This window comes from Actinoplanes sp. DH11, from assembly GCF_020873875.1.
Classification (GTDB): domain Bacteria; phylum Actinomycetota; class Actinomycetes; order Mycobacteriales; family Micromonosporaceae; genus Actinoplanes.
Window position 1 is genome coordinate 56,995 of sequence record NZ_JAHWGU010000002.1, and the last position, 115,070, is coordinate 172,064.

Annotated in this window: 102 protein-coding genes (1 of these 102 running past the window's edge); 46 read left to right on the forward strand and 56 right to left on the reverse strand. The window is 71.3% G+C overall.

The window, feature by feature from the left end; genetic code table 11:
- Window positions 1-64 precede the first annotated feature (64 nt).
- Window positions 65-442, forward strand: coding sequence for a hypothetical protein (locus tag LPA41_RS03425; RefSeq protein WP_229068213.1), 378 nt, complete (start codon window positions 65-67; stop codon window positions 440-442).
- Between the two features lie 73 nt (window positions 443-515).
- Here LPA41_RS03425 and LPA41_RS03430 read toward each other — a convergent pair whose 3' ends face one another.
- The 4 genes from LPA41_RS03430 to LPA41_RS03445 form a co-directional block, all read right to left on the reverse strand.
- On the reverse strand, window positions 516-803 hold the full coding sequence (locus LPA41_RS03430) for a putative quinol monooxygenase (protein WP_229068214.1): 288 nt from the start codon (window positions 801-803) through the stop codon (window positions 516-518).
- Between the two features lie 507 nt (window positions 804-1,310).
- On the reverse strand, window positions 1,311-1,520 hold the full coding sequence (locus tag LPA41_RS03435) for a dodecin (RefSeq protein WP_229068215.1): 210 nt from the start codon (window positions 1,518-1,520) through the stop codon (window positions 1,311-1,313).
- Entirely contained in the window at window positions 1,517-2,797 is a 1,281-nt protein-coding gene (locus LPA41_RS03440; protein WP_229068216.1) for an alpha-hydroxy-acid oxidizing protein, read from the reverse strand. Before LPA41_RS03440 ends, LPA41_RS03435 begins: the two co-directional genes overlap by 4 nt.
- Before the next feature lie 509 nt (window positions 2,798-3,306).
- Window positions 3,307-4,179: a pyridoxal-phosphate dependent enzyme gene (locus LPA41_RS03445; protein WP_229068218.1), complete on the reverse strand. Its 873-nt coding sequence runs from the start codon at window positions 4,177-4,179 to the stop codon at window positions 3,307-3,309.
- Between the two features lie 243 nt (window positions 4,180-4,422).
- Between LPA41_RS03445 and LPA41_RS03450 the strand changes: the two genes are divergently transcribed.
- Genes LPA41_RS03450 through LPA41_RS03460 form a run of 3 tightly spaced genes read left to right on the forward strand, consistent with a single transcriptional unit; the run spans window position 4,423 to window position 7,933 of the window.
- Window positions 4,423-5,985: a polysaccharide lyase family 1 protein gene (locus LPA41_RS03450; RefSeq protein WP_229068220.1), complete on the forward strand. Its 1,563-nt coding sequence runs from the start codon at window positions 4,423-4,425 to the stop codon at window positions 5,983-5,985.
- Window positions 5,985-6,938 carry a polysaccharide lyase family 1 protein gene (locus LPA41_RS03455; protein ID WP_229068222.1) on the forward strand — a complete coding sequence of 318 codons (954 nt, stop codon included), beginning with the start codon at window positions 5,985-5,987 and terminating at the stop codon, window positions 6,936-6,938. The genes LPA41_RS03450 and LPA41_RS03455 overlap by 1 nt, the downstream gene beginning before the upstream one ends.
- Window positions 6,938-7,933, forward strand: coding sequence for a polysaccharide lyase family 1 protein (locus LPA41_RS03460; RefSeq protein ID WP_229068223.1), 996 nt, complete (start codon window positions 6,938-6,940; stop codon window positions 7,931-7,933). The genes LPA41_RS03455 and LPA41_RS03460 overlap by 1 nt, the downstream gene beginning before the upstream one ends.
- A 77-nt stretch (window positions 7,934-8,010) precedes the next feature.
- Here LPA41_RS03460 and LPA41_RS03465 read toward each other — a convergent pair whose 3' ends face one another.
- Entirely contained in the window at window positions 8,011-9,666 is a 1,656-nt protein-coding gene (locus LPA41_RS03465; protein WP_229068225.1) for a thiamine pyrophosphate-binding protein, read from the reverse strand.
- Window positions 9,667-9,760: 94 nt separating this feature from the next.
- Entirely contained in the window at window positions 9,761-10,504 is a 744-nt protein-coding gene (locus tag LPA41_RS03470; protein WP_308036513.1) for a cyclase family protein, read from the reverse strand.
- A 100-nt stretch (window positions 10,505-10,604) separates the two neighbouring features.
- Here LPA41_RS03470 and LPA41_RS03475 point away from each other — a divergent pair, with 100 nt between their 5' ends.
- Window positions 10,605-11,054 carry an SRPBCC family protein gene (locus LPA41_RS03475; RefSeq protein ID WP_229068226.1) on the forward strand — a complete coding sequence of 150 codons (450 nt, stop codon included), beginning with the start codon at window positions 10,605-10,607 and terminating at the stop codon, window positions 11,052-11,054.
- Window positions 11,055-11,066: 12 nt separating this feature from the next.
- Here LPA41_RS03475 and LPA41_RS03480 read toward each other — a convergent pair whose 3' ends face one another.
- Together LPA41_RS03480 and LPA41_RS03485 are read right to left on the reverse strand one after the other, a co-directional pair.
- Window positions 11,067-11,762 carry a DUF4232 domain-containing protein gene (locus tag LPA41_RS03480; protein ID WP_229068227.1) on the reverse strand — a complete coding sequence of 232 codons (696 nt, stop codon included), beginning with the start codon at window positions 11,760-11,762 and terminating at the stop codon, window positions 11,067-11,069.
- A gap of 100 nt (window positions 11,763-11,862) precedes the next feature.
- The gene (locus tag LPA41_RS03485; protein ID WP_229068228.1) at window positions 11,863-14,685 is read right to left on the reverse strand and encodes a beta-L-arabinofuranosidase domain-containing protein; all 2,823 of its coding nucleotides are present in this window, start codon (window positions 14,683-14,685) and stop codon (window positions 11,863-11,865) included.
- A gap of 331 nt (window positions 14,686-15,016) precedes the next feature.
- On the opposite strand from LPA41_RS03485, the gene LPA41_RS03490 reads away from it, so the two are divergent.
- A complete protein-coding gene (locus LPA41_RS03490; protein WP_229068229.1) occupies window positions 15,017-15,709 on the forward strand; it encodes a hypothetical protein in 693 nt (230 codons plus the stop codon).
- On the opposite strand, the gene LPA41_RS03495 is transcribed toward LPA41_RS03490, so the two are convergent.
- The gene (locus LPA41_RS03495) at window positions 15,690-16,427 is read right to left on the reverse strand and encodes a hypothetical protein (protein ID WP_229068230.1); all 738 of its coding nucleotides are present in this window, start codon (window positions 16,425-16,427) and stop codon (window positions 15,690-15,692) included. The genes LPA41_RS03490 and LPA41_RS03495 overlap by 20 nt on opposite strands.
- Before the next feature lie 647 nt (window positions 16,428-17,074).
- On the opposite strand from LPA41_RS03495, the gene LPA41_RS03500 reads away from it, so the two are divergent.
- Together LPA41_RS03500 and LPA41_RS03505 are read left to right on the forward strand one after the other, a co-directional pair.
- The gene (locus tag LPA41_RS03500; protein WP_229068231.1) at window positions 17,075-17,569 is read left to right on the forward strand and encodes a bacterial transcriptional activator domain-containing protein; all 495 of its coding nucleotides are present in this window, start codon (window positions 17,075-17,077) and stop codon (window positions 17,567-17,569) included.
- Window positions 17,570-17,603: 34 nt separating this feature from the next.
- On the forward strand, window positions 17,604-17,885 hold the full coding sequence (locus tag LPA41_RS03505) for a hypothetical protein (protein WP_229068233.1): 282 nt from the start codon (window positions 17,604-17,606) through the stop codon (window positions 17,883-17,885).
- 359 nt (window positions 17,886-18,244) lie between these two features.
- Here LPA41_RS03505 and LPA41_RS03510 read toward each other — a convergent pair whose 3' ends face one another.
- Complete coding sequence (locus LPA41_RS03510; protein WP_229068234.1) at window positions 18,245-19,630, reverse strand: molybdopterin molybdotransferase MoeA; 1,386 nt, start codon at window positions 19,628-19,630, stop codon at window positions 18,245-18,247.
- A gap of 258 nt (window positions 19,631-19,888) precedes the next feature.
- Here LPA41_RS03510 and LPA41_RS03515 point away from each other — a divergent pair, with 258 nt between their 5' ends.
- The 4 genes from LPA41_RS03515 (at window position 19,889) to LPA41_RS03530 (ending at window position 23,893) form a co-directional block, all read left to right on the forward strand.
- Window positions 19,889-21,214, forward strand: coding sequence for an FAD/NAD(P)-binding protein (locus LPA41_RS03515; protein WP_229068236.1), 1,326 nt, complete (start codon window positions 19,889-19,891; stop codon window positions 21,212-21,214).
- A gap of 92 nt (window positions 21,215-21,306) precedes the next feature.
- Window positions 21,307-22,056: a molybdate ABC transporter substrate-binding protein gene (modA, locus tag LPA41_RS03520; protein ID WP_374238113.1), complete on the forward strand. Its 750-nt coding sequence runs from the start codon at window positions 21,307-21,309 to the stop codon at window positions 22,054-22,056.
- Window positions 22,057-22,061: 5 nt separating this feature from the next.
- Entirely contained in the window at window positions 22,062-22,856 is a 795-nt protein-coding gene (locus LPA41_RS03525; RefSeq protein ID WP_229068239.1) for an ABC transporter permease, read from the forward strand.
- On the forward strand, window positions 22,853-23,893 hold the full coding sequence (locus LPA41_RS03530) for an ABC transporter ATP-binding protein (protein ID WP_374238114.1): 1,041 nt from the start codon (window positions 22,853-22,855) through the stop codon (window positions 23,891-23,893). Before LPA41_RS03525 ends, LPA41_RS03530 begins: the two co-directional genes overlap by 4 nt.
- A 297-nt stretch (window positions 23,894-24,190) precedes the next feature.
- On the opposite strand, the gene LPA41_RS03535 is transcribed toward LPA41_RS03530, so the two are convergent.
- Window positions 24,191-24,796 (reverse strand): TetR/AcrR family transcriptional regulator, encoded by a 606-nt coding sequence (locus LPA41_RS03535; RefSeq protein ID WP_229068242.1) that lies wholly within the window; start codon window positions 24,794-24,796, stop codon window positions 24,191-24,193.
- 95 nt (window positions 24,797-24,891) lie between these two features.
- Between LPA41_RS03535 and LPA41_RS03540 the strand changes: the two genes are divergently transcribed.
- The gene (locus LPA41_RS03540) at window positions 24,892-25,965 is read left to right on the forward strand and encodes a hypothetical protein (RefSeq protein ID WP_229068244.1); all 1,074 of its coding nucleotides are present in this window, start codon (window positions 24,892-24,894) and stop codon (window positions 25,963-25,965) included.
- Window positions 25,966-25,996: 31 nt separating this feature from the next.
- Here the strand turns inward: LPA41_RS03540 and LPA41_RS03545 are convergent, their stop codons facing one another.
- From LPA41_RS03545 to LPA41_RS03560, 4 genes are all read right to left on the reverse strand, one after another.
- Window positions 25,997-27,889, reverse strand: coding sequence for an acyl-CoA dehydrogenase family protein (locus LPA41_RS03545; protein ID WP_229068245.1), 1,893 nt, complete (start codon window positions 27,887-27,889; stop codon window positions 25,997-25,999).
- A gap of 117 nt (window positions 27,890-28,006) precedes the next feature.
- Complete coding sequence (locus LPA41_RS03550) at window positions 28,007-28,213, reverse strand: hypothetical protein (protein ID WP_229068246.1); 207 nt, start codon at window positions 28,211-28,213, stop codon at window positions 28,007-28,009.
- 10 nt (window positions 28,214-28,223) lie between these two features.
- A complete protein-coding gene (locus LPA41_RS03555) occupies window positions 28,224-29,207 on the reverse strand; it encodes a fumarylacetoacetate hydrolase family protein (protein ID WP_229068247.1) in 984 nt (327 codons plus the stop codon).
- A gap of 49 nt (window positions 29,208-29,256) precedes the next feature.
- The gene (locus tag LPA41_RS03560) at window positions 29,257-30,078 is read right to left on the reverse strand and encodes an alpha/beta fold hydrolase (protein WP_229068248.1); all 822 of its coding nucleotides are present in this window, start codon (window positions 30,076-30,078) and stop codon (window positions 29,257-29,259) included.
- A 199-nt stretch (window positions 30,079-30,277) separates the two neighbouring features.
- Here LPA41_RS03560 and LPA41_RS03565 point away from each other — a divergent pair, with 199 nt between their 5' ends.
- A complete protein-coding gene (locus LPA41_RS03565) occupies window positions 30,278-30,943 on the forward strand; it encodes an HAD family phosphatase (RefSeq protein WP_229068249.1) in 666 nt (221 codons plus the stop codon).
- A 42-nt stretch (window positions 30,944-30,985) separates the two neighbouring features.
- Here LPA41_RS03565 and LPA41_RS03570 read toward each other — a convergent pair whose 3' ends face one another.
- Window positions 30,986-33,238 carry an XRE family transcriptional regulator gene (locus LPA41_RS03570; RefSeq protein ID WP_229068251.1) on the reverse strand — a complete coding sequence of 751 codons (2,253 nt, stop codon included), beginning with the start codon at window positions 33,236-33,238 and terminating at the stop codon, window positions 30,986-30,988.
- Here LPA41_RS03570 and LPA41_RS03575 point away from each other — a divergent pair.
- Window positions 33,206-34,021, forward strand: coding sequence for a DUF4037 domain-containing protein (locus LPA41_RS03575; protein WP_229068253.1), 816 nt, complete (start codon window positions 33,206-33,208; stop codon window positions 34,019-34,021). The two genes, LPA41_RS03570 and LPA41_RS03575, sit on opposite strands and share 33 nt — an antisense overlap.
- Before the next feature lie 186 nt (window positions 34,022-34,207).
- Complete coding sequence (locus LPA41_RS03580; protein ID WP_229068254.1) at window positions 34,208-35,152, forward strand: hypothetical protein; 945 nt, start codon at window positions 34,208-34,210, stop codon at window positions 35,150-35,152.
- A 54-nt stretch (window positions 35,153-35,206) separates the two neighbouring features.
- Here LPA41_RS03580 and LPA41_RS03585 read toward each other — a convergent pair whose 3' ends face one another.
- The gene (locus LPA41_RS03585; protein ID WP_229068256.1) at window positions 35,207-35,731 is read right to left on the reverse strand and encodes a GAF domain-containing protein; all 525 of its coding nucleotides are present in this window, start codon (window positions 35,729-35,731) and stop codon (window positions 35,207-35,209) included.
- Window positions 35,728-36,039 carry a hypothetical protein gene (locus tag LPA41_RS03590; protein WP_229068258.1) on the reverse strand — a complete coding sequence of 104 codons (312 nt, stop codon included), beginning with the start codon at window positions 36,037-36,039 and terminating at the stop codon, window positions 35,728-35,730. Before LPA41_RS03590 ends, LPA41_RS03585 begins: the two co-directional genes overlap by 4 nt.
- Before the next feature lie 180 nt (window positions 36,040-36,219).
- On the opposite strand from LPA41_RS03590, the gene LPA41_RS03595 reads away from it, so the two are divergent.
- The gene (locus tag LPA41_RS03595) at window positions 36,220-36,882 is read left to right on the forward strand and encodes a PilZ domain-containing protein (RefSeq protein WP_229068260.1); all 663 of its coding nucleotides are present in this window, start codon (window positions 36,220-36,222) and stop codon (window positions 36,880-36,882) included.
- 33 nt (window positions 36,883-36,915) lie between these two features.
- Here the strand turns inward: LPA41_RS03595 and LPA41_RS03600 are convergent, their stop codons facing one another.
- The 4 genes from LPA41_RS03600 to LPA41_RS03615 form a co-directional block, all read right to left on the reverse strand.
- On the reverse strand, window positions 36,916-39,198 hold the full coding sequence (locus tag LPA41_RS03600; protein ID WP_229068262.1) for an ATP-dependent Clp protease ATP-binding subunit: 2,283 nt from the start codon (window positions 39,196-39,198) through the stop codon (window positions 36,916-36,918).
- Between the two features lie 176 nt (window positions 39,199-39,374).
- Complete coding sequence (locus LPA41_RS03605) at window positions 39,375-39,953, reverse strand: ECF transporter S component (protein WP_229068264.1); 579 nt, start codon at window positions 39,951-39,953, stop codon at window positions 39,375-39,377.
- The gene (locus tag LPA41_RS03610) at window positions 39,954-40,718 is read right to left on the reverse strand and encodes an energy-coupling factor transporter transmembrane component T (RefSeq protein WP_229068265.1); all 765 of its coding nucleotides are present in this window, start codon (window positions 40,716-40,718) and stop codon (window positions 39,954-39,956) included. It lies immediately after the preceding gene.
- Window positions 40,715-42,595, reverse strand: coding sequence for an ABC transporter ATP-binding protein (locus tag LPA41_RS03615; protein WP_229068267.1), 1,881 nt, complete (start codon window positions 42,593-42,595; stop codon window positions 40,715-40,717). Before LPA41_RS03615 ends, LPA41_RS03610 begins: the two co-directional genes overlap by 4 nt.
- A gap of 208 nt (window positions 42,596-42,803) precedes the next feature.
- On the opposite strand from LPA41_RS03615, the gene LPA41_RS03620 reads away from it, so the two are divergent.
- Entirely contained in the window at window positions 42,804-43,673 is an 870-nt protein-coding gene (locus LPA41_RS03620; RefSeq protein WP_229068269.1) for a DUF6807 family protein, read from the forward strand.
- Window positions 43,674-44,222: 549 nt separating this feature from the next.
- Here the strand turns inward: LPA41_RS03620 and LPA41_RS03625 are convergent.
- Window positions 44,223-45,242, reverse strand: a complete 1,020-nt coding sequence (locus LPA41_RS03625) for a LacI family DNA-binding transcriptional regulator (protein ID WP_229068271.1) — start codon at window positions 45,240-45,242, stop codon at window positions 44,223-44,225.
- A gap of 74 nt (window positions 45,243-45,316) precedes the next feature.
- On the opposite strand from LPA41_RS03625, the gene LPA41_RS03630 reads away from it, so the two are divergent.
- The 3 genes from LPA41_RS03630 (at window position 45,317) to LPA41_RS03640 (ending at window position 49,212) form a co-directional block, all read left to right on the forward strand.
- Complete coding sequence (locus LPA41_RS03630) at window positions 45,317-46,543, forward strand: MFS transporter (protein WP_229068273.1); 1,227 nt, start codon at window positions 45,317-45,319, stop codon at window positions 46,541-46,543.
- Window positions 46,544-46,712: 169 nt separating this feature from the next.
- Entirely contained in the window at window positions 46,713-47,786 is a 1,074-nt protein-coding gene (locus tag LPA41_RS03635; RefSeq protein ID WP_229068274.1) for an alkene reductase, read from the forward strand.
- Between the two features lie 175 nt (window positions 47,787-47,961).
- A complete protein-coding gene (locus LPA41_RS03640; protein ID WP_229068276.1) occupies window positions 47,962-49,212 on the forward strand; it encodes a spermidine/putrescine ABC transporter substrate-binding protein in 1,251 nt (416 codons plus the stop codon).
- 126 nt (window positions 49,213-49,338) lie between these two features.
- Here LPA41_RS03640 and LPA41_RS03645 read toward each other — a convergent pair whose 3' ends face one another.
- Window positions 49,339-50,133 carry an RNA ligase family protein gene (locus tag LPA41_RS03645; protein WP_229068278.1) on the reverse strand — a complete coding sequence of 265 codons (795 nt, stop codon included), beginning with the start codon at window positions 50,131-50,133 and terminating at the stop codon, window positions 49,339-49,341.
- A gap of 125 nt (window positions 50,134-50,258) precedes the next feature.
- Between LPA41_RS03645 and LPA41_RS03650 the strand changes: the two genes are divergently transcribed.
- A complete protein-coding gene (locus LPA41_RS03650) occupies window positions 50,259-50,441 on the forward strand; it encodes an AlpA family transcriptional regulator (RefSeq protein ID WP_306469446.1) in 183 nt (60 codons plus the stop codon).
- A 78-nt stretch (window positions 50,442-50,519) separates the two neighbouring features.
- On the opposite strand, the gene LPA41_RS03655 is transcribed toward LPA41_RS03650, so the two are convergent.
- From LPA41_RS03655 to LPA41_RS03665, 3 genes are all read right to left on the reverse strand, one after another.
- Entirely contained in the window at window positions 50,520-51,215 is a 696-nt protein-coding gene (locus tag LPA41_RS03655) for a GntR family transcriptional regulator (protein ID WP_229068280.1), read from the reverse strand.
- Window positions 51,216-51,413: 198 nt separating this feature from the next.
- Complete coding sequence (locus LPA41_RS03660; protein WP_229068282.1) at window positions 51,414-52,193, reverse strand: ABC transporter permease; 780 nt, start codon at window positions 52,191-52,193, stop codon at window positions 51,414-51,416.
- Complete coding sequence (locus tag LPA41_RS03665) at window positions 52,190-53,095, reverse strand: ATP-binding cassette domain-containing protein (protein WP_229068284.1); 906 nt, start codon at window positions 53,093-53,095, stop codon at window positions 52,190-52,192. The genes LPA41_RS03660 and LPA41_RS03665 overlap by 4 nt, the downstream gene beginning before the upstream one ends.
- A gap of 77 nt (window positions 53,096-53,172) precedes the next feature.
- On the opposite strand from LPA41_RS03665, the gene LPA41_RS03670 reads away from it, so the two are divergent.
- Together LPA41_RS03670 and LPA41_RS03675 are read left to right on the forward strand one after the other, a co-directional pair.
- The gene (locus tag LPA41_RS03670) at window positions 53,173-53,925 is read left to right on the forward strand and encodes a TetR/AcrR family transcriptional regulator (RefSeq protein WP_229068286.1); all 753 of its coding nucleotides are present in this window, start codon (window positions 53,173-53,175) and stop codon (window positions 53,923-53,925) included.
- Between the two features lie 66 nt (window positions 53,926-53,991).
- Window positions 53,992-54,636 (forward strand): SDR family oxidoreductase, encoded by a 645-nt coding sequence (locus tag LPA41_RS03675; RefSeq protein ID WP_229068288.1) that lies wholly within the window; start codon window positions 53,992-53,994, stop codon window positions 54,634-54,636.
- A gap of 200 nt (window positions 54,637-54,836) precedes the next feature.
- On the opposite strand, the gene LPA41_RS41685 is transcribed toward LPA41_RS03675, so the two are convergent.
- Window positions 54,837-54,965, reverse strand: coding sequence for a hypothetical protein (locus LPA41_RS41685; protein ID WP_255689189.1), 129 nt, complete (start codon window positions 54,963-54,965; stop codon window positions 54,837-54,839).
- Window positions 54,966-55,047: 82 nt separating this feature from the next.
- Here LPA41_RS41685 and LPA41_RS03680 point away from each other — a divergent pair, with 82 nt between their 5' ends.
- Complete coding sequence (locus LPA41_RS03680) at window positions 55,048-56,250, forward strand: cytochrome P450 (protein WP_229068290.1); 1,203 nt, start codon at window positions 55,048-55,050, stop codon at window positions 56,248-56,250.
- Window positions 56,251-56,686: 436 nt separating this feature from the next.
- Here the strand turns inward: LPA41_RS03680 and LPA41_RS03685 are convergent, their stop codons facing one another.
- From LPA41_RS03685 to LPA41_RS03695, 3 genes are read right to left on the reverse strand one after another with little or no spacing between them, the layout of a single operon-like run.
- A complete protein-coding gene (locus LPA41_RS03685; RefSeq protein ID WP_229068740.1) occupies window positions 56,687-57,841 on the reverse strand; it encodes an RtcB family protein in 1,155 nt (384 codons plus the stop codon).
- Between the two features lie 52 nt (window positions 57,842-57,893).
- Complete coding sequence (locus LPA41_RS03690) at window positions 57,894-60,053, reverse strand: DUF4132 domain-containing protein (protein WP_229068291.1); 2,160 nt, start codon at window positions 60,051-60,053, stop codon at window positions 57,894-57,896.
- A complete protein-coding gene (locus LPA41_RS03695; protein ID WP_229068741.1) occupies window positions 60,053-60,319 on the reverse strand; it encodes a hypothetical protein in 267 nt (88 codons plus the stop codon). The genes LPA41_RS03690 and LPA41_RS03695 overlap by 1 nt, the downstream gene beginning before the upstream one ends.
- A 107-nt stretch (window positions 60,320-60,426) precedes the next feature.
- Here LPA41_RS03695 and LPA41_RS03700 point away from each other — a divergent pair, with 107 nt between their 5' ends.
- On the forward strand, window positions 60,427-61,629 hold the full coding sequence (locus LPA41_RS03700; RefSeq protein ID WP_229068293.1) for an NAD(P)/FAD-dependent oxidoreductase: 1,203 nt from the start codon (window positions 60,427-60,429) through the stop codon (window positions 61,627-61,629).
- A 62-nt stretch (window positions 61,630-61,691) separates the two neighbouring features.
- On the opposite strand, the gene LPA41_RS03705 is transcribed toward LPA41_RS03700, so the two are convergent.
- Window positions 61,692-61,949: a hypothetical protein gene (locus LPA41_RS03705; protein WP_229068295.1), complete on the reverse strand. Its 258-nt coding sequence runs from the start codon at window positions 61,947-61,949 to the stop codon at window positions 61,692-61,694.
- 106 nt (window positions 61,950-62,055) lie between these two features.
- Window positions 62,056-62,349, reverse strand: coding sequence for a MarR family transcriptional regulator (locus tag LPA41_RS03710; protein WP_229068297.1), 294 nt, complete (start codon window positions 62,347-62,349; stop codon window positions 62,056-62,058).
- Between the two features lie 19 nt (window positions 62,350-62,368).
- On the opposite strand from LPA41_RS03710, the gene LPA41_RS03715 reads away from it, so the two are divergent.
- Window positions 62,369-62,821, forward strand: a complete 453-nt coding sequence (locus LPA41_RS03715) for a DUF2809 domain-containing protein (RefSeq protein ID WP_229068298.1) — start codon at window positions 62,369-62,371, stop codon at window positions 62,819-62,821.
- Here LPA41_RS03715 and LPA41_RS03720 read toward each other — a convergent pair.
- Window positions 62,802-63,587, reverse strand: coding sequence for a polysaccharide lyase family 7 protein (locus LPA41_RS03720; protein WP_229068300.1), 786 nt, complete (start codon window positions 63,585-63,587; stop codon window positions 62,802-62,804). The genes LPA41_RS03715 and LPA41_RS03720 overlap by 20 nt on opposite strands.
- 90 nt (window positions 63,588-63,677) lie before the next feature.
- Window positions 63,678-64,283, reverse strand: a complete 606-nt coding sequence (locus LPA41_RS03725; RefSeq protein ID WP_229068302.1) for a TetR/AcrR family transcriptional regulator — start codon at window positions 64,281-64,283, stop codon at window positions 63,678-63,680.
- 35 nt (window positions 64,284-64,318) lie between these two features.
- Here LPA41_RS03725 and LPA41_RS03730 point away from each other — a divergent pair, with 35 nt between their 5' ends.
- A complete protein-coding gene (locus LPA41_RS03730; RefSeq protein WP_229068303.1) occupies window positions 64,319-64,726 on the forward strand; it encodes a RidA family protein in 408 nt (135 codons plus the stop codon).
- 11 nt (window positions 64,727-64,737) lie between these two features.
- Here the strand turns inward: LPA41_RS03730 and LPA41_RS03735 are convergent, their stop codons facing one another.
- A complete protein-coding gene (locus LPA41_RS03735) occupies window positions 64,738-65,250 on the reverse strand; it encodes a helix-turn-helix domain-containing protein (RefSeq protein ID WP_229068305.1) in 513 nt (170 codons plus the stop codon).
- 100 nt (window positions 65,251-65,350) lie between these two features.
- Window positions 65,351-66,001 (reverse strand): FMN-dependent NADH-azoreductase, encoded by a 651-nt coding sequence (locus LPA41_RS03740; RefSeq protein WP_229068307.1) that lies wholly within the window; start codon window positions 65,999-66,001, stop codon window positions 65,351-65,353.
- Window positions 66,002-66,092: 91 nt separating this feature from the next.
- Between LPA41_RS03740 and LPA41_RS03745 the strand changes: the two genes are divergently transcribed.
- Window positions 66,093-66,584, forward strand: a complete 492-nt coding sequence (locus LPA41_RS03745) for a MarR family winged helix-turn-helix transcriptional regulator (protein ID WP_229068308.1) — start codon at window positions 66,093-66,095, stop codon at window positions 66,582-66,584.
- 3 nt (window positions 66,585-66,587) lie between these two features.
- On the opposite strand, the gene LPA41_RS03750 is transcribed toward LPA41_RS03745, so the two are convergent.
- Entirely contained in the window at window positions 66,588-67,412 is an 825-nt protein-coding gene (locus LPA41_RS03750; RefSeq protein ID WP_229068310.1) for a PIG-L family deacetylase, read from the reverse strand.
- Window positions 67,413-67,472: 60 nt separating this feature from the next.
- On the opposite strand from LPA41_RS03750, the gene LPA41_RS03755 reads away from it, so the two are divergent.
- Window positions 67,473-68,066 carry a M23 family metallopeptidase gene (locus LPA41_RS03755; protein WP_229068312.1) on the forward strand — a complete coding sequence of 198 codons (594 nt, stop codon included), beginning with the start codon at window positions 67,473-67,475 and terminating at the stop codon, window positions 68,064-68,066.
- 1 nt (window position 68,067) lies between these two features.
- Here LPA41_RS03755 and LPA41_RS03760 read toward each other — a convergent pair whose 3' ends face one another.
- A complete protein-coding gene (locus LPA41_RS03760) occupies window positions 68,068-68,676 on the reverse strand; it encodes an acyltransferase (RefSeq protein WP_229068313.1) in 609 nt (202 codons plus the stop codon).
- Between the two features lie 308 nt (window positions 68,677-68,984).
- Here LPA41_RS03760 and LPA41_RS03765 point away from each other — a divergent pair, with 308 nt between their 5' ends.
- The 7 genes from LPA41_RS03765 (at window position 68,985) to LPA41_RS03795 (ending at window position 76,403) form a co-directional block, all read left to right on the forward strand.
- Window positions 68,985-70,058, forward strand: coding sequence for a Gfo/Idh/MocA family protein (locus tag LPA41_RS03765; protein WP_229068314.1), 1,074 nt, complete (start codon window positions 68,985-68,987; stop codon window positions 70,056-70,058).
- On the forward strand, window positions 70,055-71,065 hold the full coding sequence (locus LPA41_RS03770) for an NAD-dependent epimerase/dehydratase family protein (protein WP_229068315.1): 1,011 nt from the start codon (window positions 70,055-70,057) through the stop codon (window positions 71,063-71,065). The genes LPA41_RS03765 and LPA41_RS03770 overlap by 4 nt, the downstream gene beginning before the upstream one ends.
- Before the next feature lie 5 nt (window positions 71,066-71,070).
- A complete protein-coding gene (locus LPA41_RS03775) occupies window positions 71,071-72,207 on the forward strand; it encodes a DegT/DnrJ/EryC1/StrS aminotransferase family protein (protein ID WP_229068316.1) in 1,137 nt (378 codons plus the stop codon).
- A complete protein-coding gene (locus LPA41_RS03780; RefSeq protein ID WP_229068317.1) occupies window positions 72,204-72,878 on the forward strand; it encodes an acetyltransferase in 675 nt (224 codons plus the stop codon). Before LPA41_RS03775 ends, LPA41_RS03780 begins: the two co-directional genes overlap by 4 nt.
- Window positions 72,875-73,981, forward strand: a complete 1,107-nt coding sequence (locus LPA41_RS03785) for a DegT/DnrJ/EryC1/StrS aminotransferase family protein (protein ID WP_229068318.1) — start codon at window positions 72,875-72,877, stop codon at window positions 73,979-73,981. Before LPA41_RS03780 ends, LPA41_RS03785 begins: the two co-directional genes overlap by 4 nt.
- Before the next feature lie 116 nt (window positions 73,982-74,097).
- Window positions 74,098-75,357 carry an MFS transporter gene (locus LPA41_RS03790; RefSeq protein ID WP_229068320.1) on the forward strand — a complete coding sequence of 420 codons (1,260 nt, stop codon included), beginning with the start codon at window positions 74,098-74,100 and terminating at the stop codon, window positions 75,355-75,357.
- A 29-nt stretch (window positions 75,358-75,386) separates the two neighbouring features.
- Entirely contained in the window at window positions 75,387-76,403 is a 1,017-nt protein-coding gene (locus tag LPA41_RS03795; RefSeq protein ID WP_229068321.1) for a hypothetical protein, read from the forward strand.
- 81 nt (window positions 76,404-76,484) lie between these two features.
- On the opposite strand, the gene LPA41_RS03800 is transcribed toward LPA41_RS03795, so the two are convergent.
- From LPA41_RS03800 to LPA41_RS03820, 5 genes are read right to left on the reverse strand one after another with little or no spacing between them, the layout of a single operon-like run.
- Entirely contained in the window at window positions 76,485-77,441 is a 957-nt protein-coding gene (locus LPA41_RS03800) for a hypothetical protein (protein WP_229068323.1), read from the reverse strand.
- Window positions 77,442-77,463: 22 nt separating this feature from the next.
- Complete coding sequence (locus LPA41_RS03805) at window positions 77,464-77,727, reverse strand: acyl carrier protein (protein WP_229068324.1); 264 nt, start codon at window positions 77,725-77,727, stop codon at window positions 77,464-77,466.
- A 26-nt stretch (window positions 77,728-77,753) separates the two neighbouring features.
- Window positions 77,754-78,980, reverse strand: a complete 1,227-nt coding sequence (locus tag LPA41_RS03810) for a pyridoxal-dependent decarboxylase, exosortase A system-associated (protein ID WP_229068326.1) — start codon at window positions 78,978-78,980, stop codon at window positions 77,754-77,756.
- Window positions 78,977-80,545 carry an acyl-CoA ligase (AMP-forming), exosortase A system-associated gene (locus tag LPA41_RS03815; RefSeq protein ID WP_229068328.1) on the reverse strand — a complete coding sequence of 523 codons (1,569 nt, stop codon included), beginning with the start codon at window positions 80,543-80,545 and terminating at the stop codon, window positions 78,977-78,979. The genes LPA41_RS03810 and LPA41_RS03815 overlap by 4 nt, the downstream gene beginning before the upstream one ends.
- 35 nt (window positions 80,546-80,580) lie before the next feature.
- Entirely contained in the window at window positions 80,581-81,441 is an 861-nt protein-coding gene (locus LPA41_RS03820) for a hypothetical protein (protein ID WP_229068330.1), read from the reverse strand.
- A gap of 517 nt (window positions 81,442-81,958) precedes the next feature.
- Here LPA41_RS03820 and LPA41_RS03825 point away from each other — a divergent pair.
- Window positions 81,959-83,113, forward strand: coding sequence for a hypothetical protein (locus LPA41_RS03825; RefSeq protein ID WP_229068332.1), 1,155 nt, complete (start codon window positions 81,959-81,961; stop codon window positions 83,111-83,113).
- 139 nt (window positions 83,114-83,252) lie between these two features.
- On the opposite strand, the gene LPA41_RS03830 is transcribed toward LPA41_RS03825, so the two are convergent.
- The 5 genes from LPA41_RS03830 to LPA41_RS03850 all read right to left on the reverse strand — a co-directional run bounded on the left by LPA41_RS03830 (window position 83,253) and on the right by LPA41_RS03850 (window position 92,619).
- Window positions 83,253-84,740, reverse strand: a complete 1,488-nt coding sequence (locus LPA41_RS03830) for a lipopolysaccharide biosynthesis protein (protein ID WP_229068336.1) — start codon at window positions 84,738-84,740, stop codon at window positions 83,253-83,255.
- Window positions 84,737-85,960 (reverse strand): glycosyltransferase, encoded by a 1,224-nt coding sequence (locus LPA41_RS03835; RefSeq protein ID WP_229068337.1) that lies wholly within the window; start codon window positions 85,958-85,960, stop codon window positions 84,737-84,739. Before LPA41_RS03835 ends, LPA41_RS03830 begins: the two co-directional genes overlap by 4 nt.
- 129 nt (window positions 85,961-86,089) lie before the next feature.
- Window positions 86,090-89,974: a DUF4082 domain-containing protein gene (locus LPA41_RS42655; RefSeq protein ID WP_229068338.1), complete on the reverse strand. Its 3,885-nt coding sequence runs from the start codon at window positions 89,972-89,974 to the stop codon at window positions 86,090-86,092.
- 261 nt (window positions 89,975-90,235) lie between these two features.
- The gene (locus tag LPA41_RS42660; RefSeq protein ID WP_229068340.1) at window positions 90,236-91,627 is read right to left on the reverse strand and encodes an O-antigen ligase; all 1,392 of its coding nucleotides are present in this window, start codon (window positions 91,625-91,627) and stop codon (window positions 90,236-90,238) included.
- Complete coding sequence (locus LPA41_RS03850; RefSeq protein WP_229068342.1) at window positions 91,624-92,619, reverse strand: hypothetical protein; 996 nt, start codon at window positions 92,617-92,619, stop codon at window positions 91,624-91,626. The genes LPA41_RS42660 and LPA41_RS03850 overlap by 4 nt, the downstream gene beginning before the upstream one ends.
- Window positions 92,620-92,929: 310 nt before the next feature.
- On the opposite strand from LPA41_RS03850, the gene LPA41_RS03855 reads away from it, so the two are divergent.
- Window positions 92,930-94,003 (forward strand): glycosyltransferase, encoded by a 1,074-nt coding sequence (locus LPA41_RS03855; protein WP_229068343.1) that lies wholly within the window; start codon window positions 92,930-92,932, stop codon window positions 94,001-94,003.
- A gap of 9 nt (window positions 94,004-94,012) precedes the next feature.
- Here the strand turns inward: LPA41_RS03855 and LPA41_RS03860 are convergent, their stop codons facing one another.
- Complete coding sequence (locus LPA41_RS03860; RefSeq protein ID WP_229068344.1) at window positions 94,013-95,194, reverse strand: erythromycin esterase family protein; 1,182 nt, start codon at window positions 95,192-95,194, stop codon at window positions 94,013-94,015.
- Between the two features lie 338 nt (window positions 95,195-95,532).
- On the opposite strand from LPA41_RS03860, the gene LPA41_RS03865 reads away from it, so the two are divergent.
- Genes LPA41_RS03865 through LPA41_RS03875 form a run of 3 tightly spaced genes read left to right on the forward strand, consistent with a single transcriptional unit; the run spans window position 95,533 to window position 98,360 of the window.
- Complete coding sequence (locus LPA41_RS03865) at window positions 95,533-96,828, forward strand: glycosyltransferase family 4 protein (protein ID WP_229068347.1); 1,296 nt, start codon at window positions 95,533-95,535, stop codon at window positions 96,826-96,828.
- Window positions 96,825-97,685, forward strand: a complete 861-nt coding sequence (locus tag LPA41_RS03870) for a glycosyltransferase family 2 protein (RefSeq protein ID WP_229068349.1) — start codon at window positions 96,825-96,827, stop codon at window positions 97,683-97,685. The genes LPA41_RS03865 and LPA41_RS03870 overlap by 4 nt, the downstream gene beginning before the upstream one ends.
- Window positions 97,686-97,691: 6 nt before the next feature.
- Window positions 97,692-98,360 carry a polysaccharide deacetylase family protein gene (locus tag LPA41_RS03875; RefSeq protein ID WP_229068351.1) on the forward strand — a complete coding sequence of 223 codons (669 nt, stop codon included), beginning with the start codon at window positions 97,692-97,694 and terminating at the stop codon, window positions 98,358-98,360.
- A 55-nt stretch (window positions 98,361-98,415) separates the two neighbouring features.
- Here the strand turns inward: LPA41_RS03875 and LPA41_RS03880 are convergent, their stop codons facing one another.
- Complete coding sequence (locus tag LPA41_RS03880; protein ID WP_229068352.1) at window positions 98,416-99,366, reverse strand: glycosyltransferase family 2 protein; 951 nt, start codon at window positions 99,364-99,366, stop codon at window positions 98,416-98,418.
- A 330-nt stretch (window positions 99,367-99,696) separates the two neighbouring features.
- On the opposite strand from LPA41_RS03880, the gene LPA41_RS42665 reads away from it, so the two are divergent.
- Together LPA41_RS42665 and LPA41_RS03890 are read left to right on the forward strand one after the other, a co-directional pair.
- A complete protein-coding gene (locus tag LPA41_RS42665; protein ID WP_229068354.1) occupies window positions 99,697-102,885 on the forward strand; it encodes a N,N-dimethylformamidase beta subunit family domain-containing protein in 3,189 nt (1,062 codons plus the stop codon).
- Between the two features lie 9 nt (window positions 102,886-102,894).
- Window positions 102,895-107,355 carry a DUF4082 domain-containing protein gene (locus tag LPA41_RS03890; protein ID WP_229068355.1) on the forward strand — a complete coding sequence of 1,487 codons (4,461 nt, stop codon included), beginning with the start codon at window positions 102,895-102,897 and terminating at the stop codon, window positions 107,353-107,355.
- A 73-nt stretch (window positions 107,356-107,428) separates the two neighbouring features.
- Here the strand turns inward: LPA41_RS03890 and LPA41_RS03895 are convergent, their stop codons facing one another.
- From LPA41_RS03895 to rfbA, 4 genes are all read right to left on the reverse strand, one after another.
- Window positions 107,429-108,754: a UDP-glucose/GDP-mannose dehydrogenase family protein gene (locus LPA41_RS03895; protein WP_229068357.1), complete on the reverse strand. Its 1,326-nt coding sequence runs from the start codon at window positions 108,752-108,754 to the stop codon at window positions 107,429-107,431.
- A complete protein-coding gene (locus LPA41_RS03900; RefSeq protein WP_229068359.1) occupies window positions 108,754-110,229 on the reverse strand; it encodes a sugar transferase in 1,476 nt (491 codons plus the stop codon). The genes LPA41_RS03895 and LPA41_RS03900 overlap by 1 nt, the downstream gene beginning before the upstream one ends.
- Before the next feature lie 334 nt (window positions 110,230-110,563).
- Window positions 110,564-111,193 (reverse strand): dTDP-4-dehydrorhamnose 3,5-epimerase, encoded by a 630-nt coding sequence (rfbC, locus tag LPA41_RS03905; RefSeq protein WP_229068361.1) that lies wholly within the window; start codon window positions 111,191-111,193, stop codon window positions 110,564-110,566.
- Window positions 111,190-112,074: a glucose-1-phosphate thymidylyltransferase RfbA gene (rfbA, locus tag LPA41_RS03910; RefSeq protein ID WP_229068363.1), complete on the reverse strand. Its 885-nt coding sequence runs from the start codon at window positions 112,072-112,074 to the stop codon at window positions 111,190-111,192. Before rfbA ends, rfbC begins: the two co-directional genes overlap by 4 nt.
- 46 nt (window positions 112,075-112,120) lie before the next feature.
- On the opposite strand from rfbA, the gene rfbB reads away from it, so the two are divergent.
- Window positions 112,121-113,098, forward strand: coding sequence for a dTDP-glucose 4,6-dehydratase (gene rfbB / locus LPA41_RS03915; protein WP_229068364.1), 978 nt, complete (start codon window positions 112,121-112,123; stop codon window positions 113,096-113,098).
- On the forward strand, window positions 113,098-113,940 hold the full coding sequence (gene rfbD, locus LPA41_RS03920) for a dTDP-4-dehydrorhamnose reductase (protein ID WP_229068366.1): 843 nt from the start codon (window positions 113,098-113,100) through the stop codon (window positions 113,938-113,940). Before rfbB ends, rfbD begins: the two co-directional genes overlap by 1 nt.
- A gap of 128 nt (window positions 113,941-114,068) precedes the next feature.
- On the opposite strand, the gene LPA41_RS42415 is transcribed toward rfbD, so the two are convergent.
- Window positions 114,069-115,070, reverse strand: the 3' portion of a protein-coding gene (locus LPA41_RS42415; protein WP_304523744.1) for a hypothetical protein. It continues 540 nt past the right edge of the window; the window shows 1,002 of its 1,542 coding nt (coding positions 541-1,542); its start codon lies beyond the right edge, outside the window; its stop codon occupies window positions 114,069-114,071.

Here is a 115,070-nt window from a genome sequence, read left to right on the forward strand (position 1 = left end):
GGGGCGGACGCACCCGGGGGACAACGGAGACCTGTGGACACGTTGAGGCGAAGGAGTTGGTGCTGTGACTGACTACGTCGTGATCGTCGCCCTGGGGGCGCTGGCCGTCATCGTCGTGACGGAGTTGCTGGCGGCCGTCCTGCCGGTGGTGATCGTGATCGCCATGGTTCCGCCGCACGAGCGGGAAGGGCTCGCTCGCCTTCTCGCGGCCTGCGACAGTTCGCGGCGGCTGCGCCTGTGGCCGGCCCTCCGGCTGGCAGTGATGATGCGGCGGGAAGAGCGCCGGAACGGGTACCGGGGCGAGCGACGGGACGAAGCACGGTGGGAGGAGCTGAACCGGGCGCGCACCTGGGACAGCGGCTACATCGTGCGGCCGCCGGCGATGCCCGCCACGAACGCCGGCGGGACGCCGAGCGGCACCGACAGCGACCGCCCCGGCTGAGGAAAGGGGAAACGCCCGGCACGGGGAAACGCCCGGCAGGGAGAAACGCCCGGCACGGGAGAACCGGCGCAGGTCAGGGCGCCTCGACGGCGGAGATGCGGTACTTGGAGACCTCGGCGGACAGCAGCTGCGGCATCGGGACCGCCGGGGCGTCGCCGGACTCGCGGAACTTCTCGACGTCGGCGTCGGACTCCCAGCGCTCGTAGATGTTGATGCGGCCGGCATCGAGCGGGTCGGCGGCCTGCACGAAGTCGAGGCAGCCCGGTGCGGCGCGGGCGAGGCGTGCGATGTCGTGGACCGCTGCGACATACCGGTCCCGGTCGGCCGGGGCGAAGTGCAGAGTGCCAGCAATGATGATCAATGGAATCCCCTCCTGCCGACGACCATACGGGCTGCCTGGCGACAACAGGGGGTCGCGCTTGAGGGAACAAACGGTCCTGCCGATCGGCAGGTAGTGAGGTCGGACCGACCGGAAGAGCTCCTGTACGACAGCGACCGCACCCGGATGGTGCGGATCCGCACGGCCGACGGCACCCCGGCCGTCCGTAAGCAGACGCTCGGGCGGGGTGCCGGGGGTTCCGCGGCTGCTGTCCACGGGCGCGGCGCTCACCTTGCGGGACACTCAGGCCCGTACGCTGGAAAGAAGATCGACCTCGCGCACCGCCTCGCCGGCACCCTGCCCTACCTGGCGCCGGAGCAGACCGGCCGGGACCGGGCGTCGAGGACGCCGCGACCGCGGACGCCCTCGACAAGCTCGGCTGCGACACCGCGCAGGGTTACTGGTTCGCCCGCCCGATGCCGGCGGCCGAACTGACCGGCCGGTTCCCGGCTCTGCTGAGCTGATCCCTCAATACTCGGCCGGAGCCCCTCAGTCCTCGACCCGGAAACCGAGCTTCAAGGTCACCTGGAAGTGGGCGACCTCGCCGTCCACCACCTGGCCCCGTACTTCCTTGGTCTCGAACCACTCGATGTTGCGAACCGTCTGGGCCGCTTTGCTGACAGCGGTCCGGATGGCGTCGTCGATGCTGGTCGGGCTGCTGCCGACGACTTCGGTGAGCCGGTACACGTGATTGGTCATGCCTTCAGTGTCCCCCGTGGGACGATCAGTTCCCGGGTGATCTCGGAGAGGTTCCGCACGCCGGTCAGCGCCATCGTCAGGTCCAGCTCGGCGATCACGTTCGCGACGACCTCCTCGATGCCGCGCCGGCCGGCGATCGCGAGGCCGTACATGTAGGGCCGCCCCAGCAGCACCGCGTCCGCGCCGAGCGCCAGCGCCACGAAGACGTCGGCACCGGTGCGGATGCCGCTGTCCATCAGAACCCGGGCGTCCGGCCCGACCGCGTCCCGCACGGCGACGAGCGCGTCGAGCGCGGCGATCGCGTTGTCCACCTGCCGGCCGCCGTGGTTCGACACCACGATCGCGTCGACACCGGCGTCGAAGGCACGCCGGGCGTCGTCCGGGTGCAGAATCCCCTTCAACACGATCGGCAGGCGGGTGCGGTCGCGCAGCGTGGCGATGTGGTCCCAGTTCAGCCGGGGATTGGAGTAGATGTCGAGGAACGTCTCCACGCTCGCCCTCGGCAGCGGCGAGCGCAGGTTCGACCAGAACGCCCCCGGATGATTCCGGGTGATCTCGATGAGCGACCGGATCGCCCCCAGCGTGATCTCCGGCTTCCCCGACCGGGGACGGCTCGCGGCCAGCTCCCGGAACCGCGGATCCGACGTGTACTGCCCGATCCCCAGCCCCTTGGCGAACGGCAACGACCCCAGGTTCAGGTCCTGCGGCCGCCAGCCCAGCACGGTGGTGTCGAGCGTGACCACCAGAGCACCCGCCCCGACCGCCTCGGCACGCCCGATCAGGCTGTCGACGAGCGCCTCATCCGTACTCCAATAAAGCTGCACCCATCGCGGCGCCGCCCCCATCGCCCGCGCGGTCTCCTCCATCGGCGTGCCGCCCTGATTGGTGAAAATGTAGGGCACCCCGACCGCCGCGGCAGCCTCAGCGGTGCGCAGATCCGCGTCCTTGGCGATCAACTGCCCGGCCCCGACCGGCGCCAGCAACACCGGCGCCACCAGCGGCGTACCGAGCAACTCCGACGACAGGTCACGCTCAGCAACATCCCGCAGCATCCGCGGCACAATCGCCCACTGATCGAAAGCAGCCCGGTTGGCACGCATGGTGCGTCCCTCGCCAGCCCCACCGGCCACATAGGCCCAGCCGGTGGCACTGCTGGCCTTCCGTGCCCGCCGCTCCAGCTCCGCAAAATCAGTCGGCACCGCAGGCCGCCGCCCCAGCACCCCGGCCCGGTAGATCGCATTCTGCCGCCGCCGGCCCGCACCCTGCGTGTTCTCCACGGACACCCCTCACGAAGACGAACAGGACTCACCATAGAGAAGGACACTTCCTAGGGATACGGGCGACGCCCGCACCCCACCGCACCACCCCCGTCCCCAGTCCCTCGCCACCTGACGGAACGCGGCCCGGCGCCTCCCGGCGCCGCCCCCGGCGCGGACCCCGCCACAACCGCTACGCGCGCGGCAGGGTCCGATAAAGGGCCTGGCAATGGGCAAGAAGCCTCCGTCGCACGCCTACAACAGAACAAGCCACTGCCTGGGTCGCGCAGCCAAGCGACCGTGACGCTAAGTCGAGGTTGCCGGCCGTAGTCCGGCCGGCCGTGGAGTTCTGGCGGGCCCACAGGCCCCGTGAAACTCCACGCAGCCCTCCGCGCGGCGGCACACGTCACACCCTCTCTACAGAGAGTCAACGATCATGCCTTCCCGCACCAGAGGCCGGGCACGGAGCGGTGACCTCAGGCGCGGAGCGCGAGCTTGCGCGCGGAGCGCAAAGTCGGAGCGGGGGCGGGTCAGGGTAGGGGCTGGGTTGTGCCGAACAGGCCGGGCAGGCCGCCGCTGTGCAACAGGATCATGCGGCTGCCGGGGGTTGCGTTCGCGGCCAGGCCGGCCAACGCCCGGCCGGTGTAGATCGGGTCCAGGAAGAGGCCCTCGGTGCGCGCGGCCAGGCGCAGGGCCGCCCGGACCTCGTCGGTGACTGTGGCGTAGCCGGGTCCGATCCGGCCGCGGTCGATTGTCAGGGGCCCCGGGTCGGCGTCCAGCAAGGACCGCACCGCGGCGTCAGGGTCGGACACCGCACCGACGGCGACGCCGAACACCCGGTCGGCGCCGAGGCCCGAAACCAGGCCGGCCATGGTGCCGCCGGAACCCACCGCGACGACCACCTGATCGAATTCGGCCTGGGTGGTCAGTTCGCGGGCGCATTCGGCGTACGCCTGGACTGCCGTGGGTGATGAGCCGCCGAACGGGATCAGAAAGGCGTCGGTGACCTCGCGCGCGACGTCGGCCGGCGCCCGTTCGCCGGACCAGATTATTTCCGCGCCGGCGAGTTCGTCGAGGAGCAGGTTGCCGGACGGCTGTGGTGGCTGGGCGGCTCGGTGCCCGGCCAGCACCAGCACGCAGCGGAGGCCGAGGCGGGCCGCGACCGCGGCGGTGGCCCGGGCGTGATTGGACTGCGGTGCGCCGGTGGTGACGAGTGTGGTGGCGCCGGCGGCGAGGGCTTCCGCAGCGGTGTAGCGCAGTTTGCGTGCCTTGTTGCCGCCGCCACCGGGCCCGATCAGATCGTCCCGCTTGATCCACAGCCGGTCGAGCCGGAGTGCGGCGGCCAGGCGGGGCGCCTCCTCCAGTGGGGTCGGGTAGGTGCCGAGCGCCAGGGGTTCCACCATGATCAGAAGCCTACCGCGCCCGCCTACTGCAACATTCCTGCAAACGAAAAGCATTGACGCTCTCGGATGAACGATTTTATGGTCGGCCCAAGGTTTCGCGGATGTTTCACAGCTCGGACGGGCGAATTCCCCGCCGCGCCCTCCCCGCTTTTCCGGATCATTGTCGCCGCACCGCTGCCGCCCCGGGCAGTGGCGATTCCGCGTACCTGTGCCCGTTTCCCTCCACGCCATCCGAGGATCGACATGCGAAGAGTTCGATGGCTCATCAGTGGTGTCACGGTGGCCGCGTCGGCTGTCCTGCTGAGCGCGGTGATCAGTGCGCCGGCCAGTGCCGAGACGTTGTTCGGTGACACGTTCGACGACGGCAACGCGGACGGCTGGTCCCGCAACGGCGGCTCGTGGTCGGTCGTCACCGACGGCAGCCCGGTCTACCGGCAGTCGAACGCCGGGACCAACGCCCGCGCACTGGCCGGCAGCACCTCCTGGACCGATTACACCGTGCAGGCCCGGGTGAAGGGCGCCGGCGGGGTGGCCGCGCGTGCCCGGTCCACCAGCCAGTACTACGTGCTCGCTCTGACCAGCGGCGGCACCGCCCAGCTGCAGCGCGTCTCCGGCGGGACGGCCACCACGCTCGCCACCGCGACGGTCGGCGCCGGCACGTGGCACACGCTCGCCCTGGAGGTGCGGGGCACCGCGCTGACCGGGTACGTCGACGGCTCGGCGCTCCTTCGCGCTACCGACACCGCGTACTCCTCGGGGCGGATCGGGCTTGTCACCTCGTACGCCGCCGCCTCTTTCGACGACGTCACCGTGGACACCACCGCGCCCGGACCGGGACCGTCCTCACCGTCGCCGACCACCACCACTACCCCGCCGCCCGGCGGTTGCGCGGTCACCGGCACACCCGCCGGGTTCGCCGCGGTGAACGCGTGGGGCCAGAACAGCACGACGGGCGGCGCCGGTGGACCGACCGTCCAGGTGGACACCGCCGCCGAGCTGCTCTCCTCGATCGCGACGCCCGGACCGCTCACCATCTGCGTGGCCGGCACGATCACCGTGCCCGCCGGCATGCACAACGTGACGAGTGACAAGTCGATCGTCGGCATCGGCGCGACGGCCGGGATCACCGGCGGCGGCTTCAACATCGGCCTGCCGTTCTCGGACGCGACGACGCCGCCCGCCGACGCGGTGCACAACGTGATCATCCAGAATCTGTCGTTCCGGGGCGCCACCGACGACTCGATAAACGTGCAGATGTTCTCGCACCACATCTGGATCGACCACAACGACCTGGCGCAGGGCTACGACGGGTTGATCGACATCAAGCGCGGCTCGTCCTACGTGACCGTGTCGTGGAACCACACCCACCACCACACGAAGAACATGCTGCTCGGTCACGACGACTCGAACGGGGCGCAGGACACCGGGCGGCTCAAGGTGACCTACCACCACAACTGGTTCGACGCGACGCCGCAGCGCAACCCGCGGGTCCGGTTCGGCGAGCCGGTGCACATCTACAACAACTACTACTTCTACAACACCGACACCGGCGTGGCCTGCCAGAACACGGCCGGGTGCATGGTCGAGGGCAACTACTTCGAGAACGTCGAGGAGCCGGTCACCAACACGTACGCCGGTCCGTCCGGACGCTGCGTGGCCCGCAACAACGTGTTCGCCGGTGAATCCGGGGCGCCGGACTGCAGCGGCACCGTGCAGGAACCGTCGGCGTACTACGCCTACACGCTCGACGACCCGAACGCGGTGAAGTCGATCGTCACGGCCGGCGCCGGAGTGGGGAGGCTCTGATGCACGCGCTCCTCGCCGTCCTGCTGCTGGCGCCCGCCGTGGCCGCACCCGCCGTGACCGCCCCCGATGCCCGAGCAGCCGCCGTGGCCTCGGTCGCCGACGGGTTCGCGACCGGCACCACCGGCGGCGTGGCCGGGCCGACCGTCACCGTCAGCAACTCCGCCGATCTGGCTCGCTACGCCGGCGCGAACACCCCGTACACGATTCTGATCAGTGGCCGGATCTCCGCCGGCGGCATGATCACCGTGGTCGCCAACAAGAGCATCCTCGGTGTCGGGTCCACGGCCGAGATCACCGGCGGCGGGCTGCAACTCGGCACCACCACCCGGCCCGGCAACAACGTCATCATCCGCAACATCAAGTTCAGCAACGCCTCCGACGACTCGATAAGTGTCACCAACAAGGCACACCACGTGTGGATCGATCACAACGAGTTCCTGCCCGGATATGACGGCTCGCTCGACATCAAACGGCAGTCCACCAACGTGACCGTGTCGTGGAATCGTTTCTCCAGCACCGACAAGTCGATGTTGCTGGGCCATTCCGACAACTATCCGGCCGACGTGGGGTACCTCCGGGTCACCTATCACCACAACTATTTCGACGGCTCCAACCAGCGGCATCCACGGGTGCGTTTCGGTGAGCCGGTGCACGTCTACAACAACTACTACCGCGACATCGGCCTCTACGGCATCGCGTCCACCGAGAACGCCGGGGTGGTCGCCGAAGGGAACTACTTCGAGGACGTGCCGTTCCCCTGTCACTCCACCGGCGGGTACGCGGAGAGCAACCCCGGCCGGCTCGTGCAGCGCGCCAACGCCTTCGTCCGGTCCGGCCCGTGCGAGGCCGGCGGTGCCGTGACGGAGCCGTCGACGTTCTACGCGTACACCCTCGACCCGGCCACCTCGGTGCCGTCGCTGGTCACCGCGGGCGCCGGTGTGGGGAGGATCTGATGCGCACGCTGCTGTCGGTACTACTGATCACGACCGGGCTGGCCGCGCCTGCGGCGGCCGACGCCCGCACCGCCGCCGCGATGTCGGCCGAAGCTCGCGCCGCCGCTCCCGCGGTGGCCGAAGCCCGCGCCGCCGCTCCCGCGGTCGCGGACGGGTTCGCGACCGGAACGACGGGCGGCGTCGCCGGGCCGACCGTCACGGTGGACACCACCGACGAGCTGCTGGACGCGATCGACACGATCGGCCCGATGGTCATCCAGGTCGCCGGCACCATCGAGATCACCAGCAAGCAGGGTGTCCGGCCGAACAAGACGATCATCGGGTTGGGCGCGAACGCCACCATCTCCGGCGGTGGCTTCGACTTCTACCGCTCGTCCAACGTGATCGTCCGGAATCTGACCTTCACCGGCGCCGAGGACGACGCGATCAATGTCGGACAGCAGTCGCACCACATCTGGATCGATCACAACACCTTCGTCGCGCCGGTGGACGGCTCGATCGACGTGGTACGCGGCGCCGACTACGTGACCGTGTCGTGGAACCACTTCGCCGGCACCGACAAGAGCATGCTGATCGGGCACTCGGACGGCGCCGCGTCGAGCGACATCGGCCATCTGAAGGTCAGCATCCATCACAACTGGTTCGACGGGTCCCGGCAGCGCCACCCGCGGGTGCGGTTCGGTGAGCCGGTGCACGTCTACAACAACTGGTTCGACGGCAACGAGCTGTACGGCGTGGCGTCGACCATGAACGGCGGCGTGGTGGTGGAGGGCAACGCGTTCACCGGGGTCCCGTACCCCTGCTTCTCCACCAGCGGTTATGCCGACAGCGGACCGGGGCGGCTGGTGCAGCGTGCCAACCTCTTCACCGCCTCCGGCCCGTGCGAGGCGGGCGGGACGGTGACCGAGCCGCGGACGTACTACGCCTACACCCTGGACCCGGCGTCGTCGGTGCCCGCGCTGGTCCAGGCGGGCGCGGGAGCCGGCCGGCTCTGACACCGCCGCGCTGACACCGCCGCTCCAGAGATCGCGGCTCTGACAATCGCACGGAGCGGCTCTGACAATCGCACAGATCAGTGGCCCCGGAATGCCTCCGCCAACCACCAGGAGGGGCGGTCCGGGGCCACCTTCGCGTCGATCACCATGGTGGTGTCCCGGGGGCCGGCCAGCCACTGCGCCACCGGCGCCAGGTCGGCGGGCGTGCGGACCGTGACGGCGGTGCAGCCGTGGCCCCGGGCGATCGCGGCGATGTCCGTCTCCGGGAACACCACCGTGTCGAGCGCGTGGCCATGCGGGCCGAAATGGTGCACCTCGGCCCCGTACGCCTCGTCGTTGTAGACGACGATCAGCATGCCCACGCCGAGCCTATGGATGGTGTCGAGTTCGGCGATGCCCATCAGGAAACCGCCGTCGCCGCAGGCCGCCACCGGCAGGCGTCCCGGTTCGGCCAGGGCGGCGCCGAGGGCACTGGCCAGACCGAGCCCGACCGACTGGAAGGCCTGGGTGAAGCAGAAACCCCGGTGATCGGGAACGGCCAGGAACATCGACGGATAGCCCATGAAATTGCCCGAGTCGACGGCCACCACCCGCTGGGGCGGCAGCAGGTCGTCGAGGCCGATCGTGAGGGTGCGCGGGTCGATGTGCGCCGCGTCGCCCTCGTCACGGTAGGCGACGTCCCGCCAGCGGGCTCCGGTGCGCAGGACTGCGCGTACCGCATCGGTCCGGTAGCCGACCCGCTCGCCCGGGAGCGCGTCGCTCACCGCGATCGCGGTGAGCCTCGCGTCGCCGACGATGCCCAGGTCGACGGGGCGGTGCGCGCCGGGAGCGGACGGGTCGAGATCGACCTGGACCACAGTGGTGCCGGGACCGATCAGGCTGCCGTGCCGGCTGGTCCACATGTTCAGCGACGCGCCCCAGGCGACCACGAGGTCCGCGGAACTGATCAGTTCCGCGGCGACCGGGGTGGCGAAACCACCTGATACGTCCAGGTTCCATTCATCGTCCGCGAACAATCCTTTCGCGGCCGCCGAGGTCGCCGGCAGGGCACCGCAGCGCGCTGCCAGCGCGGTGATCTCGGCGCGCGCACCCCGAGCGCCGCGACCGGCGATGAAAATCGGTCGTTCGGCGTCGGCCAGCAGATCGGCTAGAGCCCGCACCGCCTCGTCGGACGCGCGTGGCGGTGCGACCGGGATCGCCTGCGGCAGGTCGGTGAGCTCCGCGGACGCGGCCTGGACGTCGAGGGGCAGGTTCAGGACGACGGTGCGCCGCTCGGACTCGGCGAGCCGCCACGCCCGTACCGTATCGGTCACCGCGCTCGCCGCACCGTGCACCCGCTCGCTCACCGCGCCGACCGCCCGCGCGAGCGCGTCCTGATCGACCCGGAAGTTCGAGCGCACCGCGGTGGCGGCCGGCTCGGCGGCGAGGACGATCATCGGGGTGCGACTCTTCGCCGCCTCCGCGATCCCGGTCATCGCGTTGGTCAGCCCGCAGCCCTGGTGCACCGTCACCACGCCGACCCGGCCACTGACCCGGGCGTAGGCGTCGGCGGCCGTCGCGGCGCCGCCCTCGTGCCGGGTCGCGACGAAGCTGGCGCCGTTTCTGATCAGAGCATTCGTCACGTGGAAGTTGCCGCTGCCGACAACACCGAAGACCTGGTCGGCACCGAGCCGCGCGAGGGTGGCACCGACGACGTCGGCCACGGTCGTCGACCCGTTGCTGTCCGGGTTCATCGTTGCCCTCCCCCGCACGTGCCCGTGACGACTCGCGGAACCGCAACGCGCCAGGCGCCGGCGGCCCACAGAACAGCCACGAACCGGCGCCGGCTCATCTTTCGACCAGGGCCAGGACCCGGATCGGGCTGCCGGAACCACCCACGATCGGCAGCGGTGGGGCGATCACCACGGCGCCGGCCGGGGGAAGCCGGTCCAGGTTGCGGAGCTGGGTGAGGCCGTACTTGTCCGCGCCCAGCAGGTAGGCGTGACAGGGGAACGCCGGCTCGAACGAGTGTGCGGCCCCGGCGTCGGTGCCCACCGTCTCCACGCCGATCCCGATGATCGGCGCCTCCTCGGCCAGCCACTTCGCGCACGCGACCGAGACGCCCGGGGTGTGCGGGCCGGTCTCGTCCGCGTTCAGGATCGCCTCCTGGTCGTTCGCGCGCGCGTCCCAGCCGGTGCGCAGCAGCAGCCAGCCGCCCGCCGGCAGCGGACCGTGCTCGGCCTCCCACGCGCGTACGTGCTCGATCTCCAGGAGGAAGTCCGGGTCCGCCGCCACCCGGTCCGTCACGTCGATCACGACGGCGGGCGCGACCAGCCGCCGCACCGGCACCCGTGCGACGTCGTCACCGTCCCGGCCGGTCACCCAGTGCACCGGCGCGTCGAAGTGGGTGCCGGTGTGCTCACCCGTGTGAATGTTGTTCCAGTACCAGCCGGGTCCGCGGTCGTCGTAGCGGCTGATCTCTTCGAGACCGAAATTGATCGTGTTGGCGAACGGCGGCGGCAGCTGCAGGATCGGGGTGGAGGCGGCGAGCGGCGCCGTGAGGTCGACGACCTCGATCGTGCCACCGCTGATACCTCAAACAAGGTTCTGAAGGACGCTCATCGGATCTCCATCGACGGTGATCGCCTGAGCGTACGGCCGTCCGGGCCCGAGCGGATGCTTGGATGGACCCATGAACGAACGTGTCGTCACCGCGAGCCGGGAGATCTCCGCCGACGCCCCGGGCATCTTCGAACTCATCGCCGACCCCGCGCAGCAGCCGCGCTGGGACGGCAACGACAACCTCGCCCAGGCGGCCGACGGGCAGCGGATCCGCGCGCGGGGCGAGGTCTTCGTCATGACGACGACCAAGGGAAGCGTACGGGAGAACCACGTCGTCGAATTCGTCGAAGGACGCCGCGTCGCGTGGACCCCGGCCGAACCCGGCAGCAAGCCGCCCGGCCACCTGTGGCGCTGGGAGCTGGAGCCGACCGGCGAGGGGCGGACGCGCGTCACGCACACCTACGACTGGACGAGCCTGACCGACGAGCGGCGCATCCCACGGGCCCGGGCGACCACGGCGGCGAGCCTGCGGGCCTCCCTCGACCGGCTCGCCGAGCTCGCGGAACGCCAGGCGTCCTGACGCCTTCTGATCTCACAGCAACGGCAGCGGGTCCGGCTCCGGGCTCCGGCCCGGGTCCGGATGCCGGTTCGGTGACGGGTACGGGTCCGCCGGCGCCCGCGGGTCCGGCGGGGCCGGCGCGGGCCGGGACTCCACCGGCTGCCACGGGCTGACGCCGACCCGGCCGGTGCTGCCCAGGTCGAGCGGGGAGTCCGGGGTCACCAGCCGGGTGCCGGCGCGGAAACAGTGCACGGTCACCGGCAGGTTCCGGGTGTCGTCGTAGGTGTTGCGCCACACCACAGCGGCCGCCGCCTGATCACCCGGGTCCAGCTCCACCGGGCGGGGCGGGGCGTCCAGGTGCGGCAGCGCCCCGGTGATCTCCTGGACGCCCCGCAGAACCTCGACGTCCAGCTCCGCCATCTCCTCGTCCAGCGGCGTGATCTCCGGGTAGCCCTCGACCCGCAGCGGCGCGGTGCCACAGTTCTCCAGGATCAGGCCGCTGGAGCGAAGGCCCATCGCCGCGCTGGTGTCCCCGAACCACATCCGGACCCCGGCGGCCGGGCAGCCGCCACCCGCTCCCGGCCCCTCCCCCGAGGCGGCGCCCGGCCCGGCGTTGTCACCGACCACCCCCGGCGCGGTCTTGCCACCGGCCGCCGCTCCGGCGTTGTCACTGCTCTCCGGCGCGGCGCAGCCGGCGAGCAGCAGCGGGACGGCCAGCAGCGTACGCATGCCTTTCACCCGGCCGATCCTGCCGCAAGCCGACAACCCCGCCGTGACCAGCGGCGGAGGGTGCCGTCGGGAGCCCCGCCTCCCGACGGCACCCGGCTCATCAGGCGGCGGCCGCCTGCACCGCGGCCGCTTCCGCCTTGCTCAGCAGCCCGGCCCGTTCCCAGGTGCGCACGGTCGCGGCCACCGCCCGCCGGAACTCGCGGCGGTCCTTGAACGGCGCCCGCGACCACAGTTCGTCGAGGAACGTGGTGCCGCGCCCGTCGGCACGGTTCGGGACACCCGAGTCGGTGCCGGCGAAGACGATCAAGGGCTCGGTGCGGCGGACGTACGCGTGGTAGGCGTCCGCGTCGCCCTGGAAGAACGGCTCGAACGGTACGTCGCCGGCGGTGAACGTGAGTGGCTCGGCACCGGGTCGGACGACCGCGGCCAGGTCACCGCTGAGTGGCAGGGACGGGTACCAGGACATCGGCAGGTAGTCCGTGCTCGCCGACTTGGCGACGAGCGCGAGCGGCCCGTAGAGCAGCGCCTGCAGGGACGGGTCGTCGATCGCCCGCTCGGTGCGCAGGCGGTAGGGGAAGCTGATCCGGACGGTGTCGCCGGTGCGCCAGTGCCGCTCCAGGCTGACGTAACCGTCGCGGTTCACCCGTACACCCTGCCTCTTGGTGTTGACCTCGACCGTGAAGTCGTCGCCCGCCCAGGACGGGACCCGCAGCCGAAGGTCGAACCGGCCGTGACCGGTAATGGTCAGGGTGCTCGACGGCGTCCGAGGGTAGTCACCGGTCTGCGTGATCGTGAGTTTCCGCGCCGTCCAGTGCAGGGTGGACGGGATGTAGAGGTTGACGTAGAGCGTGTCACTCCCGGCCGACCGGAAGTAGATGGTGTCCTGATATTTCGTATGGTTCTCCAGGCCGGTGCCACCGCAGCACGTGCCGGTGTTGCCGTAGCCGCGCCGCACACCCGGCCCCACCGGCACCATGTAGGTGACAAGCGGATTCGTGGTGCTGTCGGTGTCCTGCCGGGACGCCAGGATCTGGTTGACCAGCGCCTTCTCGTAGTAGTCCATGAACCGGCCGTCGGGGGTGTGCGAGAACAGGTTCCGGGCCACCTTGAGCATGTTGTACGCCGCACACGACTCGGCGTTCGTCGTGGTCACGATGCTGCCCGCGATCACGTCCCGCTTGCGGAACACCTCGCCCTGCCCGGTGCCGCCGTGCAGGTAGGTCCGGTGCGGCACCACCATGTCGAAGAAGTTCGCGGCAGCCGTCCGGTAATCGGCGTCGGCACCGTTCTCGTAGAGGCGCAGATAGCCGAGGAACTGCGGGATGTGCTGGTTGGCGTGCTTGCCGTCGAGGCTGTCGATATCGGCCACGCAGTCGGCGAGCAGGGTGGTGTTGTCGAAGTACCGCGCGGTGTCGAGGAACGTCCGGTTGCCGGTCAGCGCATACAGGTCGGCCATCACCTCGTTCATCCCGCCGTACTCCCCCGCGATGTAGAGCGACCACATCCGGTCGAGCTGCTCGCGCGGCAACCTGCTGAGCCGGCTGTGCACCCACTCTCCCATGCCGCGCACGACATCGAGGGCTGTCGCGTTCCCGGCGAGCGTGTGGGCGTCCAGCAACCCCCGCATGATCTTGTGGCAGGTGTAGTAGGGCGCCCAGATCGCCGGATACGTCGTGAACTGTTCGAGCAGGATGAACTGCGTCTCCGGGTACGCCGCCAGGAAGCCGGCGTGGCTGGGCCCGGCCGGACCACCGGCGCCCGTGACGACCGCCGCGTCCCAGCCCCGGCCGGACGCGTCGGCGACCGTCGTGCCCTCCGTCTCGTCGAACCGGTACCAGGCCAGGTTGCCCCGCCCCTCGCCCCGGTGCAGGGCGGCGACCTCGGCTGCGGACAGCGCCCGGTCGAACAGGTGGAAGTCGTCCACCGCGCCCTTGAGGGTGGCGTCGCCGTACTGCGAACGGCCGATCCAGTTGTTCTTCGGCGCACCCAGGCTCGCCGGGGTCAGCGTCATCGCCGGGTTCGTGCCGGCCACCTCGCCGTTCACATACAGCGTGCCGGCCTGACCGGTAAGGGTCACCGCCACATGCACCCACCCGCCGACCGGCAGCGGCGTCGCCGACGTGATGCGCTGCTCGCCCCCGCTGCCACCCGTGGTGATCGCGAACCGGGGCCCGGCGCCGTCGTGGGCGGTCAGGAACATGTTCGCGGCGGTGCCGGTGCCGAAGTCGAACACCCGCGACCAGGTGCGCATCTCGTCCAGCCGCACCCACACCGCGATCGTCGCCTCGGTCAGACCGTCCACGGTGGCGTCCGGCAGACCCACGTACTGCCCGTCGCCGTTCAGCTGCAACGCCCCGCCGCTGCGCCCGGTCGTCCACGTCGCCGGCGGTGGCGGGGTGCCCGGCCGGCCGACCTGCGCGTTCCAGGCGTCCTGACACTCCTTGAGCGCCCCCACGACGTAGTCGAGTTTCTCCTTGAAAACCGCCTCCCCGGTGTCGGCCCAGGCCTGCGCGAGCATCGAGACGAAGTGCCCGCTGTAGTGCCCGCGCAGATTCCCGGTCGCGTCGTCCCAGCCGCCGGGCGGCTGCGCGCCCCGGGTGTCGAGACCGGCGGCGGCGCGAAAATTACTGACAATGCGATCAGCGGGGTACGCCCTCGCGTACGCCAGCATGCGGTCGCGCTTCTCCGTGAAGACGCTGGGGAGCAGATCGACCTGGTGCAGATCGAAGGGCACGGCCTTCCACGACTTCGGCACCGGCAAGCCGTTGACCCGGGCCCCGCCGCGGACGCCCGGCCCGCCCGGAACCGCGGCAGCGGCCGGCATCGGGGCAGCGGCAGGCGTCGCCGCGCCGATCAGGGTGGTGCCGGCGGCGGCCGCGCCAAGTTGCAACAGGCTCCGCCGGGACATCGAGGTGTCGGTCATGAACGCTCCCCTTCCGCGGTTCACAGACACCCGGAACCGACAGTTCGCATGTTTCGGTGGCGGTGCAGCGAGCAGGGTTTCTCCAGGTGAGCAGAGCGGAATGCCTACCGAAAAGGTTTTCACAAACGTAACGACGGGGATGCGTTCTCGTCAAGACCTTCGATATAGAGCCAGGTCAGCACCACCGTTCCCAGGCCGGCGACAGCCGCACCGGATCACGTCACACCGGCACGGCCCAATCGGCGCATGCCCGAGTTCTTCATCAACCTGGGACCTGTCAACGCACCGTCCGGTGTGCTGGTGCTCGGCAGCTGACGACCGGCCGTTGAGGGTGCGGGCGAGTACCTCGACGTCACCGTTCGACGGGAAGCCGGCGATCGCGACGCTGGAGATCGGTCTCGGACTTCCATGGCCCGGTCTGCCGGCACCGCTCCCGCCGGGGGACCTGCCGGTCGACCGGTGCGGCATGGTCATCGGCGACGCGGCGGGGCTGGACGCCTGGACGGGATCGGCGGGCGAATCGGCCGACGGGCTCGCCGACGTCACCTACTGGGGCCGATACGCGGACGACGCGCACGCGCAGTTCGGCGGCGAACGGATCGCACAGCACGGCGCCGACGCACCACACGGGTGGCTCGACCTCCCGCTGGCCGAGACAACCGCACGAGCGGCCGAACTCACCGCCTGGCGCGACCGCACCCACGGTAACGGCCTCATCGCCTCGATCGACGAACACACCGACTTCTACCGATGCGGGCGGGCCGGGTGGCACCATCCGCTTCGTGTCGGAGCGATCGAGCTCGGCGGCTGCCGGGTACTCGGCATCCCGTGGGACGCGGGCGACCACTCGATGAGGCACGGGGGTGAGCGAGCCGCCGGTCAGGTCTATCCGGTCTCGCTCGCAGCCGACGAGTCGGGCGAGATGTTGATGCGATGGGTCATCCCGCCCTACGACTACGACGCCGACGCCCAGGCGCCAGCCCACCGGCGATCGCCGACGCTCGTTACTTGGGCACGTTGTTGAGGTCGACCACGGAGCCCGCCGCCGGCGGCTGGATGTCGGTGATCGGCTCACCGATGCCGCTGTAGACCAGGCCCACGCTGTCCGGAATGTCCATCCGCACGGGGTACGGCTCACCGATCGTCGCGATGTAAAGGATCGTGCCAGGAGAACCGGAGTCGGTGAGGCCGATCGCCGGAACGCCGTCGATAACCTTCTCCTCACCCTTGGCCGCTGTTCCGCTGACGGACAGGATCTCGTCGACGGTGCCCACGGAGAACAAGGCCGTGAACGTCTGATCGCCGTCGGCGCCGGAAACCCATCGGGAACTGAGGACCTGGCCCACCGCCTTGCCCTGCTGCTCGCCCATGGTGGAGGTGAAGAACTGCTCGTTGCCACGCATGTATTTGTCCTCGCCGACGGCGAGAAGTTCCACCTTGATCGGGCCCATCAGCATGGTGCCGGCGAAGTCCGCTCCGTTGATCTTGAAGTCGACCTGGGACGTCTCGCCGCTGTCGACCATTTCGCCCTTGACCCGGAACGACTTCGCGGCCGTGAGCGCCGCCCGCGCGCGCGTGAGGATCTCGTCAGCGCTGAGGGCCGCGATGCCGTTGCTCGCAGGCGCGGACGACACTGCCGGTGAGGCCGGCTCCGCCGGGTCACCCTGGCAGCCCGCGAGCGTGACGGCGGCCAGCGCCACCGCCATCGCACCCGAAGCTGCCTTGATCGAAAAGTGTCGCACTGAGACTCCGTCCCTGTCGGCCGCGGAAGTCGATCATCTTCACACGGTGCCGGTGCGCGCCGCACCGCCGGGGTGGTGTCCCCATGGTCTCGTCAAGCAGGTGGCGCGAACCCTTTCTGCCCGTTTTGCACTGTTCAGGGTTGCCGAGCATGGCGCGCTGGATGTTGATGCGGCGGCGCGCGAGCCGAAGGGGTGCGGCGTGGTGTTGCTTGCCCTCGGCTCCGGTGCGATGCCTGGCCAAGTGGCCGCGGTCGGCTGCGGTCGGCTGCGTTGGGCTCGCGGGGCGGTGTTGATCTGCTAGCGATGCGAAATCGCGGTTTTGACCCCTTGATCACAGCGATTTCGTAGGGCTAGCAGATCAACATCTCGTCAGGGGCGGCGCGTCCGGCGCCACTGGGGCCGGGGCCGGGCCGGGGCCGGGCCGGGGGCGCGGGCCGGGGCCGGGGGCGCGGGGTTGGTGCGCGGGCGGCGGGGCAGGAACACCTGCGGGCCGAGGGGCTGCACGATCGGTCGCGGTCGGCTCCGGCGGCCGGCGCCTGCTCGCCTACCTCGCGGTCAACGACGGCACGATCGGCCGCAACGCCGCCGCGGCCGCGCTCTGGCCCGCCGCCTGCCCGGAACGCGCCGGCGGCAACCTGCGCGGCGTCGTGCACCGCACCCGGCGGGCCGTCGGTGACCTGCTGCTCGCCGACCGGTTCCACCTCGCCCTGAACCCGGACGCCACGGTCGACCTGTGGACCTGCACGGCGCTCGCCGAAGCCGTCGCCGCCGGAGCCGCACGCGCCGACGAGCAGACCCTCATCATCGGCGATCTGCTGCCGGACCAGCAGGAAGACTGGGCGATCATGGCACGGGAGCGTTTTCTGCTCCTGCGCGTACGGGCCTTGGAGCACCTCTGCCGCCGCAGCATCCGCGAGCACCGGCCCGCCGAAGCCGTCGCCGCCGGTGCGGCGGCGGCCCGGCTCGACCCGTTCCGGGAAAGCGTCCACCGGGCCTTGATCGACGCCCACCTGTCCGACGGAGACACGGCCGCGGCGGTGCGCCTCTACCGCTGCTTCCGCTCGCGCATGTGCGAGGAACTGCACCTTCGTGCGCCCTCCGATCGGGAGGCCTGGGAATCCACGGTGAACACCGCGCGATGACAGCGGTGTGACGACCGGCGCCGATGCTGAGGGGATGGCCGCACCGACCGGACCGTTCCCCCACGACGACGAACCCGCCCTGCTCCCGACCGCGGAGTGTGTGCTGACCATGCGGATCGAGAGCGGCCGGCTCCTGGTGAGCGTGCTGCTCAACCCCGACGTACGCAGCCGGGCGGGCGAGCGCCGCTTCCGGCCCCGCGGCCTGGAGGAGGCGATCCTTCTGGTACGCGACACCGCCGACCGCCTCCACGATGACGGCTGTGGTGGGTCCGCGTGGCGTTGTGGATCTGCTAGCGATGCGAAATTGCGGTTTTGACCCCATGATCACAGCGATTTCGTAGCGCCAGCAGATCCACATCTCGCCATGGGCGGCGTGTCGGGCGCCACCGGGGATGCCGGGATGATGCGAGCGGCGGTCCGGGTGCGGCGCTCGCCGGCGGCGGCCGAGGGGCGGGTGCGAGCGGCGGTCCGGGTGCGGCGCTCGCCGGCGGCGGCCGAGGGGCGCGTCCGGGTGACCGTGAGTGTCGGCTGGTTTGGCGGGCTGTCACTGGTGGCTATCGGGCCGCGTCCGGGTGACCGTGAGTGTCGGCTGGTCTGGCGGGCTGTCACTGGTGGCTGGGGGGGTGTCGCTGTGGGTCGCGCGCGGTCAGGGAGTTGCTGCGGGGTGGCCCGTCGTCAGGGGATGGTCAGCAGGGTGGCCAGGTCGCCGGAGGCCCAGGTGTCCGGCAGCACGGCGAGCGCGTCGGCCAGAGCGGCCGCGTGCAGACCCGCCGGGCCGCCGTCGGCACCGATCCTGGCCGCCGGAACCGCTGCGCCAGGCACGGGCCCCTCGCCGGGCATGGGCGGCACGCCGGTGGCGAGGGGCTCGCAGATGACCGGGACGATGCGGACGCCGCCCGGCATCAGTTTCGTCGAGCCGGTGACCGGGACCGCCGGCAGCGGACCGGCGGAGCGGCCGGCGAGCGCACCCAGCAGCGGCTCGAGCAGGGTGAGCGCGGCTACCAGGCCCGCGAACGGGTTGCCGGGCAGGCTCACCACCCAGCGGCCGCCGGGCAGTTCCGCGAGCGCCTGCGGATGACCGGGACGGCAGGCGACGCCGCGGACGTGCCAGGTCGCCTTGCGCTCGCTGAGCAGCGTACGCAGGTGGTCGGCCGCCCCCGCCGACGACGAACCGCTGACCACGATGACGTCGGTGCCGGCCCGGTCCAGGGCGGCCGCGAGCGACACCGGGTCGTCCGGCTGGTGGTGGCGGGCTTCCAGGCGGCCGCCGGCCCGTTCGGTGACCGCCGTGACCAGACCGGTGAACGTGTCGCGCACCTGCCCCGGCCCGGGCATCCCGGCCGAGACCACTTCGTCACCGGTGACCAGCAGCGTCACGGTGGGCGGCCGCCGCGTCACCACCTCCTCGACACCGGCCTGCAGAGCCGCCGCCACCAACGTCGCGGTCACGATCCGCCCGGCCGGCGCCACCGTCGCACCCACCGCAAGCGTCTCCCCCGCCCGCCGGATGTGCGTGCGCCCGCCGATCCGTCCGCGCACCGTCCAGCCGATCCGCGCCGGCGCGCCGTGAACGCCGCCCGGCGCCGGCGAGCCGCGAAAGCCATCCGGCACGTCGTGGACGCTCCCCGGCACGTCGTGGACGCTCCCCGGCACGTCGTGGACGCTCCCCGGTGCGTCGTTGATGCTCCCCGCCGCGTCGAGGTGCGCGTCCTCGTAGGGCAGCACCGCCTCCGTGCCCACCGGCACCGGCGCGCCCGTGGCGATCTCGACGGCCTCACCGGACCGCAACGTGGGCACGTCCACCGGCGCGCCGGCCAGGATCAGGCCGGTGACCGTCCACGGGCCGGGGCCGGCGACCGCGTACCCGTCCATCGCGGCGTTGTCGAAAGCGGGCACCGCGCGTACGCAGGTGATCTCCTCGGCCAGGACCTGACCGCCTGCCGTGACCACCGGCGCGGGCCGGCCGGGCAGCGGCGTGGCCAGGGTGCGGGCCAGGGTGTGCGCCTGCGTCCACGGCGTGTTCCGGCTCGCGTCCCCGCCCTGCCGCGGCGCTGCGTTCACGAATCACCCCTCACCTGACGGTCCGTGCCGGGCAACCGCCCTCAAGATCAAGGTAACATCGGCGACCGGCGGACCAGATAGCCTATAAAAACTATAGGTTTTATGGTTTGCTGGAAATCGCGCGACGAGGCGCCGAGGAACGGGAGGAAAGATGCCGAGCGTCTGTACCAGGCGGCCACCGATCCGGGCGGCACGCCGGTGACCAGCACCGTCGTCAGCGGACGCGTTGCCGAAGCGCCGACCGGCTCTCGTCCCCAGGTGGCCGCGATCATCGGTGGTGGCGCCGCCGGAGCGCTCGCAGCGCGCACCGTACTGCGCCGTACCAACTGGCGGACAGTGCTGATCTCGCCGGAGTCCCGGCCCGGGCGCGGTGTCGCCTACGGTGCCGCCGGACCGTGGCACGTGCTGAACTCGCGCGCGGCCGCGATGAGCGTCGACTCCGCCGACCCCGGTCACCTGCTGCGCTGGTGCCACGCGCAAGGGCTGCCCGCGGAGCCGGCCACGTTCCTCCCCCGGGCCCGCTACGGCGATTACCTCGCCGACCAGTTCGCGGCCGCCGCGGCCACGGCCGGCGACCGGCTGCGGCGCCGGCTCGCGACCGCCACGGCCGTGCGCCCCGAGCCGGGCGGGTTCCTGGTCACCGACGACACCGGCGGCACCACCCGCGCCGACCACGTGATCCTGGCGGTGGGCAACCCGGCGTCGCAGCGGCCCGCGGCGGTGACCGACGAGGCCTACCGCAGTGTCGAGTTCGTCGCCGACCCGTGGGCGGTCGGCGCGCTGGACGCGATCCCCGCCGACCAGCCGGTCCTGCTGATCGGCACCGGCCTGACCGCCGTCGACGTGGCACTCACCCTGACCTCGGGCGGCCGGCGCACCCCGGTGGAAGCCATCTCCCGGCGCGGCCTGCTGCCCCGGGCCCATCCGGAGCTTCCGCCACCGGCGGCCGATTTCGATCTGCCGGCATCAGCGCGCCTGCGGCCGCTGCTGCGCCGGGTGCGGCAGGAGATCGCCGCCGGCGCCGACTGGGTTGCGGTGATCGATGTCGTACGCACCCGGGCGGACAGCCTCTGGGCGGGCCTCGACGACGACGCCCAGCAGCGATTCCTGCGCCACTGCCAGCGCATGTGGGAGGTGCACCGGCACCGGATGGCGCCGCCGATCGCATCCCGCGTCGGTGACCTGCTTCGCGACGGCGCGCTGCGCGTCCGCGCCGGCCGGCTCACCTCGGTCGAGCCACATCCGGACGGCGGCCTCACCGTGCGGGTCGAGGGCGAGCAGCCACGGCGGTACGGCGCGGTCGTCTCGTGCACCGGCCCCGGCTCGCTACCGGGCGCGGCCGGGCCCCTGCTCGGTGGCATGCTGCGGGACGGGCTGCTGCGCACCGGCCCGCACGGCCTGGGCGTCGACACCGATGCGGACGGCCGGGTACGCGACGCGCACGGCCGGGCCCAGCACGGCCTCTGGCTGGTCGGCCCGCTGCGACGCGGTGTGCTGTGGGAGGCCACCGCCGTCCCGGAGATCCGCGGACAGGTGGAACGACTGGCCGGCGCGCTGCTCACCCCCAACCTGCAGATGCAATAGTACGGGCGGCAGCAGTCTCGCTCATGCCACCGGAAAGCAGCACTACCGGCCGCATATGCTGCCCGGCTACAGTGATCAGTGTGAAACGACTTCTGCGCAGTACCGTGGCCGGGCTCGCCGTGACACTCACCGCGAGCCTGGCCGCCTGCGGCAGCGGCAGCGGCAGCGGCAGTGAGGCCGGCAGGCCGGTCACCGTCTTCGCGGCCGCCTCGCTCACCGAGTCGTTCACCACGCTCGGCGACCGGTTCGAGGCGGCCCACCCGGGCAGCACCGTGACGTTCAACTTCGGCGGCAGTTCCGCGCTCGCCACGCAGATCAACGAGGGCGCGCCGGCCGACGTGTTCGCCTCGGCCGCCCCGGCCAACATGGCGGCCGTGACCGACGCCGGCACCCCGGCCACCTTCGCGCGCAACCAGCTGGTCATCGCGGTCGGCAAGGGCAACCCGAAAGGCGTCACCGGCCTGGCCGCCCTCACCGGCCCGCGGCTGAAGGTCGCGCTCTGCGCGGCGGCCGTGCCCTGCGGGGCGGCCGCCACGACGGCGATCGCGGCCGCCGGGGTGACGATCACGCCGGTCACCCTGGAACAGGACGTCAAGGCCGCGCTCTCCAAGGTGCGTCTCGGCGAGGTCGACGCCGCCCTGGTCTACCGCACCGACGCGAAAGCCGCCGCCGCCGACGTGGACGCGATCGAGTTCCCGGAGTCGGCGCGGGCGGTCAACGACTACCCGATCGCCGTGCTGACAGGTGCCCGGAACACGGCCGGTGGGCAGGCTTTCGTCGACTACGTGCTCTCGCCCGAAGGCCTGCGGGTCCTCACCGACGCGGGCTTCCAGGCACCCTGATCATCATGCGCAAGCGTCGTGGCGGCGTACCCCTGCCCCTGCTCCTTCCCGCGGCCGTCGGCCTGATCTTCCTGGTGCTGCCACTGGTGGGGCTGCTGGCCCGTACCCCCTGGTCGTCGCTGTTGACCCGGCTCGCCGAGCCGGGAGTGACGCAAGCCCTGCGCCTGTCGCTGTGGACCTCGACCCTCGCCACCCTGGTCTGTCTCGTCCTCGGCGTGCCGCTGGCCTGGCTGCTGGCCCGCGTCGAGTTCCCCGGCCGCCGCCTGGTGCGCGCCCTGATCACCGTCCCGCTGGTGCTGCCACCGGTGGTCGGCGGCATCGCGCTGCTGCTCGCCCTCGGCCGGCGCGGCCTGGTCGGATCATGGCTGGACAGCACGTTCGGCATCACCCTGCCGTTCACCACCGCCGGTGTGGTGATCGCCGAGGCGTTCGTGGCCCTGCCCTTCCTGGTGATCTCGGTGGAGGGTGCGCTGCGTGGCGCCGACACCCGGTTCGAGGAGGCGGCCGCCACCCTCGGCGCCACCCGCTGGGTCAGCTTCACCCACGTCACGCTGCCGCTCGTCGCCCCCGGCATCGCGGCCGGCGCGGTGCTCTGCTGGGCGCGGGCCCTCGGCGAGTTCGGCGCCACCATCACGTTCGCCGGCAACTATCCGGGCATCACGCAGACCATGCCGCTCGCGGTCTACCAGACCATGGAGAGCGGCGACCTGGAAGGAGCCGTCGTGCTCAGCCTGATCCTGCTCGTCGTGTCGGTGACCATCCTCGCCGCGCTGCGCGACAAGTGGCTGACCGCGCCGTGAGCCTGCTCGACGCCGCCCTGCGGGTGGAACGGGGCTCGTTCCGGCTCGACATCGCGCTGTCCGTCGCGGCCGGCGAGACCGTCGCGCTGCTCGGACCCAACGGCGCCGGCAAGACCACCGCGCTGCGCGCCCTGGCCGGGCTCACCCCGCTCACCGGCGGCCACCTCCGGCTCGACGGCCGCGACCTGACCGAGGCACCGCCGGAGGAGCGGCCGATCGGCGTGGTCTTCCAGGACTACCTGCTCTTCCCGCACCTCAACGCCCGGGACAACGTGGCCTTCGGTCCCCGCCGGCACGGCGTCGACCGCCGGGCCGCGCACGCCGTCGCCGACCGCTGGCTGGAACGGGTCGGCCTCACCGGGTACAGCCGCCGCAAACCTCGCCAGCTCTCCGGCGGGCAGGCGCAGCGGGTGGCGCTGGCCCGCGCGCTGGCCGTCGACCCGGTGCTGCTGCTGCTCGACGAGCCGCTCGCCGCCCTGGACGCGCGCACCCGGCTGGAGACCCGGGGCGAACTGCGCCGGCACCTCGCCGCCCACCCCGGCGCCGCGCTGCTGGTCACCCACGACCCGCTCGACGCCCTCGTCCTCGCCGACCGGCTCGTCGTCGTCGAACAGGGCCGGGTCGTGCAGGAGGGCGACGCCGCCACCATCACCGCACGGCCGCGCACCGATTACGTGGCCCGGCTCGTCGGCCTCAACCTTTTCAGGGGACACGGCGAGGGGCACACCGTACGCCTCCCCGACGGCTTCACCCTGGCCACCGCCGACCCGGTGCACGGCGACACCTTCGTGGCGTTCCCGCCCGCCGCGGTCGCCCTGCACCCCACCGAACCCACCGGCAGCCCCCGAAACACCTGGCCGGCCGTGCTCGCCGACATCCAGCGGCACGGCGACAGCCTGCGCGTCTCCCTGGACGGCCCGATCACGGTGGCCGCCGACATCACCCCGGCCGCGGCGGCCCAGCTCCGCCTCGAACCCGGCGTCGAGATCTGGGTGGCCTTGAAGGCGGCCGAGACACGCGCCTACCCGGCCGATTGAGCCGTCGATGACGGCCGCCGCCGTGGCTGCGATTGCGGCGGGGACTACGGCGGCTGCGGCGGACGGTCTGCCTCAACCGCTCGGCTCGCTCACCGTCGTAGCGGTCCGCTGCGTTGGTTCGCGCGGCTTGTTGATCTGCTAGCGATGCGAAATCGCTGTGATCATGGACCTGAAACCGCGATTTCGCATCGCTAGCAGATCAACATCTCGCCATGGACGGCGTGTCCGGTGCCAGCGGGGTTCGACCGAGGCGCCAGTCTCGGCCGATCAGCCGTTGCACCCGCCGGCCGCGCGCCGTCAATGGGCCAGGACCGCCGTCGCGCCGGCGATGTAACCCTCCGCTGTTGCCTCGTCCAGCAGCAGCCGTTGCAGAAGGAAGCCCTGCGCCAGACCGAGCATCGCCGCGCCCACCTCGTCCGGGCGCGCCTCGGGCGGCAGGTTGCCGGCGGCCTGCCAGCGGCGGGCCACCTCGGTGCAGTGGTCGCGCAGGGTGCGGTAAACCGCGCTCACCCGCCCGCGTACCTCCGGGTTGCGCAGCGCCTCGCCCCAGACCTGGACGGCGAGCCGGGTGATGTCGACACCGAGGGCCGGGTCGTCGGCCGCCCTGGCGACGACCCCCTGCACCAGTGCGGCGACCGCCTCGGCCGGTGACGGTGCGGCGTCGTCGGCGGGCAGGGCGGCGAAGACGGCCTCCGCGTTGGCCAGCGGCAACCCGGCCACCGCGGTGATCAGTTCCTCCTTGCTGCGGAAGTAGCTGTAGACGGCACCGGCGGAGAGGCCCGACGCCCGGATGATGTCGGCCATCGAGGTGGTGTGGAACCCGTCGGCGGCGAAACAGCCGGCGGCGGCCGCCATGATCGCGGCCCGGCGTCCGGCTCGGTCGTCGTCAGTCATTCTCGGCATGCGCTCCACGCTAAAACGAACGCTCGTTCTTGACAACCGCGTCGTGCGGATCCTACGGTCGTGTAAAACGAATGAACGTTCTCTTGGGAGTCGAGATGCAAACCAAACCTTCACCGTGGTCGCACGTGGCCGCGCTCGCCGCCCTGCTCACCGTGGTGATCAGTGTGCTGCTGACCGCGTTCGCCTGGCCGGCCGTCCGCTCGTCGGTGCACGGCGTGCCGATCGCCGTGGCCGGCCCGGCCGCGGCCACCAGCCAGGTCGCCGCCGCCCTGGAGCAGCGGCAGCCGGGCGCCTTCGACGTGACGCCCGTGGCCGGCACCGCCGAGGCCGAGGCCGCGATCCGGGACCGCGAGGTCTACGGCGCCGTCGACCTGAGCACCGGTACGCCGCGCGTGCTCACCGCCTCCGCCGCCAGCCCGGTGATCGCTCAGACTCTGCAGGGCATCGCGACAGCCCTGGCGAACTCCCCCGCCGCTGTTGCTCCCGGGGCCGCCGCGCAGCCCCCTGCCGCCCCTGCGACCGGCGCGGGCGGCCCGGCCGGGACCGTGCCGGTGATCGACGTGGTCGCCGCGCCGGCCGACGACCCGCGCGGCGCCGGGCTCGCCGCCGCGGCCCTGCCGATCGTGCTGGGCGGGATCGCTGCCGCGGGCCTGCTGACGCTGCGGATCACCGGTACCGGCCGCCGCGTCACCGGCGCACTCACCTTCGCCGTCACCGGGGCCCTGTCCATGGCCGCGATCCTGCAGTTCTGGCTGGGTACGCTCAGCGGCGACTACCTCGCCAACGCCGGCGTGCTGGCCCTCGGCACCGCCGCGATCTCCCTCACCCTGCTCGGCCTCGAATCGCTGCTCGGACCGGCCGGCCTGGGCCTCGGCGCCGCGACGATGATGCTGCTCGGCAACCCGCTCGCCGGCGTGGCGACCGCACCGGAGATGCTGCCCGGCTGGTCCGGCACATTCGGCCAGTTCCTGCCGCCGGGCGCCGCCGGCTCCCTGCTGCGGTCGGTGTCCTTCTTCGACGGCGCGGGCGCATGGCCGCACGCCGCCGTCCTGCTCGGCTGGCTCGCCGCCGGCATCGCCCTGTGCCTGGCCGGCGCGGTGCACGCCGACCGCAAAGCCGGGGCGACGGCCGGCGACAGCGAGCAGCCGCCCGTAGCGGTGCCGGCCTGACGGGCACGGAGCCCGGCCAGGGATGCCGGCGTCACGACGGCGGTGGGATGCGGCGGCGGACGTCGTCGGAGTCCGACGGGCCGGGTTGCCAGGACGCGACCCAGGCTCGGCCGTCTGCGGCGGGGGCGACGACGCCTTCCTCGAGGAAGGCGTACCGGCCGCCGACCACCCGGGATGCCGCCTTCACGTCGAGGTGGTCGGTGTTGTCCCAGAGCGCGGCGAACAGGGCTTCCGCGCGCAGCCGGGACTGCCGGCAGAAGAGGTCGGCCAGTTCGCGGCCCTCGGGGTGGGAGTCTGCTTCGGCCCGGGCCCGGACGCACACCGCGGACATCGCGAAGAGTTCGGCGCCGATGTCGACGACCCGGCCGAGGAAGCCCTGTTTGCGCTCCAGCTTTCCCTGCCAGCGGGACATCGCGTAGAAGGTGGACCGGGCGAGCCGGCGCGACGCGCGTTCCACGTACCGCAGATGGGCGGCGAGGGGGCCGAACTGCCCGTACCCCGCCGGGTTCTGACCTTGACCGACCGCCAGGGTCGGCAGCCAGCGTGCGTAGAACGCGCCGGCCCGCGCCCCCGCCCGCGCCTTGCGCCCCAGCGTGGCTTCGGGGTCGATGATGTCGCCCGCGACGGCGAGGTGGGCGTCGACGGCCTCTCGCGCGATAAGCAGGTGCATGATCTCGGTGGAGCCTTCGAAGATGCGGTTGATGCGCAGGTCGCGGAGGATCTGTTCGGCCTCGGCGGTGCGTTCGCCGCGGGCCGCCAGGGAGTCGTTCGTCTCGTAGCCCCGGCCGCCGCGGATCTGGATGAGCTCGTCGGCGACCTGCCAGGCCATCTCGCTGGCGAAGAGTTTGACGAGCGCGGCCTCGATCCGGATGTCGTTGCGGGAGTCGTCGGCGATCAGGCAGGAAAGGTCGAGCATCGCTTCCATCGCGTACGTGGTGGCGGCGATGAAGCCGATCTTCTTGGCGACCGCTTCGTGCTCGGCGACCGGACGTCCCCACTGGACGCGTTCGGCGGACCATTCGCGCGCGATCGCCACGGCCCGTTTGCCGCCGCCGACGCACATCGCGGGCAACGACAGCCGGCCGGTGTTCAGGGTGGTCAGCGCGATCCGGAGGCCTTTGCCGAGGCCGCCGATCACGTTGTCGGCGGGTACGAACACGTCGTGGAACCGGGTGACGCTGTTTTCCAGGCCGCGCAGGCCGAGGAAGGCGTTGCGGCGCTCCACCGTGATCCCCGGCGCGTCGCCGTCGACCACGAAGGCGGTGATGCCTTTCTCCGGCACCCGCGCCATCACCACGAGCAGGGTGGCCACGGTGCCGTTGGTGGCCCACAGTTTGACGCCGTTGAGCCGGAAACCGCCGTCGACGGGTTCGGCGACGGTGCCCAGGCGAGCCGGGTCGGAGCCGACGTCGGGTTCGGTGAGCAGGAACGCCGACACCTCACCGGCGGCGAGCCGGGGCAGGAAGCGCTTCTTCTGCTCGTCGGTGCCGAACAGTTTCAGCGGCTGCGGCACGCCGATCGACTGGTGTGCGGAGAGCAGGGCACCGAGCGCGGCGTTCACCGAGCCGACGAGCGTGAGCGCCTTGCAGTAGTGCAGGTTCGACAGGCCCAGCCCGCCGTACTCCCGGTCGATCTTCATGCCGAAGGCGCCGAGGCGGGCGAGGCCGTGGAACACCTCGTCGGGGATGCGCGCGTCGCGTTCGATCTGCTGCCCGTCCACCGAGGTGCGCAGGAAGGCACCCAGCTCCGCCAGGAACCGGTCGGCGTCGGGGCGGGGTTCCTGCTCGGGCCGTGGATCGATCAGGTCGAGCCGGAGCCGGCCGAGGAACAGTTCCTTGCCGAAGCTGGGTTTGCGCCACTCGGATTCGCGGGCCGCCTCGGCGGTCTGCCGCGCCTGTTTCTCGGAGACGTGCGTCGTGGCCATGGGCATGCCCTCCTTGACCCTCGTCGTCCCGCCACCGTACCCAGGTTCGTTACCGCAGGGTAGCCATCCGATTACCCGAGTGTCGTGCCGGAAGCTGGCCTACCCCGAGAGAAAGGCCTACGCCTGGCGGGCGCGGCGCCTCGTGCGGTAGGGCAGGACGAAGAGGTAGATGCCGGAGAAGAAGAGCAGGGCGAGAGGGAGGAGCGGCAGGTAGGAGACCCAGAGCATCGGGTCCTTCTGCGCGAGCGCCACGGTCGTGATGACGACGGTCACCGTGAAGGCGACGGCCAGGTAGCGGTGGGTCTGCCGGATCAGCTTGTTCATACCGATCACGCTAGGGCTCCGGGCGTGGCCGATGCTTCTCGAAAACTGACCGGCTCTCGGACATCGGCCGGCCGAGGATGTTCGTCAGCGTGACCGGGTCGTCGTCGCCGGCCAGGTCCAGTTCCAGGCGGATCTCGTCGCCGGGCTGCGGGAAGCGTCGCATCTCCAGGCCGCACAGGCCGGGCAGGGTGCCGCTGGAGAGGACATCGCCGGGGCGCAGCCACTCGCCGCGGGCGGCGTAGGCGACCACCGCACCCAGGTCGTACATCGGATCCGCCGTCGTGCCCCGCGCCCACGTCTCGCCGTTCACCGTCACGCGTCCGGTGAGTTCGCGCCAGCGTGGCAGCACCTCGTCCGCCGTCACCACGACCGGCGACATCGAGTTTGCGAACGTCTTCGCCTTGACCACCCCGCCGAACGTGCCCCGCCGGGTGTCGTCCCACTGGACGTCCCGTGCCGTCCAATCGTTGAGGATCACGAAGCCGCCGATCGCGGCGCGTCCCCCGGCGGCGTCGCAGTCCTTCACCGGCCGCGCGACGAGCACGCCGAGTTCGAGTTCGAAGTCGAGCACCCGGGCGAACGACGGCCACGGCACGGTCTCCCCGCCGGCCTGCATCGCGCGATGGTTGCCGACGTAGAACTGCGGGTCGCGATAGTAGTTCGGCTTCGGCCGCATCGGCGGCAGCACCGTGCCGGTGAGCTTCTCGAAAACGGTTGCCAGCCGGCGCAGCCGGGCCGGACCGAACTCCGCGACAAGCCCTCTCGCACCGTTGATCAGGTGCGCTTCCCAGAGCCCGAAACAGCGCAGCGAGGCGGGCGTCAGCGGCAGGCCGGCGGGTCCGCCGGCGACCTCGATGCGGTACGGGTCAGCGAAACGCTCCCGCGCTTCCCGGATCGCGGCCGGCCCGTCCGCGAGGAAGGTCAGCAGATCGTCGCCGACGACCACCCACGCACCGGTCCCCCGGTCCCACGCCACCAGGCGCCCGTCCGTCATACCCAGCTTCACACCAGGATCAACGGACGAGCACCGGTCCGGGCGCCGGTCAGCTCTTCCAGAACTCCAGGAGGTCCTTGTCGAGCTCCTGCTGGTACGACCCGGCGATGCCGTGCGGCGCACCCTCGTACACCTTGAGGGTCCCGTCCTTGACCAGCTTGATGCTCTTCTCAGCGGCCGCCGCGATCGGCACGATCTGGTCGTCGCCGCCGTGCGCGATGAACATCGGGACGTCGATCTTGCGCAGGTCCTCGGTGAAGTCGGTCTCGGAGAACTGCTTGACGCAGTCGTAGACGGCGGCGAAGCCGGCCTGCATGCCGAGGCGCCAGAACTGGTCGCGCTGACCCTGCGAGATCGTCGAGCCGGGCCGGTTGGTGCCGAAGAACTGGGCCGACAGGTCCTGGAAGAACTGCGAGCGGTCGGCGAGGACCGCGTCCCGGATCGCGTCGAAGGCCTCGATCGGCGTGCCCTCCGGGTTCGTCTCCGACTTCACCATGATCGGCGGAACCGCACCGGCGGTGGCGATCTTGGCGACGCGGCCCACCCCGTGCCGGGCCGCGAACCGCACCACTTCGCCACCGCCGGTGGAGTGCCCGACCAGGATGATGTCGCGCAGGTCCAGCGCGCGGACCAGGGCGTCCAGATCGGCGGCGTACGTGTCCATGTCGTTGCCGTACCACGTGGGCGTGGACCGGCCGTGACCGCGACGGTCGTGGGCGATCGCCCGGAACCCGTTGTCGGCGGCGAGCTTCATCTCGACGTCCCACGCGTCGCTGCTCAGCGGCCAGCCGTGGCTGAAGACGACCGGCTGGCCGCTCCCCCAGTCCTTGTAGAAGATCTCGGTGCCGTCGTCCGTGGTGATGTAGGGCATGACTGGCTCCTCGTGTCGTGGTGCGGCGGTCCCGCACCGGCTACGGCACCCAACCTGCCCGCTCCACCGGCCGCCGCCATCCGTCGGATGACTGCTCGGATGCCTCCGGCGCCGGACCGGGCCGGGCCGGACGTGGCCCTCGTCGCAGCCGCGGGTGGCAGCGAGGACCGCCGCCGCCAGGACGATTAGGGTCGGCGGCATGGATGCCGTGCTCTTCGACTGTGACGGGGTGCTCGTCGACTCGGAGCGGATCACCAATGGTGTGCTCCGCGCGATGCTGCACGAACTCGGGTGGATGGTGAGCGCGGCCGAGTGCTTCCAGCTCTTCGTCGGCCGCGCGCTCGCCGACGAGGTCGGGGTGATCGAGGCGCACACCGGGTTCGCGGTCACCGACGCATGGATCGGCGAGTTCCGCCGCCGCCGCAACGAGGCCCTCGAGCTCAGCCTGGAACCGATCCCCGGTGCGGTCGCCGCCGTCCACGAGATCGACCGGATCTTCGACGGGCGGGTGGCGTGCGCGAGTGGCGCGGACCGCCCCAAGATCGAGCTGCAGCTCACCAAGGTCGGCCTGGACGGCGTCTTCGCCGGCAAGATCTTCAGCGGCATGGAGATGCCGCGCAGCAAGCCCGCCCCGGACGTCTACCTCGCCGCCGCGGCCGCCCTCGGCGTCGACCCGGCCCGCGCCGCGGTCATCGAGGACACCCCGGCCGGGGTGCGTGCCGGGGTCGCCGCGGGTGCGGTCGTCTACGGGTACTGCCCGCCCGACAGCCTCGCCCACCACGAGCCGCAGGTGCTGCTCGACGCCGGTGCCACGCACATCTTCAGCACGATGGCCTCGCTGCCCGCGCTGCTGAAGGCGGACTGACCTGCCCTTGACGCTGCTGAAGGCGGGCTGACCTGCCCCTGATCAGCCGGCGTCGAGGGCGCGCAGCGCCGCCTGGGCCAGCTCCTCGTCGCCGCGGAACGAACCCGCCTCCAGCAGCTCCACCGCCCGCGCCAGGTCCGGGCGGGCCCGTTCGGCCAGACCCAGCGCGGCCCGCGCCCGGCCCATCGTGAGGTGCAGCTGGCCGAGGAAGCCGGCGTACCCGAACTCGGCCGCCATCGGCATCGCCTGCTCGGCCACCCGCAGCGCCTCCGGCCAGCGGCCGGCGTCCGCCAGCGCCCGCGCCAGGGCGGACCGTGCCGAGGTGCGGGCGCTCAGGGCCGGCCGCGGCGCGACCGGCCGGGCGTCGATCTCGCGCAGCGCCGCCTCGCACTCGGCCATCGCCTCGTCCGGGCGGCCGAGAATGTTCAGGATCATCGCGATGGCGGAGCGGGTCTGCACGTACCCGTCATGATCGCCCGCCGCGTCGGCCAGTGTGGTAGCCCGCAGGTAGGCGTCGAGCGCCCGCCCCGCCTCCCCGCCGTTGCGCCACGAGTCACCGGCGTACCGCAACGCCCACGCCTGCTCCTTGACGTCGCCGAGTTCCACCGCCAGCCGGTAGCCCTCCATCGCGATGTCGGCGCCCTCGTCCGGCCGGCGCGCGCAGTGCGTGGCGGCCCAGGCCAGATAGTTGATGTGGGTGACCTCCTGGTGCCGGTCCGGCAGCCGGGCGGCCGCCTCCCGGGACAGGCGGTAGACGTCGTACCAGTGCGCGTGCCGCGCGGTTCGGTCGGAATACCAGTGCAGCGCCTCGGCCAGGTCCACGACCAGCTGGTCCTGGCCGTCCGCCGCGGCCGCCCGCAGCGCCCCCATCCAGTTGCCGGTCTCCTCCAGCAGCCAGTCGCCGGCCTCGTCCAGGGTGGCCAGCGGGACCAGGCCGGCCCAGTCCGCCGGCAGGCTGCCGTAGGCCGGTTCGAACCAGCGGCCCGCCACGATCGCCGTCTCCAGCAGCCAGCGCGTCATCCGGCGCTCGGTGGTGGCCCGGGTCCCGGCCGCCTCCTCGGAACGCAGCCGCTGCTCGGCGAAGAGCCGGATCAGGTCGTGGAACCGGTACCGGTCGAAGCCCTCCAGCTGCAGCAGCCCCAGCTCGACCAGCTCCTCCAGCCCGTCGGTGACCTCGGCCAGGCCGGTACCGGTGAGCACCGCCGCGACCGGGGCACCGAAGTCGACACCCGGCACGTGCGCGAGCCGGCGGAACAGTTCGCGCGCGCCGACCGACAACTGGGCGTGCGACAACGCGAACGCCGCGCCCACCCCCAGGTCGCCGGTCGCCAGCACGGCAAGCCGCCGGTCCGCGTCGGCGAGCCGGTTCCGCAGGTGCTCGGCCGTCCACGCCGGACGGGTGGCGAGCCGGGTGCCGGCGATCCGCAACGCCAGCGGCAGGTGCCCGCAGAGCCGGGCCACGTCGTCCACGGCCTGCCCGGCGTCCGGCACCGCGGCCTGCTCGGCGATGGCCCGCAGCAGCGTGGCCGACTCGGCCGGCGCCAGCGGCTCCAGCGCGATCCGCAGCACCCCCTCCAGCCCGCCCAGCACGCGCCGGCTGGTGACCACCGTCATCCCGGCGCCCGACGCCGGCAGCAGCGGCCGCACCTGCGCCTCACTGCCCGCGTTGTCGAGCACCAGCAGGCAACGCCGGTCCCGCAGCACCGCGCGCAACTGGCTGGACCGTTCCTCGTCGGTCTCGGCGATCCGGCGCGGGCTCACGTCCAGCGCGCGCAGCAGCCGCAGCAGCGCCTCACCCACCTCCAGCGGTTCCGGGTCGGTGCCCCGCAGATCCAGGTAGAAGCGGCCACCCGGGAAACTGCCGGCCAGTTCCTCGGCGATCCGGACGGCAAGCGTGGTCTTGCCCAGCCCGGCCTGCCCGTGCACGACAACGACCGGCGCGGGCCGGTCCGGCTCGCCGCCGGCCAGCTGTTTCACCAGCATCAATTCAGGTGTACGCCCGACGAAGTCACCCACCGGCCGGGGAAGCTCACAGATCCGTGGCCGGCCGGCGCTGCTCGTCCGCTGCCCGTACGCCGCCTCCCGCAGCGCGGCGACCTGCTCGTCGCCGAGCTGCAGCCCGGTCGCCAGCGCCGCCAGCGTGCGCGCCTGCGGTGCCCGGCTGTGCCCGCGCTCCATGTCACTTATCGCGCGGGCGCTGATCCCCGACGACTCGGCCAGCTGCTCCATCGTCAGCCCGGCGGCCTGCCGCAGACCCCGCAGGTGAGTACCGAACCCCGACACCGTGCCCCCCATTTCCCCACAGCAGAACACAGTCAGGATCGTGGATCATGCCCGGATGGCTCACTTCGTTCCCGGTGCGGAGTTGTCCCGGCGGCTCTACACGGACGCCGTCCGGCCCCTGCTGGCAGAGCACTTCCCCGGCGTACGGCACTCGGCTGCCCTGCTCGGCGCCGGTTCCGAGGTGCCGTCCACCACGACGGCCTCGGCCTGCTGCACCCGGTCCGGACCGCACTGGCCTGGTACCCCGACGATCTGTGGCGGTACGTGCTCGCCTGCAAGTGGGCCCGGATCGGCGAGGAGGAATCGTTCGTCGGCCGCTGCGCCGAGACCGGCGACGACCTCGGCGCGGCCGTGGTGGCGGCCCGGCTGGTCCGCGACCTGATGCGGTTGTGTCTGCTGATGGGGCGGCGCTATCCGCCGTACGCCAAGTGGCTGGGCACCGCGTTCGCCCGCCTGCCCGAAGCCGGCGACCTGGGGCCGGTCCTGCGCGGCGCCCTGTCCGCTTCCCCGGATCACCTGGTCAGGGCGTACGAGATGGTCGCGCGCCGGCACAACGACCTCGGCCTGACACCGCCCGTCGACCCGCGGGTGCGCGCCTATCACAACCGGCCGTACCGGGTGCTGATGGCGGGACGGTTCGCGGCGGCGCTGGTCGAGGGGATCACCGATCCGGCGGTACGCGGCCTGCCGCTGACCGGGGCGATCGATCAGTTCGTCGACAGCACGGCGGTGCTGACGAACCGGTCGTTGACGGGCCGGATCGGTCACGCCGTCGCCCCCGCCGATCCCGCGTGAATCGGCTCATGTCCGGGCGGGCATTCGGCGGTGTCCGGGCGATATAGTCGACCGCAGGCGGTGCGCCCGCCTGAGCCTCCGGACGGCCGCCCACGCCTGGCCCTCCTCCCGGGCCAGGGGTCTTCGACTCAGCGTGGTGGCTCACCGCCGTCTCTTGCAGGGCGTGGGCCTGCTTCGGAGGCGACCATGAACGACACTCATCCCCGTCGACGCAACCCACGGCCCGGCCGCGCGCGCAAACGGGCCATCCGGGAGCAGGCCGCCCGCACCGGCGTCCCCTACTCGGTGGCCGCCCGCGTCATCGCCGAGCTGGGCCTGCAACCAGGCGAGTCGATCGCGTCCCACGGCCGCACCCTCTACCCCGGCGAAGCCCTGCGCGACGTCAGCGAGCGACGCCGCCACCGCACGTTCGCCGAGCGGCTGGCCGACAGCCGGCGCGCCGCGGTGCTCCCGGAGGGCCGCGCCCAGCACCTGGTGGAGCGCTTCCCGCCCTGCCACGGCCGGCCCGGCAGCGGCGTCGGCCGGCTCTACGACGGCGACGGCCGCGCCGAGCTGCTCACCGTGCTCTACCTCGCGGTGGCCGTCGAGTCCCCCGGCCTGGTGCCCGAGCCGGGCGACCTGGCCTGGATCGCCGAGATGGGCGAGGAGACCGCCCTCGACATGGAGTGCGCCCTGCTCGACCGGGAAGCCCGGTCCCTGGTGGAGGGCAGCCCCGCGGACCTGTTCCCCCACCTGCGACGGGTCGCGTCCGAGCTGTCCTGTCTGGCAGCCCCCTCGCCCCCGCCGGCCCCAAGCCCGGATGGCACCGGGCAGCTCTCGGACTGGCTGGCACGGGTGCTCGCATCGGCCGCCGCCGCGCCGGAACAGCGGATCCGCCTGCCCGCCGAAGGGGTGCGGCAGATCCTCGACGCCGTCCTGATGGTCGCTGATGACGGTCACGCGCCGGGCACCCGGGTCCGGCTGCTGGCCGGCCCGCACCAGAGCCGGACCGGCACGATCACCGGCGCGGTCTGGGGTGCGGCGGGCCCACCGGTCGCCTATCGGGTCCAGCTCGACGGACGCAGCGGCACCCTGGGCATGGCCGCCGGCGAGCTGATAGTCCTGGCCGGTCAGGAGTCGCCATCCCACTGACGCCGCCATCCCGCTGAAATCGCCGAGATCTTCCTCCTGTCCGGCCCGCGCGGATCAGCCTTCGGCGTGCCCTCGAGACAATCGATACGATTGGAGCAGTTCACTGATCTCTTCGGCGCTGCGGCGCAACTCGGCCAGGTCGGCGTCGGTGAAGTCGTGCGAGTCGCGGCCGAGTACGCAGTGCGCTCCGAGGACGGCGCCGTCGATGACGATCGGAACACCGGCGTAACTGCGCACACCGTCCACGGTCACCAGCGGGTTGTCCGCCTGCTCGGCGTCGGCGGTGGCGTCCGGCACGACATAGGCAGCGCCAGTCCTGACGGCGTTGACGCAGAAGGACCACTCGATGGGGGTGCCGGCCATCTCGGCGAGCCATCCGGTCAGTCCGTACGAGCCGGGGAAGACCTGCGCCGTGTCGAGCACCATGCTGACCAGGGCGATGGGCTGCCCCAGGCGTTCGGCGGTGCGTGCGGCGACACGGTCCAGGTGACGGCGCAACTCGGGATCGTCCAGGTCGATGGCCGCCAGGATCTCGTAACGGTCAGGGACCGCAGCGGGTTCTTGACCACCGTGGCTCACGCGTCGTCTCCCTTTCTTCCCGTGGCGACGAGACGGTCGTAGACCGCCACCCGGACCGCGAGGCTACGGGCACACAGGCGCGCGATCGGATGGCCGACCTGCATGACCGCGATCAGCCGGTGCAAGGCCTTGGTGCCGGTCTCCTCGCCGGTCAGACCGGCGTCGAACAGCAACGTGAGCCAGAGGTCGTCGGTGTGTGCCCCGAAGAAGCCTTCCAGCGCGGTCCGGGCCGTCGCCAGCGTCGGTTCCTGCAACTCGTAGGACGCCGCCGGCGCGGAGGGCTCCGAATCCAGGTTCCGCTCAGCCATCGGTTCCTCTCGTCGGCCTCTACATGCCTCACCTGTCAGTTCGACCCCGCAGCCGTTCCACCTGAGCCAAAATCGCACTTAGATGGCGAGACCACCGCCGTTGATCCGCCCGCACCGGGCGATGCGCAGTCGTCTTGCCGGGCGTCCGACCGGCATGCGAACAGCCACGGGAGGTATGTGATGGGCGAAGGTCTCTCCGAGTTGACGGGGGTCGAGCTTCCGGAGCCCGGCACGCCCGTCTTCCTCGTACTGGGTGAAGGCGTCAACTTCCGCTCACGGCTGGAAGCGGTCGACGGGGATGTCCTGACCATAACCGCCCCGTTGGAGACCACCGGCCCGGCCGGACTGGAGCCGGGCCACGAGTTCGAGATCTTCTGGGCTCCGCCTCGTACCCGGGTCGTAGTGCCCTGCCGGTTGATCGCGGTGTCGGACGGGGCGCCGTACCGATGGACCGTCGTCCCCGTAGCGCCTGCCCGGCACGACAATCGCAGGCAGTTCGTGCGGGGCGGGGCCGGTGCACTGGTCCGGCTGGACACCCCCTCGGCCGGGCAGACAGCCGAGGGGGTGCTCATGGACATCAGTGAGAGCGGTCTGCGCTGCTGGATCGATGAGCCGCTGCCGGTGAACCCCGGCGATCAAGTACGGGCCACGGTGTGGCTGGGCACCGGGGAGGCGCGGTTGGACAGTGTGGTGCACACGGTGCGTACGGCTCCGCACGGCGACCCCGGGCAGCACCTGATCCTCACCTTCGACACCCCGGAGGATGTGGCCCGGATGATCAGGCAGTATGTCCTGGCCTGGGAAATCGGTGAGCGGCGCCGAGAGGGCCGGCCCGGCACGTAAGAGGTCACGCACCGTCTCGATGGTGTGGACCCGTCAGGCGGCGGCCACCTGGCGGTCGGTGCTCTGGAAGGTCAGGTGGTCGTCCTCGCAGTCGACGAGGATGTGCTGGCCCGGGCGCAGCTCGTTGAAGAGGATCCGCTCGGACAGGGTGTCCTCCAGCTCGCGCTGAATGGTGCGGCGCAGGGGGCGGGCGCCCAGGACCGCGTCGAAGCCCTGGGACGCCAGGTGTTTGCGGGCGCCGGCGGTGAGGGTGAGGTCCATGTCCTTGTTCTTCAGCTGGGCGGCGATGCGGGCGGTGAAGATGTCGACGATCTGGAGCAACTCGTCCTCGCGGAGCTGGTGGAAGACGATGGTGTCGTCGATGCGGTTCAGGAACTCGGGGCGGAAGTGCTGCTTCAGCTCGTCGTTGACCTTGATCTTCATCCGCTCGTAGGTGCCGGCGGAGCCCTCGGACGTCTGGAAACCGATCGTGACCGCTTTCGTCGCGTCACGGGTGCCCAGGTTGGTGGTCAGGATGATGACCGTGTTCTTGAAGTCGACGATGCGGCCCTGGCCGTCGGTCAGACGACCGTCCTCCAGGATCTGCAGCAGCGTGTTGAAGACGTCCGGGTGAGCTTTCTCGATCTCGTCGAACAGCACCACCGAGAACGGCTTGCGCCGCACCTTCTCGGTCAGCTGACCGCCCTCGTCATAGCCGACGTAGCCGGGCGGGGCACCGACGAGGCGGGACACCGTGTACCGGTCGTGGAACTCGGACATGTCGAGCTGGATCAGCGCGTCCTCGGAGCCGAACAGGAACTCGGCGAGGGCCCGGGACAGCTCGGTCTTGCCGACGCCGGACGGGCCGGCGAAGATGAACGAGCCGGACGGCCGCTTCGGGTCCTTGAGGCCGGCCCGGGTGCGCCGGATCGCCCGGGACACCGCCTGCACCGGGTCGTCCTGGCCGATGACCCGCTTGTGCAGCTCGTCCTCCATGCGCAGCAGCCGGGTCGTCTCCTCCTCGGTGAGCTTGTGCACCGGGATGCCTGTCCAGTTGCCCAGGACCTCGGCGATCTGTTCCTCGCCGACGTCGGTGCCGGACTCGGTGCTCGTCATCCGCTGGATGCGCATCCGGGCGCCGGCCTCGTCGATCAGGTCGATCGCCTTGTCCGGCAGGAACCGGTCCGAGATGTACCGGTCGGCAAGCGTCGCCGCGGCCACCAGCGCGCTGTCGGTGATGGTGATGCCGTGATGCGTCTCGTACCGCTCGCGCAGCCCTTTGAGAATCTCGATGGTGTGCGCCAGCGACGGCTCGCCGACCACGATGGGCTGGAAGCGGCGTTCCAGGGCCTTGTCCTTCTCGACGTTCTTCCGGTACTCGTCGCTGGTCGTCGCGCCGACCGTCTGCAACTCGCCGCGGGCCAGCATCGGCTTGAGGATCGAGGCGGCGTCGATGGCACCCTCGGCGGCACCCGCGCCGACCAGGGTGTGGATCTCGTCGATGAACAGGATGATGTCGCCGCGCGTGCGGATCTCCTTGAGCACCTTCTTCAGGCGCTCCTCGAAGTCACCGCGGTACCGCGAGCCGGCCACCAGGGCACCCAGGTCCAGCGTGTAGAGCTGCTTGTCCTTCAGCGTCTCGGGCACGTCACCCTTGACGATGGACTGCGACAGGCCCTCGACGACGGCGGTCTTGCCGACACCGGGCTCGCCGATCAGCACCGGGTTGTTCTTGGTGCGGCGCGACAGCACCTGCATGACCCGCTCGATCTCTTTCTCCCGGCCGATGACCGGGTCGAGCTTGCCCTCGCGGGCGGCCTGCGTCAGGTTGCGGCCGAACTGGTCGAGCAGCGGCGACGACGCCGACGCCGGCGCGGCCACCGGTGCCGAGCCGGTCGAGGGGTGGCCGGAGAGCAGCTGGATCACGCGCTGGCGGATCAGATTGGTGTCGGGCTGGAGCCGGCGCAGCACCTGCACGGCGACGCCCTCGCCCTCGCGGAGCAGGCCCAGCAGGATGTGCTCGGTGCCGATGTAGTTGTGCCCGAGTTGCAACGCCTCACGCAGCGAAACCTCGAGCACCTTCTTGGCGCGCGGCGTGAACGGGATGTGCCCGCTCGGCGCCTGCTGCCCCTGGCCGATGATCTCCTCGACGTGCTGGCGGACCCGCTCCAGCGTGATCCCCAGGCTGTCCATGGCGCGTGCGGCGATGCCCTCGCCCTCGCGGACCAGGCCCAGCAGCAGGTGCTCGGTGCCGATGTAGTTGTGGTTGAGCAGCCTGGCTTCTTCCTGCGCCAGGACGACCACCCGTCGTGCCCGGTCGGTGAACCTCTCGAACATCCTCATCACGTCCCTCACAAGCACGGTGACTCAAGGAACGCGCTGAGTCGGTGACTCTTGGCCGTCTCGCGACGCCACCGACCTCGTGGACGGGCGTGCTGCTGACCGGGCTCGGGCGGGCGCGCCACCCGTACCCATCGTATCCCGACCGTCCGATCAGGGCTGTCCCGCCAGAGTCAGCTCTCGACGGGTGCGGGCGGCGGCGCGACCGGCCGGGTACCCGGTGCGATGCCCCGCGCCACACCGGTCGCCGTCACCCGGCCGGCGATCAGCAGGCCGAGCCAGGTGAAGCCGACCGCGCTGACCGCCATCAGGGCGAAGAAGAACGTCTTGCCGGCGGCTGCCATGTCATCGATGTTGAAATAGGCGTACGCCGAGGCCGCGTAGACCACCTCGAACACCAGCGCCGTCACGTAGAACAGCCACGGCCGCCAGATCCGGTAGCGGGTGACCAGGAAACCGAGTTCCATCGCCACGCCGACCATGAGGTTCGTGACGATCGCGGACGGGCCGGCCGGCGTCGGGATGTTGATGATGCCGGCGATCAGCATGGTGAGCAGGGCGGCACCGGGCCGGCGCAGCACGGCGAGCGCGACGACCGGGCCGATCAGCCAGACGCCGACCATCGCGGCGTACGCGAGCGGCACCGCGGCGGAAATCGCGAAGGAGGCGAAGTTCGCGGGCAGCAGGAGCACGCCGGTGGCCGCGCCGATCGCCGCGCACGCCATCAGGAAGCGGGTGGTGAGTCTCTTCATCTACAGAGCTCCAGACAGGTGAGGGACGAGGTAGCAGAGGGCGAGCAGCCAGGTGGCGAGCACCGCGTCGCGGGCGCGCAGCGGGACGTGGCGGCGTTCGGTCCGGGTGCGGTGCGCGCCGAAACCCCGTGCCTCCATGGCCAGCGAGACCCGGTCACCGTGCCGGATCGCCCCGGCCAGCAGGGGTACGGCGTAGCCCGAGTACCGCCGGCCCGTGGCGAGGGGCCCGCGGCCGCCGTCGACACCCCGTACCCGATGTGCCAGCCGGATGATCTCCAGATCGGACCGGAACCGGGGCACGAAGCGGATCGCGGCGAAGCCGGCGTAGCCGATCCGGTACGGCATCCGCAGGTGACTGATCATCGAGCGGACCAGGTCGGGGCCGTCCGTGGTGAGACCGGCGAGCAGGGCGAGCAGCACGACCGAGGCGACCCGCAGCCCGGTGGCGAGGCCGATCTCCAGGGCGCCGGACCAGAGGGTGAACGGGCCCAGCGTGGCCAGCGCGATGGTGTGGTCGACGCGCGCCGGGTCGGTCCACACGCCGAACGACACGGTCATCACCGCCACCAGCAGGACCGGGCCGAAAAGGACCGCGAGCAGGGTACGGCCACGCAGCCCGCCGGACACGAGGAGCATGACGAGCGCGACGGCGCCGAACAGGGCCGGCGTCCACAGGTCCCGGGAACCGATCGAGACGATCATGGCGGGAACCGGGGCGAGCACCTTCACCACCGGGTTGTAGGTGCGCAACGACAGGACGCTCACGGTGCCGGCGCCAGGGCGGGCAGGTCGGCGAGGCGGGTCAACCCGTGCCAGCCCGGGTGGTTGACCAGGGCACGGGCCGCCCGGGCAAGCGGCGGCGGGCGCAGGTCGGCGGCGGCCAGCAGGTCCGCGTCGGCGTAGATCTCGTCGGGGGTGCCGTCGCCGATCACCCGGCCGGCACCGAGCACGACGACCCGGGTGGCGTGCTCGGCGACCAGGGTCATGTCGTGACTGACCACCACGACCGTGGTGCCGTCCGAGTGCAGGCCGTCGAGCAGGGCGAGCAGTTCGGCGGCGCGTTCGGCGTCCTGGCCGAACGTCGGTTCGTCCAGGACCAGCACATGCGGGCGGGTGACGAGGGCGGCACCCACGGAGAGCCGCCGTTTCTGCCCGCCAGAGAGCAGGAACGGATGCACGGTACGGAGTTCGCGCAGCCCCAGCCGGTCCAGCAGATCACCGACCCGGGCCGCTACCCGGTCGTCCGGTAGCTTGCGGACGCGCAGCCCGTACCCCAGCTCGTCCTCGACCCGGCTCGTGATGAACTGGTGCTCCGGGTTCTGGAAGACGAAACCGACCCGTTCGGCGAGCATTCGCGGATCCGCGGTGACCGGGTCCAGCCCGTCCACCGTGACCGCGCCACGCCGGGTCGTGATGACGCCGGCCAGCGCCTGCGCCAGGGTGGTCTTGCCGGCGCCGTTGGGCCCGACGACCGCCACGAACTCACCGGCGCCGATGTCCAGATCCACGTCCGCCAGCACTCGCGCCGAGCCTCGGGTGACGCTGAGGCCCCGTACACCGATGGCTGTCCTCTCCGGCGCGGACCTCGCTCCCCGCCGCCGGGGCGCAGGCCCCGCTCCGCGCCGCTGGGGTGCAGGCGTCGCCTCGCGCTGCTGGGATGCGGGCGTCGCCTCGCGCTGCTGGGATGCAGGCGTCGCCTCGCGTTGCCGGAGCGCGGGCAGTTCGGTGATCGCGTCCAGGGCCGTCGCCAGCTCGGCCGGGGTGAGCGGCAGCGGGTCAAGGGTGATCCCGGCGGCCCGCAGGCGCAGCGCCGCGGAAGCCGCCGCCGGAAGCCACACCCCCAACTCGACAAGCTTCCCGGCATGCTCGGCCAAAGTCCGGCGGGCCGGGCCGTCGAGCACCACCCGGCCGGCGGCATCGAGCACGATCACCCGGTCCACCAGGTCGATCGCCGCGTCCAGGTTGTGCTCGACGAGCAGCACGGCACGGTCCCGGCCCGCGGTGACCTCACGCAGCGTCCGGAAGACCTCCTCCACACCCGCCGGGTCCAGGTTGGCGGTGGGCTCATCCAGGACGAGCAAGGGGGTACGCAGCGCGAGCGCACACGCGATCGCCAGCCGCTGCCGGCCGCCGCCGGAGAGGACGGCCGGGTCGTCGTGGCGGCGTTCCCAGAGCCCGACGCGGCGCAGCGCCTCCTCGGCCCGTTCCAAGACCTCCGCCGCCGGCAGGAGCAGGTTCTCCGGTCCAAAACAGACCTCGTCCAGCACGGTGGCGGTGACGATCTGCGCGTCCGGGTCCTGGAAGACCATCGCGACCTCGGCAGCCAGCCGCGGCACCGGGGTGTCCCGGGTGTCGAGGCCGCGCGTGTCGAGGGCGTCCGTGTCGTGGGCGCACGTGTCGTGGGCGCCGACCGTCACCGTACCGTCCAGATGCGAGCCGATGACCTGGGGGATCAGCCCGTTCACGGTAAGCGTGAGTGTCGACTTGCCACAACCGGACGGGCCGAGCAGCAGCACCACCTCACCGGCGGTCAGGCTCGCCGTGACGTTGCGGGGGCGGGGCGGGCCCCACGCGGCGTCACCCAAGTCGTCATGGATCTCATGACGGACGGATACCCCGTCGAGGTGGAGCAGCGCGCGCATGCGCATAAGGATAGGCATGCCTTATTCGAGGTTCATGCATGGACCATCTGCGGCTCTCCCATGTGCGTTCCTGTGCGGCCCGGGTTGACGGGTCTGACCGATCAGCGTTGAATCGCGTCGGGATGTGTTCGATTCCGAGGGGACGGGTATGCGATCGACCACCGCCACACGGACAGATCCGCACATCGACCACGTCCCCGGACGATCCGTGACCGTCCGCAGTGGTGACGTAACGCTCCTCACCTACAGTTACTGGCCGGGATCCGCGCTGCACTCTGTCCACGCCTGCACCGGCCAACCCGTCCCGGCACCCACCTGGACGCCGCCCACCTCCGACGAACACCCCCTGCTGCACCCGCACGCCGACGAGTCCCTGACCGAACTGACCACCACCGGCGGCGCCGCAAGAATTGCCCACCGTCTGATCTGGACCGGTCACGACGGCACACCGGTACTCGACGAATGGCGGGCCCTGACCACCGCGCTGGCCGGTGACGACAGCTGGGTGCTGCTCTTCGAGAACACCCTCACCAACATCTCCGGCGGCTCGCTGACATCCAGCACCGGGAGCGGGGGGCTGCGGTGGCGGGGTGCGCTCTTCTGCACCGGCGCCGGCGACTCACCGGCGGCACCGCCTCCCACGCCGCACTCGCAGGCGTCACCCTTACCGCCGCCGCACTCGCAGGCGTCACCCTTACCGCTGCCGTACTCGCAGGCGTCACCCTTACCGCTGCCGTACTCGCTGGTGCCGCACTCGTCGGCGCCGCGCTCGAAGCCGTTGCGGCCACTGGCGCCGCGCTCACTGGCGCCGGGCCCGTTGCCGTCGCGCCCGTTGCCGTCGCGCCCATCGCCGTCGCACCCATCGCCGTCGCGCCCATCGCCGTCACGCCCGTTGCCGTCGCGGACCGGCCCACCGCGCGTCGTACTCGTCGGCGACGATGCCAACCCGGCGCATTCGCCGCTGACCCTGCTCGACGGGCGGGTGATCGCTTTCCGCCACTCCGCCGTGATCAGCGTGGGTGCAGAGGAGTACGGCGCACTGATCGCGCTCGGACAGAGCACCCTGAACGACGCATAACCGAGCCCGGCCCTCCCGTGGCCCCCATCCCGCAGCTGGGTTCGCCGTGCGCCCACACCCGGGCCGGGCCGACCGCGCGCCGCCAGTCCATCCCCTCCGCGCCTCCCCTGTGCCCTCCCCAGCCTTGGTGGCGCCGGACGGGCCGCGCAGGTCGAGACGTTGATCTGCTAGCGCTACGAAATCGCTGTGATCATGGGCTTGAAACCGCGATTTCGCATCGCTAGCAGATCAACAAGGCCACGCGGACCCGACGCAGCGGATCGCGGCTGCTCAAGGTCGCTGATCGCAAGGCCGCCGAAGACGGGAACGCCACGCCGGCCCTCATCACGCAGCTGATCGCGCGGACGCCCACCCCACACCCAGCCGATCGCGCGGACATCCACCCCACACCCAGCCGATCGCATAGACGCCAATCTCGCACGTCGCCGCACGCCACACCCCGCACCCCGCACGCTCCGCGACCCCAACGCTCTCACCGGCACAAATAGGCGGAAAGCGCACCGCTTGGGCGAACCGCAAGGACACCCCGGGCGCGCACGTCCCCCCGCGTCATGAAACGTGGTGGCCGCTTGTCCCGCGCACGACGAGACGTGGCTCGATGACTACTTCGCGATGCTCCACCGGGGTTCTTTCGATGCGCTGTACGGCCCGCCGCACGGCCTCCCCTGCCAGCACCTCCACGTCCTGCGCCACGGTCGTCAGATCGATGTGCGAGAGCCGGCTGAAGCTGCTGTCGTCGTAGCCCACCACGCTGATGTCGCCGGGCACGTCGAATCCGTTGCGGCGGAGCACGTCCAGCAGGCCGGCGGCGCTCAAGTCGTTGAAGACGGTGACCGCCGTCGGCGCAGCACCCCCGAACCCGGCGCCGGATCGGAGGGCGGCCGCCGCCCGAGCGCCGTCCTCCTCGCCGGAACCGCCCGGCACGACGTGAACGAAATCGGTCAGCCCGTGTCGGCGCATCGCGGCCTGGTAGCCGTGTCGGCGTTCGGCGGCACCGGGCAGCGTTCCGCCGTCGACGTGGGCGATGCGTCGGTGGCCGAGGCCGACGAGGTGGTCCACGGCGAGTTCGGAGCCGCGCGCGTCGTCGGTGCGGACCACGTCGACGTCGCGGTGGCGGATGGTGCGCATCATCGCGACGACGGGCATCCGTGCGGACAGGGTGGCCAGGTCGGCGGTGCGGGAGCGGGGACTGAACAGGACGAGGGCCTCGCACCGGTCCTGGAGCAGCCCGGCGATGGCGGTGCGTTCGTCGCGCCTCGGGGTGACGGCGCTGAGCGTCACCTCGTACCCCGCTGATCCGGCCGCGTCGTAGAAGCCGGTGAGCAAGTCGCTGTGGAAGGGGTGGCGGACGTCGAAGACGACGCCGAGGAGCCGGGTGCGCCCGCTGCGCAGGAGGCGGGCGCGGCTGTCCGGCTGGTATCCGAGTCGTTGCGCGACGTCGAGGACGCGTTGCCGGGTGGCCGCTCCGGCACCGGCCGCGCCGCGCATCACGATCGACGCGAGGGCGACGGACACACCGGCCTCGGCGGCGACGTCGGCGAGCGTAGTGCGCCGCTCCCCTGACTGCATGACCGCGATCGTACGTTGTGACGACTGGAACGTTCTATACACACGCCGACTAGAACGTTCTAGAGTCGGGTTCCGTGGACACACTGAACACCGGCCGCCGCTGGGCGGCCCTGCTCGCCCTCTCCCTGGGCGGTTTCGGGCTTGGCCTTACCGAGTTCGTCGCCATGGGCCTGCTCCCCGAGCTCGCCCAGGACCTGTTGCCGACCCAGTACGCCCGATCCGCGCCGGACGCCGTGGCCACCGCCGGCTGGATGATCACGATCTACGCGCTCGGCGTGGTCGCCGGCGCACCGACCATCGCGGCCCTGACCGCCCGCGTCCCGCGCCGCCGGCTGGTCGCCGGGCTGCTCGCCCTGATGGTCGCCGGCACCGCCGCGTCCGCGCTGGCGCCCACGTTCGAGCTCGTGCTGGCCGGCCGGTTCGTCGCCGCCCTGGCCCACGGCGCCTACTTCGGTGCCGCCGGCATCCTGGCCGCGAGCATCCTCGGCCCCGGCAACCAGGGCAAGGGCGTCGCCATGGTGATCGGCGGCCTGACCGCGGCCAACCTGCTGGGCGTCCCGCTGATCACGGCGCTCGGGCAGGCGCACGGCTGGCGGGCGGCCTACCTCGCGGTGGCCGCGGTCTTCGCTGTCACGCTTGTCGCGGTGCTCGTGACCGTACCCTCGCCGCCTGCCGCACCCGGCGGCTCTCCCCGCGCCGAACTCCGCGCCTTCCGCTCGCCGCAGGTGTGGCTGACCGCCGCCACCGTGGCCGTGGGGACCAGCGGGTTCTTCGCGGTGAACAGCTACGTCGCCCCGGTCACCACCCAGATCACCGAACTCTCCGCCGGCACCGTCCCGTGGGTGATGGCCGTGATGGGCCTCGGCATGACCGCCGGCATCGCGATCGGCGGTCACGCCGCCGACTGGAACCTGCGCCGCACCGTGTTCATCGGCTTCGCCGGCATGCTGGTCTCGGTCGTCGTCTTCGCGCTGACCGCGGCGCACCCGGCCGGCCTCTTCCTGGGGGCGTTCCTCACCGGCGCGGCCAGCCTCTTCATCGTCCCGGCCCTGCAGGCGCTGCTCATCGAGGCCGCACCCGGCGCCCAGCTGATGGGCGCCGCGGTCAACCAGTCGTCGCTCAACATCGCCAACAGCATCGGCGCGGCACTCGGCGGTGCCGCCATCGCCGCCGGCTGGGGTTACCTCTCCTCCGCCTGGCTCGGCGTCGGCCTCACCGTGCTCGGCCTGATCCTCGCGGTGATCAGCTTCCGGGCGAAGGCCCCGGCGGCGGCTGAGCACCGCGAACCGGTCACGGTCTGACCCCTGCTGAGCGTGTACGCGTCACCGCGCGCTCGTCGACCGGCAACGGCCGGCACGGGCGCGCGGGGACGACTCAAGAAAGGGAACACCAGGACGGCCGATCCGGCTGCGACTCTCGTCACGGCCGGAAAGCTTGCACACGCAACGATCTCGAATTTAACTGAGAGTCATGACGATCAAGCTTTTTACCCCGATAACGCTCGGTGACATGACGCTGCGCAACCGCATGGTGATGGCTCCGCTGACCCGGATCCGAGCCGGCGAGGACGGCGTCCCGAGCGATCTGCTCGTCGAGTACTACCGCCAGCGCGCAAGCCTCGGCATGATCGTCACCGAGGGCACCTACCCGGTGCGGGAAGGCCGCACCTGGATCGGCCAGCCGGGCATCGAGACCGCCGAGCAGGTCGCCGGGTGGCGGCGGGTGGCCGACGCGGTGCACGAGGCCGGCGGCACGATCGTCATGCAGATCATGCACGGCGGCCGCATTTCGCACCCGGAGATCAGCGAAACCGGCCGTACCGTCGCGCCGAGCGCCCTGGCCGCTCCCGGCGAGATCCGCATCGCCAGTGGCAAGGCTGAGCTGCCGGTGCCGGAGGCCCTGACGGCCGACGAGATCCGCGGCGTCGTCGACGGGTTCGTGGCGGCCGCGCGCAACGCGATCGAGGCCGGCCTGGACGGCGTCGAGATCCACGGCGCCAACGGCTACCTCCTCCACCAGTTCCTGTCGCCGCACGCGAACACCCGGACCGACGAGTACGGGCAGACGCCCGCCAACCGCGCCCGCCTGGCGATCGAGGTCGTGACCGCGGTGGCCCGCGAGATCGGCCCGGGCCGGACCGCCGTCCGGTTCTCGCCGGAGCACAACATCCAGGGCGCGCTGGAGACGGACCCGGACGACCTGAGCGCCACCTACACGGTGCTCGCCGAGGCCCTGGCCCCGCTCGGCCTGGCGTTCGTCGACGTGCTGCACGCCGACCCGGCCGGTGAGCTGGTGCAGAAGTTCCGGCACGCGGTCGCCGCCCCGCTCGTCGCGAACACCGGTTTCGGTTCGCCGACCACCCGCGCCGAGGCGATCACCCTGGTCGCCGACGACGTGGCGGACGCCGTCGCGATCGGCCGCGCCGTGATCGCGAACCCCGACCTGGTGGCCCGCTGGCAGAACGACGCCGACGAGAACGCGCCCGACCCGAGCACCTTCTACACGCCGGGACCGCGCGGCTACACCGACTACCCGGCCCTCTGACAGCGGGAGTGCGGTGATCGGGGCGGGTGAATCACCGACCGTCACCGGGGCGGCGAGGTGACCCGTACCATTGGATCTTGATGTGCTCGTGCGGCCCGCTCCCCGGTATGTGACCATCCCACGCCGGGCGCCGTTGTCCTCGAGCGCCGAGCACCCGTACCCCGATCGGAGCCCGATGTTTCCCCGCAACACCCCCGAACCCTCCCTCCTGCGCGGTGCGACGCGGCGGCGGCTCGGCCGCCGTGACGCGCTGCGGCTCGGCGGCCTCTCCGCGCTCGGTGCGGCCCTGGCGGCCTGCGGGGTCGAGGGCAAGGGCACCCCGGCGGCCAGCGTCGACACGAACACGATCGCCACCTTCTGGGCCGGCAAGACGCAGAACAACAAGCTCGACTTCGCCAACTGGCCGCTCTACATGGACCCGGAACGGCCGGAGCTGAAGAAGTTCACCGCGCAGACCGGCATCCAGGTGAACTACCAGGAGGTCATCCAGGAGATGGGCCCCTGGTTCGCCAAGGTGCAGCCGCAGCTGTCGGCGAAGCAGTCCATCGGCTTCGACCTCATGGTGATCACCAACGGCGTGCAGTTCGGCCAGTTCCGCTCCGCCGGCTTCCTGGCGCCGCTGGACCACAGCCGGCTGCCGAACTTCGCGGCGAACGCGGCTCCCGCCTACAAGACCGAGGCGTTCGACCCGGGCAACGTGTTCAGCGTGCCGTGGGCGTCCGGGATAACCGGCATCGCGTACGACCCGGCGAAGGTGGACCGGCCGATCACCAAGCTGGCCGACCTGTGGGACCCGGCGTTCAAGGGCAAGGTCGGCATGATGTCGGACCTCACCGAGCTGGCGAACTTCGGCATGCTCGCCGCCGGCGTGACACCCGGCGAGTCGGACGAGGCCGGCTGGCGCAAGGGCGCGGCGAAGCTGAAGCAGCAGAAGGACGCGGGGATCGTCCGGCAGTACTACGAGCAGGACTACGTCGACGCCCTCGGCGCCGGCGAGGTCTGGATCACCCAGGCGTGGTCCGGCGACATCTTCCAGAAGAACCTCTCGGACGGTACGAACTACAAGTTCGTGATCCCCGAGGAGGGCGGCACGATCTGGACGGACAACTTCGCCATCCCGATCACCGCGGCGAACCCCGTCGACGCGCTCGCCCTGATCGACTTCTTCTATGAGGTGGAGAACGCGGCCGCGCTGGCCGAGTACATCAACTACGTGTGCCCGGTGCCAGCCGCGCAGGCCCAGATCCGCGCGGACGCCGCGAAACTCTCCGGCGCCGACCGCAAGGAGATGCTGGCGGTCGCGGAGAGTTCGCTGGTGTTCCCGAGCGAGGCGGACTACGAGAAACTGCACTACTACGTCAGCTTCAACACCGCACAGCAGCAGCAGGAGTTCACCTCGATCTTCGAGCCGATCGTCCTGGGCTGAGCAGCCGGGGCTGAGCGTGCCGGGCTCAGCGCCGCGTGTTCCTCGCCGCGTGTCCCTCGCCGCGCGTTCTTCGTCGCGTGTTCTTCGTCGCGTCCGGGCCGGATTTGGCCGGCCCGGACGTTTCGGTCAGCGCCGGCGCTTCAGGGTTCGCGCGTAATCCTGGACGCGGGCCTTCGCGATCGTGGAACGGTCGGCGGTGCGCAGGACGATGCCCTCCGGTGCTCGCAGGCCCGATTCGTCCAGCGCGACGAGCGTCGCCGGGAGGCGGTCGGCAAGGAACGCGTGCGTCTCGGTGATGGTGGCCGGGAGGTCGGCGCCGTCGAGGGTGAAGAGGCGCGGGGTCAGATCGATCCCGGTCTTCGCGGACGTGACCTGCAACTCCTGCTCGCCGAGGAAGCGCTGGCCCCGTTCCTCGCGCCAGGCGGAGATGCGGGCCGGCGCCCAGCCGAGCCGCTCGTCGAGAGCGTCGATCACGGCGACGTCGAAGAGTCGCCAGCCGGTGGCGCCGCGGGTGGAGTACTGCTTGGCCTGACCGCCGATCTTGCCGCCGTACAGCTCCAGGTAGAACACCCGGATCGCGTCGCCGCCGGGCGCGGCGGTCAGCTCCTCGGCCGTCGCCCGCAGCTCCTCGGCGATCGGACGCAGGTTGTCGACGATGCCGAGGGCCGGGTTGCCGATCAGGTCACCCCGGGCGTAGAGCAGTTCCTCCCGGGATCCGAGCAGGTAGGAACCGTCCGGCAGCAGGATCACCCGCGAGTTCGTGCCGTCGACCTTCTCGGTGCCGTGGACCGCGCCGGCGAACACGGTGACCGTCTCGGTCAGGCTGCCGTTGCGCGGATCCAGCTCGTGGTAGGTCGGGATCGACGGGTACTTGGTCAGTGAGTTCACCGCGGCGAGGTTCGCGGCCCGGACGTCGAACATCCGACGATGGTGTCAGGACCTCGGGCGCCAGGTAACCGATTATTCATCGACAGAGGATGCCAGCTTGAGCGCGGGACTAGTAGTCGCTCATCAGCTGGTGCGAGACTATAGTCATGGAGCAAAGGATGGCACTCATGGGACCGGCGGAGATCCGGGAGCGGTTGCGGGTCTCCCGGCAACGGGCCTATCAGGTGATCACGCGCGACGACTTCCCCGAGCCGTACCAAATTCTGCAGTCGGGCAAGGTGTGGGACGCCGGCGAGGTGGAGCAGTGGATCAGCGAGCACCGGCCGTCGCTCCTGGAGTGACCGGCGCGGAGATGGGGCTGGCCGGGGCGGCGATGCGGAGCTGGGGCTGGCCGAGACGGTGATTGCGGACGACGCGGGCTACGGCCGGGCGGGCAGGCTGAGGCCGCTCAGCCGGCCGGCGTGGGCGCCGCCGCGGATCGCGGTGATGGCGTTGAGGCTGTGCTGGCGGGTGCAGCGTTCCAGCTCGTTCGGTTCGACGTCGCCGGCGCGCAGCAGTCGCAGCAACTCGTCGTGCTCGTCGACGGAACTGGCCAGGCGGTGCGCGGGCCAGCGTGAGATCAGGACGCGGGAGGCGTCTATGCGATCCCACGCGCTGTCCAAGGACTCGACGAGGTAGCGGTTGTCGCCGTGTGCGTACAGCGTGCGGTGGAAGAGCCGGTGCAGCGCCATGACCTCGCCGTGCGTGTCGGGCGGGCCGCCGGCGTGGGCGCGCAACGCGTCGTTGAGGCGCTGGGCCTCGCCGATCGCGGCCGGTGGGATCCGGCACTGGGCGCGGCGCATGGCGTAACCGTCGAGCAGGGCCAGCATCTCGACCAGCTGCTCCCAGCCCTCGTCGTCGAGGGTGTTGACCCGGGCGCCGATGTTGCGTTCGAAGGTGACCAGGCCTTCGGCCTCGAGGCGGCGCATCGCCTCGCGCACCGGAACCGGGCTCACGTCGAGATCCCGGGCGATCGCGCTGAGCACCAGGCGCTTGCCCGGGCCGTAAACGCCGTTGAGGATGCGCTCGCGGATCGTCCGGTAAACCGACTCGTGCTTCGAAAGCAGAGAAGACATGGCTTCCGCTCGACGTAATCGTATATCTTCCACACGGATCGTATACGATCTGCGGGCTCTGTGAGCGGGCTGTCGCCGTCACGGGGAGGACGAGATCCCGAGCACAGAGCCTCGACGGCATCGGTGTCGCCCGTGAGGGGGCGGGTCGGCACCGATGCCGTTCTCACGCTTCTGCGATGCGCGGAGCCGTGGCGTGCATCAGGCGCGCAGTTTCCGGTAGGCGCGGGCCGACAGCGGCACGAAGACGGCGGTCAGCACCAGCGGCCAGGCCAGCGCCAGCCAGACCGCGCCGTCGGCGAGCACACCGCCGGTGACCCCGGTCGGGTTGCCGAAGAGTTGCCGCGCCGCCGTCGCCGTGGCGGAGAGCGGGTTCCACGCGGCGATCGCGCCCAGCCAGTCCGGCATCGTCTCGGCGGACACGATCGCCGTGGACAGGAAGCCGATCGGCCAGACCAGCACCTGCACCGCCGAGGTGGCGCCCTCGCCGCGGAACGACAGCCCGACGAAGATGCCGATCCAGAGCACGGAGAAGCGCAGGAGCAACAGCAGGAGTACGGCCAGCGCGGCCGACGCCGGATCGGAGGTGATCCGCCAGCCGATCAGCAGGCCGCCCACGATCAGCACGAGCAGCTCGAAGGCCGAGTTCGTCATGTCGGCGCCGACCCGGCCGAACGCCACCGAGGCGCTTCCCATCGGCATCGAACGGAACCGGTCGGTGATCCCCTTGCGGGCGTCGTTGGCCATCGCGGTGGCAGTGGTCTCGACGCCGAACATCATGCTCAGCGCGAGCATGCCGGGCAGCAGGTAGTCGATGTAGCCGCCGCCTCCGGGCAGGTTGATCGCCCCGCCGAACAGGAACCCGAAGACGAGCAGCAGCATGATCGAGAAGAGGATCCCGAAGACCGGACCCCAGGGTTCGCGGGCCCAGTGGGCGAGTTCTCGCTGGGTGAGGATCCAGCCGGCGCGCAGGGTCGTCATCGGGCATCTCCCGTCAGTGCCAGAAAGGCCTCGTCCAGAGTGGGACGACGCAGTTGCAGGTCTTCGGGCGAGATCTCGTACTTGTCGAGGATCCGGACCACGTCGGCCAGCCCGGCGCTCACCGTGACCGTGCGGGTGTCCGCGTCGACGACGGCCGGCGCCAGTTGCCGGGCGACCTCGTCGAGGGAGTCCCGGATGCCCACGGTGACCGCCACCCGGTCCCCGCCGACCTGCCGTTTCAGGGCGTCCGGCGAACCGCCCGCCACGACCCGGCCGTGGTCAATCACCGAGATCTGCGAGGCGAGCTGGTCGGCCTCGTCCAGGTACTGCGTGGTGAGCAGCACCGTCGTGCCGCGCGCCGCCACCTCCCGGATGCTGTTCCACACCTCGTTGCGGGCGCGCGGGTCGAGTCCCGTCGTCGGCTCGTCGAGGAAAAGCACGGCCGGCGTCAGGATCAGCCCGGCCGCGATGTCGAGGCGCCGCCGCATGCCCCCGCTGTAGGTCGACACGGCCCGCCCGGCCGCCTCGCTCAGCCCGAAGACGCCGAGCAACTCGTTCGCGCGGGCGAGCGCGTCCGCCTTGGACAGCCCGTAGAGCCGGCCGAACATGACCAGGTTCTGCCGGCCGCCGAGCACCTCGTCGACCGCCGCGTTCTGCCCGATCAGACCGATCTTGCGGCGGACCTGCGGCGCCTGGGTCCGCACGTCGAAGCCGGCGACGCTCGCCCTCCCCTCGTCGACGTTGATCAGGGTGGCCAGGGCCTTGACCGCGGTGGTCTTGCCGGCGCCGTTCGGGCCGAGCAGTCCGTGGATCACCCCGGCGGGGACGTGCAGGTCGAATCCGTCCAGGGCGTGCAGGTCGCCGTACCTCTTGCGGAGTCCTTCGGCAATCAGGGTGTTCACCGGCGCTCCTTAACTCCGTATACCGCACGGAAATTGTTGGCGGGAACACCGTACACCCAACGGGGTAATATCCGCACATGGAAAATCGGGACGTCGACCGCACCCTCGGCCTGCTGTGGCGCCGCCGGCTGGGCGTACCGCAGGGCACCCGCGGGCCGAAGCAGCGGTTCAGCGTCGACGAGGTGATCCGGGCCGGGATCGCGGTCGCCGACGAGGAAGGGCTGCCGGCGTTCTCGATGCGCAAGGTCGCGGACCGGCTCGGGCTGAAACTGATGTCGATCTACACCTACGTGCCGGGCCGCTCCGAACTGATCGGCCTGATGGTCGACGAGGTCATCGGGGAGCGCGAGCACCCGGCGCACACCGGCACCCCGCGCGACCGGCTCACCGGCGTGGCCCGGCACATGTGGGACGAATACCACCGGCACCCGTGGCTGCTCCAGGTCGAGGAAAGCCGGCCGTGGATCGGGCCGCACGGCTCCGACCGGTACGAATGGCAGCTCGCCGCCATCGAGGGCGAAGGACTCACCGACATCGAGATGGACCAGGTGATCACCACCCTGGCCGCCTTCACCGCCGGCACCGCGCGCATGTCGATCGACGCCCGGCGCACCGCCGAACAATCCGGCGTCAGCGACGCCGAATGGTGGGAGGTGAACGCGCCGCTGCTGGAGAAGGTGATGCCGCCGGACGCGTACCCCATCTCCGGCCGGGTCGGCACGACCGCCGGCGAGGAGTACAACGCGGTCGCCGACCCGGATCGCACGTTCCGCTTCGGACTGCAACTCCTGCTGAACAGCATCGACATGCTGCTCACCCGCCGCACGTGACAGTCCCGGCCGCGCGGGCTGTCGGGGATCGCGCGGCGGGCCCGGATCGCGAGGTAACGTCGCGGAATGGACGTTCTGGTGGTCGGCGGACACGGCAAAATCGCACTGCAACTGCTCGGGCTGCTCGCGGCGCGGGGTGACCGGGCCCGCGGCCTGATCCGCAAACCGGAGCAGGCGGCCGACCTGGAAGCGGTCGGTGCTGTCCCGGTGCTCGGTGACCTCGAGGCGGACGCGAGCCTGGAGCCCTACGTCAAAGGTGCCGACGCCGTGGTGTTCGCCGCCGGCGCCGGGCCGGGCAGCGGCGACGCGCGCAAGGCGACCGTCGATCTGGGCGGAGCGGTCAAGCTGACCGATGCGGCAAAGGCCCTGGGGGTACGCCGATACGTCATGATCAGCTCGATCGGCGCTCAGGATCCGGGGGCGGCGACCGGCTCGATGGTGCCCTATCTGAAGGCCAAGGCCGACGCCGACCGCTACCTGATCGACAGCGGTCTCGACTGGACGATCATCCGGCCCGGCGGTCTCACCGACGAGCCGGGCACCGGCCGGGTCCGGCTCACCACCGACCTCGGTGGGCGCGCGTCGGTCCCGCGCGCCGACGTGGCGGCGGTCCTGGCCGAAGCGCTGCTCGTCCCGTCGACGATCGGCGTGGTCGCGGAGCTGTTCACCGGGGACGTCCCGATCGGCGACGCGGTGCGCGCGCTGCGCTGAGGCGGTGCGCCCGGCGCGCTGGAATCGGCGCTGCGCCGGGCGTCGGCGCGGGTGCTGAGCCGGCGTCGGCGCGGGTGCTGAGCGGCGTCGGTGCGGGCGCTGCGCTGGGCGTCGTCGCGGGCGCTGAGCCGGGCGTCGGTGCGGGCGCTGAACCGGGCGTCGGTGCGGGCGCTGCGCTGATCGAAAACGGTCGGCGGGGGTCAGCGGCGGCGGATGGTCCAGATCGCGGCTGCGGCGAGGGCGAGCAGGGCGACGGCGCCGAGGAGCAGCAGGGAGGCCACGGGCACGTCGCCGGGCCGCTCGGCGGCGGCTGTCAGGAGAGTCGTCATGCCGCACAACACGTTCATGAAGGTCGATCGGTTCGGTGGGTGTCGGCTAGCTGTCACTCTCCCGCGGCGTTTGGAGGCAACGGTGACACTGACCGGTATGGACCACGAGACCGCGCTGGCGTCGCTCTTCTCGGCTCAGGGGCGGCTTGACCCGTACCCTGCCTATGACGCCCTCCGGGAGCACGCGCCGATCTTCAAGGCGCTTGACGGGCGCTGGTTCGTCACCACCCACGAGCTGACCAACCGGATGATGCGGGAGCCGAGTCTGCGGGTCGCGGAAGCGGCCGACTACGACGGTTTCTGGCCGGACTGGCGGGAGAACCGGGCGGTCGCGTCGATAGTGATGTCGATGCTGCAGTTCAACCCGCCGGAGCACACCCGGGTGCGCCGGGCCGCGGCCGCCACGTTCACCGCACGCCGGGTCGCCGGCATGCGCGACGTGATCACCGCGATCACCGGCGAACTGATCGAGGAGATGCCGCCGAACGCCGACTTCATCAGCGCGTTCGCCTACCCGCTGCCGATCGCGGTGATCTGTGCCCTGCTCGGCGTGCCCGCATCCGACCGGCCGTGGTTCCGGCAGCGGGCCACCGACCTGACGGTGGTCCTCGAGCCGATCAGCTCGGACGAGGAGATGCGGCGCGCCGACGTGGCCGGGCGCGAACTCGAGGACTACTTCGTCGGCCTGATCGCCGAGCGCCGCCGCTCCCCGCGCGAGGACCTGACGAGTGCGCTCGCCGCCGACGGTTCCGGCCTGACCGGTCAGGAGCTGCTCGCGAACCTGGTGCTGCTGCTCGTCGCCGGCTTCGAGACCACGACGAACCTGCTCGGCACCGGCCTGCAGATCCTGATGGACCTGCCCGAGCAGGGCGACCGGCTGCGGCAGGAACCGGCGCTTGCGGAGGGGTTCGTCGAGGAGGTCCTGCGGTACGACTCCCCCGTCCAACTGACCACCAGGTTCACGAGCACACCGCTCGACCTGCCCGACGGGCGCACCCTGCCGGCCGGCGACATGCTGACCATGCTGCTCGGGTCGGCGAACCGTGACCCGGCCCGCTACCCCGACCCGCACCGCTTCGACCCGGACCGCCCGAACATCCAGCCGGTGTCGTTCGGCGGCGGTGCCCATTACTGCCTCGGCGCGCCGCTGGCCCGACTGGAGGCGCAGGTCGCGTTCCCGCTGCTGCTGCGCCGCCTCCCCGGGCTGCGGCTGACCGGCCCGGGCGAGCGCCGCGACCGGCTGGTGCTCCGCGGTTACGCCTCCCTGCCGATCGCCACCGACTGACCCAACCGGGCCGACCCGGCCGACCCGGCCGACCAGAAAGCCACTCACCCGCCGCCGCCCGCGCACCAACCCCGCGCCCCCGGCCCCGGCCCCAAGTGGCGCCGAACGCGCGCCCATAGCGAGATGTTGATCTGCTAGCGCTACGAAATCGCTGTGATCAAGGGGTTAAAACCGCGATTTCGCACCGCTAGCAGATCAACACCGCCCCGCGAGCCCAACGCAGCCGACCGCAGCCACTTGCCCAGGGCAGGCACCAGAGCACCAGGGCCGAGAGCCGAGAGCCGAGAGCAGGCAACACCACGCCGCACCCCTCCGCCTCGCCCGCCGCCGCATCAACATCCAGCGCGCCATGCCCGGCAACCCTGACCAGCGCAAAGCGGGCACAAAGAGTTCGCGCTGCCTGCTTGACGAGACAATAGGGACACCACCCCGGCGGTCAGTCGCCCTTGACGTTGACGATCTGGCGCAGCGTGTGGCGGATCTCGACCAGGTCGGCGGCGTCGCGCATCACCACGTCGATCGGCTTGTAGGCCTGCGGGATCTCGTCGAGGAAGGCGTCGGTGTCCCGGAACTCGATGCCCTTCATCGCGGCCCGCAACTGTTCCCGGGTGAACGTCTTGCGCGCCTTCGTCCGCGAGTAGGCGCGGCCGGCACCGTGCGGTGACGAGTTCAGCGAGGTCGCGTCGCCGCGGCCGACGACCACGTAGGACGCGTCACCCATCGAGCCGGGGATCAGGCCGGGCCGCCCACGTTCGGCGTTTATCGCGCCCTTGCGGGACAGCCAGACCTCTTCGCCGAAGTGCGTCTCCCGCTCGGTGTAGTTGTGGTGGCACTGCACGCGTTCCCGTTCCTCGACCGGGCCGCCGACGAACGCGGCGAAGCAGTCGATCACCCGGTCCATCATCTCGTCCCGGTTGAGCAGGGCGAAGTTCTGTGCCCAGCGCAGCTCCCGCAGGTAGGCGTCGAATTCCGGGGTGCCCTCGTCGAGGTACGCGAGATCCCGGTCGGGGACGTCGAGCCCGCGGTCCTGTGCCACCCGGATGTGATGGGCGGCGATCTTGTTGCCGACACCGCGCGAGCCGGAGTGCAGGAACAGCCAGACCGTGTCCTTCTCGTCCCGGCACACCTCGATGAAGTGGTTGCCGCTGCCCAGTGTGCCGAGTTGCAGGTGCCAGTTCTTCGCGTACCGGCCAGGGTCGAAACCGGCCGCCTCGGCCTCCGCGGTGAGCTGCTCCACCCGTCGGCGCGCCGAGTCGGTGAGCCGGGTGTTGTACGACCCGGCGGAGAGCGGCACCGCCCGCTCGATCGCGGTGCGCAGCGTGCTCAGCCCGGGGCCGAGGTCGTCGCGATGGTACTGCGTGCGGACCGCCGCCATCCCGCAGCCGATGTCGACGCCGACCGCCGCCGGGATGATCGCGCCGAGCGTCGGGATGACCGAGCCGACGGTGGCACCCTTGCCGAGGTGGGCGTCCGGCATGAGCGCGATGTGCGGGTGGATGAACGGCAGCTGGGACGCTTTCTCCGCCTGCCGCAACGTCTCCTCCTCGAGGAGGCTCGCCCAGTTCACCAGCCGGTCGTTGATCCGCTGCATCACGCCCCGATTCTGCCGTTGATCAAGCATGGAGTCCCCTGATCGGATCACTTCAACCCCGGCGCAGCTGGGCGACGATGGACGGGTCGGTGATGGCCGTGTCGTCGGCCAGCAGGAACGCCTTGCTCAGGATGATCGACAGCCGGTCCTCCTCGAACGGGACGAACTGCGGGAATCTCGCGGCCCGCCGGGCCGGGACGATGCACAGGTAGTCGTTGCCCATCCGGATGTTCGCGCTGCCCAGATGGATCCGGTAGGTGTGCAGGTCGCCCCGGACCACCAGGTGCCGCTCGGTCAGCTCGCACCGGGCGGCGATCCGGGTGCGCGGCAGGATCCGGGCCAGGGCGGCGCGCCGGACCTCCGCGGTGGCGGTGAGCTCGGCGTCGCCGGCCTGCTGCCAGTAGTCGCGGTGGTGGTCGGGCCAGAGCGGGTCGGCCGCGATCGAGGTGACCGAGACGAACAGGTCGACGTCACGCAGGGCCTCGCTGAACACCAGCGGTGGCACCTCGGTGAGCGGCACGGTCCGCCAGGTGCCTGCGGCCCGGTGGTCGAACCACACCCGGTCGGTGCTCGCGCACGCGACGCCGCCGTCGACGTCGTCCCGGTAGTCGTGGCGCATCGCGACCCGCCACGCCCCGCCGGCCAGCACACGGGTGGCGTCGCCGGTGTCGCCGGCATCCCACGGGCCGAGCATCGGCGGGTCCCAGCCACGGGCCTTGAACAGTGCGTACAGCTGCTTGTAGTGCACGATGTGCGCGGCGAACCGGTTGGTGTGGGTGCCGGTCTCCTCCTCGGCCGGGGTGAGCCGGTAGACCTCGCGGAACACCTGTTTGAACGGTTGCCGCAGCTCGCGGGCGGTCAGCAGGTCACGCCACGCCGCGACCTCGCCGGGCGTGGCGTGCAGCGGATGCCAGAGCCGAATCTCGGCGTCCGATGGCGGCTCCGCGACGGCGGCGCCGTCCGCGCCGATGAGACCGCCGTCGACCGGCAGCACTGCGACGCCCCCGACCTCCCAGACCAGGCGACGCACCACGGCCCGGCCGAGCCCGTTGCCGGCCAGCTCCTCGCGCCAGCGCCGCACCGGCAGCGCGTGACCGGTGGCGAACCCGGCCTCCAGCGACCGGACGAGCGTGCCCAGATGCCCCTTGACCTGCTGAGCCAGGGCACGCACCTCCGTCACGGCGTCGGGGTGGTCGCGCCGCACCGCTGCCGGGACCGTGGCCGACAGCCGGCCGCCGGGCCGCCGCCACGCCAGCTCCACGCCGCCGGTGAGGGTGAGCACCGCCTCGTGCTCCCCCACCGGCACGACGCGCTGCTCGTCCGGCCCGAAACCCAGGTCCGGCAGGCGCAGCGCGATGTCGGGCCGGTCGCCGAGGGAGCGCACGATCCTGGCGAACTTGCGGTCCAGCTGCTGGTGCACGCCCTTGTGCCGGGAGACGGCCCGGGCCTCCCGCAGCGCCGCCAGCGTCTCCGGGGTGGGCAGGACCTCGATCGCCCGGGCCACCTCGTAGAGCAGGGCCTGCGACGGTAGCGTCCGCGCCGCGGTCGGCGCGACGGCCACGTCGAGCAACAGCTGTCGCAGCGTGTCGAGCAGCCACGGCTCGTCGCGGAGCAGGGCCACCCGGACAGCCCGGCCCACCGCCGCGACCTCGTCGGCGGCGAGCGCGGCGTCGGCCTGGTAGCGGGCCCGGCCGGCGTGGATCTCGGCCAGCCGGTCGCGGGCGGCTGTCACCGCACGACGGGTGAACTCCGGGTAACCGGGCACGGCCGCCAGACGTTCCCAGGCGTCGGGCAGCTCCGGCGGCGAGAAGTAGGACCGGGTCTCGCCGACCTCGGCGACCAGGGCCAGCGCGACCGGGCCGGCGGCGGACGCGGTCTCCAGCTCGTCGGTGGCGATCGGATGCAGCAGCCCCCCGGCGACCTTCGCGGCGATGCGGGCGGGCCGGTCACCGCCGAGAGCGATCAGAGCGGCGGACGCGTACACCGCGATGCCCGTCCCCCGGCGCAGATGCATCGTCACCAACTGGCGCGCCAGCCGCACCGCCTCCGCGGCGGGCGGCCCGGAACAGCGCAGCAGCGCGCCGGCGGCCGGCACCGGACTCCCGCCGTAGTCCCCCGCCCGCGCCCGGGCGACGAGGGCCGCGAGCAGCGCGGTGAACGCCTCCGGGGTGAACGCCGGCTGCCGGGCCGCCGTCGCGAGGTCGGCGGGCATCAGCCACCGGCCAGGGGCACGAGCCGCAGGAACGTCACCTCGGTGCCGGTGGGCAACTCGAGCACCTCGTCCAGATCTTCGACCTGACGGTCACCGACGAGCACCACGAACCCGTTGCCGGCGAACGCCGTGACCGCCCGGTCGAACCCCTCGCCGGCGGCCCGGCGGCGGATCAACTCGCGCAGCGTCAGCCGCTCCGCGGGAATCTCCAGCCGCGACCGCGCGGGCGGCGCCCCGGTGGTCGCCTCGTCGACGACATCAATCATCAGCACGGCGGTGACGGTGCCACAGGGGTCCGACAAAAACGGGTACCGGCCGGTCGGCCCATGGACAGCCCCGATCCGGACCGTCCACTATGGCGCGGAAGATCGACGTGAGGAAGACCATGACGAACCCGCGGTACGACGTCATCGTGGTCGGGGCCCGCTGTGCCGGTGCGCCGCTCGCGATGCTGCTTGCCCGGCAGGGCCATCGGACGCTGCTGGTGGACCGGGCGACGTTCCCGAGCGACACCGTCTCCACCCATGTCATCCACCCGCCGGGCGCGGCCGCGTTGCGCCGGTGGGGTCTGCTCGACCAGGTGGCGGCGACCGGTTGCCCGCCGGTCGGGCGGTACTCGTTCGACTTCGGACCGCTGTCGCTGGCCGGTGCGCCGGGCACGCCCGAGTCGCCGTACGCCTATGCGCCCCGCCGCACCCTGCTCGACAAGATCCTGCTGGACGCCGCCGCGGCCGCCGGCGCCGAGGTCCGCGAGGGTTTCACCGTCGACGAGCTGATCGTTGACGACGACCGGGTGACCGGCATCCGTGGCGGCGGTGTCACCGAGCACGCCCGCGTCGTGGTCGGCGCGGACGGCCGCAACTCGGTGGTCGCCAAGGCGGTGGGTGCCTCGGTCTACCAGGAGCAGGCGCCGCTCACGGTGGGCTATTACGCGTACTGGAGCAATCTGCCGACCGGCACCTTCGAGGCGTACAGCCGGCCGGGCCGCGGCTGGGCGGTCTGCCCCACCAACGACGACCTCACCATGGTGATCGGCGGGTGGCCGCACGCCGAGCTGGCCGAGCACCGCAACGACGTCGAGGCGGAGCTCATGCGTACGTTCGCCATGTCTCCCGCCTTCGCCGAGCGGATCCGGTCCGCCAAGCGGGAGTCGCGGCTGGTCGGCACGTCGGTGCCGAACTACTTCCGGGTGCCGTGGGGCCCGGGCTGGGCGCTGGTCGGCGACGCCGGCTACAACCGCGACTACATCACCGCGCAGGGCATCACGGACGCGTTCCTGGACGCGGAGAACCTGGCCGGCGCCCTGCACGCGACGCTGTCCGGCGCCGCGAAGGAAACCGAGGCGGGCGTCGCCCACCAGGAACGCCGGGACGCCCGCGCGATGCCCTTCTACCAGATGACGCTCGGCATCGCGGCCCTCCAGCCACCGGACGAGCAGATGGTCCAGCTGGTCTCCGCGATCGCCGGCGACCAGGACAAGGTGGATGCCTTCATGCGGCTGAACTCCGGCGTCACGTCACCGGCGGATTTCTTCACCCCGCCGAACCTGGGCAGGCTGATGACCAAGGACGACTGACCACACCGGGAGGCGGGCGGCCACGGCCGCCCGTAGTGTCAGCCCCGCCGGCGCCCGCGGTGTCAGCGCAACCAGCGGCCCCGGTGCCAGCGCATGCCGCCGAGCACCACCGCCACCACGACGACGCAGGTGAGCACCACACCGGCGGCGCCCCAGACGACCATCAGCACGTTGAGGCCGGCCCAGACCAGGCTGCCCAGCACCGCGAGCGCCAGCAGCCACTCTTTGGAGAGCTGGCGCGGCCCGGCGAACGCGGGATCTTCCGCGGCCAGCCGTCCGACGATCCGGTCGAACTCACGGCGTGTGTCTTTGGTCGACATCCCGGTCACCACCCTGTCCGCGGCTGCGCCCATCGCGGCCTTGCCATACCCACGAACGGTACTGTGCGAACGCGGGATTGCCAGACCCCGCAGCTCTTTCTCCCGGTCACCAGCCGGCCAGCACCTTGCCTAAGGCAACCACTACGGTACGGGACTCCGCCGCGCTCATCCGGCTGGTGAGGTGCCGTTCGATGCCGGCGAGGTAGACGGGTGCCGCCTCGCGCAGCCGGGCGCGGCCGGCATCGGTGATGGTGGCGTAGGCGGATCGCCGGTCGTCCGGGTTGCTCTCCCGGGTGACCAGGCCGACGGCGGCGAGCGCGTCGACGACCCGGCTGGCCCGGGTCCGGCTCACCACCGCCCGCCCGGGCAGCCGCCCGGCCGCCGGACCGGGAGTTGACACGGCCTTCTATCGTCACGCCGTGATCGGGGGATGGTGGCGGGTGCGGCTGATCGCCGCCCTCGCCGCCCTGTTCTTCCTGGCCGTCGCGGTCGGCATCCGGGTGCTGGCGGGTGACGGCATCCTGAGCAGCGCCGGGCCGGTCGCGCAGCACTCCGGGACCGCCCTCTACGCCGCGCTGATCTATGCCGGCGCGTTCGTCGCGGCCCCGCGCCTGCGGCCGCCGGTCGCGGGCGCCCTGGCGGTCGTCTTCTGCTGGGCCGTCGAGCTGTTCCAGCTCACCGACGTGCCGCGGCAGCTCTCCGAGCAGAGCATCGTGGCGCGGCTGGTGCTCGGCGCCCGGTTCGACCCGGTCGACCTGCTGTGGTACCCGGTGGGGGTGCTCCCGCTCGTCGCGCTCCACCAGCTGTGGGCGCGGCGCGAGCCGGAGCACCCGATGACCGTGCCGGAGCGGGTCAGGCGTGGCTCACGGTGAGGCTGTAGAACTTGACCTTCGCGCCGTTGGACGTGCTCTCCGAGGATGACTGGTTGTAGGAGCCGGCCTTGAAGTACTGCCGGTACGGGTGGAACGCCGACGGGATCGTGTAGGTGCTCCTCACCCCGTCGACGGTCAGGCTGAGCCGGTTGCCGACGACGTTGAGGACGTACGTCCACTTCGTACCCGTCGGCACGTTCTTGATCTTGTGGAGGGTCTGCCCGCTGGCGTCCGGGGAGTTCTGGGTGCCGAGGTAGATGTCGCCGTTCGCGCGGTAGTAGAGCTCGGCCAGCGGCTTCGTCGACGGTCCGCCGGTGCCGAGCTTGACCTGCCCGACCGCCACGTTCTTGGTCACCGACACGACGCGCAGCTGGGCGCTGAGCGTGTGGTTGCCGGCCAGGGTCCAGTTGGCGGCACTGCCGTCGCGGTTCATCTCGCGCAGCTCCGAGCGGGCGTACTTGGAGTTCGGCGTGGTGACGCCCTTCTCCGGCGCCCAGAACGTCATCGATCCGTCATTCTTGTCGGTCCAGAAGAAGCTCGGGTTGGTGTATCCGCCGGCGCCCTTGAGCCGGGCCGGCGAGATGGTGTCCGGCTTGCCGGGCGAACCGGTCGGCAGCTGGAGTTGCCATACGGCCAGGTCGAAGTTGCCGCCGGGCGGCAGGTTGGGGTCGAGAGCGGCGGCCGACGCGCTGGTGATGCCCGCGGCGCCGAGGGCGCCGACGACGACGGTCGAGACGGCGAGGGCGAGGAAGGTGCGTTTCCGCATGGGGACCTCATCGGGGGTACGGAGAACGGGGATGCCTCCAATAAAGTCGTCCATCGATACGTCGTCAATAGTTAGTAAGCTTAAATAACATTAAGTTGCCCAGCCGCCGACCACCGACCGGTGACACCTCTCCGGCTCGTCGCCACAGCTCACGTAAAGAGCGGTGAGCAGTGGCACGGCGTGCTCCAGCGCCGGCTGCGGCAGCGGGCCGGTGACGACCAGCGAGGCCAGCCCGTGCCCGATCATCCAGGCCCGGGTGGCGACGGCGAGCGGGTCGGTGTCGTCCCGGAAGCGCCCGGCCAGCCGGGCCCGGCCGGCGGCGTCGACCAGGCCGTGCAGCGTCTCGTCGGCCGCGGCCGGATCCTCCAGCTCGAAGCCGGCGTCGAACATGATCCGGTACAGGTCCGGGCCGGCGGCCGCGTTCGCCAGGTACGCCGCACCCAGCGCGGCCAGGTCACGCACCGGGTCGTCGGTCCGCGGCACGCGGTCGAGCCGGGCGGCCAGGCGGGTGAACCCCTCCTGCCGCATCGCCCGCCACAACCCGTCCATCCCGCCGAAGTAGGTGTAGACGGCCATGGTCGACACGCCGGCACCGGCGACCAGCGACCGCAATGTGATCGGCTCCCGATCCCGCAGCATGCGGGCCGCCCGCTCGATCAGCAGGGTACGGATTGCCGGGTCTTTCAACCTCACCATGGCCCCACAATACATAGCGGTGCTATGTTCTGGGCATGAGCATCGAACTGAGAAACCCGGACGGACTGCCGAAGCCCGACGTCTACCGCCAGATGTCCATCGCCACGGGGTCACGGCTGGTGTTCCTGGCCGGGCAGGTGGCACGGGACAGCGAGGGCAACCCGGTCGGCCCCGGCGACCTGGCCGCCCAGGTCGAGCAGGCCTATCTGAACATCGGCACAGCACTGGCCGACGCCGGCGGCTCGTTCGACGACGTGGCGAAGCTGACCGTCTACATCGTCGACTGGTCGCCGGAGAAGATGCCCCTGCTCGGCGAGGGCGTGAACCGCGCCGCGGCGAAACTCGGCGTCGACCCGGTCAAGCCGATCACCCTGCTCGGCGTGGCCGCGCTCGGCGAACCGGACCTGCTGGTCGAGGTCGAGGCGACAGCCGTCCTTGATTGACGCCGGGCGGGCTATCCCGCCGGGGTGCGGGCCACCTCGTCGAGGTAGGCGGCGGTCAGCCGGTCGAGCACGGACCCGGTGCCGGGCGGGCGGGGCACGCCCAGGTGCAGTTCGCGCAGCTCGGCCATGAAGTCCTCCCACAGCTCGGGCCCGCCGCGCTCCAGCAGCTCGGCGCGGATGGCGAGGTCGCGGGTGACCGGCAGGTGGCGCCGGCCCCAGGCGCCGAGGTGCGCCAGGACCGGGACGAGCTGGATGGCCGGTTCGGTGAGACTGAGCAGCAGGCGCTGCTTGTGACCGGGGTCGGGCACCGATGTGATCATGCCGACGTCGGTGAGCCGGCGCAGACGGTCGGCGAGGATGTTCGACGCGATGCCCTCTTCGCTCTGGGTGAGCAGGGCCCGGAAGTGCCGCCGGTTGCCGAACATCATGTCCCGGATGATCAGCAGGGACCACTTGTCGCCCAGGATCTCCAGCGAGAGGTTGATCGGGCAGCCGGACCGGCGTTCCTCGGTGGTTGTCAACATGCCCCTCCCCCTGCCACTTGCACTCTACAACCGGTCCGCGTGGTTGGCTGACGCAGAACAGGGCCACCCCAGCGGGGTGACCCTGTTCGACCGATCCGGATCAGATGCGAGCCGCGACGGTACGGCCGGCGTCCGCGCACGCCTCGTGGGCGGACTTGCGCATCAGGGTGGCCATCTCGGTGAACTGGTCCAGCGCCGGGTTCACGCCGACCAGGGTGAACTCGCGCTCGATCAGGGTGAGGTCGGCACCCCAGATGTCACCGACGACGCGGCGCAGGTAGTCGGTGTTGTGGTCCCAGCCCTCGCGCGGCGTGCCGGGGCCGTAGGCGCCACCACGGGTGGTGAGCACGACGACCGGCTTGCCGTCGAGGTACTTCTCACCGTTCTCGCCGCCGGCCATGGCCAGGTCGATCCAGGCCTTGGCGTGCTGCGAGACGCCGTAGTTGTAGAACGGCAGCGCCAGGATCGCCGCGTCGGCGTTGCGCAGCTCGTCGGCGAGCGTGCCGGCGAGAGCGACGGCGTTCTTCTGCGCCTCGGTGCGCTGGTCGGCGGGGACGTAACCGGCCGAGACCGCGGTGGCCCAGGCGTCGGCGGGCAGAGGGTTCGCGCCCAGGTGACGGCGCACGAACTCGGTGTTCGGGTTCGCCGCTACCAGTTCCTTCTCGACCAGGTCGGCGAGCTCGGAGCTCGCGGAGTTCGGCCCGAGGATGCTGGCATCGATACGCAGGACGGCCATATTGGCGACTCCCATGTCACAAAAACGTGGACTTGAACCTTCAACACGAAGAGTGCCACGCGGGTGTTGAATGTTCAAGTGCCTAGGTCAGGTATCGTCGTTCTTCGTGAGCGACAGCACAGAAGTACCGTGGCTCTCCGAGCCGGAACGCAGCGCCTGGATAGCGCTCACCACCATGTTCGCGAGCGTGCCGCCCGCCATCGACACGCAGCTCAAGCGCGATTCGGGCATCAACTTCTTCGAGTACCAGATCCTGTCCTGGCTCTCGATGACCGACGACCGGGTGATGCGCATGGGCACGCTCGCCCACCTGGCCGGCGGTTCGCTCTCCCGGCTCTCGCATGCGGTGACCCGCCTGGAACGACAGGGCTGGGTCGGGCGGCGCACCACGGACAGCGCCGAGGGCCGCTGCGTCGAGGCGCTGCTCACCGACGCCGGGATGGCGGTCGTGGTCGCCGCCGCGCCCGGTCACGTGCGCGAGGCGCGGCGGGTCGTCTTCGACGCGCTGACGCCCGAGGAGGTCGGCCAACTGCAGCGGATCGCCGGCAAGCTCGTGCTCGCGGCGGCACCGGAGATGGCCGGCTGCCTGAAAGCCTGAGAACTACCGCAGGCCGGTGAGCAGGTCGTCCTCCTTGACCGAGGAGCCCCCGGCGTCGGCGCCCACCCGGACGAACGTCTCCACGCCCATCACCGTGGCGAACGTCTCCCGGCCCAGGCCGATGAAGAACGCACCGTCGCCCTGGCTGGCGTGCGCCGACAGCGCGTCGAACTTCTGGTCCAGCACCGGGGCCACGTCGACCCACGTGGTGATCTTCTCGTCCGGCCAGCCCATCGGCTGCGCCTCGGCGGACTCGATCTCGTCGAGGCCGATGCCCAGCTCCCGCATCCGCTCACCGATCTCACGCATCGCCGACTGCGGCAAGGCACTCATGTAGACACGATCCACCGGGGCGAGTGCGACGGCGGCCATCGTCACCCGGTGCACCTGGATGTGGTCGGGGTGGCCGTACCCGCCGTTCTCGTCGTAGGTCAGCACCACGTCCGGCCGGTACTTCTCGATCAGCGCGGCCAGCCGGCCCGCCGCCTCGTCCAGGGGCGCCGCCCAGAACGCGCCGGGCGCCTCGTTGGTGGGCCAGCCCATCATCCCGGAGTCGTGGTAGCCGAGCGTCTCCAGATGCGTCACCTTCAGCGTCGCGCAGCTGGCCTCCAGCTCGTGCCGCCGGGTGACGGCGACCGCCTCCGGGTCGTGGCCGGGCTGCCCGGGCTTGACGCCACCCGGTCCGTCGCCGCACCGGCCGTCGGTGCAGGTCACGACGATGGTGGTGACGCCCTCGGCGGCGTACTTGGCGAGCACTCCCCCGGTGCTCGTGACCTCGTCGTCGGGGTGGGCGTGTACAGCCATCAGGGTCAGCGGGCGATCATTCATGTCGCCACTCTAGAGAGGGCGGCGGTGGGCGTACTGGCGAAGGCTTGTCATGATCGATTGATGCGGAAGAACTGGCTCTGGGTGGTCGCCGCCCTCGCCGGGGTGGCGGTCACCGTGGCGATCGTCGTTCCGCGACTGCAACCGCCCGGCCCCCGGCCGCTGTTCCAGCTGCCGGTCCGCTGCGGTGAGACGTGGCGGCTGAACACCTATCCCGGCCACGACGACTTCGACGTGGACCTCTATCCGGCCCGGGGGCGGACCTGGGGGCGGCCGGTGCTGGCGTCGTACCCGGGCACCGTGGTCGAGGCGGGGGTCGACGGGTCGCTGGGCGAGCGGACGCCGGAGAACCCGAAGGGCGAGCAGGGCCGGGGCGGCGGTTACTGGGTGAAGATAGACCACGGCGGCCGGTGGCAGACGCTCTACCTGCACCTGCTCGAACCGCCACCCGTCGACGACGGCGACGAGGTGACGCAGGGCCAGGAGATCGGCAAGGTGGGCAGCACCGGCGACTCCAGCGCCCCGCACCTGCACTACGAGCAGCTGCGGGCCGGCGAGAAGGTGGAGAGCTGGTTCGACGGGCGGGCGTCCGGGATCACCAGCGACGACCGGGAGTACGGGGTCGACCGCAAGAGCAACAACGCCTGCGCCAAGTAGGTCAGCGTTCGGTGAGCCGGCCGTCGGTCTCGGCGAACTCCGCGCCCGTCTCCGGGCAGACCCAGCGGCCGTCACCCTTGGCCTGCAGCGGCCGTCCGGCCCGGCCCACCCAGCCGACCCGTTTCGCCGGCACCCCGACGACCAGGGCGAAGTCGGGGACGTCCTTGGTGACGACCGCCCCCGCGGCGACCAGGGCCCAGCGGCCCACGGTGACCGGGGCGACGCAGACCGCGCGGGCGCCGATCGCCGCGCCCTCGCCGATGGTGACACCGACCGCGTGCCAGTCGTCGCCGGTCTTGAGCCGGCCGTCCGGGGTGACGGCGCGCGGGTACTCGTCGTTGGTGAGCACCGCGGCCGGGCCGACGAAGACGCCGTCGCCGAGGCGGGCGGGTTCGTAGACGAGGGCGTGGTTCTGCAGCTTCACGTTGTCGCCGACGGTGACGCCGGGGCCGACGTACGCCCCGCGCCCGATGTTGCAGTTCGCGCCGAGCGTGGCATCCTCGCGGATCTGGGCGAGGTGCCAGACCCGGGTGCCGGCGCCGATGGTGGCCCGGTCGTCGACGTCGGCGGTCGGCGCGACGGTGACACCGTCACGGCTCGGGGTGGTCATGTGAATCCCTCCGGAAGCTGATCGCGCCAGAGTAGTGGTGACGAGACCAAGATCATGTCAGCAAGCCGACGATCTCACTCTTTGTGGCCGATGGTCGCCGTCCGGCTGGCCCGACAGGACCGTCGGCGGTGGCCGAACGTCCGGCCTTGGGCCCCCGGCTCCGCCGGAAATCCGTCTTTGATCTGGCGCGGTTCATGGCTGGATCGATAGCTTTGCGCGTCGGGACGCTCCCGTGCCGGCAAGCACCGGCGACCCACCGATGCCTTACCCGAAGCCGACGACGTGGCTTCCAGAACGAACGGATCTCCGTGACTCCTCCGCCCACCACGCCCGGTCAGCCGATCGGCGTCGCCGTCGTCGGGGCCGGCTACTGGGGCCCCAACCTCGTCCGCAACTTCCAGGCCTCGCCGAACTTCCGGCTCCGCTGGCTCTGCGACCTCGACGTGGAGCGCGCCAAGCGGGTGCTCGGCGGATACTCGACCGTCCAGGTCTCCGCCGACCTCGACGAGATCCTCGCCGACCCCGAGGTGCAGGCAGTCGCGATCGCCACCCCCGCCGGCACCCACCTGCCGGTCGCCATGGCGGCCCTGCGCGCCGGCAAGCACGTGCTCGTCGAGAAGCCGCTGGCCGCCACCTACGACGAGGGCGTCCAGCTGGTCGAGGAGGCCGACCGCCGGGGCCTGACGCTGATGTGCGACCACACCTACTGCTACACGCCGGCGGTGCTGCGCATCCGTGAGCTGCTGCACGGCGGCGACCTCGGTGAGCTGCACTTCCTCGACTCGGTGCGGATCAACCTGGGCCTGGTGCAGCGCGACATCGACGTGGTCTGGGATCTCGCGCCGCACGACCTGTCGATCCTGGACTTCGTGCTGCCGCCGGACGTGCGGCCGGTCGCGGTGGCGGCGCACGGCGCCGACGGCATCGGCGCCGGACGGGCCTGCGTGGCCTATCTCACGCTGGAGCTGAGCAACGGCTCGATCGCGCACATCCACGTCAACTGGCTCTCCCCCGTCAAGATCCGCACGACGATCGTCGGCGGCTCGAAGAAGACCCTGGTCTGGGACGATCTCAACCCGAGCCAGCGGATCTCGATCTACGACCGGGGCGTCGACGTGTCGGCCGCCGACGATCTCGCCGACGAGCAGCGCCGTGACATGCTGATCTCCTACCGCTCCGGCGACATGGTGGCGCCGGCTCTCACCGAGCGTGAGGCGCTGCGCACGATGGTCGACGAGTACGCACGGGCGATCACCACGGGTACGCCGGCGCTCACCGACGGCCGGTCGGGCCTGCGGGTGCTGGAGATCCTCCAGGCGGCGTCGCGGAGCCTCACCGAGGGCGGGACAATGATCAAGCTGGACGAAGGGCACATGGCGTGACTGGCGTAACGATCGAGGGCGCACGCGTCCTGGTCACCGGCGGGGCCGGTTTCATCGGGTCGCACCTCGCGGAGCATCTGGTGCGGCGCGGCGCGCAGGTGACCGTGCTGGACAACTTCCGCAACGGCCGCCGGGAGAACCTGCGGTTCGACGGCGCCGAGCAGATCCGGGTCGTCGAGGGCGACATCCTGGACGAGGAGACCACCCGGGCGACCGTCGCCGGCCAGGACGTCGTCTTCCACCTCGCCTGCTTGGGCGTACGGCACTCGCTGCACAGCCCGATCGAGAACCACCAGGTCAACGCCCTGGGCACGCTGAACGTGCTGGAGGCCGCCCGCGCCGCGGAGGTGGGCCGGTTCGTCTACATGTCCACCTCGGAGATCTACGGCCGGGCGACCGAGTTCCCGATCACCGAGGACACCACGCCGTGGCCGCTGACCGTCTACGGCAGCAGCAAGCTGGCCGGCGAGCACTACGCCCGGTCGTACCACGAGTGCTGGGACCTGCCGGTGGTCTGCGTGCGGCCGTTCAACAACTACGGCCCGCGGGCGCACTTCGAGGGCGACTCCGGTGAGGTCATCCCCCGGTTCATCCTGCACGCGCTCAGCGGCGAGGCGCCGATCGTCTTCGGCGACGGCACGGTCACCCGCGACTTCCTGCACGTCACCGACTGCGCCGAGACGCTGGCCCGGATCGCCACGACCGACGAGCTGATCGGTGAGGTGGTGAACCTTGGTTACGGCGAGGAACTGCCCATCGGGGTGCTCGCCCGGACCGTGCTGGAGCAGGTCGGGCGCGCCGACCTGGAACCGATCTTCGCCGAGGACCGGCCGGCCGACGTGCCGCGCCTCTGGGTGGACACTACGAAGCTGCGCAAGACCATCGACTTCGCGCCGCGGATCTCGCTCGCCGAGGGCATCGGCGGCACCGTGGACTATTACCGCGAGCTGCTGGCGGCGGACCCGACGGTGGTCGACCAGATCCAGACCAAGAACTGGCTCGGGTGATCCCGGTGGACAGGCGCATCCAGGTCATGATCCCGATGCTCGGCGAGGAGGAGGCGACCGCCGCGGCCGACGCCATCCGTTCCGGCTGGGTCGCACAGGGCCCGCGCGTGGCCCGCTTCGAGACCGAGTTCGCGGCCGCGACCGGTGCCGGGCACGGTGTCGCGGTCAGCTCCTGCACCACCGGCCTGCACCTGGCGCTGGTGCTGCACGGCATCGGCCCCGGTGACGAGGTCGTGGTGCCGTCGCTGTCGTTCATCGCGACCGCCAACGCGGTCCGGTACGTCGGCGCCACCCCGGTCTTCGCCGACGTCGACCTGGCCACCGGCAACGTCACCGTGGAGACGGTCGACGCGGTGCGCACCGGGCGGACCCGGGCGGTCATCGCCGTGCACCAGGGCGGCATGCCGTTCGACACCGCGGCACTGCGCAAGGCAGCGGACGGGTGGGGGGTCACCCTGGTCGAGGACGCCGCCTGCGCGGCGGGTTCGACCGCGTACGGGCAGCCGGTCGGTGCCGGCGCCGCGATCTCGGCCTGGTCGTTCCACCCCCGGAAGATCATCACCACCGGTGAGGGCGGCATGGTGACCGTCGACGACCCGGCCGCCGCCACCCGCCTGCGCCGGCTGCGCGAGCACGGCATGAACGTCTCCGCCGCCGACCGGCACGCCAGCAAGCAGCCGGTCATCGAGGCCTACCTGGAGACCGCGTTCAACTACCGGATGACCGACATCCAGGCGGCCGTCGGCCTGGTCCAGCTCGGCCGGCTGGCCGGTCTGGTCGCGCAGCGCCGCGAGATCGCCGCGCGCTACCAGGAGCTGCTCGCCGGCATCGACGGGCTGACCCCGGTCCGGGACCCGGCCTACGGGCAGACCAACTACCAGTCGTTCTGGGTGCTCATCGACCCGACGTACGGCGTGAGCCGCGACGAGGTGCTGGCCGAGCTCGCCGCCCGGGGCGTGTCCGCGCGGCGCGGCATCATGGCCGCCCACCTGGAACCGGCGTACGCCGGCCTCGCGCACGACCCGCTGCCGGTCACCGAGCGGATCACCAAGGACTCGCTGATCCTGCCGCTGCACCACGAGTTCACCGCGGACGACCAGGACTACGTGGTCGGCATCCTGCGGGAACTGGCCCGCAGGTGAGAGATCTCGTCATTGTCGGTGCGGGCGGTTTCGCCCGGGAGACGGCCTCCGCCGCGGCGGCCGCCAACCGGGTCCGCCCGACCTGGCGGGTTCTCGGTTTCGCCGACGACAACCCGGAGCTGCACGGCACCGTCCGCTCCGGGCTGCCGATCCTGGGCAGGATCGCGGACGTGACGAGCCGGTCCGGCGCCGCCGTGGTGGTGTGCGTCGGCAACCCGGGCAACTACACCGCGCGCCAGCGCATCGTCGAACGGCTCGGCCTGCCCGCCGAGCGGTACGCCACGGTGGTGCACCCGTCCGCCGAGATCGGCGCCGGCTGCACGGTCGGACCGGGCAGCGTGCTGCTGGCCGGCACGGTGCTCACCGCCGACCTGTCGGTGGGCGCGCACGTGGCGGTCATGCCGCACGTGGTGCTGACCCACGAGGACCGGATCGAGGACTACGTCACCGTCGCCTCCGGCGTGCGGCTGGGTGGTGGCGCGGTGCTGGAGCGCGGGGCGTACGTGGGTGCCGGCGCCCTGGTCCGCGAGGGTGTGACGGTCGGCGCCTGGTCACAGATCGGTATGGGCTCCGTCGTGCTGCGCGACGTGCCGCCCGGTGAGGTCTGGGTCGGCAGCCCAGCCCGTTTCCTGCGCAGCGCCGCCAAGCTCGAGGAGTTGACACAGTCATGAGCAGGATCCCGCTCGTCGACCTGGCCGCCGCGCACGCGGAGGTGGCTGAGGAGGTCGAGACCGGCTTCAAGCGGATCATCGCGGAGACCGCGTTCATCGGCGGCGCCGAGGTGGCGGCCTTCGAGTCCGAGTACGCCGCGTTCTCCGGCCTGGCGCACTGCGTCGGCGTGGCGAACGGCACCGACGCCCTCGAGCTGGCCCTGCGTGCCGTCGGTGCCGGGCCGGGCACCGAGGTGGTCCTGCCCGCCAACACGTTCATCGCGACGGCCGAGGCGGTGGCCCGGACCGGCGCGACGGTGGTGCTGGTGGACTGCGATCCGCGTACCTATCTGATCGATGTCGACGCCGCGCTCGCGGCCGTCACGCCCGCCACCCGGGCGATCGCGCCGGTCCACCTCTACGGGCAGCTCGCCGAGGTGGAGCTGCTGCGCGCCGGCCTGGACCGGCTGGGCCGCACCGACGTGGTGATCGTCGAGGACGCCGCGCAGTCGCAGGGCGCCACCCGGCACGGCAAGGGTTCGGGCGTCGACGGCATCGCGGCGACCAGCTTCTACCCGGGCAAGAATCTCGGCGCCTACGGTGACGCCGGCGCCGTGACCACCTCGTCCGAGGAGTGGGCCACCACGGTCCGCACCCTGGGCAGCCACGGTGGCCTGCGCAAGTACCACCACGACCTGGTCGGCGTGAACAGCCGCCTGGACGGTCTGCAGGCCGTCGTGCTGCGCGCCAAGCTGGCCCGGCTGGCCGGCTGGAACGAGCAGCGCCGGGCCGCCGCCGCCCGCTACGCCGAACTGCTCGCCGGCCTCGACGACGTGGTGCTGCCGGTGACGCTCGAGGGCAACGAGCACGTCTGGCACATCTACTGCGTGCGGGTCCCCCGCCGCGACGACGTGCTGGCGAAGCTGAACGCGGCGGGCATCGGCGCGGCGATCCACTACCCGATCCCGGTGCACCGGACCGGGGCGTTCGCCGACCTGGGTGGCTCGTTCCCGCATGCCGAGGCGCTCGCACCGGAGATCCTGTCCCTGCCGATCTACCCGCAGATCACCCCTGCTCAGCAGGAGCGGGTCGCCGAGGCGCTGACGGCCGCGCTGGCTGGCTGAACGTCGGGCCGTCGCGGTCCGAACTGCCGGGAAGATCGGGCAGAACGGACCGCGACGGCCTCCTGACCACGCCGATAGGGTGGTCCCGGCCGTTGGTGATCTCTACGGCCTGGAAGGTGGAAACAAACGTGTACGTGTCGCTGCGTGACCGGCCGGGATCCGACGAACCGGGTGGGAGCAGCGTCGTCCGGCGCGTCTCGTCGACGGTCGTCCTGCTGGGCGTCGTGAGCCTGCTGACCGACGTCTCCTCGGAGATGGTGGCCTCGGTCCTGCCGCTCTACCTCACCGCGGCCGTCGGACTCAGCACCGTCGCCTACGGCTTCCTGGACGGTATCTACCAGGGCGTCAGCGCCTTCGTCCGGATCGCCGGAGGGTACGCGGCCGACCGTGGCGGCCAGCCGAAATGGGTCGCGGTCGTCGGGTACGGCGTCTCCGCGCTGAGCCGCATCGCGATGCTCCCGGCCGCCGGTTTCGGTGCGATCGTCGGTGTGGTGACCGCCGACCGGCTCGGCAAGGGCCTGCGCACCGCACCCCGGGACGCCCTGATCGCCGAGTCGTCCGACCCGAAGATGCTGGGCCGCGCGTTCGGCGTGCACCGCACCCTCGACACGATCGGCGCCGCGATCGGCCCGATCGTCGCGTTCGCCCTGCTCGCGGCCGTGCCGAACAGCTACGACTCGATCTGGGTGGTCTCCTTCGCGGTCGCCGTCGCCGGCCTGGCCGTGCTGGTGCTCTTCGTGCCGAACCTGCGGACCACGTCGGGCAAGGCCCGGATCGGGTTGCGCCGGGCGATGCGCGAGATCGGCGCCCGGCCGCTGCGCAAGCCGCTGATCGCGGCCGGGGTGCTGGGTCTGCTGACCGTCGGCGACGGTTTCCTCTACCTGGCGCTGCAGGACCGGGACAACTTCGCGGCCACCTACTTCCCGCTGCTCTACGTGGGCACCAACATCGCGTACCTGCTGCTGGCCGTGCCGCTGGGCCGCCTCGCCGACCGGGTCGGCCGGGCCAAGGTGCTGGTCTTCGGGCACGGCGCGCTGCTGGCCGCCTACCTGCTGGCCGCGCTGCCGGCGGGCGGGCTCGGGCTGACCCTGGGCACGCTGCTGCTGCTCGGCGTCTTCTACGCGGCCACCGACGGCGTGCTGCCGGCACTGGTCAGCCGCCTGGTCCCGGCCGAGGCCCGGGGCAGCGGCATCTCGGCGGCGCAGACCGTCGTGGCGCTGGCCCGGTTCGCCTCGTCACTGACGTTCGGCCTGTTCTGGGCGGTGCAGGGCCCGACCTGGTCGCTGCTGGTCTTCGGCGTCCTGCTGGCCGCCGCGATCCCGGCCTCCTGGTGGCTGTTGCGCGGCATCGACCGGACGGCGGTGGTAACGGCATGAGCGAGCAGAGGCAGGCCGCTGGAGGTGGCATGAGCGTCCGGGGGCGGGTCGTTCTGCTTGCGGTGATTCTGGTCGTCTCGCTGGTGGGCGCCGGCGGTTACGTCTGGAAGGTCCGCCAGGACCAGGCCGCCCAGCTGGCCCAGGCACCGGCGGTGGCCTCCGGCGGCGACGTCGCCGCGCTGCGCGGCCGGCCCCATCTGATCTTCCGGAGTACCGCGCTGGGCCAGGGTTACGGCCAGGTCGCGGTGGTGCCGCTGAGCGACCCGGGCGGCCCGCGGGCGTTCACCCCGGCCACCTGCGAGCGGGTCTACGCGACGGCCGCGGACGCCATCTGCCTCTCCGCCGACCGGGGCATCGTGACCACCTACAAGGCGCAGCTGCTGGACCCGGCCTGGGCGCCGGTCCGGGACCTGCCGCTGACCGGGCTGCCGAGCCGGGCCCGGCTCTCCCGGGACGGGTCGCTGGTGGCCACCACGACGTTCGTCTACGGCGACTCCTACGCCAACCCGGGGCAGTTCTCCACCCGGACCATCGTGACCCGCACCGACGGCGAGGTGGTCGGCGACATCGAGCAGTTCAAGCTCGTCGTCGACGGCCGGACCGTCAGCGCGGTCGACAAGAACATGTGGGGCGTCACGTTCTTCGACGACGACAAGTTCTATGCGACCGCGTCGTCCGGCGGCAAGACGTGGCTTGTCGAGGGCACCCTGGCCGGCCGGACGGTGACCGCGGTCCGCGAGGACGTGGAGTGCCCGTCTCTGTCGCCGGACCGGACCCGGGTCGCCTTCAAGAAGCACGGTGACCTGCCGGCGGGCAGGTGGCGGCTGGCGGTCCACGACCTGCGGACCGGCGAGGAGACCGTGCTGGCCGAGACCCGCAGCGTCGACGACCAGGTGGAGTGGCTGGACGACGAGACGATCGTCTACGGCCTGGCCCGCGAGGACGCCTCGTCGGCGTCGAGCGACGTGTGGTCGGTGCCGGCGGACGGGACGGGTACGCCGAAGGTGCTCGTCAGTGATGCCTGGTCGCCCGCGGTGGTGCGCTGATGCCGGTGGTGCGCTGACCGGCGTACCCGTGCAGGAAAGAGGGCGGCGAGGCTCCTGGCCTGCCGCCCTCCGGTGCCGGTCTCAGCCGTCCGAGGGCACCTCGGTGCCGTTCTCCCAGACGTTGCCGCTCCAGACGTTGCCCTCGCCGGCGGCGTGGAACGAGGTGACCGCCCCGAACGAGCCGCACGTGCCGGTGGGGCCGCGTTCGAACACGTTGTCCCGCACCACGATCTTGGAGAACTCGGTGCCGAACTTCTTCTTCGGGTCGTAGCCGCCGTAGAAGCAGTACGAGAACTGGTCGGAGCCGACGAACAGGTTGCCCTGCACCGTGTAGTCGGTGTTCGGCCCGAAGTCGCCGAAGATCGACGCGTCGGCCGTGCAGCCGCCACCGGCCGCGTTGGTCTTGTGGTCGCAGGCGAGCGTGTTGCCGATCAGCTTGATGCCGACGCCGCCGTTGGAGAGGAAGGCGTTGAGGTGCCAGTCCTCGCCCTCCGGGACGAACTGTCCGTGCAGGTAGGAGTCCTGGATCAGGCAGTTCTTGTAGCAGTTGACGCTGTTCTGGCCGCCCCGGATGTCGGAGCGCAGCACCGTCACGTTCTCGAAGCCGACGGTATGGTCGTAGGCCTGGCCGCCGTCGACGTCCGAGTCCTCGATGCGCAGCGAGTGGCCCGCGCCCTCCACCTTGATCACACCGGTGACCTTGCTGTTGCGGATCACCACGTCGGCGGCCTGAATAATCAGCGAGCACGTCACGTCCTGCCCCTGGATCACCGTCCCGCTGTCAGTGATCTTGCAGGGGCCGTCGTACGCCTCCAGCGACACCCCCGCCGGCACCCCGGTGCAGTCCGCGTCCGGGAAACTCCGCGCCGATCCCGCCGGCCCCTTGCTCGCGGTGGTGCAGGCGCCGTTCGTCGGACCGCTCGCCGTGTCGCCGCCGGAGTCCCGCTGTTGCAGCACGAAAAACACGGCGGCGCCCACGGCCAGCACGGCCGTGAGCGCCACCAGGACGTACGGGATCCGGCGCGCGCGGGGTTTCACACCGTCTCCGCGCACGACGGGCTCAGCTCTTCTTCTCGGCGACGAACGCGGTGAGGGTGCCGAGGGTCTCGAACACCTCGGCGGTCACGTCCTCGTCGTCGACGGAGATGCCGAAGCGCTCCTCGAGCGAGGCGACGAGTTCGAGCACCGCCATCGAGTCCAGCTCCGGCAGGCTGCCGAGCAGCTCGGTGCCGGCGTCGATCGACGCGGCGCGGTCCTGGATGCCGAGCGTCTCGACGAGAACCGCCTTGACCTCGTCGAGCAGGGCAGCGCTGGTCAGGTCCATCTTCGTTCCTCCGTGGTGTTGCGGTGTCAGACGAGCATCTCGGCGGCAGCCGGGTGGCTCAGGAAGGCGGCAGGGCTCGCGGTGAGACCGTAGGCCCCGGCCTGGAACAGCACGATCAGGTCGCCGACGTCGGCGCGGGGCAGGGTAACACTGTCGCCGAGCAGGTCCAGCGGGGTGCACAGCGACCCGACCACGGTGACCGTCTCGACCGGTTCCTGCTCGAACCGGTTGCCGACGACGAGCGGGTAGTTGCGGCGGATGACCGCGCCGAAGTTGCCGGACGCGGCGAGCTGGTGGTGCAGGCCGCCGTCGACGACCAGGAAGGTCTTGCCGCGGGACTCCTTGCGGTCGACGACCCGGGTGACGTAGACGCCGGACTCGCCGACGATGTAGCGGCCGAGTTCGATGACGACCCTGGCCTCGGGCAGCCGCGGCCGCAACGTGCCGGTCATCAGCTCCGTCAGGTTGGCGCCCACGGCGGCCAGGTCCAGCGGCTGATCCTTGCCGGTGTACGGGATACCGAAGCCGCCGCCGAGGTTCACGTAGCGCACCGGGGTGGGCGCGTCCTCGGCCAGCCGCAGCACCAGGTCAACGGTGTGCCGCTGGGCGTCCATCAGGCTCTCCGCGCGCAGGTTCTGCGAACCGGCGAACACGTGGAAGCCGAGGAACTCCAGGTCGGTCGCGCCGAGCTGCTTGAGCAGCGCGGGCACCCGCTCGGCGTCGACGCCGAACTGCTGCGGGCCGCCACCCATCCGCATGCCGGAGCCCTTGAGCGCGAAGTCCGGGTTGACCCGCACGGCGACCCGCGGCCGGACGCCGAGCGCGTCACCGATCCGGGCGGCGCGGTCGGCCTCGTTCTCCGACTCCATCTCGATGGTCACCCCGGCGGCGACCGCCTGGCGCAGCTCGGCGTCGGTCTTGCCGGGCCCGGCGAAGCTGACCCGCTGCGGCGGCACCGTGGTGTCGAGCGCCACCAGCATCTCGGCGGACGAGGCCACGTCGAACGAGTCGACCAGGCCGCTGAGGTGCTGCACGACCGCCGGCATCGGGTTGGCCTTGACCGCGTAGCTGAGCTGCACGTCGGCCGGCAGCGCCGCCCGCAACGACCGGATCCGGTCGGTGATCAGGCCGCGGTCGTAGGCGAAGTACGGCGTGGAGCCGGCCCGCGCGGCGAGCCGGCTGACCGGGATGCCGCCGACGGCCAGTTCGCCGCCGGCGGTTCCGAAGGCGGCCACGGTGGGGTGGACGGTCATGCGCTCAGCTCCTGGCGGATGAGGTTGCGGTCGAACTTGCCGTTGGGCGAACGGGGCAGCTCGGTGCGTACCTCGATCTGCTTCGGCAGCATGTAGATCGGCAGTTCCTGCTTGAGCCGGTCGAGCAGGGCGGCCTGGTCGAGCTCGGCGCCCTCCGGCGGGCTGACCACGAGCGCGATCCGGTGGCCGAGCTTGGGGTCGGGCAGGCCGAGGGCGACGGCGTCGCGGACCAGGCCGGTGCCGAACGCCACCTCCTCGATCTCGGTGGGGCTGACCCGGTAACCGGAGGTCTTGATCATGTCGTCGGTGCGGCCGACGAAGTAGAGGAAGCCCTCCTCGTCGCGGACCACCGTGTCACCGGACCAGACCACCAGCTCCGGTGCGAGCGCGCCCTCGCGGGCGGGCAGCGGCTTGAAGCGCTGCGCGGTGCGTTCCGGGTCGTTCCAGTAGCCCAGGGCCACCAGGGCGCCGCGGTGCACCAGTTCGCCCTCCTCCCCCGGGTCGCACTCGGTGCCGTCCGGGCGGACCACCAGGATCTCCGCGTCCGGGATCGCCTTGCCGATCGAGTCGGGACGGCGGTCGACCTGCTCGGGGTCGAGGTAGGTGGAGCGGAAGGCCTCGGTCAGCCCGTACATCAGGAAGGGCCGGGCGGCCGGGAAGATCTCCCGCAGCCGGTCCAGCGTGGTCCGCGGCATCCGGCCGCCGGTGTTGGCGAAGTAGCGCAGCGAACCGGTGGCCTCGGGCGTCCAGTTCTGCTCGACCAGCTGCACCCAGAGCGGGGGCACACAGGTCAGCCCGGTGACGCCGTGCTTGGCGCAGAGCCGGACCACGTCGCGGGGCAGCAGGTAGTTGGTGAGAACCACGTGCGCCCCGACGGCGAACGCCGTGGTGAGCTGGCTGAAGCCGGCGTCGAAGCTGAGCGGCAGCACCGAGAGGATGACGTCGTCCGCGGTGTTGCCGAGGTAGGTGCTGACACTCTCCGCGCCGACGATCAGGTTGCGGTGCGAGAGGACCACGCCCTTGGGCCGGCCGGTGCTGCCGGAGGTGTAGAGGATCGCGGCCACGTCGGCGTCGATGCCACCGGCGTCCGGCGAGCCGGACCGCTGCTCGACAAGGGCGTCCCAGCCGGACACCGTGTAGTCGGCCTCGGCGGTCGCCCCGGCACCCTCGGCGCCGACCAGCACGACCCGCTCGACCGACTTGAGGCTCTCCAGCTCGTCCCGGAGCAGCTCGAGCCGCTCCGGCGTGGTCACCAGCACCCGCACGTCGCAGTCGGCCAGGATGTGACCGACCTGCCGGGGCCGCAGCACCGGGTTGACCGGGACGAAGACGGCGCCCGCCGCCGAGGTGCCGAAGATCGCGGCCACCGTCTCGATCCGCTTGTCCAGCCAGACCGCCACCCGGTCGCCGCGGCCGGTGCCCAGGCCGCGCAGCCCGCGAGCCGCGTTGAGCGTGAGGTCACGCAGCTCGGCGTAGCTCAGCGTCCGGTCCTTGAACGTGAGTGCGGCGGCGTCCGGTGACACCTCGGCCGAGCCGGTGAGCAGATCGTGCAGGCGGATGCGCATGTGGTGCTTCTTCCTTGAGACTCGAGACCCGGCGGTCACCAGCTGAGGCAGACGAGTTCGCTGTAGAGGTAGTCGACGTCGGGATCCGCGACCGCGTCGCCGAGGACCATCTTGCGACGCGGGTTGGCGAGCGGCCGGCCACCGGGCAGCGAGCCGCCGACGATCCGCTGCTCGGCCAGGGTCGCCGGGATGCCGTGCCGCAGCAGCAGGTGGCGGGAGACCTGCCGGAACATCCGGCGGAAGAGGGCGGGATCACTCACATACAGGATCGAGGCGAAGAGCGGCAGGCCCTTGCGCCGGTCCTTGCGGAAGATCACGTAACAGGTCTCGTCGCCGCGGGTCAGCAGCAGGTGCCGTGCTGCCGCGGTGTCCGCGTGGTCCTGGAAGATCTGCAGCTCGCGGCCGGTGAGCGCGCGGGCGATCGCGGCCCGGTCGGCGGTGACCGAGCCGGCGCCGGGCAGCGGCGGGCCGGGCAGGTTCGGCACGAGCTCGGTGGCGGTGTCCAGGAACCGGAAGCCGCGGCGGGTGTTGACCGGCACCACGTTGCCGCTGGGCGACAGGTCGGTGTAGACGTCGCAGCCCTGGTCGAGCAGCGCCTTGAGCAGGCGCAGGCTGTGGAACCGCTGCTCCGGCCTGACGCACCAGGCGCCGAGGTTGCAGAACCGCAGGCTGCGACCGCCGACGGTGCGGTCGGAGTAGAAGGCGAGGTACGCCCCGACCACCGTGCCGTCGTCGGCCCGCAGGTGGAAACCGTGGTTGGGTGCGTCGACCTTCCACGGCACGTCGACCGCTCGCGCCCAGGCCTCGGCGGAGACCTTGTCGTTGAGGTTCCGGTGCAGGAAGTCCGCGACCTCCGGCAGATCCGAGCCGGTGACGGCGCTGACCCGAACTCCCATCTAGCTCGCCGCTCCACTCGCCCGGCGGCGCTGTCCGGCACCGCCGCGAACACGGCGTCCGGTCATGGGATTCATGTGTGTGCCCTTCGGTTGCTCGGCTCGGGCCGACGATACCGTGACGCGGCGACGGGTCGCCGCCGCTGTGCCGGGTTTCCGTCACTCCGGATCGCCGATACGACCGGTCCTCCAACCGGCCCGGCCGCACCGGCGGGCGAGTACCGGACGAACGGAGGATTGCCAGCTCGGAGCGCCCGGCCGGAGCCCGTTTCGGGGTGGATATCACCTGATCGGCGGGGATCGGCAGAATTGCCAGCAAATATGATTGAGCAATTCTTGGCTGTTCCTTAAGTGCGCAGCACCGGCAGGCCCACATCACCCTCGGGATCTTCTAAGATGCTCTGGTTGCCCCATGCAGAAGCACTCTCGATGACCGCCCGGGACCGGGCACATCATGAGGAGATCGCACCAGATGAAGCATCGCCGTAATTTCTTTGTCGGCCGCGGAAAGAAAGGATTCGTGCTCGTTTTCTGCGCCGTTTTCCTTTCCGTCTCCGGCATCTTCGCCCTGGGCTCCTGGGCCCGGAGCGGCGGATGGGGGGACCAGGACGGGCAAGTGCCCGAAGCGGTGGCGAAACGGCACATCTCGCCGAACTGGAACGATCCCCGCTCGGCCGCGCCCACCACGTCGCCGTCCGGCTCCCGCGCGAGCTCCGCCTCGGCGAGCCCGTCGGTGTCGCCGAGCAAGTCACCGGCGAAGCCGAGCTCCTCGGCGAGCCCGGCACCCGGCAAGAAACCGGCGGCCACCAGCACCACCAAGGCCACCGAGCCGGCCACCGACGACGGCGTCGCCAGCGTCGGCGGAAACTGCGCCCTGCCCCGCTACCCCACCGCCGCCTGCACCGGCGTGCCGGCGGGCTGGAAGCCCAAGCGCACCACGAACGGCGACCTGACCATCACCAAGAACGGCACGGTGGTCGAGGACCGGCTGGTCACCGGCAGCATCATCGTGCGGGCCGCCGACGTGACGATCCGCAACACCCGGGTCTACGGCTCGATCGACAACTTCCACGGCAACGAGATCTACGGGCACACCCGGATCGAGGACACCGAGGTGGTCAACCCGCCCGGCCAGGAGTACTCGCAGAACGACCAGTACGCGTTCGGCGTCGCGAACTACACCTGCCTGCGCTGCAAGGTGATCAACCGGCTGGAGGGCTTCCGGGTCGGCGCCGCCGACTACTCCGGCGCCGGTTCGGTGCTCATCCAGGACTCGTTCGCCCAGCTCGCGGTGCCGCCGGGCATGTGCGCCTCGTCCGACCCGCACGGCGACGGCCTCCAGGCCTACGGCGGCCCGAAGGTGACCCTCCGGCACAACACCATCGACCAGCGGCGCGACGACTGCCCGACGGCCCCGGTCTTCATCCCGGACCAGGGCAACGCGGGCGGCACGGTGGTGGACAACGTCCTCGCCGGCGGCGGCTACGCGCTGCGCCTGACGGGCGGCAAGTTCGCCGCCGTGACCGGCAACAAAATCGTCCAGGGCAGTTTCGCCTACGGCCCGGTCGAGATCTCCTGCTCGCTGGTCTCGGAATTCTCCGGTAACGCCACGGTGAAGTACGACTTCGCCACCGGAAAGGTGACCGGCCAGGTGAAGGCCATCAACGAGTGCTGATGCGGTGACACCGCGAAGGGGCCCTGCCGGTTGCCGGCAGGGCCCCTTTTCGCTTGTCGAACCGGTCGATGCCGGACGTCGAACTTTAAGTCTTCCTTAAATCGTGATCCCGGCGGTCCGGGAATCCGTATCGCCTGAATCACTCAGCAGTTGACACACCGGCCGTCCGCAGTTCCCGCACCACATGCCGCATCCGGTAGCCGAGCACTGCCACGACACCCGCCGCGACCACTCCGGACAGGGCGAGGATCGCCAGATCGGGCCACCCGGTACGGGTGATGAGCACCGCCGCGCCGGCGACCACCGCGCCACCGAGCACCGCCGGGGCGAGCCGGGACGCCAGCGAGACCAGGCTCACTCCGCTGCGGGCCAGATCCACCAGGTAGAGCGGCAGGACGACGACCACGGCGACCGCGAACTGCACCGCCGCGGCGGCCCACAGACCGCCCTGCGTGCTCGCCACGTAGAGGCTCGGCACCAGCGCCACGAACCAGACCGCCTGCACAGCCAGCACGACCCGGGTGCTGGCCAGCACCACGAAGTAGTCGTAGAAGAGCTCGAACAGGATCCGCATCACCGCGAGCAGGCCCAGCCACACCAGCACCGTGGCGGCCGGCTCCCACACGTCGCCGTAGAGGAAGCGGATCAGCGGTGCGGCCGCGCCGGACAGCAGCATGCAGGCCGGCAGCGCGATCACGCCGAGCAGCCCGGCGCCGGAGAGGAACGCCGACCGCAGCGCCGGCCGGTCGTGCTGCAGGCGGGCCAGTGCGGCCGGCACCACGGCGCGGACCGGCTGGGAGAAGATGGTGATCGGCCAGTTCGCCAGGTTGAGCGCGAGCGTGTAATAGCCGAGCGCCACCGGCCCGAGCACCGCGCCCACGATGATCCGGTCCACATTGGTGGTCGCGAAGACGATGATGCTGGACCCGGCGAGCGGCAGGCCGAACTTCAGCAGCGCCCGCGCCTTGGCCGGGTTGAAGCCGAACCGCAGGCCGCGCGGCGCGAACACGAAGAACAGGATCGCACCGGCGACCGACCCGGTCAGCTGGCCGACCGCGAGGCTCATCGCACCGGCGCCGGAGACCGCGAACCCGATCGACACGAGCGCGCTGGTCCAGTTGGTGACCAGGTCCGCGACGGTCTTCTGCTTCTGCTGGAACGCGCGTTGCAGCAGGCCGACGGGTGTCGCCACCAGACCGCTAACGATCACGCTGAGCGCCAGCACCCGGATCACCGGCACCGCGCTCTCGTCGCCGAGCGCCGCGGCGAACGCCGGTGCGCCGAGGTAACAGCCGGCGTAGACGAGCAGGCTGGACAGCACCGACAGGGTGGCCACGGTCGGCGCGATCTCGTCGGGGTCGTCGGGCCACCGGACGATCGCCAGGCTCACGCCCAGCTCGTTGAAGCTCAGCACGGCGGTGAGCACCACGAGGGCGACCGCGAACGTGCCGAACTCCTCCGGGCCCAGGATCCGGGCGAGCGCGATGCCGATGACGAGCGTGCTCAGCCGGCTCAGCATGGTGCTGGCCAGGCTCCAGCCCAGGGCCCGGGAGGCTTTCTGGAACAGTCCCGGCTCGTTCGGCGGTACCGGTGCGACGGGCGGGGCGGGCGGGTCCTGCAGACTCATCCGAGCAACCGCCGCACCCGGCGGCGCGCGCCGTCGGAGAGCAGGTCGGCGACGGCCTTGTGGCCGGCCACCCGCGCGCCCTCGGTGATCCGGCGGGTCCGCGGCACCGGCTGGGCCAGCGCCCGCTCGTAGACCGCGTTCAGGGTCTTCGCGGCGGCGGTGAGGCTGAACCGGTCGAGCACCAGCCGGCGGCCCCAGGCGCCGCGCTCGGCCCGCAGCGCCGGGTCGTCGATCAGGGTTCGCAGCTCGGCCGCGAGCGGTGCGGCGTCGACGTCGCCGGTACCGATGCCGTAGAAGCCCTCCCGCAGGAAGTGCTCGGCGGTCAGTGGCCCGGCACCGAGGAAGAACCCCTTGATCCCGAGGACCACCAGCGGCCGGCCGAACGCCATCGCCCGCAGCGCGGAGCCGCCCATCCCGACCATGATGTCGGCGGCCGCGTACGCCGGGCGCGGGTCCTCCATCGACCCCGCCATGATCACCGCGGGACGGCCCAGGGCCGTGTTGACCCGTTCGGCCTCGGCGGCCACGTCGTCGAAGGACGGGCCACCGCCGACCACCAGGAACCGCACCCGGGAGTCGTCGAGCAGCCCGACGGCACGGATGGTGCGCAGGATGCCCTCGGCCTTCATGTCCGGCTCCAGCCGGGACACCACGCTGATCAGGATCTCGCCGGGCGCGATGCCGTGCTGCGCCCGGAACGCCGGGACGTCGGCCTTCGCCGGGTCGTCGTGGTCGGTGTTCACCGGTGGCTCGATGAGCGTGGGCCGGGCCCGGAAGGCGGCCGCCTCGTCGACCAGCTGCTGCGTGCCGACGATGATCTCGCCGTAGCGGGGCATCCAGCGCGGCACCCGCATGCCGTAGATGGTGGTGACGATCGGGATGCCGCGGCGCACGTGCGCGCCGTAGAAGGCGTCCAGCCCCACCGAGAACTCGTAGACGTGCAGCAGATCGGCCCGGAAGTCGCGGGCGGCGCGGGCGATGGCTCGCGACAGCGCCGGACGGGCCGGCATGGTGCGGCCCAGCCGCTCCGCCGGATGCCGCTCGGCGATCAGCGGCAGGCCGTTGTCGCGGACCCGGTCGGCCATCGGCCCGGGACGGTCGGTGTAGTTGCCGAAGACGGCGACCTCGTGCCCGTGGTCGCGCATCGCGACGGCCAGGTCGAGGGCGTTGAGCTGGCTGCCGCCGAGTTCCAGATGATGCAGGCCGACGATGAGTCGCACCCTGTTTCCCCCAGTCGGTCGCGGTCGGCGGACGGTCCGCCGCTGCCGTGGTGCCCGCGCAGCCGTGGCGCGGACGGTTTGCACCGTCCGCCCCACGACCCGCTCACTGTTCAGTTGTGTGCGCTGATGTCAGCCCGCGGTGAACAACAGGTCGACCCCGTAGCTCGCCGTGGACGACGACTCCGGCCGGGATCCACCGTTGCCGTAACGGTAGGTGGATCCGTTGCCCGGCACCGTCAGGTCGGCGACTGTCCGGGGATCCGAGAACACGCCACCGGTCACCGCGTAGTGCCCGTTCGGTGCGTGGTAGGAGACCACGTACTGGTAGCCGGCCGTCACCGTGATCGGCGCGGCGAACAGGGCGGTCTGCCAGCCCGTCTCGGTCTCGTCCTTGAACGTCACCTTCGCCAGCTCGGTGCCGTTCGGCGACCAGAGGCTGCCGACGTGCGTACCCGTGTTGCCCGCTCCCTTGTAGAACCGGACGCCGTGCACCTTGCCGTTGACCGAGGGCACGAACTTCAGGCCCAGCTCGACGGGGTCCGAGTCGTCCCAGGCGGCCGTCTGCGGGGTGTCCGCGTCGGTGAACACGCCGTACGGCGGGAGGTTCGGCGCGGGTGAGGTCGACGGCGACGGCGACGGGGACGCCGGTGCCGAGGGCGACTCCGACGGCGACGGGGACGCCGAGGCCGGGACCGACTCCGACGGCGACGCCGAGGCGGAGGCCGACGGGGACGCGGACTCGGAGGCCGAGACCGACGGCGACGGTGAGGCCGACGCGGAGACGGACGCCGAGGGTGACGCGGAGGTGGAGACCGACGGCGACGGCGACGGCGGCACCGGGGTCGGCAGGTCGCTCACGAAGAGCGGGTCGACCCAGTAGTTCGCCGAGTTGTACGACTTGTCCGGGAAGGCGTTGGCGCCGTACAGGTACACGCCGTTGTCACCGCCGGGCGCGGTGAGCGGCCCCTTGGTCATCGGATTCGCGAAGTACCCGCCGTCGACGGCGTAGTTGCCGTTCGGGGCGTGGTAGGACGCCACGTACGTGGTGCCCGCGGTGAGCGCCGGCGCGTCGGTGAAGTACGCGGTCCGCCAGCCGGTGTCGGTGGAGCTCGGCAGGGTCGCCGAGGTCACCTTCGAGCCGTTCGCGTTCCAGAGCGTCACCTCGTGCGTGCCGGTGTTGCCCGGCCCCTGGTACAGGCGGATGCCGACCAGCTTGCCGTTCTCGCCCGGGGTGAACTTGACGCCGACGTTCACCGCGTCCTTGTCGCCCGAGGAGACCGTGGTGGGCACCGCGTCGGACGGGAACAGCGAGTGCACCGTACCGTCGATCGCGGTGAAGAACGACCAGGTCGAAGTGCCGGTACGGTCGTCCGCGTCGGCGCCGGTGACCTTGGCGGTGTAGGAGGTCGCACCCTGCAGCGGCGCCGCCGGGGTGAAGGTGACCTTCTTGAGGGCGTTGTCGTACGCCGTCGTGCCCGCCACCGCCGCACCGTCACGCCCGGTCAGCGTGAAGGTGACAGTGGACGGCTTGAGTTCCTTCGAGAAGATCGCCGACGGCGTCGCGTCGAGCGGCACCGAACCGGCCTCGTCGACCGGCGAGGTGCTGGTCACCACGGGCGGCAGTTCGCTGCTGACCGAGAACGTGACGTCGACGTAGTAGTTGCCGGCGTCCCAGGCCTCCTCGGGGAAGCCCCCGCCGGCGCCGTACTTGAAGACGCCGTTGCCGGCGGCCGGTGCGGACCGCGGCGCGGTGAGCGGGCCGCTCGTCCAGTCCCGGATGAAGCCCCAGCTGTCGGCGGCGTAGTTACCGCTCGGCGCGTAGTACGACGCCACGTAGGTGGTGTCCGCGTCGACCGCCACCGGCTTGGTGAAGGTCAGCGTCTGCCAGCCGGTCGTGGTCTCGTCCTGGAAGGTCCCGGTGGCAATCGCCTTGCCGGCCTTGGTCCAGAGCGTGCCGGTGTGCGTGCCGGTGTTGCCGGGGCCCTTGTAGAAGCGGATGCCGGTGACGTAGCCGTCGACCTCGGGCGTGAAGCGCACCCCCAGCTCGACCGGGCTGCCGTCCTCGACCGCGGGCGTGGCCGGCACCCGGGTGCCGAACAGCGTGTTCGGGCCGGTGAGCTGGAAGTCCCGGCTGACCGGCGACTTGCCCAGGTTGGCGCTGTCGTCAGCGGCGCGGACCTGCACGGTCTGCGTGCTGACGCCGGAGGCATAGAAGGTGTACGACCAGTTGGTCGTGCCGGTCGCCGCGTGCCAGCTCTCGCCGCCGTCGACGGAGACCTCGACACCTGCCACCTGCCCGCCGCCACCGTCGGTGGCGGTGCCCTCGACGGTCACCTGGTTGCCGCGGGTGAACTTGGTGCCGGCGGCCGGCGAGGTGATCGCCGCGGTGGGCGCGGTCTTGTCGGTCGACGCGGTGGCCGCCTGAAGTCCGCCCATCAGCGAGGCCGGCTGCACACCCATGTCGGCGAACAGGTTGATCACCGACTGCTGCATGTTCTTGTCGGTCGGCGTCGCCTGGCCGTCGTGCACCTCGTCGAGACCCCAGGTGAACTGGATCGAGCCGGCGCTGAAGACCAGGGCGCCGCTCTCCGCGCGGTACAGGGTCAGGTGGTGCGTGGTCTTGCCGGGCGCCACCTTGTTGCCCCAGCCGTCCTGCACGTACTGCGGTACGTCGCCGGTGGTGGTGGAGAGACGGACCAGGCCCTCGGGCCGGAAGCCGTTGTCGACGTCCTCGTCGGATTCGTAACCGACGGTGTGCGGCGCCAGGGCGACCGACTGACCGGCCGGGATGTTCGTCAGGTCGGTGTGCCGCCAGAGCCGGTACTTGCCCTCGTCGGACTTGACCGTCACCGGCAGGTCGCCGTCGTTGACCATGTACATCTGGCCCATCAGCGAGTTCTCCGGGCGGCCGCCGTCGGACGGCGGGCTGAACCGGGCGTCACGCCAGGTGCCGGTCCACTCGTCGGAGGGGTCGATCTTGGCGTTGGCCCAGGTCTCCTTGTAGCTGACGAGCGTGCGGTACGGGTCGTTGTTGCCGTCCCGGCTCGGCTCGTAGCGGGTCTTCCAGTAGACCGAGTTGCCGCTGAAGAACGCCAGGTGCGTGCCGGCGTCGCGGGCCGCCTCGACGTTGTCGCGCTGCTTCTCCGACCAGTACTCGTCGTGACCGACGGAGAGGAAGACCTTGTGGTTCTTGATCAGCTCGCCGCGGCGGTCGCTGTCGACGTTCGTGGTGTAGCTGACGTCGTACCCGTTGCGCTCCAAGAAGCGGATCATCGGGTATTCCGCGCCGAAGAGGAAGTCGCGCCGCTCGACGCTGGCCCGGTCGGCGAACGGCCGGTTGTAGCTCAGCGTGTAGGACCGGCCGTTGGCCTGCCCGGAGTAGAAGCTCGAGCCGCCGTAGACGTTGTAGGCGTGCCAGGTGGCGTCGGACGTCTGGTAGAAGAGGTCCGAGGTGCTGGCGTCCTGCCGGACGACGAAGGTGATGTGGCTGGAGCCATCGGTGTCCTCGCGGTGCAGGCGCGCGATGTAGACGCCGGAGACCGCGTCCGCCGGGACGTCCCAGGAGGCCGAGACCGCCCAGTTGCCGCAGTCGGTCAGCTCGGTGGCGCTGTTGGTGACGCACTCCTTCTGGTCCTGCTTGCCGACCGGCGCCACGTCGTCGATCCAGCGGGCGCCGTCACCGTCGTAGTAGCCGAGGCGGTAGATGTCGACGGTGTACTCGGAGGCGTCAGTCTTGATCTTGAAATCGACGCGCGCGCCGGCGTTCACGCTGATGTCGGTGGCGAAACCCTGAAGGTTCGGGTCGCCCGCACCGTCGATGTCCCACTCGCCCTTCGGCGTGCCCTTCTTGCTGTTCTCGCAGACGATCGGGTTGTTACCCGGGTCGCACGGACCGGCAATGGCCGCCACCGGCACCATCACGACACCGGCGGCCACCGTCACGGCAGCACCGGCGATCACTCCCAGCCGGCGCCGGCGGGACCATCGTTTGCGGTCCGGTGCCGTTAAGGCCACTTGCAACGCCTTCCAGTTCAAGACGTCTGCCCCCTTTGGACGGTTTGCGGCCTGATGTCGTTATTCTTGGCGCGCTCAAGCTCGATTTCAGCGGGAGCGTAACGCCGACTCAACAGACTGCTAACCACAGCTTCGACAAATAAAAGTGTCCGTCCGGCCAGGCCGGATCGCTCTCCGCGCCACTGCCCTGACCAGGCGGTTATCAACTCTGGCGACTCTATCGATCATGACGACCCACTCCGCGTGCCGGAGTGGCCGAGATCACGAACGGCGTGCGGTCGCGGTTCGGACTGTTCGGGCGGGATGGGTGAAACGCCAGACCGTGCCGCACATCCCGCAGAACAGGGCAAGGGTGATCGCGAACGTCGTGTAGTAGAGCGAATCGAACGTTCCGCCCACCACGACCGCGACCGCCTGCGCGGAGATCAGCGCGACACAGAGGTGCCGGTACTCGTCGACCTTCGTGCGGCGCAGCGCGATGACCGCCAGCGTGATCGACGCGATGTGCAGCGCCAGCAGCGCGATCACCCCGATGATTCCGCCGGTGACGAGCGTGTAGAGCCACTGGTTGTCGAGGATCGTGTCGCGCACCGGGTCGTCCAGCAGCGTCCGCGGCCCCCTGCCCAGCCAGGGCCGCTGGTCGAAGAAGTGCCCGACCATCTCGTAGTCGTTGGTGCGCCCCTCGATGCTGGGGTCGACGCCGATGTTCAGGAACATCGCCTTGATGGTGCCGAGCACGCCCGGCTTCACCATCATGATCGACACCACCGCGGCGACGCCGATGTAGAGGAACGTGTACCGCAGCCGCCACGACCAGATCGGCACCATGATGATCAGCGCGAGCGCGAGCGCCAGGATGCCGGTCCGGGAGATGGACATCGGGTTGGCCACGGCCAGCAGGAAGCCGCAGAACGCGCCGAGGTAGCGCTGGAGCTTCTTCTCGGAGAACCGGGCCACGTGGATGGCGAACGGCACCAGCATCGCCACGACCGCACTGAACTCGATGTAGTGCGTCGTCGTGCCGGCGATCCGGAACTGCCCCTCGTCACCCCGGGTGCCGAAGCCGACCAGGCCGCCCTTGACCTCCAGGCCCGGAATGACGAAGTACTCCGAGACGTCGATCTTGAGCGTGGCCTGCAGGATGCCGACCACGGCCATGAAGCCGCCGCAGTAGACCATCACGCGCAGCAGGCGGTTGAGCCGGTCCCAGTTCTGCACGCCGTCGGCGACGATGAGCGCCGCGCCCAGGAACTGGAACAGCTGCAACATCGCGAAGTTCTGCGCATTGGCCTCCTGGGTGGGCAGGCCGCGCAACATCCCCGCGATGTACGACATGACGTTCGCAACCAGATAGAGGCCGAGGAACCACCGGATCGGCTGCGGGCCGACCAGCAGCAGCTTCGGGCTGAGCCGGGCCAGGCACCACCACGCGAACATGAGCAGGCAGAGCAGCAGGGCCGGCCGGCCCGCGTACGTCAGGTTCGGCACGATGAGCGTGCCGGGCAGGACGTACAACAGCAGCACGGCGATCGAGACGAGCGTGACGACGTCGACCGTCGCCCGGTACCGCCGGGAGCTGTAGACGTGCCTGTCGAGTTGGGACGGCTCGAAATCGAGCGGGTGGTGCGACTGCGAGACCGTGGCGGCACTCACCGCCGGTCAGCCTTCTCGTCCCGCCTCCCACCCCACGGCGGCAGCACGATGGTGGCGTCGGCCGGCGCCTGCTCGAGGCGCGGGTCCGGGTTCACGGCCGGGTTCTGCTTCGACCGGTACGTCCCGTCGCTGCTGCTGCTGGAGCGTCGCTGCTGCTGGGGCACGCCCTGGCCGTTGCCGGGACGCGCGACCTGGGGCTGCTGTTGCTGCTGCTCGGCCGGCTTGGGTGCGGTCCCCCCGTTGACCGGGCGAGGCAGGATGACCGCCTGGGTGGCCTCGAAGCTGTTCGGCACCGCGTTGCCGTTGCCGTTGCTGTTGTTGCGCCCCTCCAGGCCGACGGAACCGACCGCCGCACTACCGGCGGGCTCGTTCTCGTCCTCGCGCCGACGGGCGCGGTACCGCAGGAGCGCGTCCACACCGATCGTGAAGCCGGCGGTGAGCAGCAGACCGAGACCGGCCGCGACCACCATCACCCGCATCGTCTTGGACGTCTTGGTCTCGACCTCGCTGCCGTCGTCGAGCTGCAGCGTGGTGATGATCTCGGTCTTCGCGACACGCAGGGTCTGCTGCCGCTGCTGGACCGCGTCCGCGATCGCCTTCTGCACGAACTGCACGGTCGCGGTGGCCTGCTCGGGCGAGCTGCCGACCGCTTCGATCACGAAGAGCGGAACCTGGTCGATGGCGACCGTGATGTTGTCCGACAGGCCCTGAGCGACCATCTTCTCGAGGACCGACTTCTTCGTGACGTCGATCACCGTCGCGTTGGCCATCGCCTCGTAGCCGAGGTCGAACCACGGGTTGTCGATCGGGTTCTTCTCACCCTCCTTCGACACCGTGCCGACGGGCGGGATGAACTGGATGTGCCCCTTGGCGCTGTAATCCGGCTTGACCGTCACCGCTGCGACCCCGACGAGCACCATCGTCACCAGGAGCAGCGGAGCCGAGAAGTACCAACGCCGGAACAGCAATTTGGTCATGTCCCAGAGGTCCACACGTTCCCCTTGCCCTTACCGATGATTGTGCTTGCGAAATAGGCCGGTCAGAGCCCGACCAGCGGATTGAACCTAGTGTCCACGGCCGGGACAACGCCAGTGGAGTCCCGGGATACGCGGCAGGTGCAACCGAAGATTTACGTCACATGGAGGCGTAGGTATCGATATTAGGGTACTTCCGGTCACGGAACCGGTCGGCAATCGGACGCGGGTGGCCGTACGAACGGTGGTTGCCAGGGGCCGTCCGGCCAGGGAGGGTTGCGGCGCGGCCGAAACCCGGCCGGAACCGACCTGGTGGAGCCACTGCGACATGCCGAATCCGATCGTGCGGCCGGTCCGCGACGCCCTGCGACGCGCCGCCGGCAACCGCGACCTGCGCCGCCGCACACCCCCGGCGATCCGGTTCGACCCGGCCGCCGCGGGCACCGGCACGATCTACTACCTGACGCCGGACGAGGCCTCCCCGGCCGGCGGCATCCGGGTCATATACCGGCACGTCGACCTGCTCAACGCCGCCGGGCGCGCCGCCGCGGTGCTGCACGACCGCCCCGGCTTCCGGGTCGGCTGGTTCGCCAACGAGACTCGCGTCGTCTCCGCCCGCGACGTGACGCTCGGCACCGGTGACCTGCTGGTGGTGCCGGAGTTCTACGGCCCCGGGCTGGGCGCGCTGCCGGATGGGTGCCGCACGGTGGTGTTCAACCAGAACGCGTACCAGACGTTCGACCGGGTGCCGTTCGGCACCACCGGGCCGGGGGCGCCCTACGCCGGTGTCGGCGGCCTCGAGGCGCTGCTCACCGTCTCGCAGGACAACGCCGCGCTGCTGCGCCACGCGTTCCCCGGCCTGCCGGTGCACGAGGCCCGGGTGGTCGTCGACGAGCGGCTGTTCCACCCGGGCGACGCCCCGGCCGGCCGGCGGATCGGGTTCATGCCCCGGCGTCGCGCCCGGGAGCAGGAGCAACTGCTGCACATCCTGCGCAACCGCGGGGTCCTGGACGGCTGGGAACTGGTGCCGATCGACGGGCTCAGCGAGGCGCAGACCGCCGGCGTGCTGCGGACCTGCGCGGTGTTCCTGAGCTTCAGCGAGCGCGAGGGCTTCGGCCTGCCGCCGGCCGAGGCGATGGCCAGCGGCGCCTATGTGGTGGGTTTCACCGGTCTCGCCGGGCGCGACTTCTTCGACCCGGCGTACTGCGCACCGGTCGCCGAGGCCGACCTGCTGGCCTTCGCGGTGGCTGTGGAGGACGCGCTGCGCCGGCACCGCGAGGACCCCGCCGCGCTGACCGCGGCGGGGCGGGCGGCGGCGAAGCAGATTCACGCGCGCTACCACGAGGACGGCCTGCGCCAGGACCTGCTCGCCTTCTACGACACGCTGCGCCGGCCGAGCTGAAGCGGCCGGTCAGCCGATCCACGGAAGGCTGACGGCCAGGTCGAAGGCGTCCGCCACGGGCACCTCGGTCCACGAGTCCAGGACCCGCAGGCGCTGCGGCCCCTCCGCTGCGGCACGCAGCGGACGCAGGTCGGCCAGGGCGGCGCCCGGGTGTCCGGCCAGGAGGGCTTCGAGGCTTCCCGGCACCGGATCGGCCAGGTCCACCTCGACGATCTCGACACCGGCCGGGTCGGCGGGCGCCGGTCGCCGGCTCGGGGTGCGGCCGGCCTCGGCGGTCACCGCGATGTTCCGGAAGCCGTCGCCGAGCTCGTCCGCCAGGTGGCTGCCGAGTACCGGGATCTCGACGTCGCCGAGCCTCAGCGGCACCCGTTGCAGGTGCGAGTTGGCGGCCAGCAGCACGACCCGGTGATCCCCTCCGGCCAGCAGGCCGAGGGTCGTCTCGGCCATCGCGGCGTCGCGGACGTTCGGAACGAGCGAGCCCGCGCACTGTGCCCGCAACGCCTGGTCGAGCAGGACGGCCAGGCGGAGCTCGTGCCGGGCGGTCGCGACGGCGAGCGGCCCCACCGAGCGGCGGTGCAGCGGGCGGTTCGCGTCGAAGCGTGCGGAGAGCTCGGCCAGCAGCACGGTCAGCTCGTCGCGGTCGGCCGCGGCCATGGAGCGGTAGGCGAGGAATGCCGGAACGGTGTGCGGTCCCGCGTACTTGCCGGCCTGCCCGCGGATCCGGTCCAGCAGGTCCAGCGCCCCGGGGTCGGCGATCGTGAGGTAGCGCCCGAGGCTGTCCAGCGCGGGCGTCATCGAGGCCAGGTCACCGGGCAGGTCGATGCCGACGAAACGGACGGGCGTGTCGCGACCGGCCAGGTCACGCAGCATCGCGAGGAACCGCTGTTCCTCGGGGAGCCGGCCGTGGCGGTACGTCATGCCCGCCCGGGCCACCTCGGCCGGCACCCCGTCGCCACCCTGGATCCACCGGTCCACGGACAGGCCTTCACTGAACCCGGACTCGATCGCGACGACGGTGAAGCCGAGCCGCTCGACCAGATGTCTCACCAGGCGGTGGCGCAGCGCCCAGTACTGCGGTACGTGATGCGCCGATTCCCCGACGGCCACCACGCGGGCGTCGCCGAGCCGTGCCGCCAGCGGTTCGAGGGTGTCCTGGATCGAGGTCACCGGAATCGCCGTCCGAGGAGTCATGAGCATGAACCGTATCGACCGGCACCAGTGCGGCGGCCGGCACCCCGAAGGCACTGTCCACTGTCCACTGTGCGACATATGGCACGTACCACGCTGCGTGATCTTCAAGTGACAATGCGCGATAACGTACATCCGGGTCAATATTCAACGCCCACTCGGGGGCATTCCTAACGGAACTGATAAGACGGCCTAATCGGGCATAGCACCTATAGTGGATCAAGATGACCGTCTAACTGAAACGGATGAGAGGATCCCGCCCGGAAAGACAGTGTTCCGACTTGAACGGATCCAGCACTGTTTCCATCGAGTCGATGCGACCCAGGGGGACAGACGAGACGATGTCAAAAAATCCGCACGTCACCATTCTCATTGCCAACCTGCCGGCCGAACGTGACCGGCGGGTCATCAGGGAATGCTTGACGCTGGAGGCCAGGGGCTTCGACGTGACGGTCATCGCGCCACGCGGTGACAAGAACCTCAAGGTCCTGCCCGGAAGCCGGAACACCCGGCTCAAGCCGTACCCGGTGAAGGTCTACGGCAGCGGGCTGCTCACGTTCGGCATCGAGTTCGGCTGGTCCTTCGCGTGCATCGCGACCCGGCTCGTCGGCGAGGTCCTGTCCGGGCGTGCGCACGCCGTGCAGGTCTGCAACCCGCCGGACGTCTACTGGCCGCTCGCGCTGCTGCTGCGCGCGATCGGCCGGCCGTGGGTGTTCGACCACCACGACCTGTGCCCGGAGGTTTACATCTCGCGGGGTGGCGAGCCCAACAAGTGGGTGCTGCGCATGCTCAACGCCCTGGAGTGGCTGACTCTGCGCACCGCCACCGAGGTGGTCGCCACCAACCAGTCGTTCAAGGACAACGCGGTCCGCAAGGGCGTGCACCCGGACAAGGTGACGGTGGTCCGCAACGGCCCGTCGATCACCGAGATCGCGGTGGACGGCGACCCCGAGGAGGTGACCGCGCCGGACGGTGTGAAGCGCGTCGTCTACCTCGGCGTCTTCGGCCCGCAGGACAACGTCGAAGGTGTGGTCCTGGCCGCCGAGGAACTGATCCGCCTGCGTGGCCGCGGCGGCTGGAAGATGGTCCTGGCCGGCGACGGCGAGAGCATGCCGTCGGTGCGCGCGCTGGTCGCCGAGCGCGGCCTCGAGGACGTCGTGGAGCTGACCGGCTGGCTGAACGGCTCCGAGGTCGACACGGTGCTGCGCCAGGCCACCGTGGCGATCCAGCCGGACCTGCCGACCCGGATGAACCAGCTCTCCACCATGGCCAAGACGGTGGAGTACGTGGGCCGCGGGCTGCCGGTCGTGGCCGCCGACGGGATCGAGACCCGGCGCACGCTGGGTGACGCCGGGGCGTACGTGCCGACCGGCGCCCCGCTGGAGTTCGCCGAAGTGATCAACGAGCTGCTCGACGACCCGGAGCGCCGCCAGCAGATGCGCAAGCTGGGCCGCGACCGGTTCCTGAGCATGCTGTCGTGGGAGCACCAGGCCGGGCCGTACGCGTCGGTCTTCGAGCGGCTGCTCTCCAAGCGGCTGCGCGGCCGCACCGCCCCCGCCGCTGCCACCCCCACCACCGCCCGCATCCCGCGGCAGCGCACCGGCGCCGAGCAGCCGAGCCGGGTGGACCAGGCATGACGAGCATCGTCATCGCGGCGCACAACGAGGCCGCGGTCATCGGGCGGTGCCTGGACACGCTGCTCGCCGACGCGGCGCCCGGCGAGTTCGACGTCACGGTGGTCGCCAACGGCTGCACCGACGACACCGCGAAGGTGGCCGGTTCCCGGCCCGGCGTGCGCGTGCTCGACCTGGCCACGCCCGGCAAGTCGAACGCGCTCAACGCCGGTGACGCGGTGGCCACCGGCTTCCCCCGGGTCTACCTGGACGCCGACATCGTGCTGAGCACCGCCGCGGTGCGGTCACTGACGGACGCGCTGCGGGCCGAGGGCGCGTTCGCCGCCACGGTCGGCCGCCGGCTGGTGCTCGCCGGCCGGCCCCTGGCGGTCCGCGCCTACTTCGCGGTGCACGGGCGGCTGCCGGTGTTCCGCGACGGACTGTTCGGGCGCGGCGTGGTGGCGCTCTCCGAGGCCGGCCGGGCCCGGTTCGACAGGTTCCCCGAGCTGGTCGCGGACGACCTCTTCCTCGACTCGCAGTTCACCGCGGCGGAGAAGCGTCACGTCACCGCGTACACCGCCGCGGTGGAAACCCCGCGCCGGACCTCCGACCTGGTGAAACGCCTGGTCCGGGTGCGCGGTGGCAACTCGGCGATGCGCGCGGCGGCCGCACAGGGCGAGATCACCGTCCCGGTGCGCCCGGCGGCGCGGCTCTCCTGGCTCACCGACGTGGTCCTGCCCAAGCCGTGGCTGGCGCCCGCCGCGGTGGTCTACGTGGGGATCACGGTCCTGGCGGCGCGGGCCGCCAAGCAGGCCGGTGACGGCGGGGCCGCATGGGGCCGGGACGAGTCGTCCCGGCAGACGACCGGCGCGGATCGATAGGACATCATGGCGAACGACACGGTCATCAACATCTGCTTCCACGGCATCGGCACGCCGCAGCGTGAGCTGGAGCCCGGCGAGGACCGTTACTGGATCAGCGAGGACCTCTACCACGCGGTCCTCGACGAGATCCGCGGCTGGCCCTCGGTGCGGATCAGCTTCGACGACGGCAACGCCTCGGACGCCGAGATCGGCCTGCCCGGCCTGGTGGAGCGCGGCCTGAGCGCCGACTTCTTCGTGCTGGCCGCCCGGCTCGACAAGCCCGGCAGCCTGAGCACCGACCAGATCCGCACCCTGATGCGCGCGGGCATGACGATCGGCACCCACGGCATGTGGCACAAGCCGTGGCGGGGCATGGACGAGGCGACGAGCGACACCGAGCTGGTCACCGCCCGCGAGCAGATCGCCGCGGTCACCGGCACCGCCGTGGACACCGCCGCGTGCCCGCTGGGCCGGTACGACCGGCAGCTGCTCACCCGGATGCGCTCGCTCGGGTACGCCCGGGTGTTCACCAGCGACCGGCGGCGGGCCCGCGGCGGCGACTGGTTGCAGCCTCGGTACAGCGTGCGCCGCGACGACACCCCGGCGTCGCTGCGCGCCGAGGCGCTCGTCGGGCCGGGCGTGCTGACCAAGCTGAAGCTGGAGGCGGTCGGCACCATCAAGCGGCTCCGTTAGGGACGCCCAGCAGTGACAACAACGCCCGGGACCTGTGCGGTCCCGGGCATTGTTGTCACTGCTTCGTGCGGTGCACCGTGTGCGGTCCGGGCGCTTCCCGCAGCCGCGCCGGGCTGATCAGGGCCCCGGCGGCCATCTTGCTGGGCTCCTTGCCGAGCGCCGCCCGGCTGGCCTCGCGCAGCAGCAGCGCCGCCCAGAAGCCGGCGGCCGGCACCGGGCCGTGCCGGCGGCCGTAGAGCCGCACCTTGTTCAGCGTCAGCAGCGTCCAGAGGCCGGGCGAGACCTTGGAGTCGCCCTCCAGGTGCACGGCCTTCGCGGCCGGCGTGAACCGGGTGGCGTAACCGGCGTCGCGGGCGCGCAGCGCGAAGTCGGTCTCCTCCGAGTAGAGGAAGAACGACTCGTCCCAGGGCCCCACCGCGTTCCAGCACTCGGCGCTGATCAGCACCGTGGAACCCTCGGCCCAGTCGGTGACGGTCTCGGCGGTGTAGAGCCGCTCGTCGGTGACCATCTCGCCGATCGCCGGGTAACGGCCGGCGCGCACCGCACCCAGCACGGCGTCACCGAGCACCCGGCGGGCGGCCGGCTCGCGGCGCATCGTGTGGATGAGCTCGCCGTCGCCGTCGGTGAGCAGCGGCACGGCGATGCCGGTGCCGGGCTTGCGCAGGACCTCGAGAAGGGTACGGACGCAGCCCGGGGTGAGCCGCACGTCCGGGTTGAGCACCAGCACCGCGGTGAACGGGCCGGCCTTGGCCACTGCCGCGTTGATGCCCGCCGCGTAGCCGGCGTTGCGCCCCATCTCGACGACGGTGGCGTGCGGCGCGAGCCGGCGCACCGCGCCCACCGAGTCGTCCGCGGAGGCGTTGTCGGCGACCGTGAGACTCCAGTCCACCCCGGCCAGACCGGGGCCGAGCGAGGCGATGAGGTCCGGCAGCAACCGCTCGCTGTTGTAGGTGACGACGACCACGGCCACCGTCTCGGGTGTCACGGCCTCGGGCTTGCTGTCCAACTTGTTCTCCCAGTCTCGCGGACGGTCCCATCCTGCCGTCCCTCCCGGCCGCCCGGTACGGCCGGATGGTCATCGCCGGTGTCGGAAACCAGCGCTCGGTCGCGGCCCGCCCCGCGACCGCTGGCCGAACGGGCGGATCTCAGCGCCCGATCGGCCGCCGGGCTTCCGCCGCAAGGATCGAAAAGTGCCCCGGCCAACAACGGTGGTCGATCCGTGTCGTCTTTCCGGCAGCCAGCCCCGATCATCGGGGAAATGATCTGATCGATGTCTTCACGCTGACGATGCCGGCGGCCGCACCGCGCGGTGGTGGTGGCCGGGGAGGCGGTTCCCGTGCGTAGTCCCTGGTCCCTGTCCTGGCGTTCGCTCCTCACCCTGCTTCTGGTCGCGGCCGGTCTGGTCGTGCTGCCCGGCGCGCCGGCGTCCGCCGACCCCTGCGCTCCCCTGCTCAATCCGGTGGCCTGCGAGAACAGCAAGCCCGGCACCCCGAAGAGCACCTGGGACGTGTCCGGCGCCGGCAGCACCGCGGTGCAGGGCTTCACCACGCGGATGAGCGTCAACGTCGGCGAGACGGTGCAGTTCAAGATCAGGAGTACGGCGGCCTCGTACCGGATCGACATCTACCGGATGGGCTACTACGCCGGCAACGGGGCGCGGCTGATCACCACCGTGAACCCGGCCGGCACGCAGAACCAGCCCGCCTGCCTCTCCAACGCCTCCACCGGCCTGGTCGACTGCGGCAACTGGGCGGTCTCGGCCTCCTGGGCGGTCCCGGCCGGCGCGGTCTCCGGCATCTACTTCGCCCGGCTGGTGCGCACCGACGGCACGGCCGGGGCCAGCCATGTCGTCTTCGTGGTCCGCGACGACAGCCGCCACTCCGACCTGCTGTTCCAGACCTCGGACACGACGTGGCAGGCCTACAACACCTACGGCGGGAACAGCCTCTACACCGGGTCGCCGGCCGGGCGCGCCTACAAGGTCAGCTACAACCGGCCGCTCACCACGCGCGGCACCGGCCCGGAGGACGCGGTCTTCAACGCCGAGTACCCGATGGTGCGGTTCCTCGAGGCCAACGGGTACGACGTCAGCTACTTCTCCGGTGTCGACACCGACGCCCGCGGCCCGCTGCTGCTCAACCACAAGGCGTTCCTGTCGGTCGGGCACGACGAGTACTGGTCCGGCCGCCAGCGCGCCAACGTCGAGGCGGCCCGCGACGCCGGGGTGCATCTGGCGTTCTTCAGCGGCAACGAGGTGTTCTGGAAGACCCGGTGGGAGAACGCCACCGACGGTTCCGGCACACCGAACCGCACCCTGGTCAGCTACAAGGAGACACACGCCAACAACAAGATCGACCCGTCGGCGGAGTGGACCGGCACCTGGCGCGACCCGCGGTTCAGCCCGCCGGCCGACGGCGGCCGGCCGGAGAACGCGCTCACCGGCACCGCCTTCGAGGTCAACGCCGGCACGGTGAGCCTGCGGGTGCCCGCGGCGGACGGCAGGATGCGGTTCTGGCGGGGCACCACGGTGGCCACGCAGGCCGCCGGCGCCACCGCGACGCTCGGCACCGGCACGCTCGGGTACGAGTGGGACGAGGACGCCGACAACGGGTTCCGTCCGCGCGGGCTGGTCCGGCTCTCCACCACCACGGCGTCCGGCCTGGACGTGTTGCAGGACTACGGGTCGTCGTACGCCTCCGGCAGCGCCACCCACCACCTGACGCTCTACCGGGCGCCCAGCGGCGCGCTGGTCTTCGGCGCCGGGACCGTGCAGTGGTCCTGGGGCCTGGACAGCGACCACGACCGCGGCTCGGGGGCCGCCAGCACCCCGATGCGGCAGGCGACCGTCAACCTCTTCGCCGACATGGGCGTGCAGCCCGGCACCGTGCAGAGCGGCCTGAGCGCCACGCCCGCGTCCACCGACACCACCGGGCCGGCCGCCACGGTCACCACCCCGGCGGCCGGGGCGAGCGTGCCGGCGGGCGCACCGGTCACCGTGTCGGGCACCGCGGCTGACACCGGCGGCCTGGTCGGCGGGGTCGAGGTGAGCACCGACAACGGCGCCACCTGGCACCCGGCGAACGGGCGGGCGACCTGGTCCTACAGCTGGACGCCGCGCGGGTCGGGGGCCACCACGCTCCGGGTCCGCGCCGCCGACGACAGCGCCAACGTCGGTCCGGACGCGACAGTGCCGGTCACCGTCGGCGCCCGGACCTGCCCGTGCACCATCTGGGACCCGGCGGACGCACCGTCGATGCCGGCCGACCCGGACCCGACCGGCACCGAGGTCGGCACCAAGTTCCGCGCCGACGTGGCCGGTCAGGTCACCGCGATCCGGTTCTACAAGGGCAGCCCCAACACCGGTACGCACGTCGGCCACCTGTGGACCGCGACCGGCACCCTGCTCGCCACCGCCACCTTCACCGGCGAGACCGCGACCGGGTGGCAGCAGGCGAACCTGTCCGCACCGGTGACGCTGACGGCCGGGGCGACCTACGTGGTCTCCTACTACGCCCCGAACGGCAGGTACGCGGCCGACGTCGGCTACTTCGCCACCGAGGGGGTCGACAGCCCGCCCCTGCGTGCCCTGCGCGACGGGGTGGACGGGGTGAACGGCGTCTACCGGTTCGGCACCGGCTTCCCGACGGTGGCCTGGGAGTCGGCCAACTACTGGGTGGACGTGGTGTTCAGCCCCGGCGGCGGCACACCGGACACGACCGCGCCGGCGGTGACCGCACGCACCCCGGCGGCCGGGGCGACAGGCGTCCCGCGCGGCACCACGGCCGGCGCCACGTTCAGTGAGCCCGTGCAGACGGCCGCGATCGCGGTCAGCGCCGGCGGCAGCGCGGTGGCCGGTGCCACCGGTTACGACGCGGCGACCCGCACGGTGACGTTCACCCCGGCGGCTCCGCTCGCCGCGTCGACCGCGCACACCGTCACGGTCAGCGGCGCCAAGGACGCGGCCGGGAACACGATGACGCCCGTCACCTGGTCGTTCACCACCGCGGCGACGAGCACACCGCCGCCGACGACCTGCCCCTGCTCGATCTGGCCGGCCACCGCCACCCCGGCGACACCGGCCGACTCGGACACCGCGGCGGTCGAGGTCGGCACCCGGTTCCGCAGTGACGTGGCGGGCACCGTCACCGGGGTCCGCTTCTACAAGGGCAGCGGCAACTCCGGCACGCACGTCGGCCACCTGTGGACCACGACCGGCACCCTGCTCGGCACGGCCACGTTCGGCGGGGAGACGGCGACCGGCTGGCAGACCGCCACGTTCGGCACACCCGTCGCGATCGCCGCGAACACCACGTACGTCGTGTCCTACTACGCACCGGCCGGGCGGTACGCGGCCGACGCCGGCTTCTTCACGTCAGGTGTCGACAACGGCCCGCTGCACGCCCTGGCCGACGGGACCGGCGGCCCCAACGGCGTCTACCGGTACGGCAGCGGCGGCGGCTTCCCTGCCAGCACCTGGGAGTCGACCAACTACTGGGTCGACGTCGTGTTCAACCCCGTCAGCTGAGGAGCGGCTTTGCTTGTCTCGACCGAACGACCACGGCGGCGGGCGTACCTGCCCCTGCTGATGGCACTGGCCCTGGTGGCCGTCCTGCTCACCCCAGGCTCGCCGTCGGCGGCCGCGACCTGTCCCTGCACCATCTTCGACAGCGCGGCGGTCCCGGCCGTCGCGGCGGAGTCCGACACGGCCGCCGTCGAGGTGGGCGTGAAGTTCCGGTCGGACGTCGACGGCCACATCACCGGGGTGCGCTTCTACAAGGGCGCCGGCAACTCCGGCACCCACGTCGGGAACCTGTGGAACGCCACCGGCGGCAACCTGGGCTCGGTGACGTTCACCGGCGAGTCGGCGACCGGGTGGCAGACGGCCACCTTCGCCGCCCCGATCGCGATCACCGCGAACACCACCTACGTGGCCTCCTACTACGCGCCCAACGGGCGGTACGCCACCGACGAGAACGCCTTCACCTCGGCCGGCGTGGACAACGAGCCGTTGCACGCCCTGCGTGACGCGGAGTTCGGCGGCAACGGCGTCTACCGGTACGGTACCGGCGGCGGCTACCCGACGAACACCTGGCAGGGCACGAACTACTGGGTGGACGTCGTGTTCACCACCACCGTCGCCGACACCACGCCACCCGCGGTGACCGGCAGCAGCCCGGCCGCCGGCGCCACCGGCGTACCGGCCGGGACCACGGTCAGCGCCACCTTCGGCGAGCAGGTGCAATCCGCCGCGCTCACGGTGAGCGCCGGCGCGACACCGGTCGCCGGGACCAGCGCCTACGACGCGGCGAGCCGCACCCTGACGTTCACCCCGGCGGCGGCGCTCGCGGTGTCCACCGCCCACACGGTCACGGTCAGCGGGGCGCGCGACGCGGCGGGCAACGTGATGAGCCCGTACACCTGGACCTTCACCACCGCGGCCGCCGGCGGGTCGGGCTGCCCGTGCTCGATCTGGCCGGCCACCGCCACGCCCGCGACCCCGGCGGTCGCCGACAACTCGGCGGTCGAGGTCGGTGTCCGGTTCCGCAGCAGCACCGCCGGTTACGTCACCGGGGTGCGGTTCTACAAGGGCCCGGGCAACTCGGGCACGCACACCGGCAACCTCTGGACCAACACCGGCAGCCGGCTGGCGACCGTGACGTTCAGCGGCGAGTCGGCGACCGGCTGGCAGACCGCCACGTTCGGCGCGCCGGTCGCGATCGCGGCGAACACCACGTACGTCGCGTCGTACCACACCACCACCGGCTTCTACGCGCTCACCGGCAGCGGGCTGGCCTCGGCGGTGAACCGGGGGCCGCTCACCGCGCTGGCCAACGGCACCGACGGCGGCAACGGCGTCTACCGGTACGGTGCCACCGGCTTCCCGAACAGCACCTACCAGGCCGGCAACTACTGGGTCGACGTCGTGTTCGACACCACGGCCGCCGACACGACCGCGCCGTCCGTGCTGTCCCGGGCGCCGTCGCCCGGCGCCACCGGCGTGCCGACCGCGGCGGCGGTCACCGCGACGTTCAGCGAGCCGGTCGTCGCGTCCACGATCGCGATCACCCTGACCGGCCCGTCCGGCGCGGTCACCGGCACCACCGGGTACGACCCGAGCAGCGGGACCGCGGCGTTCACGCCTGCCGCGCCGCTGGCCACCTCGACGGCGTACACCGCGACGGTGAGCGGCGCCCGCGACTCCGCCGGCAACACGATGACGCCGCTGACCTGGTCGTTCACCACTGCCGCGACCGCGCCGCCACCACCGGACCAGGGTCCCGGCGGCCCGGTCCTGGTGATCAAGTCGGCGGCGTCCGGCGCCGGCGGGTTCACCCCGTTCCTGGCCGAGGTGCTGCGCACCGAGGGCCTCAACGAGTTCGCCACCGCCGACCTGGCCTCCGTCACCGCGGCGACGCTCGGCCAGTACGACGTGGTGCTGCTCGGCGCGACACCGCTGACCGCCGCGCAGGTCGCCATGTTCACCACCTGGGTCACCGGCGGCGGCAACCTGATCGCGTTCCGGCCGGACAAGCAGCTCGCCGGGCTGCTCGGGCTCACCGCCACCTCGGGCACCCTCGCCGAGGGCTACCTGCGGGTCGACACGTCGGCCTCGCCGGGCGCCGGCATCACCGCCGACACCATGCAGTTCCACGGCACCGCCGACCGGTGGACGCCGGCCGGCGCGCGGGTGGTGGCGACCCTGTACGCCACGGCCACCGCGGCCACCACCAACCCGGCGGTGACCGTGGCCGACGTCGGCACGGCCGGCGGGCAGGCCGCGGCGTTCAGTTTCGACCTGGCGCAGTCCCTGGTGCAGACCCGGCAGGGCAACCCGGCGTGGGAGCGGCTGAACCGCGACAACCTGGGCCCGATCCGCTCCAACGACCTGTACTTCGGCGGCAACGCCACCGACTGGGTGAACCTCGCGAAGGTGGCGATCCCGCAGGCCGACGAGCAGCAGCGGCTGCTGGCGAACCTGATCGGCGCGATGAACCTGGACCGCAAGCCGCTGCCCCGGTTCTGGTACTTCCCGCGCAGCCTGAAAGCCGTGGTCATCGGCACCGGTGACGACCACGCGACCGGCGGCACAGCGGGCCGGTTCGACCAGTACACCGCGAACAGCCCGGCCGGCTGTGTGGTGGACGACTGGGAATGCCCGCGGTTCACCTCGTACATCTTCCCGAACACGCCGCTGAGCAACGCGCAGGCGACGTCGTACCGGTCCCGGGGGTTCGAGGTCGGCCTGCACGTCAACACGAACTGCGCCGACTACACCCCGGCGTCGCTGGCGGCGAACTACACCGACCAGCTCGCCACGTTCCGGGGCAAGTACACCGGGGTGCCGGCGCCGGCCACCAACCGCACCCACTGCATCGTCTGGTCGGACTTCTCGACGCAGGCCTCCGTCGCGGCGGGCAACGGGATCCGGCTGGACACCAACTACTACTACTGGCCCAACACCTGGGTGGCGAACCGGCCGGGCTTCATGACCGGCTCCGGGATGCCGATGCGGTTCGCCGACAAGGGCGGCGCGCTCATCGACGTCTACCAGGCGGCCACGCAGATGACCGACGAGTCCGGGCAGAGCTACCCGTTCACCGTCGACTCGCTGCTGGACGCGGCGCTCGGGCCGCAGGGCCGGTACGGCGCGTTCACCGCGAACATGCACACCGACCAGGCCACCATCTACGACAGCGACCAGATCCTGGCGTCCGCGCGCAGCCGCAATGTGCCGATCGTGTCGGCCCGGCAGATGCTGACCTGGCTGGACGGGCGCAACGGATCGTCGTACAGCGACATCTCCTGGGCCGGTGACACGCTGTCGTTCACGGTGAACGTGGGCGCCGGCGCGAACGGGCTGACCGGCATGGTGCCGACGCTCGGCACCGGCGGGCGGACGCTGAGCACGCTCACCCGCGGCGGTGCGGCGGTACCGTTCACCCGGACCACGATCAAGGGCGTCGAGTACGCGCTCTTCGCGGCCGGGCCGGGAACGTACGCGGCGGCCTACGGCGCACCGGCCGCCCCGGCGGTGTCGGTGTCCGCCTCGGCGGAACGCAGCACGTCGGCGGAGGTGACGGTCACCGGCGGCGCCGCCGGGACGACCGAGGTCGCATACGGCACCTCGGCCACCAGCCTGTCGAAGCGGGTCGTCGACGGCACCCAGGGCGGCCGGCGCACCGTCGAACTCGGCGGCCTGAGCCCGGACACCACGTACTGGTACCGGGTCACGGTCACCGCGCCCGGCGGCCGCAGCACGGTCTCCCCGGTGCGCACCCTGGTCACCCCGGCGGCCGACACGCGGCAACCGGCGGTGTCCGGGCTCGCCGTGGTGCCCCGGCCGGACGGGACCGCGTCGGTCGGCTGGCGCACCGACGAGGCGGCGTCCGCCACGCTGCTGGTCGGCGAGTCGGCGGCCGGGCTGACCGGCTGGGAGGGCGGCAACGGCCGCGAGCACCGGGTGGTGGTGACCCGGCTGAAGCCGCAGACCACCTACCACTACCGGGTACGCAGCGTCGACGGCGCCGGCAACGTGACGGTCTGGCCGGCCCCGGACCGGGCACCGGCGACGTTCGTGTCGGCCGCGGCGGGTGTCGCCGACTTCACCGGGCCGCAGCTGCGCACGGGTACGGCGAAGGGCGCCACCGCCGGTGACGACGGGGTACGGCTGGCCGGCGGGGCGCGTACCGGCAGCACGGTGTCCCGGGTGCTCGACGCGGGACAGATGGTGAACTGGGACCGGCTGAGCTATCAGGCGCAGGTGCCGGCGGGTGCGGGGGTGCGGCTGTTCGTGCGGACCGGCAGCACGTCGGTGCCGGACGCGTCCTGGACCGGCTGGACCGAGGTGGGCCAGGGTGAGCGGGTGACGGGCGGGTCCCGGTACGCGCAGTACCGGGCCGAGCTGACCCGCTCCCCCGGCGGCCGGACCCCGGTCCTGCTCGGGATGGGGATCACGTCCGACGCCGTACACCTGGAGGCCCCGGGAGAGCGCTGAGCGTCAGGGGCACAGAGAACCGGCCACCCGCGAAGGGTGGCCGGTTCTTCGTGTGCGAGGTGTGCCGGGTGGGTCAGGGACGCCCGAGTGCCCGGTACTCCCAGCCGGCGGCCCGCCACTGCGCCGGCTCCAGCGCGTGCCGGCCGTCGACGATCTTGTTCTGGGCGGCGACGGCGGCCATCGCGGACGGCTCGATCTCGCGGAACTCGTTCCACTCGGTGAGCAGCACGACCACGTCGGCGTCCCGGGCCGCGTCCAGGGCGCTGGTGCCGTAGGCGAGCTCCGGGTGGGCGCGCCGCGCGTTGGCCATCGCGGCCGGGTCGTAGACCACCACGTGGGCGCCCATGCTGTGCAGCGTGGCGGCCACGTCGAGGGCGGGCGCGTCGCGGATGTCGTCGGAGTTCGGCTTGAAGGCGGCGCCGAGGGCGGCCACCCGCTTGCCGGTGACGTCGCCGCCGCACAGCTCCACGACCAGGTCCACGGTACGGGCCCGGCGGCGCCGGTTGATGCCGTCGATCTCGCGCAGGAAGCCCACGGCCTGCCCCACGCCCAGTTCCTCGGCGCGGTGGGTGAAGGCGCGGATGTCCTTGGGCAGGCAGCCGCCGCCGAAGCCGAGGCCGGGCCGCAGGAACTTGCCGCCGATCCGCTCGTCGTAGGCCAGCGCCTCGGCGAGGTCGTGCACGTCGGCACCGGTGACCTCGCAGATCTCGGCCATCGCGTTGATGTACGAGATCTTGGTGGCGAGGAACGAGTTGGCGGCCACCTTGACCAGCTCGGCGGTCTGCAGGTCGGTCACCTTGACCGGGACGCCCTGTGCCAGCACCGGCTCGAACGCGGCGGTCAGCTGCTGCTCCGCCCAGGCCGAGGTGACGCCGAAGACCATCCGGTCCGGCTTCATGGTGTCGTCGACGGCGAAGCCCTCACGCAGGAACTCCGGGTTCCAGGCCAGCTCCACCTGGTCGCCGGCGGGCGCCAGCTCGCGCACCAGGGCGGCGAGCCGGGCCGCGGTGCCGACCGGCACGGTGGACTTGCCGACCACCAGGACGCGGCGGTGCAGGTGCTCGGCCAGGGAGGTGACGGCCGCGTCGACGTACGTCATGTCGGCGGCCTCGGAGTCCCGGCGCTGCGGGGTGCCCACGCAGATGAAGTGCACATCGCCGAACTCGCCCGCCTCCTGGAAGGAGGTGGTGAAGCGCAGCCGGCCGGTCTCCAGCGCCTTGGTGAGCAGCTCGGGCAGGCCGGGCTCGAAGAACGGGACCTCACCGGAGTTCAGCTTCTCGACCTTGACCGGGTCGACGTCCACGCCGACGACCTCGTAGCCCATGACGGCCATGCAGATCGCGTGCGTGGCGCCCAGGTATCCGGTGCCGATGACGGTGAGGCGGGGTCGTTCGGTCATCAGTACGCCCCCGAGCTGCGGACCACCGCGCTGACGGTACGGGCCAAGATGGTCAAATCCATTACCAGGGACCAGTTCTCCACGTAGGTGAGGTCGAGCCGGATCGACTCTTCCCAGGACAGGTCAGATCGGCCGGACACCTGCCAGAGGCCGGTGAGTCCGGGCTTGACCACGAGCCGGCGAAGCATGTCGGAGGGATAGTCGGCGACCTCCTTGGCCAGCGGGGGCCGGGGGCCGACGAGCGACATGTCGCCCTTGACGACGTTCACGAGCTGGGGCAGCTCGTCGAGCGAGAAGCGGCGCAGGTGCCGGCCGACCGGCGTGACCCGGGGGTCCTGCTTCATCTTGAACAGCGCACCGTCGGATTCGTTGAGTTCACCGAGGATGCGCAACTGGGCCTCGGCGTCGACCTGCATGGTGCGGAACTTGTAGAGCATGAACGGCCGGCCGTCCTTGCCCACGCGTTCCTGCTTGAAGATGGCCGGGCCCCGGCCACCGGGACCGAACTTGACCATCAGCGCGATCACCGCGAGGAACGGGCTGGCGAGCAGCAGCAGCATCGACGCGCCGACCCGGTCGAAGATCTCCTTGACAGCGCGCGAGCTGCCCTTGAGCTTCGGGTGCTCGACGTGCAGCATCGGCAGGCCGTCGACCGGGCGGATCGTGGTGCGGTCGCCGGCCACGTCGACCAGGGTGCTGGCCAGGATCAGGTCGATCTCGTCGCGCTCCAGCTGCCACGCGAGACGGCGGATCGCCGGGCCGTCCAGCTCCGGGCAGGAGAGCACGATCACGGTGTCGGCGTCGGAGCGGCCGACCGCGGTGGCGACGTCGTCCAGGGTGCCGTAGACCGGGGGCAGGCCGGAGATGAAGCCGCGCTCCTTGTCGGCCGGCAGGCACGCGCCGACGACGCCGAGCCCGTGGAAGCGTTCGCGGCTGAGCCGGTGGGTCAGGTCGACCACCGAGTTGACGTGACCGACCAGCAGGACCCGGTGCAGCCGCTGGCCGCGCGCCCAGGAACGGTGCAGTCGCTGCCGGAACAGGAAACGGGCGCCGAGGTCGACCAGGATCAGCAGCGGAATGACGATGATCACATAACCGCGCGCCAAACGCAGGTCGAAGGAAAAGGAAACAATCGCGAGCGCGGCGGTCAATGCCAAACCGGCCCGGAACACCCGGGCGTACTCCTCGGTGCCGACGAAGAGGTGGCGGGCCTCGTACGCCCGATTCAGCGCCAGACAGGCGGTCCAGCCGAGCGGCAGAATGAACGTGAGCAACAGATAGTCACGCATGTGTGGCTCTACGCCGGAAGAACCGAAGCGCAGGACCAGGGCCCAGGACGCGGCCCCGAGGCCCACCACGAAGTCGATGACGAACAGCGTCAGCGCGTATCGGTTCTGCCACCCGGCGCGAGCAGCACTGGCACGGGTGCCGGACCTGAGCTGCTCAGCCGCCTTGGAGAGATCGACGGTCTTCACCGATTCAATTGTGCGCACGCCTTGCCCCCATCATCGGCTGCTGCCAACCAGGACCCACGCCCGGCAAAACGGACTTGTCGAGATTGTGTGGATTTGAGACCGAGCCAGCCATCCAGCGGAAACCCGCGGGATACATGAGACACCCTCTCAACAGGGTGCCCCGCGCGCTACACCTTTCCGTTCGACGGACCTCGGCGATTCGGATGATAGGAGAAACGAAACGGGGCGCAAGCGGTCCAGACCGGACTTTCCATATGTTGACGAGCATCACTGCACGTCAGAGCGGAATTGCACTGGGAGTAACCGTCCGCCTACTCCATAGAATGGCATTCGGTCAAGAGTCCACAGCAGACAGTTGATTGTCGTGATTCTGACGCAGCTTCTTGACATGGCCGACACAGTCCTCATACCGCGGCAGGAGACCGGACTCCAGCGCCTCGGCGAGCGTCGGTGCGGCGGCATCCTTGGCCGACAGCAACGGCGTGCCGGCCGGCCACGCGATGGCGAGCTGCGGATCGAGCGGGTGCACGCCGTGCTCGTGACCCGGCCGGTAGGTGGCCGAGCAGAGATACGACACCGTCGCACCCTCCGTGAGCGCGCAGAAACCGTGCGCGAGGCCCTCGCCGATGTAGACCGCCTTGCGCTCCTCGTCGTCCAGGCGCACCGCCTCCCAGGTGCCGAACGTCGGCGACCCGACGCGCAGATCGACGATCACATCCAGCACCGCCCCGGTTACACAGTGCACGTACTTCGCCTGACCCGGCGGGACGTCGGCGAAGTGCAGGCCACGTACCACATCACGGGCCGAGACGGAGAGGTTCGCCTGAGCCAACTCCAAAGGGTGACCGAGGACTGACGCCAGGTGATCGAAGCGGTACCACTCCAGGAAGGCGCCCCGATCGTCGCGGTGCTGGACCGGCGTGATCTCGTACGCGCCCTCGATGGTCAGTGGACGGATCTTCATCGGGCTCCTCCGAAGCGGCCCGCGTCCAGCAGGCGGATCAGGTACTCGCCGTACCCGCTCTTGAGCAGTGGCTGAGCGAGTTCGCGCAGTTGCTCGTCGGTGAGGAAGCCCAGCCGCCAGGCCGCTTCCTCGACACAGCCGATCTTAAGCCCCTGGCGTTCCTCGATCACCCGAACGTACTCCGAGGCCTGGACCATGGACTGGAACGTCCCGGTGTCCAGCCACACCGTGCCCCGGTCCAGCACCGTCACGTCGAGCCGGCCCTGCCGCAGGTACTCCTCGTTCACCGCGGTGATCTCCAGCTCGCCCCGCGCGCTGGGTTCGAGCTTCGCCGCGATCGCCACCACGTCGGCGTCGTAGAAGTAGAGGCCGGGCACCACGTAGGTGGAGCGCGGCCGCTCCGGCTTCTCCTCGATGGAGAGCACCTTGCCGCTGTCGTCGAACTCCACGACGCCGTAGCGCTCCGGGTCCGCCACCGGGTAGGCGAAGACACGCCCACCATCCGGCTGTCCGAATTTGGACAGCTGGCGCCCGAGACCGGTGCCCTGGAAGATGTTGTCGCCCAGGATCAGCGCCACCGGCTGGTCGCCGATGAAGTCGGCGCCGATGCGGAAGGCCTGCGCGATGCCGTCCGGTTTCGGTTGCTCCGCGTACGTCAGGGAGAGGCCCCACTGCGTGCCGTCACCGAGCAGTCGCTCGAAGTGAGGACGATCCTCAGGGGTGGTGATGACCAGAATCTCCCGGATTCCCGCCGAAACCAGCGTGGTCAGCGGGTAGTACACCATAGGCTTGTCGAAGATGGGCATGAGCTGTTTGGACATGGCCTTGGTAATCGGCCAGAGCCGGGAGCCGGTGCCACCGGCCAGCAGAATTCCGCGCACCGGGAGAACACTAAACAGTCGGCGCCAGCGTCTACACTCACCCCTCGTGCAGATTTTAGTAACCGGTGGTGCCGGTTTCATCGGATCGGCCTACGTCAGGGCCCTCTTGCAGGACGAGTACGCGGGTGCGACCGGCGCGTCGGTGACCGTTCTGGATCTGTTGTCCTATTCGGGTAATCGCGCGAACCTTCCCGCGTCACATCCCCGACTTCGCTTTGTTCAAGGTGACATTTCCGATTCCGCCCTGCTGCGCGACCTCCTTCCCGGTCACGACGCAGTAGTCCATTTCGCGGCCGAGTCGCATGTCGATCGGTCGATCAGTTCGGCTGTGCCGTTCGTCACGACGAACGTTCTGGGCACCCAGGTTCTGCTCGACGCCGCGCGCGCCGCCGGCGTCGGCAGGTTCGTGCACGTCTCCACCGACGAGGTGTACGGCTCGATCGACGAGGGATCGTGGACCGAGACGTGGCCGCTCGCGCCGAACTCGCCGTACGCCGCCTCCAAGGCCGGCTCCGACCTGATGGCCCTGGCCGCGCACCGCACCCACGGCATGGACGTGGTGGTCACGCGCTGCTCCAACAACTACGGGCACCACCAGTTCCCGGAGAAGGTCATCCCGCTCTTCGTGACGAACCTGCTGGACGGCAAGAAGGTGCCGCTCTACGGCGACGGCGGCAACATCCGTGACTGGCTGCACGTGTCCGATCACTGTCGAGGCATCCAGCTGGTCCTCGAGAAGGGCCGCGCCGGCGAGGTCTACAACATTGGCGGCGGCACCGAACTCAGCAACCGCGAGCTCACCGAGCGCCTGCTCGAGGCGTGCGGCGCCGGCTGGGACAGCGTCCAGCCGGTCGAGGACCGCAAGGGCCACGACCGCCGCTACTCCTTGGACATCACCAAGATCGGCGAAGAGCTGGGGTACGAGCCACAGGTCACCCTGGACCAGGGCCTCGCCGCGACCGTGGCGTGGTACCGCGACAACCGGGCCTGGTGGGAACCGCTGAAGTCGCGGAGCACCCTCTGATGCGCTGGCTCGTCACGGGCGCCGGCGGCATGCTCGGCCAGGACCTGCAGAGCGTGCTGTCCGGTCACGACGTCGTCGCTCTGCGTCGCGCCGACCTGGACATCACGGACGCGGCAGCGGTCCGGGACGCCGTCGCCGGCACCGACGTGGTGATCAACGCGGCGGCGTGGACGAACGTGGACGGCGCGGAAACCGCCGAGGACGCCGCCACCGAGGTCAACGGACGCGCCGTCGAGATCCTGGCCGCGGCCGCCGGCAAGCGTCTGATCCACCTCTCCACGGACTACGTCTTCGACGGCACGGCCACCGCGCCCTACGCCGAGGACACCCCGCACGCCCCGGTCAACGCCTACGGCCGCAGCAAGGCCGCCGGCGAGAAGGCCGTCCTCGCGGCCGGCGGCTACGTCGTGCGGACCGCGTGGCTCTACGGCGAGCACGGGCCCAACTTCGTGCGCACCATGCTCCGGCTCGCCGCCGAACGGGACACACTCGACGTCGTCGACGACCAGCAGGGCCAGCCCACCTGGTCGCGGGCCCTCGCCCAGCAACTCGTCGCGCTCGCCGAGGCCGCCGCCGCCGGGCGCGCCACACCCGGCGCCTACCACGGCACCGCAACCGGCTCCACCACCTGGTTCGGCCTGGCCCGGGCCGTCTTCGCCGAGGCCGGGCACGACCCCGATCGGGTACGCCCGACGACAAGCGACCGCTACCCGAGGCCGGCCGCCCGTCCCGCCTACAGCGTGCTCGGCCACGACCGCTGGTCCGGCACGGGCGTCGCCCCCCTGCCCGACTGGCGCACCCAGCTGACCGCCGCGATGCCGGCCATGCTGGCCACCCCCTGACCGCCCGCGTGGCGTAGTGGATCTGCTAGCGATGCGAAATCGCGGTTTCAACCCCATGATCACAGCGATTTCGTAGCGCTAGCAGATCGACATCTCGTCAGGACGGCGCGCGGCGCCGCCGGCTCGTCTCAGCGGGCCATGTCCCAGGCGGTCAGGTGCACGGTGATCTCTCCGGCGGTCTCGTCCTGCCCGCCTACCGTCAGTTGCACAAGCGTCTGCCCGTCCGGTTCACCGGCAGCCGGTTTCTCCGGTGTGAGCAGGCAGTACGTCCTGTCGTCCCGCAACTCCAGCGGCGCGTCACCGGACGCGTCGTCACGGATCGCTTTCGCGCACTCGCCCGGTGTCACCTTGTCGGTGTCCACCGTGGCTGCCGTGACGTCGGCCGCCGGTTCCAGGAACAGATCACCGGTGTCCGGGATCGCCGAGATCGAAACGGCCCCGCCGCCGTCGCCGGCCGCGGCGAACGGCTGCATCAGGTTGATCGCCTGCGGTGCGACGTCACTGATCGGCACCGTGAGTGCCGTCGCCGAGTAGCGCACCGGGAACGGTCCGCCGATCGGCGGTGAGATGTCGGGGCCGCCGCCACTGCCGTTTCCGGACCCGCTCCCCGTTCCGGCGTCACCCGAACTGAGCTCTCCGGACCCGCTCACCGTTCCGGGGCCACCGTTATTGCCGCCCCCAGGCCAGTTGCCTGTCACAGGGCCACCCCCATTGCCGGGCCCGCCGCCTGTCCCAGGGCCGCTCCCATTGCCGCCTCCAGGCCCGCTGCCTGTTCCGGGACCGCCCCCATCGCCGCCTCCAGGGCCGCTGCCTGTCCCGGGACCGCCCCACGGCCCGTTCCCGATTCCGGGTTCGTCCCCCGTCCCGGGCTCGTCGGCCGTCCCGGGCTCGTCGGCCGTCCCGGGAGCATCGGCCGTCCCGGGCACGTCGGCAGTCCCGGGCGCGTCGGCTGTCCCAGGTCCGTCGCCCATCCCCGGCGCGTCGGCCATCCCGGATCCGTCGTCGCTCCCGGGGCCGGCTCCACCCCCGGGTCCCGCCCCGGTCGCAGGTCCCGCCCCGGCGCCGGGCGCGGTGGGGCCGTGGGTGGGCCCCGGGCCGGTGGGCGCTGTCGCGGCCGGTCCGGCACCCGG

Coding starts and splice junctions, on each gene's coding strand:
- LPA41_RS03435 (WP_229068215.1), bottom strand. CDS start 1,520: ATGACCAATCACGTGTACCGGCTCACCGAAGTCGTCGGCAGCAGCCCG.
- LPA41_RS03445 (WP_229068218.1), bottom strand. CDS start 4,179: ATGGTGGAACCCCTGGCGCTCGGCACCTACCCGACCCCACTGGAGGAG.
- LPA41_RS03450 (WP_229068220.1), top strand. CDS start 4,423: ATGCGAAGAGTTCGATGGCTCATCAGTGGTGTCACGGTGGCCGCGTCG.
- LPA41_RS03455 (WP_229068222.1), top strand. CDS start 5,985: ATGCACGCGCTCCTCGCCGTCCTGCTGCTGGCGCCCGCCGTGGCCGCA.
- LPA41_RS03460 (WP_229068223.1), top strand. CDS start 6,938: ATGCGCACGCTGCTGTCGGTACTACTGATCACGACCGGGCTGGCCGCG.
- LPA41_RS03465 (WP_229068225.1), bottom strand. CDS start 9,666: ATGAACCCGGACAGCAACGGGTCGACGACCGTGGCCGACGTCGTCGGT.
- LPA41_RS03475 (WP_229068226.1), top strand. CDS start 10,605: ATGAACGAACGTGTCGTCACCGCGAGCCGGGAGATCTCCGCCGACGCC.
- LPA41_RS03480 (WP_229068227.1), bottom strand. CDS start 11,762: ATGCGTACGCTGCTGGCCGTCCCGCTGCTGCTCGCCGGCTGCGCCGCG.
- LPA41_RS03485 (WP_229068228.1), bottom strand. CDS start 14,685: ATGACCGACACCTCGATGTCCCGGCGGAGCCTGTTGCAACTTGGCGCG.
- LPA41_RS03505 (WP_229068233.1), top strand. CDS start 17,604: ATGGCCGCACCGACCGGACCGTTCCCCCACGACGACGAACCCGCCCTG.
- LPA41_RS03525 (WP_229068239.1), top strand. CDS start 22,062: ATGCGCAAGCGTCGTGGCGGCGTACCCCTGCCCCTGCTCCTTCCCGCG.
- LPA41_RS03535 (WP_229068242.1), bottom strand. CDS start 24,796: ATGCCGAGAATGACTGACGACGACCGAGCCGGACGCCGGGCCGCGATC.
- LPA41_RS03540 (WP_229068244.1), top strand. CDS start 24,892: ATGCAAACCAAACCTTCACCGTGGTCGCACGTGGCCGCGCTCGCCGCC.
- LPA41_RS03545 (WP_229068245.1), bottom strand. CDS start 27,889: ATGGCCACGACGCACGTCTCCGAGAAACAGGCGCGGCAGACCGCCGAG.
- LPA41_RS03550 (WP_229068246.1), bottom strand. CDS start 28,213: ATGAACAAGCTGATCCGGCAGACCCACCGCTACCTGGCCGTCGCCTTC.
- LPA41_RS03555 (WP_229068247.1), bottom strand. CDS start 29,207: ATGACGGACGGGCGCCTGGTGGCGTGGGACCGGGGGACCGGTGCGTGG.
- LPA41_RS03560 (WP_229068248.1), bottom strand. CDS start 30,078: ATGCCCTACATCACCACGGACGACGGCACCGAGATCTTCTACAAGGAC.
- LPA41_RS03565 (WP_229068249.1), top strand. CDS start 30,278: ATGGATGCCGTGCTCTTCGACTGTGACGGGGTGCTCGTCGACTCGGAG.
- LPA41_RS03570 (WP_229068251.1), bottom strand. CDS start 33,238: ATGGGGGGCACGGTGTCGGGGTTCGGTACTCACCTGCGGGGTCTGCGG.
- LPA41_RS03580 (WP_229068254.1), top strand. CDS start 34,208: ATGAACGACACTCATCCCCGTCGACGCAACCCACGGCCCGGCCGCGCG.
- LPA41_RS03590 (WP_229068258.1), bottom strand. CDS start 36,039: ATGGCTGAGCGGAACCTGGATTCGGAGCCCTCCGCGCCGGCGGCGTCC.
- LPA41_RS03595 (WP_229068260.1), top strand. CDS start 36,220: ATGGGCGAAGGTCTCTCCGAGTTGACGGGGGTCGAGCTTCCGGAGCCC.
- LPA41_RS03600 (WP_229068262.1), bottom strand. CDS start 39,198: ATGTTCGAGAGGTTCACCGACCGGGCACGACGGGTGGTCGTCCTGGCG.
- LPA41_RS03605 (WP_229068264.1), bottom strand. CDS start 39,953: ATGAAGAGACTCACCACCCGCTTCCTGATGGCGTGCGCGGCGATCGGC.
- LPA41_RS03615 (WP_229068267.1), bottom strand. CDS start 42,595: ATGCGCGCGCTGCTCCACCTCGACGGGGTATCCGTCCGTCATGAGATC.
- LPA41_RS03625 (WP_229068271.1), bottom strand. CDS start 45,242: ATGCAGTCAGGGGAGCGGCGCACTACGCTCGCCGACGTCGCCGCCGAG.
- LPA41_RS03635 (WP_229068274.1), top strand. CDS start 46,713: ATGACGATCAAGCTTTTTACCCCGATAACGCTCGGTGACATGACGCTG.
- LPA41_RS03640 (WP_229068276.1), top strand. CDS start 47,962: ATGTTTCCCCGCAACACCCCCGAACCCTCCCTCCTGCGCGGTGCGACG.
- LPA41_RS03645 (WP_229068278.1), bottom strand. CDS start 50,133: ATGTTCGACGTCCGGGCCGCGAACCTCGCCGCGGTGAACTCACTGACC.
- LPA41_RS03650 (WP_306469446.1), top strand. CDS start 50,259: ATGGCACTCATGGGACCGGCGGAGATCCGGGAGCGGTTGCGGGTCTCC.
- LPA41_RS03655 (WP_229068280.1), bottom strand. CDS start 51,215: ATGTCTTCTCTGCTTTCGAAGCACGAGTCGGTTTACCGGACGATCCGC.
- LPA41_RS03660 (WP_229068282.1), bottom strand. CDS start 52,193: ATGACGACCCTGCGCGCCGGCTGGATCCTCACCCAGCGAGAACTCGCC.
- LPA41_RS03670 (WP_229068286.1), top strand. CDS start 53,173: ATGGAAAATCGGGACGTCGACCGCACCCTCGGCCTGCTGTGGCGCCGC.
- LPA41_RS03675 (WP_229068288.1), top strand. CDS start 53,992: ATGGACGTTCTGGTGGTCGGCGGACACGGCAAAATCGCACTGCAACTG.
- LPA41_RS41685 (WP_255689189.1), bottom strand. CDS start 54,965: ATGACGACTCTCCTGACAGCCGCCGCCGAGCGGCCCGGCGACGTGCCC.
- LPA41_RS03685 (WP_229068740.1), bottom strand. CDS start 57,841: ATGCAGCGGATCAACGACCGGCTGGTGAACTGGGCGAGCCTCCTCGAG.
- LPA41_RS03690 (WP_229068291.1), bottom strand. CDS start 60,053: ATGCCCGCCGACCTCGCGACGGCGGCCCGGCAGCCGGCGTTCACCCCG.
- LPA41_RS03695 (WP_229068741.1), bottom strand. CDS start 60,319: ATGATTGATGTCGTCGACGAGGCGACCACCGGGGCGCCGCCCGCGCGG.
- LPA41_RS03705 (WP_229068295.1), bottom strand. CDS start 61,949: ATGTCGACCAAAGACACACGCCGTGAGTTCGACCGGATCGTCGGACGG.
- LPA41_RS03720 (WP_229068300.1), bottom strand. CDS start 63,587: ATGCGGAAACGCACCTTCCTCGCCCTCGCCGTCTCGACCGTCGTCGTC.
- LPA41_RS03725 (WP_229068302.1), bottom strand. CDS start 64,283: ATGGTGAGGTTGAAAGACCCGGCAATCCGTACCCTGCTGATCGAGCGG.
- LPA41_RS03730 (WP_229068303.1), top strand. CDS start 64,319: ATGAGCATCGAACTGAGAAACCCGGACGGACTGCCGAAGCCCGACGTC.
- LPA41_RS03735 (WP_229068305.1), bottom strand. CDS start 65,250: ATGTTGACAACCACCGAGGAACGCCGGTCCGGCTGCCCGATCAACCTC.
- LPA41_RS03740 (WP_229068307.1), bottom strand. CDS start 66,001: ATGGGAGTCGCCAATATGGCCGTCCTGCGTATCGATGCCAGCATCCTC.
- LPA41_RS03750 (WP_229068310.1), bottom strand. CDS start 67,412: ATGAATGATCGCCCGCTGACCCTGATGGCTGTACACGCCCACCCCGAC.
- LPA41_RS03755 (WP_229068312.1), top strand. CDS start 67,473: ATGCGGAAGAACTGGCTCTGGGTGGTCGCCGCCCTCGCCGGGGTGGCG.
- LPA41_RS03760 (WP_229068313.1), bottom strand. CDS start 68,676: ATGACCACCCCGAGCCGTGACGGTGTCACCGTCGCGCCGACCGCCGAC.
- LPA41_RS03785 (WP_229068318.1), top strand. CDS start 72,875: ATGAGCAGGATCCCGCTCGTCGACCTGGCCGCCGCGCACGCGGAGGTG.
- LPA41_RS03795 (WP_229068321.1), top strand. CDS start 75,387: ATGAGCGTCCGGGGGCGGGTCGTTCTGCTTGCGGTGATTCTGGTCGTC.
- LPA41_RS03805 (WP_229068324.1), bottom strand. CDS start 77,727: ATGGACCTGACCAGCGCTGCCCTGCTCGACGAGGTCAAGGCGGTTCTC.
- LPA41_RS03810 (WP_229068326.1), bottom strand. CDS start 78,980: ATGACCGTCCACCCCACCGTGGCCGCCTTCGGAACCGCCGGCGGCGAA.
- LPA41_RS03815 (WP_229068328.1), bottom strand. CDS start 80,545: ATGCGCATCCGCCTGCACGATCTGCTCACCGGCTCGGCCGAGGTGTCA.
- LPA41_RS03820 (WP_229068330.1), bottom strand. CDS start 81,441: ATGGGAGTTCGGGTCAGCGCCGTCACCGGCTCGGATCTGCCGGAGGTC.
- LPA41_RS03830 (WP_229068336.1), bottom strand. CDS start 84,740: ATGAGTCTGCAGGACCCGCCCGCCCCGCCCGTCGCACCGGTACCGCCG.
- LPA41_RS03855 (WP_229068343.1), top strand. CDS start 92,930: ATGCCGAATCCGATCGTGCGGCCGGTCCGCGACGCCCTGCGACGCGCC.
- LPA41_RS03860 (WP_229068344.1), bottom strand. CDS start 95,194: ATGACTCCTCGGACGGCGATTCCGGTGACCTCGATCCAGGACACCCTC.
- LPA41_RS03865 (WP_229068347.1), top strand. CDS start 95,533: ATGTCAAAAAATCCGCACGTCACCATTCTCATTGCCAACCTGCCGGCC.
- LPA41_RS03870 (WP_229068349.1), top strand. CDS start 96,825: ATGACGAGCATCGTCATCGCGGCGCACAACGAGGCCGCGGTCATCGGG.
- LPA41_RS03875 (WP_229068351.1), top strand. CDS start 97,692: ATGGCGAACGACACGGTCATCAACATCTGCTTCCACGGCATCGGCACG.
- LPA41_RS03895 (WP_229068357.1), bottom strand. CDS start 108,754: ATGACCGAACGACCCCGCCTCACCGTCATCGGCACCGGATACCTGGGC.
- rfbC (WP_229068361.1), bottom strand. CDS start 111,193: ATGAAGATCCGTCCACTGACCATCGAGGGCGCGTACGAGATCACGCCG.
- rfbD (WP_229068366.1), top strand. CDS start 113,098: ATGCGCTGGCTCGTCACGGGCGCCGGCGGCATGCTCGGCCAGGACCTG.